Source organism: Amycolatopsis umgeniensis (assembly GCF_014205155.1).
Taxonomy (GTDB): domain Bacteria; phylum Actinomycetota; class Actinomycetes; order Mycobacteriales; family Pseudonocardiaceae; genus Amycolatopsis; species Amycolatopsis umgeniensis.
Genome location: NZ_JACHMX010000001.1, coordinates 3,031,494 through 3,145,513, shown reverse-complemented (window position 1 = coordinate 3,145,513; position 114,020 = coordinate 3,031,494). Strand labels below are relative to the sequence as shown.

103 protein-coding genes and 2 pseudogenes (2 of these 105 cut by a window edge) are annotated in these 114,020 nt (G+C 69.3%); 59 read left to right on the top strand and 46 right to left on the bottom strand.

The annotated features are described in order from the left end of the window. Nucleotides 1–103 carry the end of an isoprenyl transferase gene (locus HDA45_RS14335; RefSeq protein WP_184895487.1) on the top strand. Its footprint begins 674 nt before the window's first position, so 103 of the gene's 777 nt are visible here — the last part of the coding sequence; its start codon lies off the left edge, out of view; its stop codon occupies nucleotides 101–103. A 61-nt stretch (nucleotides 104–164) separates the two neighbouring features. On the opposite strand, the gene HDA45_RS14330 is transcribed toward HDA45_RS14335, so the two are convergent. After that, entirely contained in the window at nucleotides 165–413 is a 249-nt protein-coding gene (locus HDA45_RS14330) for a hypothetical protein (protein ID WP_184895485.1), read from the bottom strand. A 730-nt stretch (nucleotides 414–1,143) separates the two neighbouring features. On the opposite strand from HDA45_RS14330, the gene phoH2 reads away from it, so the two are divergent. Beyond that, nucleotides 1,144–2,430 (top strand): RNA 5'-3' helicase PhoH2, encoded by a 1,287-nt coding sequence (gene phoH2 / locus HDA45_RS14325; protein WP_343072294.1) that lies wholly within the window; start codon nucleotides 1,144–1,146, stop codon nucleotides 2,428–2,430. 28 nt (nucleotides 2,431–2,458) lie between these two features. Here the strand turns inward: phoH2 and HDA45_RS14320 are convergent, their stop codons facing one another. Continuing rightward, nucleotides 2,459–3,490 (bottom strand): glycosyltransferase family 2 protein, encoded by a 1,032-nt coding sequence (locus tag HDA45_RS14320; RefSeq protein WP_343072067.1) that lies wholly within the window; start codon nucleotides 3,488–3,490, stop codon nucleotides 2,459–2,461. Nucleotides 3,491–3,522: 32 nt separating this feature from the next. Next, nucleotides 3,523–4,962 carry a GMP reductase gene (gene guaB1 / locus HDA45_RS14315; protein WP_184895481.1) on the bottom strand — a complete coding sequence of 480 codons (1,440 nt, stop codon included), beginning with the start codon at nucleotides 4,960–4,962 and terminating at the stop codon, nucleotides 3,523–3,525. A gap of 35 nt (nucleotides 4,963–4,997) precedes the next feature. Here guaB1 and HDA45_RS14310 point away from each other — a divergent pair, with 35 nt between their 5' ends. After that, nucleotides 4,998–5,474: a DUF309 domain-containing protein gene (locus HDA45_RS14310; protein ID WP_184895479.1), complete on the top strand. Its 477-nt coding sequence runs from the start codon at nucleotides 4,998–5,000 to the stop codon at nucleotides 5,472–5,474. Here HDA45_RS14310 and HDA45_RS14305 read toward each other — a convergent pair. Further along, on the bottom strand, nucleotides 5,454–5,864 hold the full coding sequence (locus HDA45_RS14305) for a winged helix-turn-helix transcriptional regulator (protein WP_184895477.1): 411 nt from the start codon (nucleotides 5,862–5,864) through the stop codon (nucleotides 5,454–5,456). The genes HDA45_RS14310 and HDA45_RS14305 overlap by 21 nt on opposite strands. On the opposite strand from HDA45_RS14305, the gene HDA45_RS14300 reads away from it, so the two are divergent. Next, nucleotides 5,856–6,230, top strand: coding sequence for a YybH family protein (locus HDA45_RS14300; protein ID WP_184895475.1), 375 nt, complete (start codon nucleotides 5,856–5,858; stop codon nucleotides 6,228–6,230). The two genes, HDA45_RS14305 and HDA45_RS14300, sit on opposite strands and share 9 nt — an antisense overlap. A gap of 72 nt (nucleotides 6,231–6,302) precedes the next feature. After that, complete coding sequence (locus HDA45_RS14295; protein WP_184895474.1) at nucleotides 6,303–7,532, top strand: NADH:flavin oxidoreductase/NADH oxidase family protein; 1,230 nt, start codon at nucleotides 6,303–6,305, stop codon at nucleotides 7,530–7,532. On the opposite strand, the gene HDA45_RS14290 is transcribed toward HDA45_RS14295, so the two are convergent. From HDA45_RS14290 to HDA45_RS14275, 4 genes are all read right to left on the bottom strand, one after another. Further along, on the bottom strand, nucleotides 7,476–8,177 hold the full coding sequence (locus tag HDA45_RS14290; protein ID WP_184895472.1) for a Pr6Pr family membrane protein: 702 nt from the start codon (nucleotides 8,175–8,177) through the stop codon (nucleotides 7,476–7,478). The two genes, HDA45_RS14295 and HDA45_RS14290, sit on opposite strands and share 57 nt — an antisense overlap. A gap of 163 nt (nucleotides 8,178–8,340) precedes the next feature. After that, entirely contained in the window at nucleotides 8,341–9,852 is a 1,512-nt protein-coding gene (locus HDA45_RS14285; protein ID WP_184895470.1) for an ATP-dependent DNA ligase, read from the bottom strand. A gap of 46 nt (nucleotides 9,853–9,898) precedes the next feature. Then, a complete protein-coding gene (locus HDA45_RS14280; protein WP_184895468.1) occupies nucleotides 9,899–10,741 on the bottom strand; it encodes a helix-turn-helix transcriptional regulator in 843 nt (280 codons plus the stop codon). A gap of 447 nt (nucleotides 10,742–11,188) precedes the next feature. Then, on the bottom strand, nucleotides 11,189–11,932 hold the full coding sequence (locus HDA45_RS14275) for a hypothetical protein (RefSeq protein WP_184895466.1): 744 nt from the start codon (nucleotides 11,930–11,932) through the stop codon (nucleotides 11,189–11,191). 43 nt (nucleotides 11,933–11,975) lie between these two features. On the opposite strand from HDA45_RS14275, the pseudogene HDA45_RS14270 reads away from it, so the two are divergent. After that, nucleotides 11,976–12,872: pseudogene (locus HDA45_RS14270) on the top strand (DMT family transporter); the annotation flags it as partial. Here the strand turns inward: HDA45_RS14270 and HDA45_RS43230 are convergent. After that, on the bottom strand, nucleotides 12,870–13,325 hold the full coding sequence (locus HDA45_RS43230) for an SRPBCC family protein (RefSeq protein ID WP_378315834.1): 456 nt from the start codon (nucleotides 13,323–13,325) through the stop codon (nucleotides 12,870–12,872). The pseudogene HDA45_RS14270 and the gene HDA45_RS43230 overlap by 3 nt on opposite strands. Nucleotides 13,326–13,368: 43 nt before the next feature. On the opposite strand from HDA45_RS43230, the gene HDA45_RS14265 reads away from it, so the two are divergent. Beyond that, nucleotides 13,369–13,950 (top strand): TetR/AcrR family transcriptional regulator, encoded by a 582-nt coding sequence (locus tag HDA45_RS14265; RefSeq protein ID WP_184895464.1) that lies wholly within the window; start codon nucleotides 13,369–13,371, stop codon nucleotides 13,948–13,950. Here HDA45_RS14265 and HDA45_RS14260 read toward each other — a convergent pair. Then, the gene (locus HDA45_RS14260) at nucleotides 13,947–15,344 is read right to left on the bottom strand and encodes a class II fumarate hydratase (protein WP_184895462.1); all 1,398 of its coding nucleotides are present in this window, start codon (nucleotides 15,342–15,344) and stop codon (nucleotides 13,947–13,949) included. The two genes, HDA45_RS14265 and HDA45_RS14260, sit on opposite strands and share 4 nt — an antisense overlap. A 113-nt stretch (nucleotides 15,345–15,457) precedes the next feature. On the opposite strand from HDA45_RS14260, the gene HDA45_RS14255 reads away from it, so the two are divergent. Next, nucleotides 15,458–16,447 (top strand): NAD(P)/FAD-dependent oxidoreductase, encoded by a 990-nt coding sequence (locus tag HDA45_RS14255; protein WP_184895460.1) that lies wholly within the window; start codon nucleotides 15,458–15,460, stop codon nucleotides 16,445–16,447. A 3-nt stretch (nucleotides 16,448–16,450) separates the two neighbouring features. Here the strand turns inward: HDA45_RS14255 and HDA45_RS14250 are convergent, their stop codons facing one another. The 6 genes from HDA45_RS14250 to HDA45_RS14225 form a co-directional block, all read right to left on the bottom strand. After that, nucleotides 16,451–17,212, bottom strand: a complete 762-nt coding sequence (locus tag HDA45_RS14250) for a trypsin-like serine protease (RefSeq protein ID WP_184895458.1) — start codon at nucleotides 17,210–17,212, stop codon at nucleotides 16,451–16,453. A gap of 9 nt (nucleotides 17,213–17,221) precedes the next feature. Next, entirely contained in the window at nucleotides 17,222–18,292 is a 1,071-nt protein-coding gene (gene glpX / locus HDA45_RS14245) for a class II fructose-bisphosphatase (protein WP_174720460.1), read from the bottom strand. An 84-nt stretch (nucleotides 18,293–18,376) separates the two neighbouring features. After that, the gene (locus tag HDA45_RS14240) at nucleotides 18,377–18,610 is read right to left on the bottom strand and encodes an exodeoxyribonuclease VII small subunit (protein WP_184895456.1); all 234 of its coding nucleotides are present in this window, start codon (nucleotides 18,608–18,610) and stop codon (nucleotides 18,377–18,379) included. Then, entirely contained in the window at nucleotides 18,607–19,008 is a 402-nt protein-coding gene (locus tag HDA45_RS14235) for a hypothetical protein (RefSeq protein WP_184895454.1), read from the bottom strand. The genes HDA45_RS14240 and HDA45_RS14235 overlap by 4 nt, the downstream gene beginning before the upstream one ends. Continuing rightward, nucleotides 19,005–20,270 carry an exodeoxyribonuclease VII large subunit gene (xseA, locus tag HDA45_RS14230; protein WP_184895452.1) on the bottom strand — a complete coding sequence of 422 codons (1,266 nt, stop codon included), beginning with the start codon at nucleotides 20,268–20,270 and terminating at the stop codon, nucleotides 19,005–19,007. Before xseA ends, HDA45_RS14235 begins: the two co-directional genes overlap by 4 nt. After that, the gene (locus HDA45_RS14225) at nucleotides 20,267–20,929 is read right to left on the bottom strand and encodes a lipid droplet-associated protein (protein WP_184895450.1); all 663 of its coding nucleotides are present in this window, start codon (nucleotides 20,927–20,929) and stop codon (nucleotides 20,267–20,269) included. The genes xseA and HDA45_RS14225 overlap by 4 nt, the downstream gene beginning before the upstream one ends. 152 nt (nucleotides 20,930–21,081) lie before the next feature. On the opposite strand from HDA45_RS14225, the gene HDA45_RS14220 reads away from it, so the two are divergent. After that, nucleotides 21,082–22,095 carry a 4-hydroxy-3-methylbut-2-enyl diphosphate reductase gene (locus HDA45_RS14220; RefSeq protein WP_184895448.1) on the top strand — a complete coding sequence of 338 codons (1,014 nt, stop codon included), beginning with the start codon at nucleotides 21,082–21,084 and terminating at the stop codon, nucleotides 22,093–22,095. A gap of 102 nt (nucleotides 22,096–22,197) precedes the next feature. Here HDA45_RS14220 and HDA45_RS14215 read toward each other — a convergent pair whose 3' ends face one another. Further along, nucleotides 22,198–23,070 carry a DUF6542 domain-containing protein gene (locus HDA45_RS14215; RefSeq protein ID WP_184895446.1) on the bottom strand — a complete coding sequence of 291 codons (873 nt, stop codon included), beginning with the start codon at nucleotides 23,068–23,070 and terminating at the stop codon, nucleotides 22,198–22,200. Nucleotides 23,071–23,721: 651 nt separating this feature from the next. Further along, entirely contained in the window at nucleotides 23,722–24,636 is a 915-nt protein-coding gene (rmuC, locus tag HDA45_RS14210; RefSeq protein WP_184895444.1) for a DNA recombination protein RmuC, read from the bottom strand. 178 nt (nucleotides 24,637–24,814) lie between these two features. On the opposite strand from rmuC, the gene HDA45_RS14205 reads away from it, so the two are divergent. Together HDA45_RS14205 and HDA45_RS14200 are read left to right on the top strand one after the other, a co-directional pair. Further along, nucleotides 24,815–25,966 carry an exonuclease SbcCD subunit D C-terminal domain-containing protein gene (locus HDA45_RS14205; RefSeq protein WP_184895441.1) on the top strand — a complete coding sequence of 384 codons (1,152 nt, stop codon included), beginning with the start codon at nucleotides 24,815–24,817 and terminating at the stop codon, nucleotides 25,964–25,966. Beyond that, on the top strand, nucleotides 25,963–28,914 hold the full coding sequence (locus HDA45_RS14200) for an AAA family ATPase (RefSeq protein ID WP_184895439.1): 2,952 nt from the start codon (nucleotides 25,963–25,965) through the stop codon (nucleotides 28,912–28,914). Before HDA45_RS14205 ends, HDA45_RS14200 begins: the two co-directional genes overlap by 4 nt. A gap of 15 nt (nucleotides 28,915–28,929) precedes the next feature. Here HDA45_RS14200 and HDA45_RS14195 read toward each other — a convergent pair whose 3' ends face one another. Next, on the bottom strand, nucleotides 28,930–29,430 hold the full coding sequence (locus HDA45_RS14195) for a methylated-DNA--[protein]-cysteine S-methyltransferase (RefSeq protein WP_184895437.1): 501 nt from the start codon (nucleotides 29,428–29,430) through the stop codon (nucleotides 28,930–28,932). 11 nt (nucleotides 29,431–29,441) lie between these two features. Beyond that, nucleotides 29,442–30,893, bottom strand: coding sequence for a DNA-3-methyladenine glycosylase 2 family protein (locus HDA45_RS14190; RefSeq protein WP_184895435.1), 1,452 nt, complete (start codon nucleotides 30,891–30,893; stop codon nucleotides 29,442–29,444). Between the two features lie 105 nt (nucleotides 30,894–30,998). Here HDA45_RS14190 and ychF point away from each other — a divergent pair, with 105 nt between their 5' ends. Next, complete coding sequence (gene ychF, locus HDA45_RS14185) at nucleotides 30,999–32,081, top strand: redox-regulated ATPase YchF (RefSeq protein ID WP_184895433.1); 1,083 nt, start codon at nucleotides 30,999–31,001, stop codon at nucleotides 32,079–32,081. Between the two features lie 191 nt (nucleotides 32,082–32,272). On the opposite strand, the gene HDA45_RS14180 is transcribed toward ychF, so the two are convergent. After that, nucleotides 32,273–33,634: a M20/M25/M40 family metallo-hydrolase gene (locus HDA45_RS14180; RefSeq protein ID WP_184895431.1), complete on the bottom strand. Its 1,362-nt coding sequence runs from the start codon at nucleotides 33,632–33,634 to the stop codon at nucleotides 32,273–32,275. Between the two features lie 92 nt (nucleotides 33,635–33,726). Further along, on the bottom strand, nucleotides 33,727–34,101 hold the full coding sequence (locus HDA45_RS14175) for a hypothetical protein (RefSeq protein ID WP_184895429.1): 375 nt from the start codon (nucleotides 34,099–34,101) through the stop codon (nucleotides 33,727–33,729). Nucleotides 34,102–34,246: 145 nt separating this feature from the next. On the opposite strand from HDA45_RS14175, the gene HDA45_RS14170 reads away from it, so the two are divergent. Genes HDA45_RS14170 through HDA45_RS14155 form a run of 4 tightly spaced genes read left to right on the top strand, consistent with a single transcriptional unit; the run spans nucleotide 34,247 to nucleotide 35,915 of the window. Further along, nucleotides 34,247–34,948, top strand: a complete 702-nt coding sequence (locus HDA45_RS14170) for an FCD domain-containing protein (protein ID WP_184895427.1) — start codon at nucleotides 34,247–34,249, stop codon at nucleotides 34,946–34,948. A 30-nt stretch (nucleotides 34,949–34,978) separates the two neighbouring features. Continuing rightward, nucleotides 34,979–35,182, top strand: a complete 204-nt coding sequence (locus HDA45_RS14165; protein WP_184895425.1) for a CopG family transcriptional regulator — start codon at nucleotides 34,979–34,981, stop codon at nucleotides 35,180–35,182. Then, nucleotides 35,179–35,559, top strand: a complete 381-nt coding sequence (locus HDA45_RS14160) for a type II toxin-antitoxin system death-on-curing family toxin (RefSeq protein WP_184895423.1) — start codon at nucleotides 35,179–35,181, stop codon at nucleotides 35,557–35,559. Before HDA45_RS14165 ends, HDA45_RS14160 begins: the two co-directional genes overlap by 4 nt. A 17-nt stretch (nucleotides 35,560–35,576) precedes the next feature. Next, nucleotides 35,577–35,915, top strand: a complete 339-nt coding sequence (locus tag HDA45_RS14155; protein WP_184905636.1) for a winged helix-turn-helix transcriptional regulator — start codon at nucleotides 35,577–35,579, stop codon at nucleotides 35,913–35,915. A gap of 384 nt (nucleotides 35,916–36,299) precedes the next feature. Here the strand turns inward: HDA45_RS14155 and HDA45_RS14150 are convergent, their stop codons facing one another. Then, nucleotides 36,300–36,590, bottom strand: coding sequence for a 4a-hydroxytetrahydrobiopterin dehydratase (locus HDA45_RS14150; RefSeq protein ID WP_184895421.1), 291 nt, complete (start codon nucleotides 36,588–36,590; stop codon nucleotides 36,300–36,302). 76 nt (nucleotides 36,591–36,666) lie between these two features. Here HDA45_RS14150 and HDA45_RS14145 point away from each other — a divergent pair, with 76 nt between their 5' ends. The 4 genes from HDA45_RS14145 (at nucleotide 36,667) to HDA45_RS14130 (ending at nucleotide 41,599) form a co-directional block, all read left to right on the top strand. After that, nucleotides 36,667–37,716 carry a thiamine ABC transporter substrate-binding protein gene (locus tag HDA45_RS14145; RefSeq protein WP_184895419.1) on the top strand — a complete coding sequence of 350 codons (1,050 nt, stop codon included), beginning with the start codon at nucleotides 36,667–36,669 and terminating at the stop codon, nucleotides 37,714–37,716. 47 nt (nucleotides 37,717–37,763) lie between these two features. After that, nucleotides 37,764–39,341 (top strand): ABC transporter permease subunit, encoded by a 1,578-nt coding sequence (locus HDA45_RS14140; RefSeq protein ID WP_184905634.1) that lies wholly within the window; start codon nucleotides 37,764–37,766, stop codon nucleotides 39,339–39,341. After that, a complete protein-coding gene (locus HDA45_RS14135; RefSeq protein WP_184895417.1) occupies nucleotides 39,341–40,354 on the top strand; it encodes an ATP-binding cassette domain-containing protein in 1,014 nt (337 codons plus the stop codon). Before HDA45_RS14140 ends, HDA45_RS14135 begins: the two co-directional genes overlap by 1 nt. A gap of 150 nt (nucleotides 40,355–40,504) precedes the next feature. Beyond that, entirely contained in the window at nucleotides 40,505–41,599 is a 1,095-nt protein-coding gene (locus HDA45_RS14130) for a serine hydrolase domain-containing protein (RefSeq protein WP_184895416.1), read from the top strand. Between the two features lie 83 nt (nucleotides 41,600–41,682). Here HDA45_RS14130 and HDA45_RS14125 read toward each other — a convergent pair whose 3' ends face one another. The 3 genes from HDA45_RS14125 to HDA45_RS14115 are packed head-to-tail and all read right to left on the bottom strand — an operon-like array spanning nucleotide 41,683 to nucleotide 44,641. Beyond that, nucleotides 41,683–42,561, bottom strand: coding sequence for an ABC transporter permease subunit (locus HDA45_RS14125; RefSeq protein ID WP_184895414.1), 879 nt, complete (start codon nucleotides 42,559–42,561; stop codon nucleotides 41,683–41,685). Then, nucleotides 42,558–43,553 (bottom strand): ATP-binding cassette domain-containing protein, encoded by a 996-nt coding sequence (locus HDA45_RS14120; protein WP_184895411.1) that lies wholly within the window; start codon nucleotides 43,551–43,553, stop codon nucleotides 42,558–42,560. Before HDA45_RS14120 ends, HDA45_RS14125 begins: the two co-directional genes overlap by 4 nt. After that, a complete protein-coding gene (locus HDA45_RS14115) occupies nucleotides 43,550–44,641 on the bottom strand; it encodes a LolA family protein (protein WP_184895409.1) in 1,092 nt (363 codons plus the stop codon). The genes HDA45_RS14120 and HDA45_RS14115 overlap by 4 nt, the downstream gene beginning before the upstream one ends. Nucleotides 44,642–44,785: 144 nt before the next feature. Here HDA45_RS14115 and HDA45_RS14110 point away from each other — a divergent pair, with 144 nt between their 5' ends. The 3 genes from HDA45_RS14110 to HDA45_RS14100 are packed head-to-tail and all read left to right on the top strand — an operon-like array spanning nucleotide 44,786 to nucleotide 47,239. Continuing rightward, nucleotides 44,786–45,514 (top strand): response regulator transcription factor, encoded by a 729-nt coding sequence (locus HDA45_RS14110; protein WP_184895407.1) that lies wholly within the window; start codon nucleotides 44,786–44,788, stop codon nucleotides 45,512–45,514. Beyond that, nucleotides 45,511–46,839: an ATP-binding protein gene (locus tag HDA45_RS14105; RefSeq protein WP_184895405.1), complete on the top strand. Its 1,329-nt coding sequence runs from the start codon at nucleotides 45,511–45,513 to the stop codon at nucleotides 46,837–46,839. Before HDA45_RS14110 ends, HDA45_RS14105 begins: the two co-directional genes overlap by 4 nt. Nucleotides 46,840–46,849: 10 nt before the next feature. After that, nucleotides 46,850–47,239 carry an NUDIX domain-containing protein gene (locus tag HDA45_RS14100; protein ID WP_184895403.1) on the top strand — a complete coding sequence of 130 codons (390 nt, stop codon included), beginning with the start codon at nucleotides 46,850–46,852 and terminating at the stop codon, nucleotides 47,237–47,239. A 49-nt stretch (nucleotides 47,240–47,288) separates the two neighbouring features. Here the strand turns inward: HDA45_RS14100 and trpS are convergent, their stop codons facing one another. Further along, complete coding sequence (gene trpS / locus HDA45_RS14095; protein WP_184895401.1) at nucleotides 47,289–48,254, bottom strand: tryptophan--tRNA ligase; 966 nt, start codon at nucleotides 48,252–48,254, stop codon at nucleotides 47,289–47,291. 333 nt (nucleotides 48,255–48,587) lie between these two features. Between trpS and HDA45_RS14090 the strand changes: the two genes are divergently transcribed. After that, nucleotides 48,588–48,887 carry a YciI family protein gene (locus HDA45_RS14090; RefSeq protein WP_184895398.1) on the top strand — a complete coding sequence of 100 codons (300 nt, stop codon included), beginning with the start codon at nucleotides 48,588–48,590 and terminating at the stop codon, nucleotides 48,885–48,887. A 20-nt stretch (nucleotides 48,888–48,907) separates the two neighbouring features. Here the strand turns inward: HDA45_RS14090 and HDA45_RS14085 are convergent, their stop codons facing one another. Then, nucleotides 48,908–49,066 (bottom strand): hypothetical protein, encoded by a 159-nt coding sequence (locus HDA45_RS14085; RefSeq protein WP_007028942.1) that lies wholly within the window; start codon nucleotides 49,064–49,066, stop codon nucleotides 48,908–48,910. 209 nt (nucleotides 49,067–49,275) lie between these two features. Between HDA45_RS14085 and typA the strand changes: the two genes are divergently transcribed. Further along, nucleotides 49,276–51,198 (top strand): translational GTPase TypA, encoded by a 1,923-nt coding sequence (typA, locus tag HDA45_RS14080; protein ID WP_184895397.1) that lies wholly within the window; start codon nucleotides 49,276–49,278, stop codon nucleotides 51,196–51,198. 178 nt (nucleotides 51,199–51,376) lie between these two features. On the opposite strand, the gene HDA45_RS14075 is transcribed toward typA, so the two are convergent. Next, nucleotides 51,377–52,750, bottom strand: a complete 1,374-nt coding sequence (locus HDA45_RS14075; protein WP_343072066.1) for an MFS transporter — start codon at nucleotides 52,748–52,750, stop codon at nucleotides 51,377–51,379. 237 nt (nucleotides 52,751–52,987) lie between these two features. Here HDA45_RS14075 and HDA45_RS14070 point away from each other — a divergent pair, with 237 nt between their 5' ends. The 4 genes from HDA45_RS14070 to HDA45_RS14055 all read left to right on the top strand — a co-directional run bounded on the left by HDA45_RS14070 (nucleotide 52,988) and on the right by HDA45_RS14055 (nucleotide 58,904). Beyond that, nucleotides 52,988–54,697, top strand: a complete 1,710-nt coding sequence (locus HDA45_RS14070; RefSeq protein WP_184905630.1) for an ABC transporter substrate-binding protein — start codon at nucleotides 52,988–52,990, stop codon at nucleotides 54,695–54,697. Between the two features lie 287 nt (nucleotides 54,698–54,984). Further along, complete coding sequence (locus tag HDA45_RS14065; RefSeq protein ID WP_184895395.1) at nucleotides 54,985–56,790, top strand: ABC transporter family substrate-binding protein; 1,806 nt, start codon at nucleotides 54,985–54,987, stop codon at nucleotides 56,788–56,790. A gap of 181 nt (nucleotides 56,791–56,971) precedes the next feature. Next, entirely contained in the window at nucleotides 56,972–57,988 is a 1,017-nt protein-coding gene (locus HDA45_RS14060; protein ID WP_184905626.1) for an ABC transporter permease, read from the top strand. Between the two features lies 1 nt (nucleotide 57,989). Then, the gene (locus tag HDA45_RS14055; RefSeq protein ID WP_184905628.1) at nucleotides 57,990–58,904 is read left to right on the top strand and encodes an ABC transporter permease; all 915 of its coding nucleotides are present in this window, start codon (nucleotides 57,990–57,992) and stop codon (nucleotides 58,902–58,904) included. Between the two features lie 386 nt (nucleotides 58,905–59,290). On the opposite strand, the pseudogene HDA45_RS14050 reads toward HDA45_RS14055, so the two are convergent. Beyond that, a pseudogene (locus tag HDA45_RS14050) lies at nucleotides 59,291–61,074 on the bottom strand (ABC transporter ATP-binding protein). A gap of 158 nt (nucleotides 61,075–61,232) precedes the next feature. On the opposite strand from HDA45_RS14050, the gene mshB reads away from it, so the two are divergent. The 3 genes from mshB to HDA45_RS14035 are packed head-to-tail and all read left to right on the top strand — an operon-like array spanning nucleotide 61,233 to nucleotide 63,296. Then, on the top strand, nucleotides 61,233–62,075 hold the full coding sequence (gene mshB / locus HDA45_RS14045) for an N-acetyl-1-D-myo-inositol-2-amino-2-deoxy-alpha-D-glucopyranoside deacetylase (protein WP_343072065.1): 843 nt from the start codon (nucleotides 61,233–61,235) through the stop codon (nucleotides 62,073–62,075). Next, nucleotides 62,072–62,497, top strand: coding sequence for a hypothetical protein (locus HDA45_RS14040; RefSeq protein WP_184895392.1), 426 nt, complete (start codon nucleotides 62,072–62,074; stop codon nucleotides 62,495–62,497). The genes mshB and HDA45_RS14040 overlap by 4 nt, the downstream gene beginning before the upstream one ends. Further along, nucleotides 62,490–63,296 carry a hypothetical protein gene (locus tag HDA45_RS14035; RefSeq protein ID WP_184895390.1) on the top strand — a complete coding sequence of 269 codons (807 nt, stop codon included), beginning with the start codon at nucleotides 62,490–62,492 and terminating at the stop codon, nucleotides 63,294–63,296. The genes HDA45_RS14040 and HDA45_RS14035 overlap by 8 nt, the downstream gene beginning before the upstream one ends. Here HDA45_RS14035 and HDA45_RS14030 read toward each other — a convergent pair. Beyond that, on the bottom strand, nucleotides 63,280–64,041 hold the full coding sequence (locus HDA45_RS14030; protein WP_184905621.1) for a zinc metalloprotease: 762 nt from the start codon (nucleotides 64,039–64,041) through the stop codon (nucleotides 63,280–63,282). The genes HDA45_RS14035 and HDA45_RS14030 overlap by 17 nt on opposite strands. Nucleotides 64,042–64,212: 171 nt before the next feature. Here HDA45_RS14030 and HDA45_RS14025 point away from each other — a divergent pair, with 171 nt between their 5' ends. Together HDA45_RS14025 and HDA45_RS14020 are read left to right on the top strand one after the other, a co-directional pair. Then, on the top strand, nucleotides 64,213–64,596 hold the full coding sequence (locus tag HDA45_RS14025) for a WhiB family transcriptional regulator (protein WP_007028952.1): 384 nt from the start codon (nucleotides 64,213–64,215) through the stop codon (nucleotides 64,594–64,596). Nucleotides 64,597–64,744: 148 nt separating this feature from the next. Further along, on the top strand, nucleotides 64,745–68,029 hold the full coding sequence (locus tag HDA45_RS14020) for a glycosyltransferase family 2 protein (RefSeq protein ID WP_221471117.1): 3,285 nt from the start codon (nucleotides 64,745–64,747) through the stop codon (nucleotides 68,027–68,029). 398 nt (nucleotides 68,030–68,427) lie between these two features. Here HDA45_RS14020 and HDA45_RS14015 read toward each other — a convergent pair whose 3' ends face one another. Beyond that, nucleotides 68,428–68,859, bottom strand: a complete 432-nt coding sequence (locus tag HDA45_RS14015; protein ID WP_184905617.1) for a metallopeptidase family protein — start codon at nucleotides 68,857–68,859, stop codon at nucleotides 68,428–68,430. 116 nt (nucleotides 68,860–68,975) lie between these two features. Between HDA45_RS14015 and HDA45_RS14010 the strand changes: the two genes are divergently transcribed. The 6 genes from HDA45_RS14010 (at nucleotide 68,976) to HDA45_RS13985 (ending at nucleotide 74,363) form a co-directional block, all read left to right on the top strand. Beyond that, nucleotides 68,976–69,329 carry a DUF3499 domain-containing protein gene (locus tag HDA45_RS14010; protein WP_074038239.1) on the top strand — a complete coding sequence of 118 codons (354 nt, stop codon included), beginning with the start codon at nucleotides 68,976–68,978 and terminating at the stop codon, nucleotides 69,327–69,329. Between the two features lie 71 nt (nucleotides 69,330–69,400). After that, complete coding sequence (locus HDA45_RS14005) at nucleotides 69,401–70,756, top strand: phosphomannomutase/phosphoglucomutase (protein ID WP_184895388.1); 1,356 nt, start codon at nucleotides 69,401–69,403, stop codon at nucleotides 70,754–70,756. A 52-nt stretch (nucleotides 70,757–70,808) separates the two neighbouring features. Beyond that, nucleotides 70,809–71,030: a Trm112 family protein gene (locus HDA45_RS14000; protein ID WP_184895385.1), complete on the top strand. Its 222-nt coding sequence runs from the start codon at nucleotides 70,809–70,811 to the stop codon at nucleotides 71,028–71,030. After that, nucleotides 71,014–72,105: a hypothetical protein gene (locus tag HDA45_RS13995; RefSeq protein ID WP_184895383.1), complete on the top strand. Its 1,092-nt coding sequence runs from the start codon at nucleotides 71,014–71,016 to the stop codon at nucleotides 72,103–72,105. The genes HDA45_RS14000 and HDA45_RS13995 overlap by 17 nt, the downstream gene beginning before the upstream one ends. A 66-nt stretch (nucleotides 72,106–72,171) precedes the next feature. Then, nucleotides 72,172–73,395, top strand: a complete 1,224-nt coding sequence (gene manA, locus HDA45_RS13990) for a mannose-6-phosphate isomerase, class I (protein ID WP_184905615.1) — start codon at nucleotides 72,172–72,174, stop codon at nucleotides 73,393–73,395. Nucleotides 73,396–73,853: 458 nt separating this feature from the next. Next, on the top strand, nucleotides 73,854–74,363 hold the full coding sequence (locus HDA45_RS13985; RefSeq protein WP_184895381.1) for a hypothetical protein: 510 nt from the start codon (nucleotides 73,854–73,856) through the stop codon (nucleotides 74,361–74,363). 41 nt (nucleotides 74,364–74,404) lie between these two features. On the opposite strand, the gene HDA45_RS13980 is transcribed toward HDA45_RS13985, so the two are convergent. Beyond that, the gene (locus HDA45_RS13980; protein ID WP_184905613.1) at nucleotides 74,405–77,404 is read right to left on the bottom strand and encodes a BTAD domain-containing putative transcriptional regulator; all 3,000 of its coding nucleotides are present in this window, start codon (nucleotides 77,402–77,404) and stop codon (nucleotides 74,405–74,407) included. Nucleotides 77,405–77,559: 155 nt separating this feature from the next. Here HDA45_RS13980 and HDA45_RS13975 point away from each other — a divergent pair, with 155 nt between their 5' ends. From HDA45_RS13975 to HDA45_RS13965, 3 genes are all read left to right on the top strand, one after another. Further along, nucleotides 77,560–78,474: a cation diffusion facilitator family transporter gene (locus HDA45_RS13975; protein ID WP_184895380.1), complete on the top strand. Its 915-nt coding sequence runs from the start codon at nucleotides 77,560–77,562 to the stop codon at nucleotides 78,472–78,474. A 304-nt stretch (nucleotides 78,475–78,778) separates the two neighbouring features. Continuing rightward, nucleotides 78,779–80,299, top strand: coding sequence for an amino acid permease (locus HDA45_RS13970; protein ID WP_184895378.1), 1,521 nt, complete (start codon nucleotides 78,779–78,781; stop codon nucleotides 80,297–80,299). 223 nt (nucleotides 80,300–80,522) lie between these two features. Beyond that, nucleotides 80,523–81,221: an LPXTG cell wall anchor domain-containing protein gene (locus HDA45_RS13965; RefSeq protein WP_184895376.1), complete on the top strand. Its 699-nt coding sequence runs from the start codon at nucleotides 80,523–80,525 to the stop codon at nucleotides 81,219–81,221. A gap of 44 nt (nucleotides 81,222–81,265) precedes the next feature. On the opposite strand, the gene HDA45_RS13960 is transcribed toward HDA45_RS13965, so the two are convergent. Next, entirely contained in the window at nucleotides 81,266–83,560 is a 2,295-nt protein-coding gene (locus HDA45_RS13960) for a hypothetical protein (protein ID WP_221471114.1), read from the bottom strand. A gap of 92 nt (nucleotides 83,561–83,652) precedes the next feature. Here HDA45_RS13960 and ahcY point away from each other — a divergent pair, with 92 nt between their 5' ends. Beyond that, complete coding sequence (gene ahcY / locus HDA45_RS13955; RefSeq protein ID WP_184895374.1) at nucleotides 83,653–85,161, top strand: adenosylhomocysteinase; 1,509 nt, start codon at nucleotides 83,653–83,655, stop codon at nucleotides 85,159–85,161. A gap of 155 nt (nucleotides 85,162–85,316) precedes the next feature. Here ahcY and HDA45_RS13950 read toward each other — a convergent pair whose 3' ends face one another. Continuing rightward, on the bottom strand, nucleotides 85,317–86,312 hold the full coding sequence (locus HDA45_RS13950) for a hypothetical protein (protein WP_184895372.1): 996 nt from the start codon (nucleotides 86,310–86,312) through the stop codon (nucleotides 85,317–85,319). A 250-nt stretch (nucleotides 86,313–86,562) separates the two neighbouring features. On the opposite strand from HDA45_RS13950, the gene HDA45_RS13945 reads away from it, so the two are divergent. The 3 genes from HDA45_RS13945 to HDA45_RS13935 all read left to right on the top strand — a co-directional run bounded on the left by HDA45_RS13945 (nucleotide 86,563) and on the right by HDA45_RS13935 (nucleotide 88,617). Then, complete coding sequence (locus tag HDA45_RS13945; RefSeq protein WP_184905609.1) at nucleotides 86,563–87,132, top strand: papain-like cysteine protease family protein; 570 nt, start codon at nucleotides 86,563–86,565, stop codon at nucleotides 87,130–87,132. Then, complete coding sequence (locus HDA45_RS13940) at nucleotides 87,129–87,896, top strand: hypothetical protein (protein ID WP_184895370.1); 768 nt, start codon at nucleotides 87,129–87,131, stop codon at nucleotides 87,894–87,896. The genes HDA45_RS13945 and HDA45_RS13940 overlap by 4 nt, the downstream gene beginning before the upstream one ends. A gap of 85 nt (nucleotides 87,897–87,981) precedes the next feature. Beyond that, nucleotides 87,982–88,617, top strand: a complete 636-nt coding sequence (locus tag HDA45_RS13935; RefSeq protein WP_184905607.1) for a dTMP kinase — start codon at nucleotides 87,982–87,984, stop codon at nucleotides 88,615–88,617. 238 nt (nucleotides 88,618–88,855) lie between these two features. Here HDA45_RS13935 and HDA45_RS13930 read toward each other — a convergent pair whose 3' ends face one another. From HDA45_RS13930 to HDA45_RS13915, 4 genes are all read right to left on the bottom strand, one after another. Continuing rightward, nucleotides 88,856–89,968 carry an aromatic ring-hydroxylating oxygenase subunit alpha gene (locus HDA45_RS13930; RefSeq protein WP_184895368.1) on the bottom strand — a complete coding sequence of 371 codons (1,113 nt, stop codon included), beginning with the start codon at nucleotides 89,966–89,968 and terminating at the stop codon, nucleotides 88,856–88,858. Further along, nucleotides 89,965–91,110, bottom strand: a complete 1,146-nt coding sequence (gene solA, locus HDA45_RS13925) for an N-methyl-L-tryptophan oxidase (protein ID WP_184895365.1) — start codon at nucleotides 91,108–91,110, stop codon at nucleotides 89,965–89,967. The genes HDA45_RS13930 and solA overlap by 4 nt, the downstream gene beginning before the upstream one ends. Continuing rightward, nucleotides 91,107–93,533, bottom strand: coding sequence for a GcvT family protein (locus HDA45_RS13920; RefSeq protein ID WP_184895364.1), 2,427 nt, complete (start codon nucleotides 93,531–93,533; stop codon nucleotides 91,107–91,109). The genes solA and HDA45_RS13920 overlap by 4 nt, the downstream gene beginning before the upstream one ends. 170 nt (nucleotides 93,534–93,703) lie before the next feature. Beyond that, nucleotides 93,704–94,489: an IclR family transcriptional regulator gene (locus tag HDA45_RS13915; RefSeq protein WP_184895362.1), complete on the bottom strand. Its 786-nt coding sequence runs from the start codon at nucleotides 94,487–94,489 to the stop codon at nucleotides 93,704–93,706. A 153-nt stretch (nucleotides 94,490–94,642) separates the two neighbouring features. Between HDA45_RS13915 and HDA45_RS13910 the strand changes: the two genes are divergently transcribed. From HDA45_RS13910 to secA, 8 genes are all read left to right on the top strand, one after another. After that, entirely contained in the window at nucleotides 94,643–94,960 is a 318-nt protein-coding gene (locus HDA45_RS13910) for a bifunctional 3-phenylpropionate/cinnamic acid dioxygenase ferredoxin subunit (protein ID WP_184895359.1), read from the top strand. An 11-nt stretch (nucleotides 94,961–94,971) separates the two neighbouring features. After that, the gene (locus tag HDA45_RS13905; RefSeq protein ID WP_184905605.1) at nucleotides 94,972–96,108 is read left to right on the top strand and encodes an NAD(P)/FAD-dependent oxidoreductase; all 1,137 of its coding nucleotides are present in this window, start codon (nucleotides 94,972–94,974) and stop codon (nucleotides 96,106–96,108) included. A 111-nt stretch (nucleotides 96,109–96,219) separates the two neighbouring features. Then, nucleotides 96,220–96,897 carry an MtrAB system response regulator MtrA gene (mtrA, locus tag HDA45_RS13900; RefSeq protein WP_005150760.1) on the top strand — a complete coding sequence of 226 codons (678 nt, stop codon included), beginning with the start codon at nucleotides 96,220–96,222 and terminating at the stop codon, nucleotides 96,895–96,897. 43 nt (nucleotides 96,898–96,940) lie between these two features. Beyond that, nucleotides 96,941–98,623, top strand: a complete 1,683-nt coding sequence (mtrB, locus tag HDA45_RS13895; RefSeq protein ID WP_184905603.1) for an MtrAB system histidine kinase MtrB — start codon at nucleotides 96,941–96,943, stop codon at nucleotides 98,621–98,623. Continuing rightward, nucleotides 98,620–100,341 (top strand): LpqB family beta-propeller domain-containing protein, encoded by a 1,722-nt coding sequence (locus HDA45_RS13890; protein WP_184895357.1) that lies wholly within the window; start codon nucleotides 98,620–98,622, stop codon nucleotides 100,339–100,341. Before mtrB ends, HDA45_RS13890 begins: the two co-directional genes overlap by 4 nt. 564 nt (nucleotides 100,342–100,905) lie before the next feature. Next, nucleotides 100,906–101,544 (top strand): ComF family protein, encoded by a 639-nt coding sequence (locus HDA45_RS13885; protein ID WP_184895355.1) that lies wholly within the window; start codon nucleotides 100,906–100,908, stop codon nucleotides 101,542–101,544. 545 nt (nucleotides 101,545–102,089) lie between these two features. Next, complete coding sequence (gene hpf, locus HDA45_RS13880) at nucleotides 102,090–102,782, top strand: ribosome hibernation-promoting factor, HPF/YfiA family (protein WP_184895353.1); 693 nt, start codon at nucleotides 102,090–102,092, stop codon at nucleotides 102,780–102,782. A gap of 248 nt (nucleotides 102,783–103,030) precedes the next feature. Then, entirely contained in the window at nucleotides 103,031–105,862 is a 2,832-nt protein-coding gene (secA, locus tag HDA45_RS13875; protein WP_184895351.1) for a preprotein translocase subunit SecA, read from the top strand. A gap of 55 nt (nucleotides 105,863–105,917) precedes the next feature. On the opposite strand, the gene HDA45_RS13870 is transcribed toward secA, so the two are convergent. Then, nucleotides 105,918–106,427 carry an Rv3235 family protein gene (locus HDA45_RS13870; protein ID WP_184895345.1) on the bottom strand — a complete coding sequence of 170 codons (510 nt, stop codon included), beginning with the start codon at nucleotides 106,425–106,427 and terminating at the stop codon, nucleotides 105,918–105,920. 111 nt (nucleotides 106,428–106,538) lie between these two features. Between HDA45_RS13870 and HDA45_RS13865 the strand changes: the two genes are divergently transcribed. After that, complete coding sequence (locus HDA45_RS13865) at nucleotides 106,539–106,943, top strand: HAD-IA family hydrolase (protein ID WP_184895343.1); 405 nt, start codon at nucleotides 106,539–106,541, stop codon at nucleotides 106,941–106,943. Here the strand turns inward: HDA45_RS13865 and HDA45_RS13860 are convergent. Then, entirely contained in the window at nucleotides 106,918–107,697 is a 780-nt protein-coding gene (locus tag HDA45_RS13860; protein WP_184895341.1) for a TrmH family RNA methyltransferase, read from the bottom strand. The two genes, HDA45_RS13865 and HDA45_RS13860, sit on opposite strands and share 26 nt — an antisense overlap. A 34-nt stretch (nucleotides 107,698–107,731) precedes the next feature. Between HDA45_RS13860 and HDA45_RS13855 the strand changes: the two genes are divergently transcribed. Beyond that, entirely contained in the window at nucleotides 107,732–109,138 is a 1,407-nt protein-coding gene (locus tag HDA45_RS13855; RefSeq protein ID WP_184895339.1) for a WS/DGAT/MGAT family O-acyltransferase, read from the top strand. Then, a complete protein-coding gene (locus HDA45_RS13850) occupies nucleotides 109,135–109,626 on the top strand; it encodes a DUF6912 family protein (RefSeq protein ID WP_184895337.1) in 492 nt (163 codons plus the stop codon). Before HDA45_RS13855 ends, HDA45_RS13850 begins: the two co-directional genes overlap by 4 nt. A 516-nt stretch (nucleotides 109,627–110,142) precedes the next feature. Here the strand turns inward: HDA45_RS13850 and HDA45_RS13845 are convergent. From HDA45_RS13845 to HDA45_RS13830, 4 genes are all read right to left on the bottom strand, one after another. Continuing rightward, nucleotides 110,143–111,027, bottom strand: a complete 885-nt coding sequence (locus HDA45_RS13845; RefSeq protein WP_184895335.1) for an NAD-dependent epimerase/dehydratase family protein — start codon at nucleotides 111,025–111,027, stop codon at nucleotides 110,143–110,145. 64 nt (nucleotides 111,028–111,091) lie between these two features. Further along, entirely contained in the window at nucleotides 111,092–111,886 is a 795-nt protein-coding gene (locus tag HDA45_RS13840) for an SCO4651 family lipoprotein (protein ID WP_184895334.1), read from the bottom strand. A gap of 72 nt (nucleotides 111,887–111,958) precedes the next feature. Beyond that, nucleotides 111,959–112,639, bottom strand: coding sequence for a hypothetical protein (locus tag HDA45_RS13835; protein WP_184895332.1), 681 nt, complete (start codon nucleotides 112,637–112,639; stop codon nucleotides 111,959–111,961). A 92-nt stretch (nucleotides 112,640–112,731) separates the two neighbouring features. Continuing rightward, nucleotides 112,732–113,061 carry a hypothetical protein gene (locus HDA45_RS13830; RefSeq protein ID WP_184895330.1) on the bottom strand — a complete coding sequence of 110 codons (330 nt, stop codon included), beginning with the start codon at nucleotides 113,059–113,061 and terminating at the stop codon, nucleotides 112,732–112,734. Between the two features lie 28 nt (nucleotides 113,062–113,089). Here HDA45_RS13830 and HDA45_RS13825 point away from each other — a divergent pair, with 28 nt between their 5' ends. Beyond that, complete coding sequence (locus tag HDA45_RS13825) at nucleotides 113,090–113,782, top strand: hypothetical protein (RefSeq protein WP_184895328.1); 693 nt, start codon at nucleotides 113,090–113,092, stop codon at nucleotides 113,780–113,782. A 32-nt stretch (nucleotides 113,783–113,814) separates the two neighbouring features. Here HDA45_RS13825 and rsgA read toward each other — a convergent pair whose 3' ends face one another. Next, nucleotides 113,815–114,020, bottom strand: the final stretch of a protein-coding gene (rsgA, locus tag HDA45_RS13820) for a ribosome small subunit-dependent GTPase A (protein WP_184895326.1). The gene runs 805 nt beyond the window's last position; only the last 206 of its 1,011 coding nucleotides appear in the window; its start codon lies beyond the right edge, outside the window; its stop codon occupies nucleotides 113,815–113,817.

The window sequence follows — 114,020 nt, the reverse complement described above, 5'->3', positions numbered from 1 at the left end:
GGAATTCTGGTTCACCGAAGCGTATTGGCCCGCGTTCCGCCGGGTCGATTTTCTCCGCGCGATGCGCGATTACGCGTGGCGGCACCGGCGCTTCGGTTCCTGACCCCGCGCAAGACGAAGGCCCCGGAGTGCACTTCCGGGGCCTTCGATGTCCACACTGAAGATCAGTGGTGGTGGTGCTCCAGCGAGTGGAGGATCAGCGCCGGTGTGGTGGCGATGCCCGTGTAGGCACCGGCGACCAGCGAAGCGGCGCCATAGCCCAGTGCGCCACCGCCCTCGATGAACGTCGCGTACGCGTCGCCGAACGTCGGGTCCGGGGTGCCGGTGGTGTCACCGGTCGCGGCGAACGCGGTTCCGCCGACCATCATGATGCCCGCGGCGACGGCGGAAACGAAACCAGCCTTCTTCAGCACTTCGCACACTCCTTGGTAGAGAATATTCAGGGATCGGGGGCACCGAAATCCGGTGGGGGTGTCCCGCAGTGAGAAAATTACTCGCTATTCAGGACTTGTGACCGTCGCGTAAGCCCATTGTGTGAGCCGTAAAACGACCATTTCACTCGGTCCGGTCCTCTGTCTCGGTCACAAAATGCGCTCCGCTACGTGGCGTGGTAGAACCCCGAATCCCAATAGGTGAACGCCCTCTGTCGCGTTAATCCATCCGGGTCACATCGACGAGCGTCCCTGAATGGTGATCGTCACTACGCACGGTGATGGTGACCAGGCGTTGATGTCACGCGACCGACAGTGAGATGACGGTTTGGCGAATCACCGTGGTGGCTGCCTGCGCGATCGGCTCGACGCAGGTACCTTCCGAAAGTGAGGGTTCGCGTCCCATGCGGACTCTCACGGGAGGCCCTGGTCGTGGCGGTTGTCGACAGGGCGGCTCAGCCGCCCAGTGGATGCACGAGGGGGCCGGCACCCGGCCCTCGCGGCCGTGCCGACTGACGCGGAAAGCGTCAGAAGGAGCGGTTAGCCAGGGAGGTGCCCGGCCCAGCGAGTGCGGGCGTGGTGCCACGCCCACGAGGGAGATGCCGTCGTGACTGCGCAGCGTTCACCCCGCAAGGCCTCTGGCCGTTCTTCGACCGGTGCCTCTGGCCCGGAGAAAGCCTCGATCTCGCCCGAATCCCAGCGGGCCACTTACGTGCTCGACACGTCGGTCCTGCTCTCTGACCCCTGGTCGGTGACTCGTTTCGCCGAACACGCGGTCGTGCTCCCGCTGGTCGTCATCAGTGAACTGGAGGCGAAACGTCACCATCCCGAACTGGGGTGGTTCGCGCGCGAAGCGCTTCGCATGCTCGACGACCTGCGTCGTCAGCACGGCAGGCTCGACGCGCCGATCCCGATCGGTGAGCACGGCGGCACCTTGCAGGTGGAGTTGAACCACTCCGATCCCACGGTGCTCCCGGTCGGCTTCCGCACCGACTCCAACGACCACCGCATCCTCGCCTGTGCGCTCAATCTGGCGGCGGAACGCGCGTCGGTCACGCTGGTGACGAAGGACATCCCCCTGCGCGTCAAAGCGGGTGCCGTCGGTCTCGAGGCCGACGAATACCGCGCGCAGGAGGTGACGCCTTCGGGCTGGACGGGAATGGCGGATGTGGACGTCCCGCAGACCCTGGTCGACGCGCTGTTCAGCGGGCCTTCCGTGGATCCGGCGGAGTTCGGGATGCCCGAGGTCGGTGAACTGCCCTGTCACACTGGGCTGAGGCTGCTCGCGGGCAGTTCGAGCGCGCTGGGCCGGGTCACCGCCGACAAGCGGATCCGGCTCGTGCGGGGCGACAGGGAGGCGTTCGGGCTGCACGGCCGGTCGGCCGAGCAGCGGGTGGCGCTGGATCTCCTGCTGGACTCCGATGTCGGCATCGTCTCGCTGGGCGGGCGAGCCGGTACCGGCAAGTCCGCGCTCGCGCTCTGCGCGGGACTGGAATCGGTGATGGAACGCCGCCAGCACCGCAAGGTCGTGGTCTTCCGGCCGGTGTACGCGGTCGGCGGCCAGGAACTGGGCTACCTGCCCGGTTCCGAGAGCGAGAAGATGCAGCCGTGGGCGCAGGCGGTGTTCGACACCCTCGGCGGGCTGGTCAGCCAGGACGTCCTCGACGAGGTCTTCGACCGCGGCATGCTCGAGGTGCTCCCGCTGACCCATATCCGCGGCCGGTCGCTGCACGACACGTTCGTCATCGTCGACGAGGCGCAGTCTTTGGAGCGCAATGTGCTCCTGACGGTGCTTTCGCGGCTCGGCACGGCTTCGCGGGTCGTCCTCACGCATGACGTCGCGCAGCGCGACAACCTGCGGGTCGGGCGGCACGACGGCGTTTCGGCGGTGATCGAGAAGCTCAAGGGTCACCCGCTGTTCGCGCATGTCACGCTGACCCGTTCCGAGCGGTCGCCGATCGCGGCGCTGGTCACCGAGATGCTGGAGGACCACGGATAGCCGATCGGGGAGTCCTCTTGGGACAGTCCTAAGGGGACTCCCCGTGCTTCCTTCGCACCGCGGCGAAATCGGCGTCGTAGGTGGGACCGTGGGAAAGGCGGTCCGGCGCGGCCGTGGAGTAGAAACAGGAGATCGCCGGGACGACGAGCGGATCGCGATCGGCGGTGAGGCTCAGCAGGAGATCCCAGTCGTCCATTTCGACCAGTGACTCGTCGAAGCGGGCTTCCGCGAGGCCCGCGCGATGGGCGACCGCGCCCGTGTCGGCGAGGTTCTCCTCGAGCAGGGCTTCGCGGCTGTACGGCTTCAACAGCAGGCTCGGCAGCCCTTCGACGTCATCGATGACGTACCCGCCATACGCGGCGGTGATCTCGGGGTGCTCGCCGAACGCCCAGGCCAAGGCCTTGAGCCACAAGGGATGCATGGTGTTGTCGTCGTCGAGGTAGGCGATGACGTCACCGGTCGCTTCGGCGAGAGCGGCGTTGCGTGCGGCGCTGACCCTGTTGCGCACCACGCGGATCGTGCGGATACGCGGGTCTTCGAGCGCCGCGAGCACCTCGGGCGTGGCGTCGGAACTGGCGTCGTCGACGACGATCAGTTCCCAGTTCCCGTAACGCTGCGCCCGGACCGACGCGATCGCGCGGGGCAGCAGCGTGGCGCGGTCGTGCGTGGGCAGGACGACGGAGATCTTCGGCGTGGCAACGAGTTCCAGCGGTTCGAGCCACTGGGTGAAGGTCTGGACGGCGTGGGCCGCTTCGAGCCGCCGCGTCCGGAGATGGAGGCCGTCGAAGGCGGTGTCGTGGCTGCCGAGCCAGCCGTCGAGCGCGTCCTGCCGCGTGCCGAGGGCCTCCTGCTTCGCCTCGACGGTGGTGGCGCGCGCGTCACCGTCCCGCAACGCGCGATCGTGGTCTTCGAGCCAGGCGTTGTGGTGCTCCAGTACCGCGCGCAACCGCTCCAGTTCCGCGGCCTGGGCCGCGACCATGGAACGCAGTTCGGCGATTTCGTCGCTGTCTTCGTGGCGGCGGTCCACCGCCGCCGCCACGGTCCGTCTCAGGCGCTTCACCCGGTGCACCCTAGTGCTTTCGGGGTGGGAGATCACCAGCCCGCGGGCAGCGGACGTCCTTCCGCGAAGCCCGCGGCGGACTGGATGCCGAGCAGCGCGCGCTCGTGGAATTCCTCGAGCGTCCGCGCACCCGCGTACGTGCAGGCCGACCGCACACCGGAGCCGATGGAGTCGAGCAGGTCCTCGACGCCGGGGCGAGCCGGGTCCAGTGCCATCCGCGACGCCGAGATGCCCTCTTCGAACAGGCCCTTCTTGGCGCGTTCGAAGACGTTGTCCGTCCGCGTCCGGGCGCCGACGGCGCGTTTGGACGCCATGCCGAACGATTCCTTGTACGGCTTGCCCTGCTCGTCGTAGCGCAGGTCGCCGGGGGATTCGTGGGTACCGGCGAACCACGAGCCGACCATCGCGGCGGACGCGCCGGCGGCCAGTGCGAGCGCGACGTCGCGCGGATGCCGCACGCCGCCGTCCGCCCACACGTGTTTGCCCAGTTCGCGGGCCGCGGCCGCGCATTCGGCGACGGCGGAGAACTGCGGGCGGCCGACGCCGGTCATCATCCGCGTGGTGCACATGGCGCCGGGGCCGACACCGACCTTGACGACGTCCGCGCCCGCGTGGATCAGATCGCGCGTGCCCTCCGCGGTGACCACGTTCCCGGCGACCACCGGGACCTGGGGGTGCACCGACCGGACGGCCTTGAGCGCGGAGATCATCTTCTCCTGGTGCCCGTGCGCGGTGTCGACGACCAGCACGTCGACGCCCGCCGCGAGAACGGCCTCGGCCTTCGCCGCGACGTCGCCGTTCACGCCGACCGCGGCCGCGACGCGCAGGTTCCCCCCGCCGTCGACGGCCGGGGTGTAGATCTCCGCGCGCAGCGCCGCGGTCTCGGTCAGGACGCCGGCGAGCCTGCCGTTTTCGTCGATGCCGAGCGCGAGACCACCGCCGTGGGCGTGCAGGCGCTCGAACACCTCGCGCGGCGGGGTGTCCAAGGGGACGGTGACGAGCGCGGGCTCCGCGACGTCGGCGAGCCGCGCGAAGCGGTCGACACCCGCGCAGGCCGCTTCGCCGACGACGCCGACGGGTTTGCCGTCCTCGTCCACCACGACGACGGCACCGTGGGCGCGTTTGCCGACCAGGTTCAGGGCGTCGGCGACCGCGTCCCCGCCGGTCAGCACGAGCGGGGTGTCCCACACCGTGTGACGGCTCTTGACCCAGGTGACGATGTCGGCGACGGCGGCCACGTCGACATCCTGCGGCAGGACGACGAGCCCGCCGCGCCGGGCGACCGTCTCGGCCATCCGGCGGCCCGCGACGGCCGTCATGTTGGCCACCACGATCGGGATGGTCGCGCCGGTGCCGTCCACGGTGGACAGGTCGACGTCGAAGCGGGACTCCACGTCCGAACGGTTCGGCAAGAGGAACACGTCGTCGTAGGTCAGGTCGTGAGCGGGCCGATGCCCGTCGAGAAAGCGCACGAGTCCCCAGGATACCCGCGTGGGACAATGACGGCATGACCGACCGGGACCGTGACGAAGCCGGACGAGCCCGTAACGCGCGCCCTCGGGACGGTCTCGGGAGGCCGCTCCCGTACGGCGCGGACGGGGTCGAGCGGCAGCCAGAGGGCATCGAACGGGCTCCTGAGGACACCATCACCGAGGCCCAGCGCCTGCTCGACGCGGGCCGTCCGTTTCACGCTCACGAGGTGTTCGAGGACGCGTGGAAGGCCACTGACGGCGCCGAGCGCGAGCTTTGGCGCGGCCTCGCGCAGCTCGCCGTGGGCCTGACCCACGCGGCCAGGGGGAACGGGAACGGCGCGGCGTCGCTGCTGGAACGGGGTGCGGACAACATCGAGCCGTTCCGCGAGGCCCGGCCGCATGGGATCGACGTCCCCGGCCTGCAGACGTGGGCGCGGGCGATGGCCGAAGAGGTGAAGGTGCGGATCCGGGTCGAGCCGGTCCCGCCTCGGCTACTGGGCCAGGTCCTGTAGCGCCGAGCCGGAGCGGTACAGCTCGATCAGCAGCGGCCGCAGTGCCCGTCCCGCCGGGGTGAGCCGGTAGCTGGTCCGGCTCGGGAAGCCCGGCAGTTCTTCCCGGATGGCGAGGCGCCGCGAGGTCAGGTCGCCGAGGCGTTCTGTCAGCACCTTCGCGGACAGCTCGGGCAACGCGGCGCGAAGGTCGCTGAAGGACCGGGCGCCGCTCATCAGCTCCCGGAGGACCAACGTCGTCCAGCGACCCGAGATCGCGGCGAGCGCGACCTCGACGGGGCAGTCCGGCTCCGGTCGCCGGGTGCGGCCGCGGGCGTCGGGGACGAGCTCGCCGTCGAAGGTTTCCGTTTGGTGACCCGCTTCGCGGTCGGTTTCGCTGTCCGCATGACGCATTCCATCAGTGTGCCTTTGACGGCGGATCCCGCCGAGCACCCCTTTGTCTTCCAGGCCGCCTTCAACACCGGATCCGCCGAAATCCTCGACACGGTCTACGAACCGGACGCCGTGTTCGTCCGCCGGGACGGCGTGCAGGTGACCGGCGCGGGCCGCCGGGCCGCGAACGGCGGGATCCTCGCGCTCGGGCAGCCCATCACCGTGACGCCGCGCCAGGTGCGTGTGGCCGGTGACCTGGCTTTGTTGATCGTCGACTGGGTGATCGAGGGGCATCTCGCGGCGACGGCCACCGACGTCGCGCGACGTGGCCAAGACGGGCTCTGGCGTTACGTGATCGACAACCCCTTCGGTGTCGGCACACCTTGAGTACTCGACATACCGCGAGTATGTTACTTCGAGTAGGAATACTGCCCAGTAGGTAACGGTGGGAGAGACGCGATGAGCGAACCCCAGGAATTGCTGGCCGAACCGCTGAAACTGCGGTGCGGCGCGCTCCTGCCGAACCGGCTGGCCAAAGCCGCGTTGAGCGAGCAGCTCGGCGACCGCCGCAACCGGCCGACGGCGGAACTGGCCGAGTTGTACCGGACGTGGTCACGAGGCGGCGCCGGGACGCTGATCACCGGCAACGTCATGGTCGATCCGACCGCGCTCGGCGAACCGCGCAATGTCGCGGTGCCCCGGGAACCGGACGCGACCGAGTTCAAGCCGTGGGCGCGGTCGGCGGACGGGACCGAAACCCGGTTGTGGGTCCAGCTCAACCACCCCGGCCGCCAGAGCCCGCGTTTCCTGTCCCGTCAGCCGGTCGCGCCGTCCGCGGTGCCGTTCGGCGACCGCGGCATCCGCTCGGTGTTCGCGACGCCGAGGGCGCTCACCGGCGACGAGATCGAAGCGATCGTCGACCGGTTCGGCGTGGCCGCGCGCACGGTCGTCGACGCCGGATTCGCCGGTGTCCAGATCCACGGGGCGCACGGCTACCTCGTCTCGCAGTTCCTTTCGCCGCTGACCAACCAGCGCACCGGCGGCTGGGGTGGCGACGCGGTGCGACGGCGCCGCTTCCTGCTGGAAGTGGTCGCCCGGATCCGGGGCGAGGTCGGCGACGGCGTGCCGATCGCGGTCAAGCTCAACAGCGCGGACTTCCAGCGCGGCGGCTTCAGCGAGGAGGAATCGCTCGAAGTCGTCCGCGAGCTGGGCGAAGCGGGCATCGACCTGCTGGAGGTCTCCGGCGGCACCTACGAGAAGGCCGCCATGATGGGCTCCGGCAAGGCGAGCACCGCCAGCCGTGAGGCCTACTTCCTCGACTACGCCACGAAAGCGCGGCAGGTCACCGACGTCGCGCTGATGGTCACCGGTGGCTTCACCAGCCCGGCGGGGATGGCGGACGCGCTGCGTTCCGGCTCGCTGGACGTCATCGGCCTCGGCAGGCCGCTGGTGGTCGATCCGGCGCTGCCCGGCCGCCTGCTGGCAGGCGAGGACGTCCGCGCCGAGCGCAAGGCCCCGAAGACGGGCATCCGGCTGGCCGACAGCCTGCTCGAGATCCAATGGCACACCCAGCAGATGCACCGCGTCGCCGCCGGGAAACCGGTGGACCCGCGGCTCGGCGCGGTGCGGACGCTAGTACGTGCCGGCGTCGCGGATCCGCTCAACGCCTTCCGCCGGGTCCGGGGCTAGGTAGTCGTCGGTGTCATCGCGGCGGCTGAAGGTGCGGTCGAAGCCGACAGCGGCGGCCGCGAGGCCGGTGAACAGCACGCCGATGAGTACGCAGTTGAACGCGACCCCGCCGTAGCCGTTGATGCCCGGGTCGACGAACGGGTACGGGTAGAACCCGATGAACGCGCCGCGCACCAGCGTGACCGCGAGCCAGCCCAGCGGGTACAGCAGCGACCACGAAAGGACCCGCCACGACAACTGGCCGCGCGGCCCGAACAGCAGCCAGCCCGCGACGCACATCAGGGGTGACACCTTGTGCAGCATCGTGTCGGCGAACACGGCCCAGCCGTGCAGTTCGTAGAGGTCGGCGAGCGCGACCTGGAAGACGACGCCGGTCACGGTGATGCCGACGAGGCCGGTGAGCCGCAGCACGCCGAACAACGTCGACCGGCCCGCGACACCGAGTGCGAGCAGCAGGCCGCCGATGCCGACCAGGATGTTCGAGTCGATGGTGAAGAAGGCCAGCAGGTTGGCCACCCGCCCGGCCGGGGTCTGGAAGGTGCCGCCCTCGGTGCCCGCCGAGACCGGGATCTGGGCGGCGAGACCGGCGATCACCACCAGCGCTGTCGCGCCGAACCAGGCACGCGCGATCTTGGAAGCCTGCATCCGCCTACTTTATGGGTGACCGGCCCGCGACGTCCCGTCACCACCGGGCGGCGCCACTCGATCGGGGGCGGGCCGCCGCCGGCCATCCCGGTCACCGGCGCGTTCAGTCCTCTGGATGCGGTAGTTGCACGCGCAAGGACCGCATCCAGAGGACTAAACGCGGCTAAGGCTTGAGGAGGCCGCGCACGGTGTCGATGGTGTCGGCATCCGCGGCCTCCTTGTCCGGCCGGTACCGCACGACACGCGCGAAGCGCAGCGCCAGCCCGCCCGGATACCGCGTGCTCACCTGGGCGCCGTCGAGCTCGATCTCGACGACGAGCTCCGGCCGCACGTGCACCGCCCAATCCGTGCGGTGGGTCTCGATCTCCTGGAACGTCTTCGTCTGCCAGGCCAGCAGCTCGTCGGTCATCCCCTTGAACGTCTTGCCGACCATGATCGGCGGCCCGCCCTCGGGGTCTCGCGCGCCGAGATGCAGATTCGACAGCGAGCCGGTGCGCCTGCCGTGTCCCCATTCCGCGGCGAGGACGATCAGGTCGATCGTGTGCGCCGGTTTCACCTTGAGCCACGCGCGCCCGCGGCGGCCCGCCGCGTACGGCGACGCGAGGTCCTTGACCATCACGCCCTCATGCCCGGCGGCCATCGCCGCTTCCAGCACTCGCTCGGCCGAAGCGGGCGCGATCTCTCCCGGGATGACGTGCTCGCCCGCGACCTTGCGCAGGGCGGTGTTCCGTTCGGACAGTGGCGCGTCCAGCAGGTCGGCGCCGTCGAGGTGCAGGCAGTCGAAGAAGTACGGCCGCAGCAGCAACTCCTTGACCTGCTCGTCACGGGTGCTGCCGAACCGGCTCATCGTCTCCTGGAACGGCCTCGGCCTGCCGTCGTCGGTCAGCGCCAAGGTCTCGCCGTCGAGCACCACCGACGTGCAGAGCAGCGAGCGCACGAGATCCACCAGCTCGCCGACGCTGCCGGTGATCTCGCGCAGTGTCCGCGTGTAGACGTGGACCTCGTCGCCTTCGCGGTGGACCTGGATCCGCGCACCGTCCATCTTGTACTCGACCAGCGCCTCGGCGTGCTCGGTGACCGCCTCTTCCAGCGACTCCGCCGGGGACGCCAGCATCGGCCGGATCGGCCTGCCCAAGGCGAGTTTGAACTCGGCCAGCCGCTCCTTGCCGCCTGTCATCGCCGCCAGGCCCGTCACCGGCAGCTGCCCGGACAGCATGAACGCCCGCCGGACGTCCTCCGCCGGGATCTCGGACGCCGCCGCGATGGCGTCCACCATGATCCCTTCGAGGGCGCCCTGCCGCAGCTCGCCGGTGACCAGCCGGAACAGGAACTCCTGCTCGGCAGCGGTCATCCTGGTGAACAACGCCCGCAACGTCTCCGTGCGCAGCGTCACCGATCCCGATCCGGACGCCGCCCCGACCGTGCCCAGTGCCGTGTCGACCTCGGCCACGGTCAACGACGGATCGCCGGCCGGACCCGCTTTCAGCTCGGCCAGTGTCCGCCAGCCGGTGCCGATGCGGCCCTGCGTCGGCTGGCCGGTGAGGAACGCGACCACCGCCGGGAGCTCCAGCTCGCCGGCGGCGCGCAGCAGTGCGGCCAGGGTGGCGATCTTCGCCTTCCTGGACCTCGTGGCGGCCAGTTCGGCCGACGCGGTCACCACCGCGGTGAACAACATGGGTCCATCATGACCCCGCGCACCGACAGTTTCGCGTCGAGCGGGTTCAGGCGTGGGCGGGATCCGCGATCCAGCTGGCGAGCAGGGCGAGCGCCCGCTCGCTGGTCGAGCCGGGCTCGGCGGTGTAGATCACCAGGGCCTGATCCGGATCGTCGGGCAGCCGCAGCGTCTCGTAGCGCAGCCGGAGTTCCCCCACGACCGGGTTGATCATCACCTTCCACGAGTGCGCCTTCTCGCGCACGGTGTGCTTCGCCCACAGCTTCCGGAACTCCTCGCTGCCGAGCGAGAGCTCGCCGACCAGCTGCGCGAGGTACGGGTCGTCCGGGTACTTCCCGCTCTCGGCCCGCAGGTTCGCCACGACCTCTTTCGCGACGGTTTCCCACTCCGGGTGCATCTCGCGGGCGTGCTCGTCGAGGAAGAACATCTTCGGGATGTTGCGTTCGCCGGGCGGGCAAGCGGCGAAGTCGAAGGACAGCGCGGCCCCGAGCGAATTCCAGGCCAGCACGTCGAGGTAGCGGCCGAAGACGAACGCCGGCGACTGGATCGCGTTCAGCATCACCTGCAGTTCCGGCCGGATCCGCTGCGCGCGCGGCCGTGCGACGCGTTTGCGTTTCGGGGCGGCGAGATTGCGCAGGTAGGTCTCCTCGTCGCGGTGCAACCGCAGCGCGCGGCTCAGCGAATCGAGGACGGAATCGGACACGTTGCGTGCCCGGCCCTGCTCCAGCCGGGTGTAATAGTCGACACTGATCCCGGCCAGCTGCGCCAGCTCCTCGCGCCGCAGCCCGGCGACCCGCCGCTGGTTGAAGCCCGTCGGCAGGCCGAGGTCGGCCGGGTCCAGCGCGGCCCTGCGTGCCTTGAGGAAGTCGCCCAGTTCGGCCGTCTCGGTCATGTCGACGAGTATCCCGGATCCGGCGGGGTGGGTGCCTGGTCCTGACAGACCCAGGCTGAGCCGGCTGTCAGAGCCGAAGCATCTACGGGGTTCTGGCTGCTGTTGTTCGTGGGTGCGGGTCCGTGAAGGACTCCTTGCCTACCCTGAAGGTAGTGAAGGGGGCCTTCACGGACTTGCGGATCGCCACGTCCGCCTCACGCGCACCAGCAGTCACAGCGGCTCAGCCGAGGGAACTCGACCTTCGCACCTTCCCAAGTACATGAAGGCCCCCTTCACGGCGCTAGACGCAATGAAGGGGTCCTTCATGTACCGCAAGCGGGGCAAGGAACCGGGACCGAGGCCACTTCAGTTGATCAAGGCACGCCGGTCACTGCCTTCGACCACTCCGGCACCCGGCACGAGCTCCGCACGTACCACAAAACGAGCCCGGCGCCGTTGCCCTGCCCCTCACTGGGGCTCATGAGGAACCATCAGGTCGTCGCAGGATCTCTCGTCGGGCAGGAGTGGGCGGAACACCACGAGCCAGGTGGTCTCCGCCGTCCTCCACCGCGTCGCGGGAGTGGCGGACCTGGCCAACTCCTCGGCCTGGCGCACGGATTCGCCCTCCAGAACGACACAAAGCCCACCGTCGACATGCGGAGTGCGGTCGAAGGACGCGAAGGGCCATGGGCGTGCTTCCGAGTTCGGCCGGGTGCTCGAAGCCCAGCCGACGGCGGCCATCCGTGTCGGCCGGTAGGGCGTCGGCACGGATTCGGCTTTCTTCGCCACCTCGGCCAGGTCTTCCTGGAAGTCGTCGAGCTCGCCGGACGGGTTCTCGGCGCGGACCTGGCGCCGCTTGCCTTCCTTGTCGTACAACGTGAAGACGAGTAGATAGCCGTCGAGCACGTTGCTGTTGGGGAGGAACGCGTCGCGGTCGAGATCGGCGCTGTGCGCCGCGCTGTAGACCTCCTCCACGGCTCGAGAGTCCAGTCGCTTCTCGCTGACAGTCTGGAGCGATCCCACGGTTTCGCCGGGGACGAGCAGCCGCCCGCCGCCGTAGAGGCTGAATTCGGGGACAAGGGCCGGTTTCGGACTCGGCATGCCGACGTAGGTCTTCGCCCGCAACAGCACCGTTTCCGGGCTCGACGGCGGTGGAGTCGCCGTCGAGCAGGCGGACACCAGCAGCAGTACGGAAACGATCCCTCGTCGCATACCGGAGAGACGGAGAAGGCCCTCTTTCCGGTTGCGTCGACTTATGGCCCTGTCGATCACTCATGATCTGGCTCTGTCTCTCGGACCAATTCGCCGACATCGTGGAGCCATGGACAGCGAACGAAGAAGTGTGACGATCGGCGTACTGGGGGTGCTGATCGTCGGCGCGTCCGTGCCGGTGACGGGAATGCTCGACGGTTACCCGGTGATCACCGGACAGGCGCTGCGGTACGCGCTGGCGGGGGTGCTCCTGCTGGCGTGGGCGCGGTTGCGCGGACGGCCCTTGCCGCGGCCCGGCCCGCGTGATCTGCCGTCGCTGATCGCCCTCGCGGCGACCGGGATGATCGGGTTCCAGGCGTGCCTGCTGTTCGCGCAGCGGTACGCCGAACCCGGTCTGGTCGCCGCGTTCCTCGGTGGCACGCCGCTCGTACTCGCGCTCGTCGGCCCACTGGCGAAAGGCAAGCGCCCATCGTGGGCGCCGGTGACGGGGGCGGTGCTCGCCGGACTCGGGATCGCCGTGCTGTCCGGCGGCGGGGCCGCGCGCTGGCAGGGGCTGGTGCTCGCGGCGCTGGCGATGATCTGCGAAGCGCTGTTCACCCTGCTCGCCGTCGGTGTGCTCGAGAGGCTCGGGCCCTTGGCGACAGCGACCTGGAGTTGTTGCGCCGCGGGCATCGGCGGCGCGGTCGTCGGCACGATCGCCGACCCGTCCGGCGCCTGGGCGTGGCCGGACGGGCGTGAACTGATCGCGCTCGGCTATCTGACGGTCGTCGTCACGGCGATCGCGTTTCTTCTCTGGTACTCGGCGGTTTCGGTGCTGGGCGCGGACAGGGCCGGGGTGCTCGTGGGGCTGATGCCGGTCTCCGGGCTCGGCGTCTCGCTCCTGCTGGGAATGCAGGATTTCCGCCTCTCCCAGGTGATCGGGATCGCGTTGGTGTCTTCAGGCGTCGTGATCGGCTTGCGCCGCCGCGAGTTCGGCGAGCCTGGCGCACTTGAGGCCGAAGTGTTTCACGACGTCGCCGCCGATGACCGCGACCATGACCGCGCGCATCGGTCCGGTGAGCGTGATCTCCTGGACGAACTCCGTCCCGCCGTCGACCGCGGTCACGGTCAGCGCGAGATCCATGGCACCGAAGGGAATCGGCTGGCGGATGGCGATCTCGCGGTCTTGGACCAGGGAAGTGATCGTGAACGGCTCGGCGACCCGTGAGTGCACGCGGCCGCGGAATCCGTTCGGTACGAGGAAACCGGTCGTCCCCACCGCCGCGGGGCCGTGCGGTTCGGCGCCGGTGAGGTCGGGATCCCAGTCGGGCCATCGGGTGAAGTCGGCCAGGAACGGCCAGATCGCGGACGGCGGGCACGGGAGGATCTCGCGGGACGTTCTGGTCCAGGTCATACCCGGACGATATACGGAACTGTCAGTCTCGTAAACTGGGTGCATGGTGAGAGGCAGGCCGAGGGAAGAGGGAATCGACGACGCTGTCCGCGTCGCCGTGCGGGCGCTGCTGACCGAAACCGGGTACCAGCGCTGCACGATCGACGCGGTCGCGGCGCGGGCGGGGGTCGGGAAGGCCGCGGTGTACCGGCGGTGGCGGTCGAAGGCGGAACTCGTGTTCGCCGCGGTGATCCATCCCGTCGAGCTCGAACCGCCGGAGGACACCGGCTCGCTGCTGGGTGACGTGGCTGCGGTCCTCACGGTGATCGAGTCCTCTTTGGACGGTGTGGAACTGCGGCAGGCGCTGCCGTCGCTGCTCGCCGACGTCCGGGCGGATCCGGCGCTGGAAGCGCGGTTCGGCGAGGTGTTCCTCGGGCGCGAACGCGGATATCTGGTCTTGATGCTGGAAAGGGCCGTCGCGAGAGGGGAACTCTCGCGACGGCCCGATCCGGCTCTCGTGCACGCGATCCTGCTCGGGCCGGTGCTGACGTGGCTGCACCTGTTCACCGAGACACCGCCTTCGGGCGGGCTGGCGGCTTCGCTCGCCTCGCCGCTGCACGCGGCCGTGGCCGCTCTCGGCGCTTAGCGGCCGCCGCGCGCCATGCGGAGCACGTCGAGGGCTTCGTCCAGCTGTGCTTCGGTGAGCTTGCCGTTCGCGACGTGACCGCGTTCGATCACGACCTCGCGGATCGTCTTCAGCTCCTTGAGCGCCAGTTTCGCGATCGCGGCGGCCTCTTCGTAGCCGATGTATTTGTTCAGCGGCGTCACGATCGACGGCGAACCCTCGGCGTACTCGCGTGCGCGGTCGGCGTTCACCGTCACGCCCGCGAACACCTTGTCCGCCAGCAGTCGCGAGACCGCCGCGAGCAGCCGCGCCGATTCGAGCACGTTGCGTGCGATCACCGGCAGGTTCACGTTGAGCTGGAAGTTGCCCGCCGCGCCCGCGAAGGCGACCGCCGCGTCGTTCCCGATCACCTGCGCGACCACCTGCAGCGTCGCCTCCGGGATCACCGGGTTCACCTTGCCCGGCATGATCGACGAACCCGGCTGCAGATCCGGCAGCGCGAGTTCGGCGAGCCCGGTGCGCGGGCCGGAACCCAGCCACCGCAGGTCGTTCGCGATCTTGTTCAGCGACACCGCGACCGTGCGCAGATGTCCGGATGTCTCGACGACGCTGTCCTGCGTCGCCTGCGCCTCGAAGTGGTCACGCGCCTCGGTCAGCGGAAGGCCGGTCACCGAAGCGAGTTCCTGCGAAACGGCCGAGCCGAAGCCCTCGGGCGCGTTCAGCCCGGATCCGACCGCGGTACCGCCGATCGGCAGTTCACCGAGTCGCGGCAGGCCCGATTTCAACCGTTCGACACCGAAGCGGACCTGTGACGCCCACGCGCCCGCCTCCTGGCCGAAGGTGATCGGGACGGCGTCCATCAGATGCGTGCGGCCGGACTTCACGATGTCCGTCCATTCGGCCGCGCGCGTCTCGATCGCGGCCGCCAGGTACTCCAGCGCCGGGACCACGTCGGAGAGGACGGCCTCGGTCGCGGCGACGTGGATCGTCGTCGGGAAGGTGTCGTTCGAAGACTGCGAAGCGTTGACGTGGTCGTTCGGGTGGACGTCGCGGCCCAGCGCCCTCGACGCGAGCGTCGCGATCACCTCGTTGGCGTTCATGTTCGACGAGGTCCCGGAGCCGGTCTGGAATACGTCGATCGGGAAGTGCGCGTCGTGCTCGCCTTCGGCGACCTCGTCGGCGGCCTTCGCGATGGCCTCGGCGACGTCGGCGTCCAGCACGCCGAGCCGCGCGTTGACCCGCGCCGCGGCGGCCTTCAGCAGGCCGAGCGCGCGGATCTGGGCGCGTTCCAGGCCCCGGCCGGAGATCGGGAAGTTCTCGACGGCGCGCTGCGTCTGCGCGCGGTAGAGGGCGTCGACGGGGACGCGCACCTCACCCATGGTGTCGTGTTCGATCCGGTATTCCTGTTCAGCCATGCCTCAAGTTTCGCGCAGTGGCTCCTGGCGCGCTCCGTGTCTTTCGGCACGCGAGGGCTAGGATCGAGTGTGTTCTCGATCACGCCGCCCACCACCGGCCGGGAGAGTGCCGAATGAGCGAGTCCGCTGGGGAAACGTCGTACGACCTCGTCATCATCGGGGCCGGTCCGACGGGTCTGTTCGCCGCCTACTACGCGGGATTCCGCGGCCTTTCGATGGCCGTCGTGGATTCACTGCCGGAGGCGGGTGGACAGGTCACCGCGATGTACCCCGAAAAGATGATCTACGACGTCGGCGGATTCGCCGAGGTCCGTGGCCGCGATCTGGTGCAGGGCCTGCTCGATCAGGCGGCGCCGTGGAAGCCCGTCTATCTGCTCGGGCGCAAGGCGGAGAAACTCGAAAGTGTCGAGGGCGGCATCACCATCACGCTCGACGGCGGACAGGTCCTGCGTGCCGGGGCGGTGCTGATCACCGCCGGGATCGGCGAATTCACCCCGCGTCCGCTGCCCGCCGGTGACGGCTGGCTCGGCCGCGGCATGGTCCATTTCGTGCCGGCCCTGCAAGCGCACGCGGGCCAGCACGTGGTCGTCGTCGGCGGCGGGGACTCGGCGTTCGACTGGGTGCTCGCCCTGCATCCGGTCGCCGCGAGCGTCACCCTCGTGCACCGCCGCGCGCGGTTCCGCGCGGCCGAATCCATCGTCCGGCAGGCGCGCGAACTCGGCGTGCGGATCGTCACCGACGCCGAGGTCACCCGGTTCCTCGACCGCGACGGCGCGCTGGCCGAGGTCGAGATCCAGGTCAAGGGCGCCGAACCCGAGGTGCTGCCCGCCGACGCGGTGGTCGCCGCGCTCGGCTTCACCGCCGACCTCGGGCCGATCGAAAGCTGGGGACTGCGGATCGACCACCGCGCGATCGCCGTCGACTCGACCATGGCGACGGCGCGGGAGCGGGTCTACGCGGCGGGCGACGTCTCGGCGTATCCGGGGAAGGTGAAGCTGATCGCGACCGGATTCGGGGAGGCGGCGACGGCGGTCAACAACATCGCGGTGGCCTTGAACCCGGAAGCGCATCTGTTCCCCGGGCACTCGAGCAACGCGGAGTAGACGTCAGGTGGTGGTGGTCTTCTCCGCGATCCATTGCGCGTAGGCCACCACCGAAGTCGCGATCGACGGCGAAGTCGCGCACACCGGGTCGGCGTTGCCCGGGCGGCTGATCGTGCCCAGCAGCACCCATTTCCCGTCGACCTTGGCGACTTCGGGCCCCCCGGAATCGCCGTAGCACGAACCCGACTTCCCGTCGGGGTTGTCGGTGCACAATTCGACGGCGCCGTTGAACTTCGCGGTGCAGCGCACGCCTTCGACGATCTTCGTGTCGAGTTGCTGCAGCTTCGCCGTGCCCTTGTCGCAGCCCGAAGTCGGGCACGTCTGGCCCCAGCCGAGCAGTCGCGTCGGCGTCCCCGGTGCCACGACGGCACCGAGCGGGACGGGCGCCGTCTTCACCGGAGCGGCCAGCCGGACGAGGGCGAGATCGCCGCCCGCGTGCTCGGGCGCGGGGTTGTAAGACGGGTTCACGACGATCTCGGCGGGCTTCGCGATCTCGCCGCCTTGCGTGTTGTCGTTGCTGCCGACCCGCACGCTCAGATTCGCCGGGTTCTTGCCCTCGACACAGTGCCCGGCCGTCACCAGCCAGTCCGCCATGATCAGCGCGCCGGCGCAGAAAGCCTTGCCGGAGGCCGAATGCAGGGAAGCGATGAACGGATACGGCTCGTCGGCCTCTCTGCCGCCGACGAGGTCGCCCGCGCCCGTGGCCTGCCCGACCGGCGTGAGGACCATCGCCGCGAGCAGGACCACGAGCACGCGCTTGAGCACGGATTCTCCTTAGGGGAGCGGGGGAACGACGTCGTCTTCCAGTGAATCGTCGAGGTGCCCGTCGAAGTTGACGGACGAATACGAGCGGAGCTTGGTCAGCCGGTGGTAGCCGTCGATCATCCGGACCGTGCCGGACTTCGAACGCATCACGATCGACTGGGTGGTCGCGCCGCCCGCGCGGTAGTGGACGCCGCGCAGCAGGTCGCCGTCGGTGACGCCGGTGGCGCAGAAGAACACGTTGTCGCCGCGGACGAGATCGTCGTTGCCGAGCACGCGGTCGAGGTCGTGGCCCGCGGCCAGCGCCTTCTCGCGCTCCGCGTCGTCCTTCGGCCACAGACGGCCTTGGAGTTCGCCGCCGAGGCACTTCATCGCGCAGGCCGCGATGATGCCTTCGGGGGTGCCGCCGATGCCGAGCAGCATGTCGACACCGGTGCTCGGCCGGGCCGCGGCTATCGCGCCCGCGACGTCGCCGTCGGAGATGAACCTGATCCGGGCGCCCGCCTCGCGGACCTCCTTGATCAGCTGCTCGTGACGCGGCCTGTCGAGGATGCACACGGTGACGTCGGAAACGCTGGAGTTCTTGGCCTTCGCGACCCGGCGGATGTTCTCCGCGACCGGGGCGGCGAGGTCGACCTTGCCCGCGGCGTCCGGTCCGACGGCGAGCTTCTCCATGTAGAAGACCGCGGACGGGTCGAACATCGCGCCGCGTTCGGCGACCGCGAGCACGGCCAGCGCGTTCGGCATGCCCTTGGCCATCAGGGTCGTCCCGTCGACCGGGTCGACCGCGACGTCGCAGTCCGGCCCGTCGCCGTTACCTACCTCTTCCCCGTTGAACAGCATCGGGGCTTCGTCCTTCTCGCCCTCGCCGATGACGACGACACCGCGCATCGACACCGTCGAGACCAGCTGGCGCATCGCGTCCACGGCGGCGCCGTCGCCGCCGATCTTGTCCCCGCGCCCCACCCAGCGGCCCGCGGCCATCGCGGCGGCTTCGGTCACGCGGACCAGTTCCATCGCGAGGTTGCGATCGGGCGCTTCACGGCGTCGGGAAGAGCTGGCGGACGAGGTGGGGGTGGGCATGAGGCCTCCCGGGTCAGGAACTCGGCGGGGTCTCAGTCTCTCAGATACCCACGGTGGTTCGGTGGCTCAAGAGCATGGTGAACGTCACTGACCGTTGCCAGGCTCGTCCTCGACCGACGACAACGCGGCCTCGATCCGCTCGCGCGCGCCTTCGAGATGGTGCTCGCAGACCTTCGCCAGCTGCTCGCCCTTCTCCCACAGGGCGAGCGACTGTTCCAGGGACAGTCCGCCCGCCTCGAGCTCGCGGACGACCTCGACCAGCCTGTCGCGGGCCTGCTCGTAGCCGAGTTCGGCGGTCTCGCCACCGGGTTTGCTCACGCTGTGCTTCCTTCTACCGGACGTCGGTGCTTGCCGATACCCGCGCACACTACCGCGCCGGCCATGGCGTTGTCGTAACCCACGAAGGCGAGAGCGAACTCCTGGCCGTCACCCTCCGCGATCGCCGCGACGAGGTTCTCCTGCGCCCTGGCCACCCGTTGGCGGTGCACGGAACCGTCGGCGAACCACCATCGGGTGCCGACGTGCTCGGCGGTGGCCTCCGACAGCTTGCGCAGCTGGGCGTCGAGGCCGTGTTTGGTCGAAAACTCACACCCCGCCAGCAGGACCGTCCAGCATTCCGCGGCGGCGCGGTCGGTCAAGAGCGCGTTGTGGAGCACTCCCGGCGCGTCCGCGCGTTGGGCGGCGTCGACGGTCAAAGGCAGGAAACTCGCCGTCAATTCGCCTCCTCCGGTTCGCCCGTGACGACGGCGCCGAGCGCGCCGTCGACCACGCGGACGCGCAGTTTCGCGCCGTCCACGACCTCGGAGACGGACCGGAGTACCTGGAGGTTGCCTTCGGCGTCGGTGTACTGCACCACCGCGTAGCCGCGTTCGAGGGTCGCCGCCGGGCCGAGCGCGGTCAGCCGCGCCCGGGCGCTGGCGATCTCCGCCTGGTCCTTGGCGAGCAGGGTGAGCATCGCGCGGCGCCCGCGTTCGCGGTGGATCTCGACGTCGTCGGAGCGCCGCTGGACCGGGCCCAGCGGATCGGCGAGCACCGGACGGCTGCGCATCTGGGTCAGCAGCCTGACCTGCGTGTCCACCCAGCCGTGCAGGGCGCGGCGGCCGCGGTCGCGCATCTGGCGGACGCGCTGGGTCTCCTCGCGCACGTCGGGCACGATCCGCTTGCTGGCGTCTGTCGGCGTCGAACAGCGAAGGTCGGCGACGTGGTCGAGCAGCGGGGTGTCGGGCTCGTGCCCGATGGCGCTGACCACCGGGGTGCCCGCCGCGGACACCGCGCGGCACAGCGCCTCGTCGGAGAACGGCAGCAGATCTTCGACACTGCCGCCGCCGCGTGCGATCACGATGACGTCGACGTCCGGATCACGGTCCAGTTTGGACAGTGCCTGGAGGATCTGCGGGACGGCCAGCGATCCCTGCACGGCGGTGTTGATCACCTTGAACGCGACATGCGGCCAGCGGGCCTGCGCGTTCACCAGCACGTCGCGTTCGGCGGCGGACGCGCGACCGGTGATCAGCCCGATTCCCTTGGGCAGGAACGGGATCTTGCGTTTGCGCTCGGGCGCGAACAGGCCCTCGGCGGCCAGCAGCCGTCGCAGCCGCTCGATCCGCGCGAGGAGTTCGCCGATGCCGACCGCGCGGATTTCGTTGGCGCGCAGGCTCAACGAGCCGCGGTTCATGAAGAACGTCGGCTTCGCGTGGACCACGACGCTCGCGCCCTCGCGCAGCGGCGGTTCGATCGTGCGCAGCAGGCCCATCGGGCAGGTCACCGACATCGACACGTCCGCGGACGGGTCTCGCAGCGTCAGGAACGCGGTGTTGGTGCCGGGCCGGGCCGAGATCTGCGTGACCTGACCCTCCACCCAGACCGCGCCGAGCCGGTTGATCCACTCGCCGACCTTGCGGGCGACCGTGCGGACCGGCCACGGGTTCTCGGCGGAAGTGGACGGACCCGCCGCGGCTGAGGTGGGCTCGGCGCTCACTGGCCTTCCGCGCTGTCGCCGTCGCTCTCGGCCTTCTTCACGTTGCCGATGCGACGCGCGAGCATGCCGACGAACGACGCCCTGTCGGCGTTCGCCCGTTCGTAGGTCAGCAGTTCTTCCAGCTGCGTGAGGTCGAACCGGCGCAGACGGGCACGTAACTGCGGCAGGGTGAGGGTGTCGTAGTCCTCGAGCCCCGCGGGACCGGCAGTCACGGGCGCGCTCGCGCTGTCGAACTCGCCGTCGGCGTGGTCCTCGGCGAGCGCGCGCTCCTCCTCGGCCCACGGGTCTTCGGTGAGCGCTTCGAGGTCGTGAAGACGACCATTCGTCTCGGCGCGCGGTTCGGGGACCTCGGCGTCCTCGTGCAGCGGGATCACGCACGAGTCGCGTTCGTAACGGCGTTCGCCGAGGTCCGGCGGGAGATCTTCGTCGAAGGTGGCCCAGCTCGGGGCGTCCTCGACCGGACGGAGACCCGACAGCGCGTCGTCGCCCTTGATCGCCAGCTCGGTGACGTGCTGCTGGACGCGCATGGAGAACTGGAGGACCTGGCTGACCACTGTGACGGGGAGCCCGGTGAGCTGCTTGGGAAGTTCGCGAACCCGCTCGGCGGTGGTGACGGCGAGGCCCGCGGCGACCCGGAGGGGGAGCGGGAGAGGCTTCATACGTCTAGCCTGCCGTATCTGGTCCATCCTGCCCAACCGAACGGGTGGGTCGGCTCACAGGACGTGACTCCACGCACATACTTTAGAGGGGTTCCCTGGTCACCTGAACGTGAGTGCGAGGAGCCCCCGGGGTAGCCCGTACCCTGGGGGTCATGAGTTCTGCGAGTCCCGGAATCACGCCCGCCGGCAGTCCGACGATCACCGAGTCCGGTGTGCCGGCAGGTGGCAAACGTGTCCTGCTCGCCAAGCCTCGTGGTTACTGCGCGGGTGTCGACCGCGCGGTCATCGCCGTCGAAAAGGCACTCGAGCTCTACGGTGCGCCGGTGTACGTGCGTAAGGAGATCGTGCACAACCGGCATGTCGTGGAGACCCTGCGCGATCGCGGGGTGATCTTCGTCGACGAGACCTCCGAGGTGCCGGAAGGCGAATTGGTGGTGTTCTCCGCGCACGGCGTCTCGCCCGCGGTGCACGCCGAGGCGGCCGAGCGCAATCTGCGGACCATCGACGCGACCTGCCCTCTCGTGACGAAGGTGCACAAAGAGGTCAACCGGTTCGCGAAGGACGACTACGACATCCTGCTGATCGGCCACGAAGGCCATGAAGAGGTCGAAGGCACGGCCGGCGAAGCTCCCGACAAGGTGCAGCTCGTCGACACCGCCGAAGACGTCGACAAGGTCGAGATCCGCGACCCCTCGAAGGTCATCTGGCTCTCACAGACCACCCTTTCGGTGGACGAGACCATGGAGCGCGTCGACCAGCTGCGGGACAAGTTCCCCGGCTTGGCCGACCCGCCCAGCGACGACATCTGTTACGCCACCACCAACCGTCAGGTCGCGGTCAAGGCCATGGCCGCCGAATGCGATCTGGTGCTGGTGGTCGGCTCCACGAACTCGTCCAACTCGAAGCGCCTCGTCGAGGTCGCGCTGAAGGCCGGGGCGCGCGCGTCGCACCTGGTCGACTTCGCGCACGAAGTCGACGAAGCGTGGCTCGAAGGCGTTGAGACCGTCGGTGTCACCAGCGGCGCTTCGGTGCCGGAGGTGCTGGTCATGGACCTGCTGGCGTGGCTGGCCGAGCGCGGCTGGGGCGACGTCGACGAGGTCACCACGGCGAACGAGAAGATCGCTTTCGCGCTGCCGCACGAGCTGAAGAAGGTCGGCAGGGCCTGACGCTTCCGATACGAAAAGGGCCGCCCGAGGAGTTCCTCGGGCGGCCCTTTTTGCGATCAAGCCGCTGGTCAGAGGCTCAGGCGAGAGCAAAGGTCCCTTGCTTCAGCGCTCGTCGTCCCAAGGGCGGCGGCGTGGCGGCTGACCGCCTCGGCGAGGGTCGTCCGCACGCGGCGGACGGCGGCGCGGGGCGCCGGGGGCGCTTTCGCCACGAGGGTCGCGACGGCGAGGCTCGCCGCCGTCTTCCGGCGGACGCGGACGCCGGGGCTGACGTCCCGGAGGCGGTGGCTTGCGGGCGCCGGGCTCGGCGTCGCGGCGAGGACGGCGCTCGTCGTCGACCGGACGGCGGCGCGGCGGCGCGTCGTCCCGGGGCGCGCCCCGGCGTGACGGCGGGGGCGGCGTCTGCCCGGTCCGCGAAGCCGGACGGCGGCCTGCGGCCGCGGCAGCGGGCTTGACCGGGGGTTTCGCGTCTTCGCGACGTTCCGGCTTGGCGTTCCCCTTCAGCTTCACCGGGGCGTCGGGATCGCGTTCGCGGTAGATCCGGAAGAAGCCGATCGCCAGGGTGACACCGGTGGTGATGGCCATCGTCGGGAACCCGTTGATCAGCGGCGTGCCGATGTCGAAGGCTCTCTCGAGCAGGTCGGAGCCCTTGCTGTTGTCCGACGTCAGGAGGATGACCCCCGGGACGGTCACCGCGAGGACCAGGGGCGGCTGCACCATCGGGCCGAACAGCCCTCTTCGCTGGACGGCCACCACGGCGACCACCGCGCCGAGCGCGTAGCAGACCTTGAACAGCAGGCCCAGATCCTTCTGGATCATCACGTCGATGAAGGCGCCAAGGATGGCGAGCCCGAAGCCCACCAGGACGGCGGCCCACCAGGGCAGCCCGCGCCTGGCGCCGACGAGCGGACGCTCGTCCCAGGCTACGGGAACGTCGTCGGCATCAGGATCGCTCTGGCGATCGCGAATCGCGGTCACAGGCCCCACCGTATATCCAAGCTGCGGACATACCGCCAACAGGCGGTATGTCGATCGCCTGGTAGTGGTCATCTCGGACCACCCGGACGGATTGCCCGGATGCTTTCCAGAGGTACTACGCGTGGGAGCGCGACAAGGTTGTCATGGCGGCCGAAACGGAGCCTCCGCTTCCGGAAACCGCAGGTGGGAAAGGCCCTCGTGAGTGGCGAAGATGGTGGTTCGGACCCGTGTTCACCTAGCTACGCCTGGTTTGCGTGAGGGCGGCGGTTGTGCGGTTGTCGATGAAGGATTCGGGACACTGAACGTCCCAATTCCTTCATCGTCGCGAGGGCGCTCCGGTCTTCGACCTTGATCATCGGAGGGGTGGGGGTACTCACCGTCCCCCGACCCTCTGCTGATCAAGCTCATGCCGGTCACGATGTCCGGAGTGGCGGAGATGGTGGTTTGGACCCGTGTTCACCTAGCTACGCCTGGTTTGCGTGAGGCGGCGGTCGTCGGGGTTGTCGATGAAGGATTCGGGACACTGAACGTCCCGATTCCTTCGTCGTCGCCAGCTCATGCCGGTCACGATCTCCGGCCGACGACCGAGCGTGGAGGATCTGGGACGTTGAACGTCCCGAATCCTCCACCGTCGAGCGGGCGACAGCTCGCTCAGTTCGCCGGGAGCTCGTCCGCCTTCCGGATCGAGGGCACCGGCGCCGGGCTGCCCGACGCGTCCGTCAGCGGGGAGACCGTGCTCCGGAAGCTTTCGAGTGCCTCCAGTTCGCGGCGCCGGGCCGAGATGAAGCGCTGGAGGTGGGTGCTCGACAGGTTCAGCGCGTCGACGGCGTTGCCCGCGGCCCGGTGCGCGGCCGCGGCTCCCGCCCGGACCTGCTCGACGTCCTCGACCAGCGCCCGTTCGGTCGCGGCGAACAGCGCGGCGGACGCGAGTACGGCGAACCCCGTCGGCCCGCAGAGGAAGACGCGCCTGTCCAGCATCCAGCGCAGCAGTTCCGGATCGGTGTCCAGCGCGGCCACCACGGCCGCGTCGGAGGGGACGAACATGATCGTCCCGTAGATCGCGTCGGCCCAGCGCTGGTAGCCCTTGCCCGCCAGCTCGGCCGCCCGCGACCGGAGCTGCCGGACGTGGACGCGCAACGCGTCGAGCCGTTCTTCGGGGTCGTTGGTCTCGACGGCCTCCGCCCAGCACGCCATGCTCGCCTTCGCGTCGACAGGCACCGTCCGCCCGCCGCCGACCCGCAGCACCATGTCCGGTTTCGCCGCTCCGCCGCCCGCGAGGTCGGTTTGCAGCGTGAAGTGCAGCTCCTCGCGGAGCCCGAGCGCGCGTGCTGTCTCCAGGAGGACCTTTTCGCCCAGCTCGCCGCGGCCGCTGATCGAGGCGAAAGCGACCTCGTACCGGCGCAACGCGAGCTGCTGCTGATCCGCCTTCGAACGTTCGGCGGCGACCAGTTTCGCCGCGGCGTCCGCCCGCCGCATGCCGTCGTTGTACAGCCGCCACAGCAGTGCGACGGCGACGAGCAGCAGGAGCGCGAGCACGACGGCCGCGGTGGTGATCACCGTCGCCACCGGTACCTCCCTTCCGGATCCGAGTCCGGGACATCATGGCGGAACCCACCGACAAAAACCGGAGCACGTGGTCGCGCTCCGTATCTGACCTGGGCCGTCCCCGGCGTGTCGGAAAGCGCGGTGCCGCCAAGGGCGCGCCTCCCCTCTTCGGCCGGTGCGCGGCCCTACCTTGGGCTGCGTGAAGCTCCTGCACACGTCCGACTGGCACATCGGCCGCACGTTCCACGGCGCCGATCTGCTCGCCGAGCAGGAAGCCGTGCTCGGTCATCTCGCCGACCTCGTGCTCGCCGAGTCGGTCGACGTCGTCCTCGTTTCCGGGGACATCTACGACCGCGCGGTGCCTTCGGCGGAGGCCGTTCGCGTCGCCACGACCGCGCTCGGCAGGCTCCGTCAGGCCGGGGCGCAGCTGGTGATGACGCCGGGCAACCACGATTCCGCGCCGCGGCTGGGCGCGTTCGCCGACTTCGCCGCGGCGGGCGGGCTGCACCTGCGCGCCACGATCGACGGTCTCGCCGAGCCGGTGCTGCTGCCCGACGCGCACGGCGAGGTCGCCCTCTACGGCATCCCGTACCTCGAACCGGAGCCCGCGCGCCACGCCCTCGGCGTCCCCGAGGCCCGCGGCCACACCGGCGTCCTCACCGAGGCGATGCGGCGGATCCGCGCCGATCTCGCCGCGCGGCCGTCCGGAACGCGCTCGGTGGTGCTCGCGCACGCCTTCGTCACCGGTGGCGAGCCGACCGAATCCGAGCGGACCATCGCGGTCGGCGGCGTCGAGCAGGTGCCGGGTTCGGTGTTCGACGGAGTCGACTACGTCGCACTCGGGCATCTGCACGGCCCGCAGACCCTCGCCGAGCACCTGCGCTATTCGGGCAGCCCGCTGGCGTATTCGTTTTCCGAGACGCGGCAACGGAAATCCGTCTGGCTGGTGGAGCTCGACGCGGAAGGGCTCGCCGAAGTCCGGCGCCACGAACTGCCGGTTCCGCGGCATCTCGCGATGCTCCGCGGCGAACTGGCGGATCTCCTGTCGGATCCGGAACACGACGGCCTCACCGAACATTTCCTTTCCTTCACGGTCACCGACAGGGTCCGGCCGATCGACGCCATGCGGAAACTGCGTGAGCGCTTCCCGCACGCCGTGCACATGGACTGGCAGCCGGAAGGCGGCCACGACGGAGCCGCGCTGAAGTACGCCGAAGCCGTCCGAGGGCGATCCGACGTCGAGATCACGCGCAGTTTCCTCGAGGACTGCCGCGGATCCGAGCCGTCGGAGAGCGAGGAGCGCCTGGTGCTGGCGGCGCTGGGCGCGGCGGGCAGGGAGCGCGAAGTATGAGGTTGCACCGGTTGGAGGTCGCCGCTTTCGGTCCGTACGCGGGCCGCGAGGTGGTGGACTTCGACGTGCTCGGCGCCGACGGGTTGTTCCTGCTGCACGGCGACACCGGCGCGGGGAAGACGACCTTGCTCGACGCCATCGCGTTCGCGCTGTTCGGCACCGTCCCCGGGGCTCGCGGCGAGGTGAAGCGGCTGCGCTGCGATCTGGCCGAGCCGGACCAGGTCACCGAGGTCGTCCTCGAGCTGACAGTGCAGGGCCAGCGGATGCGGATCGCGCGCAATCCCGAGTACCAGCGGCCCAAGCGCCGGGGCGAAGGAATGACCCTCCAGCAGGCCAAGGCGGTGCTGAGCTGGGTCGGCACGGTGCCGGCCGGGCACGTGGCCGAAGGCATCACGCGGATCGACGAGGTCGCGCGCACGGTCGAGCGGCTCATCGGCATGACGCACGAGCAGTTCTTCCAGGTGGTCTTGCTGCCTCAGGGTGAGTTCGCGCGGTTCCTGCGCGCGAACACGGCCGAGCGCGAGGAGTTGCTGGAGCGGCTGTTCGGCACGGAGCGGTTCTCCGACGTCGAGAACTGGTTCGCGAATCTGCGCGCCGAGCGCGGCCGCGAATTGCAGGCGCGGCAGCAGTCGCTGCGGGAGTGGGTCGCGCGGTTCGCGCAGGTCGCCCAGCAGGAAGCGCCCGAAGAGGGGCAGGTCGAGTGGGTCGACGCGGTACTCGCGGAGTCCGCCGAACGTGCCGCCCAGGCACGGGAACGGGACACGAAGGCGCGCGCGGCGGCCCAGAAGGCCGAGGCCGTCTGGCAGGAGAACCGGTCCACCGCCGAGCGGATCCGCCGCGTGCGCACCGCGTACACGCGCCTTTCGGCGATCGCCGAGCAGGCGGATCAGCGCGCGGAGTGGGCGGAAGAGGTCGAGGCCGCTCATCGTGCGGCGGGCGTCGCCGCGGAAGCGGATCTGCTCGAACGCCGCTCGAGCCAGCTCGCCGACGCGGAGGCCGCGGAGGAGCTCCGGGCCCAGGAAGTGCCGGACGCCGCGGACAAGTCCGCGGCCGAACTCCGCGCCCGCGCCGGCGGGCTGCGCGAGGAGGCGGGCGCGCTGGCCGAACTCGTGGCGGAAGGCGAGCAGCAGCAACGGGATCTGGTCCGTCGCGATCAGCTGAGCGCCACCGCGAAGGAGGCGGAAAAGCAGGCCGAGGAGTTCGCCGCCGAACTCGAATCCGCGCCGGAGAAGATCGCCGCGGTGCGCGCCGAGGCGCTGGCGGCCGCCGAAGCCGAAGCGAAGCTCGACGGTGCCCGCACCCGCTTCGAAGAGTTGACAGCGCTGGTCCGGGACGCCGACGAGGTACCTCGTGCGGAGCAGGCGGTCGAGCAGGCGCGCGGGCTGGTCCGCGACGCCGTCGACGTCCATCAGCAGGCGCGGCAGCATCGCCTGGACCTGCGGGAACGCCGCCTCGACGGAATGGCGGCCGAACTCGCCGCCGGTCTGGCCGCGGGCGAGGACTGCCCGGTCTGCGGGGCGACCGAGCATCCGGCACCCGCCACGCACACCGGCGGCCTCGTCGATCCCGAGGACGAACGTCGCGCCGAGGTCGCGGAGCAGCAGGCCGACAAGCGGCGCGAGGAGGCGAAAGCCACGCTGCTCGAAGCCGAAGGACGGCTGAAGGCGCTGGTCGAGCGGTTGCGCGAGCGCACCGCGGAGGCGCTGCGGGGCGAACTCGCCGAGGCGCGGGAGCTGGGCGCGTCGCTGTCGGAATCGGCTCGTCGCAAGCCCGCGCTGGAGAAGCGGCTCCTCGAACTCGAACGGAACACCGAGCAGCTGACCGAACGCCGTCGAGTGACCGGAGAGCGGGCGGCCGAGGCCGGGACCGAGGTCCGAAGCCTCACGGAACGGCTGGCCGAACGGGAACGACGGCTGGAAAGCGCGCGCGGCGAGTTCGACGACGTCGCCGCCCGGCGGCGGCATCTGCTCGGTTTCGCGACCCGTCTCGACGCGCTCGCCGAAGCGCGGCTCGGCGTCGCGGGTGCCCGTGAGCGTCGCGACGAGCAAGCGAAACTGGTCAAAGAAGCGTTGCGGGCCAAGGGTTTCGCGGATCTCGACGAGATGCGGGCCGCGTCGCGGCCGGACGAGCAGATCACGAAACTGGAGAACAGCCTCGCCGACGCGAAGGTGATGGAGGAGTCCGAGCGGCGCGCGCTGGCCGAGCCGGAACTCTTCGGTATCGCGCCGGACGACGAGATCGACGTCGTGGCCTCGGAGGAAGCGGCGCGGGAAACCCGGGCCGAAGCCGAACAGGCCTTCGCGGCGCTGGGGACGGCCACGACCCGGCACACGGACCTGACCGGACTGGCCGAGCGGATGACGTCCCTGATGGCGGATCTGGCCCCGGTCGAGGAGCAGTACCTCGAACTGAAGGCGCTCGCCGAGGTGGTCAACGGGCGAGGGCAGAACGCGCGGAAGATGTCGCTTCGCTCGTACGTCCTCGCCGCGAGGCTGGAAGAGGTCGCGGTCGCGGCGACCGCCCGCCTGCGGACGATGAGCCAGGGCCGCTACTCCTTCGTGCACTCTGACGCGGCCGGGGCCCGTGGCACGCGCGGCGGACTCGGCCTCGATGTGCTCGACGACTACTCCGGCACCGTCCGGCCCGCGAAGACGCTCTCCGGCGGCGAGTCCTTCCTCGCGTCGCTCTCACTGGCACTGGGTCTCGCCGACGTCGTCGCCGCCGAAACCGGCGGCGCGCTGCTGGACACGCTGTTCATCGACGAGGGCTTCGGCACTCTGGACGCCGAGACGCTCGACATCGTCATGAACATCCTCGACGAGCTTCGCGCCGGTGGCCGGGTGGTCGGGCTGGTGTCGCATGTGGAGGAACTGCGGCAGCGCATCCCGACCAGGCTGCGGATCCGAAAGGCACGTACGGGCTCTTCGGTGGAGATCCACGCAGCCTGACCCGGCCAGGGAGCGTCAGGCGGCCTCGTGGGTCAGCAGCCACTGCTTCGCCGGAACACCCCAACGGAAGTTCCCCACCGCGCCGCCGGTCCGCACCACGCGATGGCACGGCACGAACAAGGCCGCCGCGTTCTTCGCGCACGCGGACGCGGCCGCCCGCACCGCCGACGGATTCCCCGCCAGCGCCGCGTACTCCGCGTAGCTCACCGGCTCGCCCGCGGGCACCTTCCGCAGCATTTCCCAAGCGTGTTCCCGGAAAGCGCCGGACCGCTGCCGCACCTCGATATCGGCGACAGCGTCGAGGTCGCCACCGTGGTAGCGGCGGATCGCGGTGCTCACCGGCCCCAGGTCCCGCCGCTGCTTGACCTCGCCGGGGGCCAGTGACGGCGAGATCAGCGGCGTCAGGTCGCCGACGTCGCCGGTCCAACCCGAGGCCAGCACGGCCCCGTCACCCGCCACCACGGCGGTGAACGGCCCGATCTTCGTGTCCATTGTGGACCAATACGCGATGCTCATCGTTCTCCCTTTCAAGCGCGCCACAGGTACATGCCGGCGTACGAGGACCAGGGCTGCCAGGCCCGCCCGCGTTCGGCCAGCGTCGTTTCGTCGTCGGCGATCCCCAGCACGGCCGCTCCCCGGCGCAGCGCCGGATCACCGGTCAGCAGGACGTCCGGCGCGCCCAGCACGCGCATCAGGACGTAATCGGCGATCCGGGTGGTGATCCCGGGGAGTGCCAGCAGTTCCGCCCGCAACTCTTCGGGATCGCGGCCGACGTGGACCGAGACGCCGTCCGCCAGCGCGGCGGCCACGGCGGCGATCCGCTCCGGACCGTGTTCGGCGACCCGGGCCGCCGTCGGGAACACCGTGGTCACCCCTTCCAGTGACTCGTCGCAGCTGGGCACGCGCTCGCCGAGGGCGTCGGCGAGCGACGCCGTCTCAGCGGGGGACAGCAGCGCGCGCAGCACGAGCTCGTCCCCGTCGACAGCGCCGGGCACCCGGATACCGGGGATCGCCTCGACCAGCGGCGCGAGCGCCGGGTCCGCCCCCAGCACCCGCGTGACCGCTTCGGGGTCCGCGTCGAGATCGAGCAGCCGCCGCACCCTGGCCACCGCGCTGCTCAGGTCGCGCAGATCGGTGAGCCGCAGGTCGGCGCGGACGTGGTCGTCCTTCGTCGTCAACCGCACCACGCCGGCGCCGTGCGCGAGCCGCAGCGTGCGGGCGTAAGCGGTCACGCCGGAATCGTCGCGCGTCACATGTTCCACACCGGGGACGGCCCTGTCGGCCAGGAAGTTCAGCACCCCGTCCGCGTCGAACGGTTTGCGGAACGGCAGTCGCAGGCTCAGCCGGGTCCCGGTCGGTGTCTCTTCGGACTTGCGACGCCCGCGACGCAGGCTCGCCGCGCGAAGCTGCGAAGGCGTTGTCGCGAACACCTCGCGGATCGTCTCGTTGAACTGGCGGACGCTGGAGAAGCCCGCCGCGAACGCGACGTCGGTCAGCGGCAGGCCGGACATCTCGATCAGCAGCCGCGCCGAATGCGCGCGGTGCGCCCTGGCCAGCGCCAGCGGTCCGGCGCCGAGTTCCGCGGTGAGGACGCGCCCGAGCTGGCGTTCGGAATAGCCGAGCCGCCGCGCGAGCCCCGGGACGCCGTCGCGTTCGACGGTCCCGTCCGAGATGAGCCGCATCGCCCGCGCGGCCAGGTCGGCCCGGATGTCCCAGTCGGGTGAGCCGGGGACGGCGTCGGGAAGGCAGCGGCGGCAGGCGCGGAAGCCGTTGGACTGCGCCGCGGCCGACGTCGGGTAGAAGCGGACGTTCTGCTGCTTCGGCGTCGACGCGGGGCAGGACGGGCGGCAGTAGATCCCGGTGGTGGCCACGGCCATGATGAACTGGCCGTCGAACCGGGAGTCACGGGCGGCGACGGCGCGGTAACACCGTTCGGTGTCGCGCCACACGGCCCGTTCGGCCAAGGTCTGCTCGGTCATGACATCGATCGTGCCACCAGGTCGGGGGCGCGGCTGGCGGAAATCCGACACCGCGATCAAGGCCTCGGCGGATGGGGCGGCGGGCGGCACGTAGACTTCTGGCCCGTGAGTCTCACCCTCGGCATCGTCGGCCTGCCCAACGTCGGCAAGTCCACCCTGTTCAACGCGCTGACCCGCAACGACGTGCTCGCCGCGAACTACCCGTTCGCGACGATCGAGCCCAACGTCGGCGTCGTCCCGCTGCCGGACCCGCGGCTGGACGAACTCGCCAAGGTGTTCGGCTCCGAGCGGACGGTGCCCGCCGTCGTGTCCTTTGTGGACATCGCGGGCATCGTGAAGGGCGCCTCCGAGGGCGCCGGTCTCGGCAACAAGTTCCTCGCGAACATCCGTGAGGCGAACGCGATCTGCCAGGTCGTCCGTGTCTTCGACGATCCGGACGTGATCCACGTCGACGACCGGATCGACCCGGCGAGCGACATCGAGACGATCAACACCGAGCTGATCCTCGCCGACCTGCAGACGCTCGACAAGGCGCTGCACCGGCTCGAGAAGGAGGCGCGGACCAAGAAGGAAGCCAAGCCCGCCCTCGACAACGCGCTCAAGGCCAAGGAGATCCTCGACTCGGGCCGGACCCTGTTCCAGGCGCAGAAAGAGGTCGACTTCGAGGTGCTGCGTGAGCTGAGCCTGCTCACCACGAAGCCGTTCCTCTACGTCTTCAACGCCGACGAAGGCATCCTCACCGACGAGTCCCGTCGCGAAGAGCTGGCCAAGATGGTCGCCCCCGCGGACGCGGTGTTCCTCGACGCGAAGGTCGAATTCGAGCTGCTGGAGCTGGACGACGAGGACTCCGTGCGCGAGCTTCTGGAGTCCGTCGGCCAGCACGAGCCCGGCCTGTACTCGCTCGCCCGCGCCGGTTTCCACACCCTCGGCCTGCAGACCTACCTGACCGCCGGCCCCAAGGAATCCCGCGCCTGGACGATCCCGCAGGGCGCGACGGCCCCGCAGGCCGCAGGCGTGATCCACACCGACTTCGAGCGCGGTTTCATCAAGGCCGAGGTCGTCTCGTACGACGATCTGATCGAGAACGGTTCGATGGCCTCCGCCCGGTCCGCCGGCAAGGTGCGGATGGAAGGCAAGGACTACGTCATGTCGGACGGCGACGTGGTGGAGTTCCGCTTCAACGTCTGACATCGCTCCGGGTGATCACGGTTGGAGCGGACCCGTATTTACTTACCTGCGCCTGAGCTGCCGAGGGCGGTGGTCGTCGGTGAAGGATTTGGGACACTCAACGTCCCAAATCCTTCACCGTCACGAGGGCGCAGGTGCCCCTAAACACTGGACGGTTAGAACCGTCCTCACCACTCACGAGCGCGACAAAGCTACTTCCGCAGCAGGCTGTACGCCGCCGAACCGATCAGCTCCAGCGAAACCTGAAGCCGCTCAAGGGAAACGTTGTCCTTGATGGTGTCTTCCGGCGTGTGGTAGGTCGGTTCCAGCAGCGCCGGGCCGCTCTCGCCGCGCCAGCTGAAGTTGCCCGACGCGATGCCGCGTTCGAAGAACGGCACGTGGTCGCTCGAACCGCGAGCGACCGGGCCCTTGACCCGCGGGTCGTAGCCGAGGCGCTTGGCCGCGGCGTTGACGGCCGCGGTCGTGGCGTTGTCGGCGCCGTCGACCGAAAGCAGCCAGTAGGTGATCGCCGGGTCCCAGCTGGTGGCGACCATGTCGTTCTGGAAGCAGCCCGCGATTCGCTTCGCCTCCGGGTCGGACAGGTTCGAGACGTAGTGCCGCGAGCCGATCAGCCCGTACTCCTCCGAGCCCCACAGCGCGAACCGGAGCGTCTTGTTCGTCGGCAGGTATCGCAGGACGCGCGCCAGCTCCAGGCACAGCACGGTGCCGCTGCCGTCGTCGTTCGCGCCGGGCGAGCCGGGGACGCTGTCGTAGTGCGCGGTCACCATGACCACGCCGTTGTCCTTGCCGGGGAAAGTGGCGGGCCGTTCGGCGATGACGTTGTACGACGTCAGGTTCTTGTGGTGGGTGGCCGTCGCCTTCACCTTGACCGAGCCCTTGGCGAGCCGCTCGCGCAGCCGCTCCACCTGCACCTGCGCCAGGCCGAGCACCGGGACGGTGACCGGGGTGGGCAGCGTCGGGGAGAAGGCGGACAGTTTGCGCGCCGGGTCGGCGCCGATCCGGCCGATCAGCACGGCGACCGCTCCGCGCTGCGCGGCCGTCAGGTACGCGTCGGCCTTGGTGGTCACGGCCGCGATCAGCACGATCTTGCCGGTCAGGTCATCCGGAAGGGTGGTCCCGTCACCGGCGTCGACGACGACCGCCTCGCGTGTGACGTCCTGCGCGCCCTGCGGCGACGAGCCGGTCTGCCAGCTGTCGCGTCCGACCGACAGGCCGCCCAGGAACTTGTCGGCGATCGGGAACGGCTGCAGCGTGACCTGGTAACGCAGGTCGCGCAGCACCTTCGCGATGTAGTCCTTGGCGCGCAGTTCGCCTTCGGTCCCGGCGATCCGGGGGCCGATCTTGTCGCTGAGCACCCGCAGATGCTCCAGTGCCCGCCGCGACCGGACCCGCGCGATCACGGGGTAGTCACCGAAGTCCAGCGACGGCGGGAACTGCGCGCCCGGACGCTGCTGCGTGGCCGCGGCGGCGGTGCCGGGGTTCAACCCGATCGTCGCCGCGCCCGCCAGTGCCACCGCGCCCGCGAGCACCTCACGCCTGCGCAGACCTGCCATGGAACACCCCTCACTTCTCGAAGAACCTTCGTTCGAGTAGCTAAGAGACGCACGGCTCGGAGAGCAACCTCCGATCGTCCCCTTTTTCCGGTTCAGCTCACGGTCATCCGGCGGAACGCCTGGGACACGGCGACACCGCCGGAAGCGATGGCCCCGATCAGCCCGCCGATCAGCAGCACGGTGCCGGTGAACGGGCCGAAATCGCCCACGTCGGCGAGTCGTCCCCAGAACGAACCTTCGAGCAGGGCGCCGACCAGGATGAACAGCGGCGCGGCGACGCCGAGGAAGAGGATCCAGCGGAAGCGGGCCGCCAGCGTCAGCACGAGGATCCCGGTCACGCCGAGGATGAACGGCCCGGGCGGGATGTCCGGGAATCCGGGGACGCCCGAGACGATCTGGATGATCAGGCCGGCGACGCCGACGAAGAGGAAGAAGGCGTTGGCGACGGCGGCGGTGGAGCGGTTCATGGCGGATCTCCTCACGAGGTCGAATGACCATTGAAGAGTCCCGCTCACGGCCGCGAAGGGCGTCGGCCCGGAAGCGGCAATCCGGCCTACGCGGACCTGCGTAGCGCGACGGTAGATGTCAGACATTCGCTGCTAGGGTCGGCTGGTGAACGATCTTCGTGCCCCGCGCCGCGTCGCGAGTCTCTCGGCGCAACTGGTGGACACCCTCCGCGAGCAGATCGCGTCCGGTGTCTGGCCGGTGGGGACGAGGATCCCGCCCGAACACGATCTGGTCGAGCAACTCGGTGTCGGGCGAACGACGGTGCGCGAAGCACTGGGAGCGCTGGTGCACCTGGGCTTGCTGGAGGCCCGCAAGGGCGACGGGACGTATGTCCGGGCGTCGAGCGAGATGCATTCCGTGCTGATGAGGCGTGCCGGCGCGTCGAGTTCGAGCGACGTGCTGGAGCTGCGCACGGTGCTCGAGGAGTACGCCTCGGGTCTGGCCGCGTCGCGAAGGACCGAGGGCGACCTGAGCAGGCTTCGGCGCCTCCTCGCCGAGGCGGAGGCGATCGCGGATTCAGGCGAGACGGCCGCCGCCGCCGCCGAGGCCGACACCCGTTTCCATCAGGCTGTGGTGAGTGCCGGTGGGAACGCCCTGCTCGCCGAGGTCTACGACGTCCTCGGCGACGCGGTCACCGAGCAGATCGGGGGCACGCCCTGGACTGATGAGACGGCCGCGGAGCACACCGTTCTGCATCGGCGTCTCGTCGAGGCGATCGCCGACAGGGACGAGGTCGGTGCCCGGCACTGCGCCACCGAGATCGTGAAGCTCACCGGGCTCGAAGGGGATCGCCGAGGAAGCCGGTAGGTCTGATACCAGAGTGGTAGCATGGTCCTCATGGCGATGACCTTGAGGTTGAACGACGAGCAGGAGCGCGCTCTTGCCCTGCTCGCGGAGACCGACGGTGTGAGCAAGCACGAGGCCACCGTTCGCGCCATCACCGAGGCCGCCGGGCGCCGCGTCCGTGACGACAGGGTCCGCGCGCTGTCCAAGGACGGCCGGGAGCGCTACGCCGCTCTGCTCGACCGTCTCGCTCAGTGATCGAGTATCTCACCGTCGAAGACCTCTTGGCGCTCGCGGAAGACCTCGGCGTGCCCAAGGTCCGCGACCTCGGCCTGCTCGACTCCGCGGCGCATCGTCCGCAGGTTTCGTTGATGGGCCAGGACGCGTATCCGACGCTGCACGAGAAGGCCGCGGTGCTGCTGGAGTCCGTCGTGCGCAACCACTCGCTCGTCGACGGGAACAAACGCCTCGCCTGGATGTCGACGTTCGTCTTCTACGGGCTCAATGGTCACGACCTCGACGCGCCGGAAGACGACGCGTACGACCTGGTGATCGCGATGTCCACCGGCGCGCGCACCTACTCGGACGCGGCGGTCGAACTGGCCGCGTGGGCGAGGGTAACTTCGGACGGGTGAAGCCGTTGAGCCCCGACATGTTCGCGCCCGAGTGCCCGTCGAATCTGACGCCGTTCCGGATCGGCGACAAATGGGCGGGCCTGGTCGTGCTGTGCCTGGAAGAGGGGCCTCGCCGGTTCACCGAGCTGAGGGTGCCGCTGAGGGGCGTCACGTCGAAGGTCCTCACGGAGACCCTCAGGGCCCTGGAGCGCGACGGCATGATCACACGGACGGCGTACGACGAGACGCCGCCGCGAGTGGAGTACGAACTCACTCCACTCGGCCGGACGTTGTTCGAGCCGATGGAGGCGTGCCGCGAGTGGGCGGCGAAGCACCTTCCGGAGCTTGTCGCCGCCCGCGAGGCCTACCCGGCCTAGGCGCCTAGCCGATGAGGCCGAGCACGACGATCGTCAGCAGCGTGATGGCGGTGGCGAACACGGTCACCCAGGCTCGCTGGGCGGCGGTGATGGAGGCGTTGTTCACGGCGGTTCCCCGGGGGAGAGAAGCGACAGGTCCGCCGGGAACAGCGCGTTGATCAGGGTTCGCGTTACCTTCCACGCGCCAGTGTGGCGAAGATCACTGATCGTGCTGGTGATGCCTGTCGCGCGCCGTGTACCAGAGCACTCCGGCAGCGGCCGCCACCATCGCGCCGAATGCGGAGAACCCCACCACGATCGCCTGTGTCATCACTCGTCCTTTTCTCGTCGGTCGTACTGGGTAGACGCCCGAGAAGCGGAGTCGTGGCGCGGTCGTCGCGGACGTCACACCTTGTCGAGTACCCCATCGATCTGCGAAGCAAGCGCGAAGTCCTTCTCCGTCAGCCCTCCGGCGGAGTGCGTGCTGAGCCGGAACGTCACCGTCCGCCAGCGGATGTCGATGTCGGGATGGTGGTCGGCCGCCTCCGCCAGCTCGGCCACCTTGTCCACCGCCTCGATGGCTTTCGGGAAGCTCGGCAGCTTCGCCGTCCGCTCGATCGTGATGCCTTCGCGGGTCCAGCCGGAGAGCTTCGTCACGGCCGCGTCCGCCTGCTCGTCGTTCAAGATTTCCGCCATGACTCCATGGTGGTACGTCGTCGGCTACGCTGCACGTTTGCCACGGGTCCCCCTTGAAAACAAAGCAGGAGGCTAGATGAAACGCGCCCTCCGCACGCTGGTTGCGGCAGGCACGGTGGCCGCCCTCGCGGGCTGCTCGCTCTCCGGGACCACGGGGAACGACCCGCAGGCGCCGGCGACGGTCACGCTCGTGACGCACGATTCGTGGCTCGCGCCGCAGGAGGTCCTCGACGCGTTCGAGCGGCAGTCCGGGATCAAGATCTCCGTGCTCAAGCAGGGTGACGCGGGCGCGCTCACCAACAAGCTGGTGCTGACCAAGGCGAATCCGATCGGCGACGTCGCGTACGGCATCGACTCGACGTTCGCCTCCCGCGCGCTCACCGAGGGCGTTTTCGAGCAGTACACGAGCCCGGAAGCCGATCGCGGCCCGCAGCGCTACTCCGTCGACCCCGAGCACCGCCTTTCCGCGGTGGACCTCGGCGACGTCTGCGTGAACGTCGACAGCCGGTACTTCGCGGACAAGGGGATCCCGGAGCCGAAGTCGTTCGCGGATCTGGCCGACGCCAAGTACAAGGACCTGATGGTCGCCGAGAGCCCCGCGACGTCGTCGCCGGGGCTGGCGTTCCTGCTCGGCACCGTCGCCCAGTTCGGCGAGCAGGGCTGGCAGGCGTACTGGACGCAGCTGAAGGCCAACGGCCTCAAGACGGTCAGCGGCTGGGAAGAGGCCTACACCAAGGAGTTCTCCGGTTCCTCGGGCAAGGGCCCGCGGCCGATCGTGGTCTCCTACGCCTCCTCGCCCGCGGCCGAACTCGGCGACGACGGCAAGCCGCGTACGAAGGCGCTGCTGGACACCTGCTACCGCCAGGTCGAGTACGCGGGTGTGCTGACAGGCGGCAAGCAGGTCGAGAAGGCCCGCAAGGTCGTGGACTTCCTGCTGTCGCAGCAGTTCCAGGTGACCGTGGCGAGCAACATGTACGTGTACCCGGCTCGCCAGGGCGTCGAGCTCCCGCAGGGCTGGGCGCAGGCCGCGCCGCTGCCGCAGCAGCCGAAGACGCTCGAACCGGCCAAGATCCAGGCCGGGCGTGAGCAGTGGATCGCCCAGTGGCGCACGCTACTCGAAGGCTGAGCGCGCCCAAGCTGAATTCTCGAGGGACCGGGCTGGCCGCACTCGCCGTGCTGCCGCTCGGTTTCCTCGTGGTGTTCTTCGCCTGGCCGGTCGCGGCGATCATCGGCAGGGGTTTCGGCTCCGGCGGGGTCGGCACGGCCATCGGCGACCCGCTGACCTGGAAACTCGCGGGATTCACCGTCGCCAGCGCGGGGGTTTCGACGATCGTCGCGGTGCTCGCGGGCCTGCCGGTGGCGTTCCTGCTCGCGCGGGTGCGGCTGCCGGGGGTCTCGCTGGTCCGGACGCTCGTGCTGGTGCCGTTCGTACTGCCGACCGTCGTGGTCGGCCTGGCGTTCCGCGCGCTCTGGCCCGACGGCGGACTGCTGCCGTTGGTGCTGGCCAACGCCTTCTTCAACGTCGCCGTCGTCGCGCGCACGGTTTCCGGGCTGTGGAGCCATCTCGACCCGCGCACGGTGGACGCGGCCCGGGCACTCGGCGCGTCGCCGTGGCGTGCCTTCCGCTCGGTGACGTTGCCCGCGCTCGCGCCCGCCATCGCCTCCTCGGCCGCGGTGGTGTTCCTGTTCTGTGCCACCAGCTTCGGTGTCGTGCTCATCCTCGGCGGGTCGAAGTTCCGGACGCTGGAGACCGAGATCTACCTGCGCACGGTCGACCTGCTCGACCTCTCCGGCGCGGCCGCGTTGTCGCTGGTGCAGTTCGCCGCCGTCATCGCCGCGCTGGTGGTGGGCGCGCTGGCGAGACGGCGCCGGGAGAACGCCGTCCGGCTGCGTTCGCGGAGCGAGACCGCCCGGCGGCCCAGGGGTGGCGAATGGTGGGCCGTCTTCGCCGGTCTCGCGGTGATCGCGCTCCTGATGACGCCGATCGTGGCACTGCTCCTCGAGTCCGTGTCCACTTCGGACGGTTGGAGCTTCGCCGGGTACGAGGCGCTCGCCGGGCGGGGATCCCGTGGCGCGCTGCAGGTTTCGGGCTGGGACGCGGCGTCGATGTCGCTGCGGACGGCGTTCGACGCCACCATGCTCGCGATGATCGTCGGGGTGCTGGCCTCGGTCGTGCTGGTGGCGTTGCGCCGCACGCCGGGCGGGCTGGCGCGGGGTCTGGGCGAGACGATGGACGCGGCGCTGATGCTGCCGCTGGGCGTTTCCGCGGTGACCGTCGGTTTCGGTTACCTCGTCACGCTCGACGCGCTGCCGGGTGACCTGCGGACGTCGCCGCTGCTGGTCCCGCTCGCACAGGCACTGGTGATCATCCCGTTGATCGTGCGGATGGTGCTGCCGGTGCTGCGGTCGGTCGACGTCCGGCTCCGCCAGGCCGCCTCGACGCTCGGCGCGAGCCCCGGCCGGGTGTGGCGGGAGATCGATCTCCCCCTGACGGCGCGTTCGCTGGTCGCGGCCGCCGGATTCGGTTACGTGGTCGCGCTCGGCGAGTTCGGCGCGACGAGCTTCCTGGCCAGGCCGGACGCGCCGACGCTGCCCGTCGCCGTCGCGACACTGATCTCGCGGCCGGGGGAGCTGAACAACCAGATGGCCTACGCGGCCTGCGCGCTGCTCATGATCGTGACCGTGGTGGCGGTGGTGCTGATCGACCGGTTCGGCGCGGTCCGCGGGCAGAATTCGGTAGGGGAGTTCTAGTGTCGCTGTCGGTACGGGATTTGACCGTCCACTATGGATCTTTCGCCGCGGTGAAGGAGGCCGGGCTGGACATCGCCGACGGCGAGGTGCTGGCGCTGCTCGGCCCGTCCGGTTCGGGGAAGTCGACGCTGCTGCGGGCGATCACCGGGCTGGAGCCGCTGACGTCGGGCACCGTGCGCTGGGACGGCGAGGACCTCTCCGGCGTCCCCGTGCACCGGCGGGGGTTCGGGCTGGTGTTCCAGGACGGGCAACTGTTCCCGCACAAGGACGTCGCCTCGAACATCGCTTTCGGCCTGCGGATGCACGACGTCCCGCGTGCCGAGCACGCGGAGCGGGTCCGCGCGCTGCTGGACCTGGTCGGGCTCACCGGTTACGAGCGGCGGCGGGTCACCGAACTGTCCGGCGGGCAGGCGCAGCGGGTCGCGCTGGCCCGCGCGCTGGCGCCCGAACCGCGGTTGCTGCTGCTGGACGAACCACTGTCCGGTTTGGACGCCGGACTGCGGGAGCAGCTGGCGATCGATCTCGCGGCGCTCCTGCGGCGCAGCAAGATCACCGCGCTGCTGGTCACGCACGACCAGGAAGAGGCGTTCACGCTCGCCGATCGCGTCGCCGTCCTCGACGACGGCGAGATCCGGCAGGAAGGCGCGGTGCGCCGCGTCTGGCGTCAGCCGGTGGACGAGGGGGTGGCTCGGTTCCTCGGCGTGACCACGTTCGTCGACGGCGAGGCGGCCGGCGGGGTGGTGCGGACGCCGTTCGGCGAGGTCGCCCTGCCCGACGTCGGGGACGGCGCGGTGCGGCTGGGACTGCGGCCGCACGGTCTGCGGGTCTCCCCGGAAGGTGTCGAGGGCGAGGTCACCGCGGTGGTGCACCGGCGGGAACACGTCCGGCTCGTCGTCACCGTCGGCGATCTGTCCACTGTGGACGCGGTCGCGCCGGTGACCGCCGATCTGCGTCCCGGCGACACCGTGCGGCTGGCTCTGGACCCGGACGGCGTCGCCCAACTGCGCGTTTAGTCCTCTGAATGCGGTACTTGCACACGCAACTACCGCATTCAGAGGACTGAACGCAGGGCGGGAACCCGCCGGAACCCTGTGGTTTTCCGCAGGTTGGTCGGCCTGGCAACCTCAGGGGCAGCCGGGCTCGCCGGCCATACCGTCGTCGCCATGTTCCTGAAGACGATCTTGTCCGTCATCCTCGCCGTCAGCCCGGTCGCCGCACCGGCCACGCCGGACATCCCGGCCGCCGAACTGCACGACAGGCTGGCCGCCCTCGCCGCCGACCGGGCCATCACCGCCGGGCTGATCCACGTCCGGAACGGCTCCCGCCAGTGGTCGGACGCGGTGGGCGTGCGCGACCTGGCATCCGGGACGCCTGCCGCCGCCGACGGTCATTTCCGGATCGGCAGTATCACCAAGACCTTCGCGGCCACGGTCCTCCTGCAGTTGACCGACGAGGGACGGCTGACACTCGACGATCCAGTCGAGCGTCACCTGCCGGGTGTCGTGCCCGATGGCGGCCGCATCACCGTCCGGCACGTCCTGCAGCACACCAGCGGCCTGCACGACTACATGAGCGAACCGGGCTACTCGACCAATCGCTGGCGAGGTGATGCCCGCTTCGACGACTACACGCCTTCACAGCTGCTGAAGGTGGCGTTCGCGAAAGGCCCCGACTTCGAGAACCCCGGCGAGTCCTGGCACTACTCGAACACCAACTACATCGTGGCCGGCCTGCTGGTCGAGAAGCTGACCGGGCGTCCGTACGGAAAGGAGGTGGAGCGCCGGATCCTGCGTCCGCTCGACCTCACGCACACCAGCGTGCCGGGGCACCGGCCCTCCCTGCCCACACCGCACGCCCGCGGCTACGAACCGCTGCCCGCGATCGTGGACGCCACCGACATGGATCCGTCGCTGGACTGGGCGGCCGGTGAGATGGTCTCCACCACGCGTGACCTGACCACGTTCGTCACCGCTCTGCTCAAGGGCAGGCTGACGAGCCAGGCGAGCCTCACGGAAATGCGGCGGATGCGGGAAGCGGTCCCGCTGTTCCGCTACGGCCTGGGACTGCAGGAGTTCGCGATCCCCTGCGCTGACGGCCCGAAGCCGGTCTGGGGACACACGGGACAGTTGATCGGCTACATCACCGTCGCCTTCACCGACGGGAAGGGCAAGGCGCTGACCCTGTCCCTCAACCCGTACGAGCAAGACCCGCCTACCGAAGCAGTGGTCTCCATGGCGACGGCGGTCTTCTGTCGCTGAAGGGCCCCTTCCCCTCATCTCACACGACGAAAGGGCCCTTCACCACATCGCATGCGGTGAAGGGCCCCTTCAGCCCCCTGCGGTCAGCCGTCCCGGGTGGTGAGGCGCGAGTAGGCGATCGAGAGCCCGATGACGATGTAGCAAGCGGCGCGCAGCGCGCCCTCGCCGAGCAGCGTCGTGTCCAGCGGATCCATCAGCACCGAGGCCGGCGCCATCGACCAGTCCTTGTTGAGCAGGAACGGATGCAGCCACGAGACCGCGTCCAGGAAGCCGAGGATGGTGAACACGATCGTCCCGGCCAGCACCGAGGCGACCACCAGCATCGGATGCTCCGTGAACGACGAGATCGCGAGCGCGACCGCGCCGACCGCCCACAGCTGCAGCGTGATCCACAGTGCCACGATCAGGAGCCTGCCCAGCGCGTCCCACACGCTCAGCGTCGAGCCGGTGAGGGTGAACATCGAGTCGGTGCCGCTGATGATCAGTCCGGTGACGAAACCGGTGAACGTCATGGCCAGCACCGCGAGCACCGAAACCGTCGCGACGCCGAACGCCTTGATCGCGAGCAGCCTGCCCCGGCCGACCGGGGCGACCAGCCAGCCCCGCAAGGTGCCGTGCGCCGCCTCGCCTGCGATCGCGTCCGCGCCGGCCATCGCCGAAGCGAGCGGAAGGAGTAGCGCCAGCGTCATGGTCAGCGCCGCGACAGGCAGGATGAACCCGTTGTTCATCGCGGAGGCGAGCAGCGCGCCGTCCCCTCCGCCGCCACCGCCGTTCGCCTCCGCCGGGTCGACCAGCGTCAGCGCGACGCCGATCACGATCGGGATCAGCGCGAGCAGCCCCAGCACGGCCAGCGTGCGGGGTCGCCGGAAGATCCAGCGCAGTTCGGCGCGGTACAGCCGGAGCAGGCCGACGCTGTCCTGGCCCGTTCGTGCCGCGGGTGCCGCGGCCAGAGCGTGGGTCACGACTCCCCCTCACCGTCTACAGTGGACTCCGGCTGGGTCAGCCGGGCGAACAGGTCTTCCAGTCCGGTCCGCGCCCGCGCCGCCTCGTGCACGGCCACCCCGGCCGTCACCAGGTGACGCAGCACGTCGGGAGCTTCGGCGGCGGTGAGGTCCACGCGGACGCCGTCCGGCGTGAGCCTGCTGCCGATCCTGTTCTCCCGCAACGTTTCCACCGCGAGCTCGGCGTCCGGTGTCCGCACGAGCAGCGCCGCGTTCCCCGACTCCAGCAGTTCCGTGAGCTCGCCCTGGGCGATCACGTTCCCCGACTGGAGTACCGCGACGTGGGTGCAGGTCGCTTCGACCTCGGCCAGCAGATGCGACGACACCAGCACGGTGACGCCGTCGGCGTGCAGTTCCTCGATGATCCGGCGGATCTCCCTGGTACCAGCCGGGTCGAGGCCGTTGGTCGGCTCGTCGAGCACGACCATGCGCCGGGGCACGAGCAGCGCGCTCGCCAGCCCCATGCGCTGCTTCATCCCCAGCGAGTACCCCTTGTAGCGCCGATTCGAGGCGTCTGTCAGCCCGACGCGCTCGAGCGCCGCGTCGACCGCGCCGGGAATCCCGGCCGAGGCCAGCCTCGGTTCGGCCGCGGCGACGCGCAGCAGGTTCTCCCGCCCGGAGAGAAAAGGGTGGAAGCCCGGTCCTTCGACCAGCGCGCCGACGTCGGGCAGCGCGTGCGCCGCCTCGTCGGGCATCTTCTTGCCGAAGAGTTCGACCTCGCCCTCGGTGGGACGCACGAGTCCGAGCAGCATCCGGATGGTCGTGGTCTTGCCCGATCCGTTGGGGCCGAGCATCCCCAGCACGGCGCCTTCGGGAACGTCGAGATCGACGTGGTCCACGGCCACCGTGCGGCCGTAGACCTTGCGCAGGCCCCTGGTGCGGGCCGCCAGGGGTACCGCCGGAGCGGACGCCTCCTGGGAGGCGTCCGTCCCGGCTTCGAACGTGGTGGTCACTTCGCGGCCAATGCCTCGAAGAGGACCTGCTCCGGCACCGCGCCGATGGCGTAGCGGCCATCGTCGGTCAGCACGCCGCTGCCGACCTTGGTGGTCACCAGCCAGCCGCTGCCCCAAGCGCCGCTGACCGGCTTGGCGAACCGCGAAAGCAGCGCCTTCGGGTCGACCTGACGGCCTTCCTCGTCCTTGGCGTCGCCGGCCTTGGCCAGCGCGTCGGCCGGGATCTTGCCGGTGATCGCGGTGTCCCAACCGTCGCCGACGATCTTGAGGTCGGATTTCGCCTGGTCGGCGAGTTCACGGCTCTTCGGGTCGACCTCAGCGGTCTTCTCGGTCACCTTCGCGCCCTTCGGCGGGGTGAACTCGAAGTTCGACGCGGGCTGGTCCGCGAAGTTGATCTCGCTGAACGAAACCTCGAGCGCCGGGGAGGCGGTGCCGTTGGCCAGCACCGTCAGCCGCAGCGGCATCCGGGTCTTCTCGTCGATCGCGACGCGGATCTCGCGCAGCAGCGTCCGCTCGGTCGGCTTCGGGGTCAGCACCAGTTCGTACGCCGAACGGTTCGCCACCGAAGACGTCCCGTCGACGGCGATCGTGCTGCTCTCGCGCACCTTGCCGAGCAGTTCCGACGCCACCGTCGCCGGGTCGACGGCCTGGCCCTCGACCTTGCCCTTGTGCTCCTTGGCGAGTTCGTCTGGGACGGTGACCTTGGTCGCGGAGTTGTCCTTGGAGCTGTACTCCCAGACGGTCTGGCCGTTCTGGACGATGGTCTGCTGGCTGGAGCCCTCGGTGAGCGACACCTTGCTCTTGCCCGCGCCGTCGGTCGAGATCTGCGCGGAGTCGATGCTCAGCGCCGACGCCCCCGGCAGCGTGCTGCCGATCTGCGGCAGGCCGAGGTCGTTGTCGACCTTGACCTTCCCGTCGAACGCGGCCGGCTTCGCGTTGAGCGTGGACTGCACCAGTTCCTCGGCACTGATCTGCGGCAGCACCGGGGCGTCGCCCGCGGTGGCCGGCATCGCGACGACGGCGAGCCCGCCGACGCCCAGTGCCGTCCCCACCACCGCCGCGGTGATGGCCTTCCTCTTCGGATCCATGCTGTCTCTCCCTGTTTCCCCGAGCCCCAGTGTGCTCGGGTCTTGGCGACAACGCTTCCCCGGAAACGCTGAGATACCACTCAGACTCCGCCGTCGGAGCTGAGATGGCGCTGAGAGCTCGCGCGTGAGCTGGTGAAAGCGTGAATGATGAAGGACGTGAAACCTCGAGTACTGGTGGTCGACGACGAGCCCGGCGTGCGCAAAGCGCTGCTGCGCGGGCTGCGCGCCGAGGACATGGACGTGGTCACGGCGGCCGACGGGCCCAGCGGCCTGCGGCTCGCGCAGACGGGCTCCTTCGACGTCGTCCTGCTCGACATCATGCTTCCCGGTCTTTCCGGATATCGCGTGCTCGAGCGGCTGCGGGCGCTCGGCGTCACCACGCCGGTCCTGATGATCTCCGCGAAGGACGGCGAGGTCGACCAGGCGGACGGCCTCGACCTCGGCGCCGACGGCTACCTCGTGAAGCCGTTCTCGTTCGTGGTGCTGGTCGCGCAGGTGCGCGCGGTGCTGCGGCGGGCCTCGCCGGACGCGATCCGCGGACCGCTGCGGATCGGCGCGCTCGAAGTCGACCGCGGCCTGCGGCAGGTCCGCTACGACGGTGTCGAGGTGGCGTTCAGCCCGCGCGAGTTCGCGCTGCTGGAGGTGCTGGCCGGCCGGGCGGGGACGGTGGTCACCAAGGACGAGCTGCTGCGTGCCGTCTGGGGTGACGAGCAGGCCGCGACCCGCAACGTCGTCGAGGTCTACGTCGGGTACGTGCGCCGCAAACTCGACGCTGTCGGCGCGGGTGCCCTGGTCCGGACCGTGCGCGGGCACGGGTACCTGGCTTCGGACGCGCAGCTCGACGAAGTGATCGCCCCGGCGGGACAGGGGTGATCGGCTCGCCGTCTTGGTGGCGCCGCCGTTCGCTCCAGGTCCGGATCACCCTCCTCGCGGCCGCGGTCACCCTCGGTTTCCTGCTCGGGCTTGCGGCGCTCGCCGGTGACAATCTCCGGCCGCTGCTCATCGGCTCCGTCGACGAGGAACTGAGCGCCCAGCTGGAGACGGCGAAGGCCGACGTCTCGGCCGGACGGACGACGTCGGGCTCGGCGGTCACCGTCCGTGTCCTCGACACCGGCGGCGGCCCGGTGGACGGCCTGCCGCCCGCGAACCTCGGCTTCACGGACGTCCGGGCGCTGAAGGCGGGGGAATCGGTCACGACCGGCGGTGAGCACAGCTGGCGCTGGGTGGGCACCGTGGTCACCGCTCCCGACGGGCAGCAACGGCTCGTCGTCGTGGGCGCGGGCCTGGTCGGCTTCGCGACGGCCGTGCATTCCGGAGGGCTGTGGCTGTTCGTGGTCGCGTCCGTCGGCGCGGTGGGCGCCGGGATCGCGACGTGGCTGCTGGTGCGGTTCGCGTTGCGGCCGGTGGCCCGGATGCGCGGATCGGTCCGGGCGCTCCCACCCGGCGCGCGGTTGCCGCTGCCCGACTCGCACGACGAACTCCGCGCGCTGGCCGAGGAGTTCAACGCCCTGCTGGCGCGGCAGGAGGAAGGTGCCGACAGGCTGAGGCGGTTCACCGGCGACGCCGCGCACGAGCTCCGATCGCCGGTCGCGTCTATCCGCGTGCAGGCCGAGGTCGCCGTCACCAATCCCGACCCCGACCTCGCCCAGGAGACGCTCTCCGATGTCCTCGAGGAGGCGGAACGGCTTTCCGCGCTGCTCGACGGCCTGCTGGCGCTGGCGAGGTCGGACGCGGGGGAGGTGCCGCCCGCGGAACCGGTCGAGCTGGTGAGCGAGGTGCGGGCGGCGGTCGCGCGGATGCCCGCCGACGCGCCGGAGATCCGCGTGAGCGGCACGGTCGGGTCGGCGTGGGCGCTGGCCACGCACGCCGAGGTCGAACTGGTGCTGAGCAATCTGCTGCGCAACGCCTGCCGGTACGCGCGCGGTCAGATCGTCGTTTCGGTGCTCGCGGCGCGGTCCACCGTGCGGGTGGTGGTGGACGACGACGGGCCGGGTATCGAGCCGGAACACCGGGATCGGGTCTTCGACCGGTTCTACCGCGTCTCCGATTCGCGGGCGCGGTCGTCCGGCGGCACGGGGCTGGGACTGGCGATGGTCGCGGAGGCCGTCCGGCGGCGCGGGGGACGGGTGCGTGTCGGCGAATCACCCGATGGCGGGGCGCGCTTCCTGATCGTCTGGCAGGCGGCGCGGCCTCAGTAGGGTGTGGCGCGTGGTGATCGTGGGAGCCGCCATCGTGCGGAACGGACGGCTGCTGGCGCAGCAGCGGGCTTGGCCCGCCGACCACGCCGGGCAGTGGGAGCTGCCGGGCGGGCGGGTCGAGGACGGCGAAAGCGACGAGGCCGCGCTGGCGCGGGAATGCCTGGAGGAGCTGGACGTCGCCGTGACGGTCGGGAGCCGGGTCGGCGAAGACGTGCCGCTGCCGAACGGGAAGGTGCTGCGGATCTACGCCGCGTCGCTGGTCTCGGCGGGGGCTGAGCCTCGGGCGGTGGAGCACAAGGACGTCCGGTGGATCACCGCGCGCGAACTCGACGACCTCGACTGGCTGCCCGCGGACCGCGTCCTCCTCCCGGCCCTGCACACCCTGCTCGCAAGTCCGTGAAGGACTCCTTCCCTACCCTCAAAGTAGGGAAGGAGTCCTTCACGGAACTTCAACCAGCACCGATGAGCCGCAGCGCGGACTGGAGCCGGTGCTCGCCCCGCTCCGCCGCCCGGACGGCACCCGCCTTGCGCACCCGCTCCAGCTCACCGGGGTCGGCCAGCAACGCCAGCGCACCCTCCCGGACCGGCCGCAGCTCCTCGATGAGCGCCTCGGCGACGGCCTCTTTCACCTGGCCGTAGGAGTCGTACCGCTCTGCCAGCGCCGCGGGCTCCTCCTTGACGCAGGCCGCGAGGATGTCGAGCAGGTTCGCCATCCCCGGCCGGGTCTCCGGCGCGTAGACCGGCTTAGACCCGCCGTCGGTCTTCGCGCGTCTCACCTTCCGCCGGACGTGGTCGGCCTCGTCGAGGACGAAGACGACACCGGCCTCCTCCTTCGTCGACTTCGACATCTTCCGCGTCGGTTCGGCGAGGTCCATGACCCGCGCCCCGGCGGGCGGCAGCACCGCCTTCGGCATGGTGAACACGTCGCCGTAGGTGGAGTTGAACCGCTTCGCCAGCGTTCTCGCCAGTTCGACGTGCTGCCGCTGGTCTTCGCCGACCGGGACCTCGTCCGCGCCCTGCAACAGGATGTCCGCCGCCATCAGCACCGGATAGGTCAGCAGGGACAGCCGGACACCCGCCCGCCCCTTCGACTTCTCCTTGAACTGGATCATCCTGGCGGCTTCGCCGTAGTTGCAGGTGCACTCGAGGACCCAGTTGAGGGCGCCCAGTTCGCGGGCTATGTCGGATTGCACGAACACGCGATCCGGCTCGATCCCGGCCGCGATCAGCACGGCCAGCTGTTCGGAAGCCATCGAGCGCAGCTTCGCCGGATTGTGCGAGTTCGTCATCGCGTGCAGGTCGGAGACGAAGTACAGGTCGTCCGGCCCGCCCTCGTCGGCCCAGCGCCGAATGGCCCCCAGGTGGTTCCCGACGTGGACGTGGCCGGACGGGGTGATCCCGGACAACCTGATCATCTGCCCTCTTCCTTTCGGATTCGGGCCGCCCCGGCGTCCGGGCACGAAAAAGGCCGCCCGGTGGGGCGGCCTGGTGGTGCGCCGGTGTCGTTCAGCGCAGGACTGCGGGGCCGCCGGAGGGCGGCCACCACGAGACGTTCTGCGCGCGCATGCCGTCATCCTACCCAGGCCCCGCAAGCAGTCCTCCGGAAGCGGTGGTTCGGCGTCGAACTTTCGCATCCAGAGGACGAAATGCGGGGTTATTTCACTCATTCCGGGCACGGAGCGTCAACACTTCATATCGGCCGGGGCAGTACACCCGTCATATTGGAGATCCGGGTCTACCTTCATCTCATGTATGTCGTCCTGCTGACCTACACCGCACCCATCGAAGAAATCGACTACGTGCTCCCGGATCACGCCGATTGGCTGACCAAGCAGTACGAGCACGGCAATTTCCTCGCCTCCGGCAGGCGGAACCCCCGCATCGGCGGCGTCATCATCACCAGGCCCATGGCCAGGGGAAAGCTGGACGCGATCCTCGCGACGGACCCCTTCTCGATCAAGCACATGGCCGCCTACGAAGTGATCGAGTTCTCGCCGACCCGCACCGCGCCGGAACTGCGGTTGATCAACGAGGCGGTGGTGCGCTGACGATCTTCACGGGGACGCGTTCAGGCCGCTTTCGCGATCTTCGTCTTCGCCTTTTTCAGGGCGAGAACGGGGCATTTTCCGCACCGTGACTTCGACCTGCAGCATTTCTTCTTGACCTTGCCGGACTTCATCCATTTGCGCACGAGCTTGTGCGGGTCGTCGGGTAGTTTCTTGCCCACTCGAGCTCCTCGTCGGACTGCGTCGGCGACGCCTTCACGTTAGGTGAGGCTAACCGATCTTGGGGCGTGGGGGTGCTCACAGTTCGGCTACAGGTACCCTGGTGTGGTCCGCGTATGGCCAAAGTCGGCCGACGTTACTCGATCGCGTGAGTGAGCGCTCGGGGCGGCGCGGGCACCACACCCGAACTTGAAACCTTTGGAGCCTTCGCGTGCCCGCAGCCAGCGCCACCGCAGTCGATGCCGGCCGCCAGTCCGGTAAGACCCGGCCCGACCTGCGCAACGTCGCCATCGTCGCCCACGTCGACCACGGCAAGACGACCCTCGTCGACGCGATGCTCCGGCAGTCCGGCGCGTTCGAGGAGCGCGCCGAACTCGTCGACCGCGTGATGGACTCCGGAGAGCTCGAGCGGGAAAAGGGCATCACCATTCTCGCGAAGAACACCTCCATCCACCGCGAGACCGAGAACGGCCCGGTGACCATCAACGTCATCGACACCCCCGGCCACGCCGACTTCGGTGGCGAGGTCGAGCGCGGACTGGCCATGGTCGACGGTGTCGTCCTGCTGGTCGACGCCAGTGAGGGTCCGCTCCCGCAGACCCGGTTCGTCCTGCGCAAGACCCTCGAGGCCGGTCTGCCGGTGATCCTCGTGGTCAACAAGACCGACCGCCCCGACGCCCGGATCTCCGAGGTCGTCGAGGAGACCCACGACCTGCTCCTCGACCTGGCGGGCGACATCGAGGACGCCGACCTCGACGCGATCCTCGACCTGCCGGTCGTGTTCGCTTCCGCGCGAGCGGGCAAGGCGAGCCTCGAGCAGCCCGGCGACGGCGCGGTGCCCGAGAGCGAGAACCTCGACCCGCTGTTCGACACCCTGCTGCGTCACGTGCCCCCGCCCTTCGCGGACCGGGAAGGCCCGCTGCGCGCGCTGGTCACCAACCTCGACGCCTCGAACTTCCTCGGCCGGATCGCGCTGATCCGCATCCACTCCGGCAACCTGCGCAAGGGTCAGACCGTGGCCTGGATGCGCGAGGACGGCACCATCCAGAACGTCCGGATCTCCGAACTGCTCGTCACCGAGGCGCTCACCCGCGTCCCGGCGACCGAGGCCAGCGCGGGCGAACTGGTCGCCATCGCCGGCATCCCCGAGATCACCATCGGCGACACGCTCGCCGACGTCGAGAACCCCGAGGCGCTGCCCCGGATCGCCGTCGACGAGCCCGCCATCTCGATGACCATCGGTGTCAACACCTCGCCGCTGGCCGGCCGCAGCGGCGGCGACAAGGTCACCGCGCGGCTGGTCAAGGCCCGCCTCGACCAGGAGCTGATCGGTAACGTCAGCATCAAGGTGCTGCCGACCGAGCGCCCCGACACCTGGGAGGTCCAGGGCCGTGGTGAGCTGGCGCTGGCGATCCTCGTCGAGCAGATGCGCCGCGAGGGCTTCGAGCTGACCGTCGGCAAGCCGCAGGTGGTCACCCGGATGATCGACGGCAAGCTGCACGAGCCGTTCGAGCGGCTGTCGATCGACTCCCCGGAGGAGCACCTCGGCGGCATCACGCAGCTGCTGGCCGCTCGCAAGGGCCGCATGGAGCACATGGGCGGGCACGGCTCGGGCCGGATCAAGCTCGACTACGTCCTCCCGGCGCGCGGCCTGATCGGCTTCCGCACCGACTTCCTCACCGAGACCCGCGGCACCGGTATCGCGAACCACGTGTTCGAGGGCTACTTCCCGTGGGCGGGCGAGATCCGCACCCGTCACTCGGGTTCCTTGGTCGCCGACCGCTCGGGCCCCATCACCGCGTACGCGATGATCCAGCTGGCCGACCGCGGCACCTTCTTCGTCGAGCCGGGCGCCGAGGTGTACGAGGGCATGGTCGTCGGCGAGAACCCGCGCGCCGAGGACCTCGACATCAACATCACCAAGGAGAAGAAGCTGACCAACATGCGTCAGTCCTCCGCCGACGTGATGGAGACGCTGGCCCGCCCGCGCAAGATGGGCCTGGAAGAGGCGCTGGAGTTCTGCTCCGTCGACGAGTGCGTCGAGGTCGCCCCCGAGGTCGTCCGGATCCGCAAGGTCACGCTGGACGTCAACCAGCGCGCCAAGGAGCGGAACAAGATGAAGAACCGCGGCTAGTCCCCGCGCGCTGACGTAACCACGCCGAAGGGCGCTTGCTCACTCAACGTGAGCAAGCGCCCTTCGGCGTTCCGGCGTTCCACTGGTCACTCTCCGTATTTGATCGGGCGTTCATGGTGAGAACGAGTCCTTTGCGGACAATTTCGCGGGGAAAGTCGTTCTCCTTTTTGGACGGTGTTCACAACGCCGGAACGGCTTCCCGCCGCGGCGAGAGGACGGCCACGCACACCGTCCCGAGAACGCCGACACAACCCAGCGCGAAAGAAACGATCCTAAATGCGTCCGTATAGGACTCGCCGGAGAGCTTCCCTCCGGTAATCGACGCGAGAACGGCACCGGCGACCGCGATAGCGATCGTTTCCGTCGCCAATCGTGCGGTGGTGAACATTCCGGCCGCCGTTCCGGAATGTTCCGGGGCCACGGAACCTATTGCCAAACCGTCCAGCAAACCCATCGTCAATCCCGTGCCCGCCCCGACCAGAACGAGCGGGGCGAGCAACGAGAACACCCCGGACGACGCGTTCATGGTCATCAGCAGAAAGGCGCCCGCCCCGCTGACGGCGACAGCTCCCGCGACGAACCACGAAGACGGCAGCCGCCGCGCCAGCGCGGCGCCCACGCTCGGGAGCAGGACGGTCGGCGCGGTGAGCATCAGCAGCCACAGCCCGGCTTCCCCGGCGCCGAGGCCGACGACCTCGATCAGATACGAGGGCAGGTAGACCAGCAGCGGCACCAGGATGGTCACCAGCGCCCCCGCCGCGACCGCGAGCGAGGTGAAACCGCGGTTGGCGAGCAGGGCGAGGTCGAACAGCGGATCCGCGCGCCGTCGTTCCACCATCGGGAAGATCGCGGCGAGGACGACGGCGAGTGCCAAGGCGCCCACGACGAGCGGATGGCCGAAGCCGAGCTCGCCCGCTTCGACGAGCCCGAAGATCAGCAGCCCGATCGCGCCCGTGAAGAGCGCGGCACCCGCCCAGTCGATCCGGCGCCCGGCGGTACCGCGAACGTCCGGCAGAAGCGGCGTCAGGGCCAGGACGACCACGGCCACGGCGGCCGGGGCGCCGAAGACGGCCCGCCAGCCCAGCAGATCGACGAGCAGGCCGCCGATCGAGGGCCCGAACGCGAGCCCGACGCCGAGCACCGTGCCGACCAGACCGAACGCCCGCGTCCTCGCCGCGCCCTGGAAGGTTTCGGTGAGGATCGCGAGCCCGCCGGTCACCGCCGCGGCGGCCCCGGTCCCGGCGATCAGGCGGACGACGTCGAGGACGACGATGTTCCCGGCGGCCGTGCACGCGATCCCGCCGGCGGCGAACAACGCCAGCCCGGCCACGTAGATCCGGCGTCTGCCCAGCACGTCGGCCAGAGAGCCCGCGAAGACCAGGAAGCTCGCGAAGCAGGCGTTGTAGCCGTTGACGACCCACTGGGTGGCCGCGAGCCCCGCGTCGAGGTCGTTCGCGATGTCGGTCAACGCGACCGACGCTCCCGTGATGGTCAGCGGGAAGGTGAACGTGGACATGAGCACGACCACGAGGACGAGCGCGCGTTTGGTCACCCCGGCAAGCTAGCGGTGGATACTTCGCGGTGCTAAGGGTTTTTCCCTTGCCGCGGAAGGAACCTCCCGGGCCTCCCGGACGTCCACCGGGGAGGGGCGGCATCCGGTCGGGCGACGGCCGGGCCGATATGGGAATCTCGCTGTCGAGGCCGTCCCGGGCGTGGTAGCTCTATGACGGTGGGGCGAGGGACAAATCAGGAGGAATCAGGCGTGCGGTCAGTGAACACAGCGGCGCCCATACTGGCGTGCGCGGCCGTGCTCCTCGCTGCCTGCAGCAACACCCCGCCCCCACCCGTGGTCAGCTCCTCCGCCTCGCCGGTGAGCACCTCGACCACAAAGACACCTTCGCAGGTCGTCGTGGGTGTCGACGACGTCCTCGGCGGCTACAACCCGCACAACCTCGCCGACGCCTCCCAGGTGACGTCGGCGCTCTCGCAGCTGCTGCTCCCGTCGGTGTTCCGCCCGAAGGACGACGGCAGCTTCGAGCTGGACAAGAACCTGATGAAGTCCGCCGAGGTCGTCTCGCAGCAGCCGTTCACGGTCGCGTACACGATCCGCCCGGACGCCTCCTGGTCCGACAGCGCGCCGATCGCCGCCGAGGACTTCGCGTACCTCCGCGAGGCGATGCGCGACCAGCCCGGCGTCATCGGCGCCGCGGGCTACCGGCTGATCTCCGACATCCAGTCGCGTGAAGGCGGCAAGCGGGTCGAGGTCACCTTCGCCAAGCCGTACCCCGGCTGGCAGACGCTCTTCAACGACCTCCTGCCCGCCCACCTGCTCAAGGACGCCCCGAACGGCTGGCGGGGCGCCCTGGCGACGACGTTCCCGGCCGTCGCCGGGCCGTACTCGATCAAGGGCCTCGACACCGCGCGCGGAGAGGTCGTCCTGGAGCGCAACGAGCGCTATTGGGAGAAACCCTCCGCGCTGGACCGGATCGTGCTGCGTGCGGCCGATCAGGACGGCACACTGGCCGCCCTGCGCAGCGGCAACGACCAGTTCGTGATGACCAAGACCGACGGCACCGGCCTCAAACGGCTCGGCGAACTCGGCTCCGCCGTCCAGCTGCACACGGTCGCCCGTCCCACGGTCGCGCAGATCCTCCTGCGGCCGGTGAGTCCGACGCTGTCGGATCCCAAGGTGCGCGAAGGCGTCACCGCGCTGATCGACCGCGGCAAGCTGATCACCGAGACGGCGAAGGGCGGCCCGTCGGACAAGCTCCGCGCCGACGCCCAGGTCCGGGTCCCGTCGGCGACCGGCTTCCAGCCGACGATCCCGGCCCCGGGCCCGCCGTCGGCGGCCGATCCGGCCAGGGGCGAGGAGCTGCTCAAATCCGCCGGGTACACCAAGGAAGCCGGGACCTGGCGCAAGAACGGGAAGAACCTTTCGCTGGTCGTCGCCTCGCCCGCCAAGCAGGAGCCGTACGCGACGATCGCCAAGGAGCTGACGGCGCAACTGGTGGCCGCGGGCATCGAGGTCAACGCGATCGCGCCGCAGCCGAGGGAGCTGTTCTCGACGCTGCTGGCCATGCCGGTGCTCAACGGGATCCAGCAGACGACGCCGGAGGGTGCGGGCAACGTCGGCATCGACATCGCCGTGATCGGCCAGGTCACCGGTGGTGCGGACGTAGCGTCGGCGCTGGCGTCCACGTTCGGCTGCCGTCCCGATCAGCTCACCGACAAGACCAAGGCCGTCGTCCCGGCGAACCCGCTGGGCTTCTGCGACCCGGCCCTGCAGCCGTCGATCGACGCCGCGCTGACCGGCACCACGCCGGTCGCCGACACGCTTTCGACCCTCGAACCGGAATTGTGGCGTCGGAATGTTGCCATTCCGTTGTTCCAGCTGGCCGATACCCTCGCCATCGGCTCTGGTATTTCCGGAGTAACCGCTGGTCCTCCTATGGTGGGCCCTTTCGGGTCGGCGGTGAACTGGACGCGCGGTCCGAAGTAGTCGATTCGAGTCGAAGTTCGCCCCTGGAGGGTGACCTTTCTCGGCACGTTCGAGTGGCCGACTGATTCCTCCTGGTAACCGCTGTATTTCTTGATGTCAGCCGCAAGTTACCCTTTGGTCACGATCCCTCCGTAACTGGTGACTGTTCGTGCATTTCCTTTCTAGCGTGCACCCGCAGTGCGCCAAATGAGTGTTGCTTGGCGTGTCATAGGCTCCGGGCCATCTCACCGGAGCGGTGTGGGGTCCTGTTCCGATCTCAGGAGCCCAGTGCTAGGAGGGCACACTTCATGAGGAAGTCCAAGGCAGTCTCCGCCTGGTCGCTCGTCGCGGCCTCCGCGCTTGTGCTGAGCGCATGCAGCGGTGGCGACAGCGGCAGTACCGACCAGAACGGGTCGTCGACCGACATCAAGAGCATGGCGGTCGGCAAGGCGCAGAACGGCGAAAACTTCAAGCTCGCGGACACCCCGGGGTACGAAGGCACCGTCACGGTGGGCATCGACGACGGGTACTCGGGCTACAACAACGACACGCCTGACACCAACTCGTCGTACAACACCTACATCTTGACTGCCGTGCTCGCCGGTGCCGACGTGCTCGACGGCAACAACAAGGTGCTGCTGAACAACGACGTGTTCGACTCCTGGGAAGTCACCTCCAAGGAGCCGCAGACCGTCGTTTACAAGATCAAGCCGAACGTCAAGTGGTCCGACGACGCGGCGTTCGACTGTGACGACATGTACCTGTCGTGGCTGGCGCACAGCGGCAAGGCGAAGACCGCGGACGGCAAGCAGGCCTTCCTCGCCGCTTCGACCACCGGTTACTCGCTGATCAACGAGGCGACCTGCAAGGACGACCTCACCTTCGAGACCAAGTACACCGAGCCGTACCTGGACTACAAGGGTCTGTTCAACTCGACCGCGATCATGCCCGCGCACATCATCGAGAAGAACACGAACATCCCCGACATCACCAAGCTGTCGCCGACCGGTGACGCCGCGCAGCTGACCGCCGCCGGCAAGTTCTGGACGAACGACTTCAAGGGCTTCAAGGCCGAGAACATGCCGGCGTCCGGCCCGTACAAGATCACCGCGTTCGACGCCAACCAGAAGGCCGTCACGCTCGAGAAGAACCCGAAGTGGATCGGTGGCAAGGGTGGCCCCTCCAAGATCGTCGTGAGGGCGATGGAGGACACCAAGGCCATGGCGACCGCGCTGCAGAACGGTGAGATCGACGTCGCGGCGTCGACCCAGCCGGACGCGACCGCGGCGAACACCCTCAAGAGCCTTTCGGCTCAGGGCGTGACCTACGGTTCGGGCTCGCAGCTGACCTTCGAGCACTTCGACCTGAACTACAAGCGCATGTTCAAGGACAAGGCGCTGCGCAAGGCGTTCTTCGAGGTCGTCAACCGCCAGGAGATCACCGACAAGCTGCTCAAGGAAGTCCAGGCCGACGCGACCCCGCTGAACAGCATCGTGTTCATGCCGGGCGAGCAGGGCTTCAAGGACCTGTACGGCAGCAAGGCCGGTCTCGGCGCCGAGGCCGCCGCCAAGACGCTGACCGACGCCGGCTGGGCCAAGGGCGCTGACGGCATCTTCGCCAAGGACGGGCAGCGCGCTTCGTTCAAGATCTCGCACAACCAGAACGCCCGCCGTACGCAGACCGTCGAGATCGTCATCTCGCAGGCCAAGGCCGCCGGTATCGAGATCACCGACGAAACGGACGCCAACTTCCTGAAGGGTGGCCGTCTCGCGGCCGGCGACTACGACGTCGCGCTCTTCGGCTGGTCGGCCGCTCCGTTCAAGGCCGAGCAGAAGTCGATCTACATCACCCGGGTTGACGACAGCAGCCAGAACTACCAGGGCCTGTCCAACCCGACGATCGACTCGGCGTTCGAGGCGGCCGTGAAGGCCACCGATGAGGCCGTCCAGCTGGAGAACTACCAGAAGGCCGACCAGGCGATCGCGGACGAGTACGCGACGCTGCCGCTGTTCCAGACCCCGTCCATGTGGGCGTTCAAGGGCATCGACCGCACTTACATGCAGTCGTACAACGGTGTCCTGTGGAACGTCGGTGAGTGGGAGCAGAAGAAGTAGGGTCTAGGCCCGCTTTTTCTCACCATTCGCCTACGCGATCCTGGTGGTACGGGGCCCGGCCACAAGCCGGGCCCCGTACCCGCCGGAAGTAGCTGTTGACCGTAGGGTTACCGCCACTACGGTGGACAACCGGGCAGCGGTCCAGTACTTCGGCGGCCAGGCCCGGATGAGGAGCAGTTCGTTGAACCTGGTGATCTACATCCTTCGCCGTCTGGCGATCTCGATCCCCGTCCTGCTGGTCGGGACTTTTCTGTGTTTCATCATGGTCGCCGGCACCGGCGACCCGCTGGGCGAGCTGAGAAGCAACCCCGCCATCAGTCAGGAGACCCTGAACCAGGTCGCCAGCGACCTCGGTCTGGACAAGAACCTCGTCCTCCGGTACTTCGACTGGCTCGGCAGCTTCGTGACCGGCGATTGGGGCATTTCGATCGCCCAGGGCAACGCGCTGGCCCCGGTGTTCCCGAAGGTCATGGCCGCGTTCGAGGTCACCGCCAAGCTCGTCGTCGGCGCGGAACTCCTCGCGCTGGTGCTCGGCGTCCTCGTCGGTGTCGTCGCCGCGGTCAAGCAGTACTCGATCATCGACTACATCGCCACGACGCTGGCGTTCCTGCTGTTCTCGATGCCGATCTTCTGTGTCGCGATCGTGCTGAAGGGCTACGCGATCCAGTTCAACGGCTGGGTCCGGGACCTGGGACTGTCCGATGTGCTCGGTAATCCCTGGATTCGCACCACGAGTCCGGAATCGTTGAATTTCGATGGTCCAGGCGGTTTCCTCGCCAGCTACGTGGGCGCCTACCTGTTGCCGACGCTGTCCATCATGGCGATCAGCTTCGCCGCGTACAGCCGGTTCCAGCGGGCCTCGATGCTGGATACGCTGAACGCCGACTACGTCCGGACCGCGCGGGCCAAGGGCCTCGCCAACGGGCGGGTCATCTTCCGCCACGCGTTCCGGAACGCCCTGATCCCGGTGACCACGTTGTTCTCCGTCAACTTCGGTGCCGTGCTTTCGGGCGCGATCATCACCGAGTCGGTGTTCAACTGGAACGGCATGGGTAAGTTGCTCGTAGAAGCCGTGACCAAGAGCGATCCCCAGGTGATGATGGGCTGGCTGGTGGTCATCGCCACGAGCATCATCATCGCCAACCTGATCGCCGACCTGATGTACGGCATCCTGGACCCGAGGATTCGCGTTGGCTGACTTGAATTCCCTAATCACGGCGGACACCGCCGACGGCAAGCTCGCCCCGGAAGCGCTGCCCGAGCCCCGGAGCCAGGGCAAGCTGGTCCTGCGCAAGTTCCTGCGGCACAAGCTGGCGATGGTCTGCACGGCGATCCTGCTGCTCCTCGTGCTGACCGTGATCATCATGCCGATCTTCTGGCCGTACAACTACGAGGACAGCTCGTTCCCGTCCTTCGCGAAGCCCAGCGGGGACTACCCGCTCGGGACGACGCAGGTCGGCAAGGAGATGGTGTCGCAGATCCTGCGCGGCACCCAGTACTCGCTCCTGATCGCGCTCATCGTGTCGATCGTCGCCACCACCATCGGCACCGTTTTCGGGGCCATGGCGGGATATCTGCGAGGGTTCACCGATTCGGCGATCTCGCGCGTGACGGACCTGTTCCTGATCGTGCCGCAGATCGCCGCGGCGGCGATCCTGGCGAAGGTGTTCGGCGGTGGTGCGTGGTACATCGTCGCGATGGTGCTGGCGGCCTTCGGCTGGATGTCGATCGCCCGTATCGCCAGGGCCGAGTCGATGTCGCTGTCCCAGCGCGAGTTCGTGGACGCCGCTCGCGCGTCCGGTGCCGGGACGCTGCACATCGTGTTCAAGCACCTGGTGCCGAACATGGTCGGTCTCATCACGGTCAACGCGACCCTCGCGGTCGCGCAGGCCGTGCTGATCGAGGCGGCGCTGTCCTTCATCGGACTGGGGGTGCAGCTGCCGGACACCTCGCTCGGCCGCGTCATCCTCGAGAACTACTCGCAGCTGCAGAACCGGCCGGCGCTGTTCTTCGGCCCGTTCATCGTGCTGGTGCTGATCTCGCTGACGATCAACTTCATCGGTGACGGTCTGCGGGACGCTTTCGACCCGCGGCAGCGCCGGATGAAGGCGTAACACCGCTTTTAACGCGTGAAGGCCCCCTTCCCTCGGCTCAGCCGAGGGAAGGGGGCCTTCACGCGTTTGGTGGGGGTGCGGTCTGACGCTCGGGTCTCGCGGTCCCCGCCGGCGTTCATGCGTGATCAGGCGGCGAACTCACGTGATCAGAGACGGATCTCGCGTGATCAGGCGCCGCATACCGAGATCGCCTTCCGATCACGTGAGTTCGCCGTTCAATCACGGGAGATCCGTCTTCAATCACGCGAGTTCGCCGTCTGATCACGCGAGTCACGCCTTCGGCCAGGCGACGCGAGACCGGCCGAACGCCCGCCCCGAGTACGTGAAGGCCCCCTTCACCGCGTCTAGCGCAATGAAGGGGGCCTTCACGTACTTCCGGAAGTGCGTCAGTCCGCGACGGGGGCGAGCTTGCCCGCTTCCCAGGCGGCACGCCGCTCGGCCTGCAGCACCGGGTCCGCCACCGGGGCGGCCGACAGCAGACGGCGGGTGTAGTCCTCGCGCGGCGAGTGGAGCACCTGGTCACGCGTGCCGACCTCGACGAGCTTGCCGCGTGCTGCATCACCGCGACGCGGTCGGCCAGCAGGTCGACGACGGCGAGGTCGTGGCTGATGAACAGGCACGCGAACTGCAGCGAGCGCTGCAGGTCGAGGAACAGGTCCAGCACCCGGGCCTGCACCGACACGTCCAGCGCCGAAGTCGGCTCGTCCGCGATCAGCAGCGCCGGGTCGAGCGAGAGCGCCCGCGCGATGGCGACGCGCTGGCGCTGGCCACCGGACAGCTCGTGCGGGTACCGGTTGCGGTAGTGGCCGCCGAGCTCGACCTTGTCCAAAAGGGACGCCACGCGCTCGTTCAGCGCCTTGCCCGACAGGAACTTGTGCAGCACCATCGGCTCGGCGATCGACTCGCCGATGGTCATCTTCGGGTCCAGTGTGGACGCCGGGTCCTGGAACACGATCGAGAAGTAGCGGCGCAGCGGGCGCAGCTCCTTGTTGGACATGCCCGTGATGTCCTTGCCCGCGATCGACACGGTGCCCTGGGTCGGCGTCAGCAGGCGGATCGCGCAGCGGCCGACGGTCGACTTGCCGGAACCGGATTCGCCGACCAGGCCCACGATCTCGCCCTTGGCGATGCTCAGCGAGACGTCGTCCACCGCGCGGTTCTTCGCCTGGCCGCGACGGCCGGGGTACTCCAGCACGAGGTTCTTGATCTCGAGCGCGGGCGCGTCCGCCTCGATCACGGCCTCCAGCTCGGCGTCGGCGAGGCGGATCTCCTCGGCGATCTTCGTGGCCTCGTCGCTGTCGGCGGAGATGCCCTCGTCGTCGAGCAGGCGACGGCCCTCAGGACGCTGGCCGAGCACGGGCACGGCGGCGAGCAGCTTGCGGGTGTAGTCCACCTGCGGCGACGCGAACAGGTCGCGCACCGGCGCCTCTTCGACGATGTTGCCCTGGTACATCACGACCACGCGGTCGGCGAGGTCGGCGACGACGCCCATGTCGTGCGTGATCAGCACGATGGCGGTGTTGAGGGTGTCGCGCAGTTTGCGCAGCAGGCCGAGGATCTCCGCCTGCACGGTGACGTCGAGCGCCGTGGTCGGCTCGTCGGCGATGATCACCTTCGGGTCGCACGAGATCGCCATCGCGATGACGACGCGCTGGCGCAGACCGCCCGAGAGCTGGTGCGGGTACTGCTTGAACCGCAGCGGCGGGTTCGGGATGCCGACCATCTCCAGCAGCTCGATGGCGCGCTTGTCGGCGGCTTCCTTCGAGATGTCCTGGTGGGAGCGGAGTGCCTCGCGCAGCTGCCAGCCGACGGTGTAGACCGGGTTCAGCGCGGTCATCGGCTCCTGGAAGATCATCGCGACCTGGTTGCCGCGGATCTTCTGGAGGTCCTTCTCCTTGAGGTCGGCGAGGTTGCGGTCGCCAAGGCGGAGCTCGCCCGCGATCCGGCTCGTCTTCGGGAGCAGCCCGAGCACCGACATCGAGGTCACCGACTTGCCGGAACCGGACTCGCCGACCACCGCGACGATCTCACCAGGCTTGACGTCGAATCCGATGCCCTTGACCGCGTCGACCACGCCGTCGTCGGTCGGGAACGAAACGCTCAGGTCGGAGATGGACAGAACCGAACCCGACACGCCGCCGAGGTCCGACGATGCTGCTTCAGTGCTCACCAAGATGCCCTTCGTGGGGGTACATATGGTCACGGCGCACAGGCCATGACTCGCGCGAGGATAACCGAGAGTGGCCCGACTAAGGTCGGTGCTCTCCGGCTTCCGTTCCCGACACCCTATAAAGGAAAGCGCGCCGTGTTCGAATTAGTCTTCAAGCCGTGATCTCCGATAGGCCCAAATTGCTCCTGGTGCACGCCCATCCGGACGACGAAAGCATCACCACCGGCGGCACCATCGCGCGTTACGCGGCCGAAGGCGCCGAAGTGACCGTCGTCACGTGCACTCTCGGTGAGGAAGGCGAGATCATCCCACCCTCCCTCGACGGGCTCGGTTCGTGGGCCTCCGATCAGCTCGGCGGCTACCGCGCGGGCGAGCTGGCGTCGGCGTGCGCCGCGCTGGGCGTCACGCGGCACCGGTATCTCGGCGGCATCGGCCGCTGGCGTGACTCGGGGATGGCCGGGACACCGTCCGCGGCGCATCCGCGCGCGTTCTCCGGCGGAGACCTCGACGAGCAGGCGGCTCAGCTCGCGAAGATCCTCGACGAGGTGCGGCCCCAGGTCGTCGTCACGTATGACGCTTTCGGGGGTTATGGGCATCCCGACCACATCCGCGCGCACGAGATCACGATGGCCGCGGCGCCGAAGGCGGCGTCGGTCGAACGGGTCTTCCACACTGTTTCTTCTCGTGACGCAGTCTCCGCCGGTCTCGCCGCGCTGCGCGGGCGCTCGACGTTCCGTGTCCCCGAAGACGGCGAACTCCCGGTGACGCCGGACGAGACGATCACGACCGTCCTCGACGTCGGCGCGCACAACCCCGCGAAGGCCGCCGCGCTGCGGGCGCACGAGACCCAGGTCAGCGTGCCGGCCCCGCCGCATCTCGCGGACCACTTCGCGCTGAGCAACGACGTCGCGCAGCCGATCACCCCGTACGAGTACTTCGTGCTCGTCCACGGACAGGCCCAGGGCGCCGCGGCCGACCTGTTCGGGGGACTCGCGAAGTGACCACGCCGTCACAGCCGCTCACGCCGCGGCAGCGCTGGTTGCTGGTCTTGCTGTCCTTCGACGCGTTCCTGCTCGGGCTGCTCGAACTGTTCTTCCTGCCGCTCCGGCTCGACGGCGTCGTGCTGCCGGAGCTCGGGGACTTCCCGTTCCCGGTGACCGTGGTGCTCGCGGTGATCACCACACCACTGCTGGTGAGGACGACCGCGAAAGTGGTCCGGCCCTCCTTTTCGGTGATTCCGCTGCTCGTCTGGGTACTAGTCGTACTCGGGATGGGCGTGACCGGGCCCGGTGGTGATCTGGTGCTGATTCAGGACTGGCGGGCGCTGCTGCTGATCGGCGGCGGTGCTCTGCCGGGAGCGCTGGCGCTGGGCGGCGGTCTTGGCACGGCGGCGAAGGCCGCCAAGGGAGGCGACGATGGGTGAAGCGATTTCGGATCGCCAGGTCGTGGCGGTACTGCGGCCGTTCGTGCGCGCCTGCGGTCCGATGGTCGACGCGCTGCGCGACGCGGATCCGTTCGGTCTGCAGGCCCGAGGGCGTCGAGAGGACGCGCTGGAAGGCGTCGAGCCCAAACTGAAGGACAAGCTGCTCGACGGGATCACCTCGGTCAAGGTGCCCGGGACCGCGGCCTGGGCGGAGATGTCGAACCTCCAGCGCACCGACTGGTGGGTCAACCGGGTCGGCCGGTTCACCGCGTTGATCACCGCGATCCCCGGCCTCGGCGGCGCACTCGCCGACAGGCTGCCCGTGCAGGACGCGCTCGGCTCGGCGTCGCAAGGGGTGTTGCTGTGCGCGATCGCGGGGGAGTACGGCGTGACCGACGTCGGCGCCCGGGTCCGGCTGATCGCGTGGGTGCTCTTCGAGCGTGACATCGATCCGGTGATCGCCGCGGGCAAGCACGCCGGACACGACAAGGCCGCCGAGGACGACGAAGCGGCGAAGCTCACCGAAGAACTCGACGAAGCGAAGAAGAAGCACGGCAAGATCACCCTGAAGGCGGCCGCGGGCACGTTGTGGCGGCTCGGTCGCGGGCTGCTGGGCATCGTCGAGGAACTGGAGAAGCGGCCTCGTGGCCGTCTTTTGCACCGTGCACTCGGGAAGTTGCCCGTGGTCGGTATGGCGGGCGACTACCTCGGCGAGCGCTCCGGTCTCAAACGCGTCTGGAAACGGGCGCACGAGTGGTTCACCGAGCACCCCGACAGCGAGGTCACTTCCAGAACATGAACGCGTCCTGTCCGTACATGGCGGCGAGCTTGAACCCGCCCACGGAGTCGAAGATCGCGTAAGACACCTGCCACAGCATCGAGCTGGCTCCCGGCACGAGGAACAGCACGGCGAACAGCGCGATCGGGGCCCACGGCCGGACCTTCGCGCCGAGTTCGCGCGCTCCGGGCGAAAGGTACGGCTCGATCGCACCCCAGCCGTCGAGGCCGGGGATCGGCAGGATGTTCAGGATGAACGTGACGATCTGAAGCAGCGCCAGGAACGAGAGCCCGATCACGAGCCCGTTGGCCATCGGCACCAGTGCGACGAGAAGGGTCAGCGCGACGCCGACGGCGAGGTTGCTCAGTGGCCCGGCGAGCGACACCCATGACTGGACACCGCGTGACCGCAGCCGCCCGTGTTCGATCCACACCGCACCGCCCGGCAGCGGGATGCCGCCGATGATGAGGAATACCAACGGCAGGATGATGGACAGTGCCGGATCCGTGTATTTCCGGACGTCCATGGACAGGTAACCCTTGTGGGCGACGCTGTGGTCACCGCCGCGGAACGCCACGACGGCGTGGCCGAACTCGTGCAGCGTCAGTGACGCGACCCAGCCGCCCGCGACGAGCAGGACGACGCCGGTGATGATCAGCGGGTCGTACTTCTGGCTGGAAATCGTGGTCGCATCACCGAAAGCCGCCAGTACACCGCCCAGGACGGTGACCGCGAGGATGCCGAGGAAGATCGGGCTTGGCCGCACTGCTGATCTCTGCACTCCACCAGTCTTCCGTATGCCCGATGTGAAGTTCTCGGCGTGTCCCCTTGCGCGCAAGCGCGCGGGTATCCCCCGAACTCGCTACTCCGCTTGACCTGACCGCACTACACGGGTGTAATCACAGTGATGTCATTCGTCGCTGGAAGGGGGCGGCGGATGGTGTTTCAACACCGCCAGCCTGGGGAGTGCGTGGACAGCGAGGAGGCGGACGTGCGGTTGGAAGCAGATGGAAGGGAATGGGGGCAAGTCGTGGGTTGGGGTGAGGTCCCGGAGCAGCAACTGGGCGATCTCACCGAGCTTTTCGACGATGCCTCCGCGGAAGAGCAGGACTGGCAGGAACGGGCCCTCTGCGCGCAGACGGACCCGGAGGCGTTCTTCCCCGAGAAGGGCGGCTCCACCCGCGAAGCCAAGCGGATCTGCCTCGGTTGCGAGGTCAAGGACGAGTGCCTCGAGTACGCCCTCGCGCATGACGAGCGGTTCGGTATTTGGGGCGGGCTCTCCGAACGTGAGCGTAGGAAACTGAAAAAGCGAGCTGTGTGACGGCGATCTCCGGCACCCCCAGTGCGCCGGAGATCGCTTCCTGCCCGCGTTCCACGGTCTTGGTTCCATACAGTGGGGCCACCAACGGGTGACAGGGTCGCGTCGTAGGGTGGCGGCACTCGACTCGCCGCCACATCTGGAGCGCCCGTTGTCTCGCACTGCCGCGTCACCTGTGCTGCGCACGGTCCCCGTACTGGCCATTGTGGTCTGTCACAACGGCGAGAACTGGTTGCCACTGGCGCTTTCCGCGCTCCGGCGCAGCGGGGTCCGGCCGCGGCACGTGCTGGCGGTCGACACCGGGTCCACCGACAGGACGGCGAAAATCCTCGCCGACGCGGCCGCGCCCGAAGGCGTCGCCGGCGACGCTCCGGTCCTTGATGGAATTCTCACGCTTTCGAGTGACGTCGGCTTCGGTGCCGCTGTCGGCGAGGCCGTCGAGCACGCCGTCGAACGCTGGGGTGATCCCGGTGGCTGGCTCTGGCTGCTCCACGACGACTGCGCGCCGGAACCGGACTGTCTCGAAAATCTGTTGGCAGCGGCCGAAAACGAGCCCGAGGCGGCGGTACTCGGTCCGCTCGCGGTGGACTGGAGCGACCCGCGGCTGATCGTCGAAGCCGGGTTGTCGACGGACGCCATCGGCCATCGGCAGCAGATCTCACCCGAAGAGACCGACACCGCGGTGCTCGCCGTGCCGAGCGCGGGATCGCTGGTGCGGCGGGAAGTCTGGCACGACCTCGGCGGCTACGACCCCGGATTTCCCTTGCTGCGCGAGGATCTCGACTTCGGCTGGCGCGCCAACGCCGCGGGCGGACGCGTGCTCTCGGTGACGGCCGCCCGGCTCCGGCACGCCCGCGCGCTCAGTACCGGACAGCGGGAACCGGACGTTCTCGGCCTTTCCCTCGCGACGGCGAACCGCGCGCACGGGCTCCGGGTGTTCCTCGTCAATTGCTCCCCGCTGTCGTTTTGGTTCGGCTTGATTCGAATCCCGTTGTTCGCGCTGTTCCGCGCGCTCGCGTTCCTGCTGCTGCGCCGTACCGGCGAGGCGGGCGCGGAACTCGCGGCGACCTGGTACCTGCTGCGCGGCCGAGGCGGGCTGCGCGCGGCCCGCGCCGAACGCGGGAAGACCGACCGGCCCGGCGATGTCCGCGGCCTGTTCACCGGACGGATGACGCGGGTGCGCAACGCCGTCCGCGCCGGTGTCGTGGGCCTCGTCCGGCGAGGCGTCGAGCGGGACTTCGCCCTCGGGACCGTGCCGGAGAGCGCGGATCAGGAAGGCGCGTGGATCCCGCCGGAGGCGTTGGAGGCCGGGCAAGATCGCCCGGTCGGCCCCGGCGCGCTGCCCGCCGGGGCGATGCGCGGGGTCGGCTCGCGGGGGACGGGTCTGCGGCGGCCGAGTGCGATCGTCGCGGTCGCCGTCCCCGAACCGGTCACGGAGAAACCCGCCGCGGGCAGGCCGAAACCGTCGCCGGTGCCGCGTGACGGCGGGCGGCGGCCGGAGCCGGAACTCGTCTTCGTCGAGGTCGACCGGAAGCGGGTGCTCGGCGCGACCGTGTTCGCCCCGCCGGTGATCCTGCTGGTCGTGCTGACGGCGCTCGCCTTCGCGGTCAACGGTTCCCGGCTCGGGCTGGACCTGTTCGGCGGGAAGCTGCTGCCCGTCGGCGGACTCGGCGAAATCTGGTCTTCGTACCTGGCGCCGTGGCACGCGATCGCGGGCGGGACGGCGAGTCCCGCGCCCGCGACGCTGCCCGTGCTCGGCACCCTCGGAGCGATTTTCGCGCCGATCGGCGGGCCCGCGGCACTGGTCGCGATCCTGCTGATCGGGGACATCCCGCTCGCTTTCCTGAGCGCGTACGCGGCCACTCGGCGCCTTCGCGTGCGTCGCTGGGTGCGTGCCGTCGCCGCGGCGGCGTACGGCGTGCTTCCCGCCGCCACGGCCTCGGTCGCGCAGGGGCGGCTCGACGTCGTCGTCGTGCACCTGCTGCTGCCGCCGGTGATCGCGGGCATCGTGGGGCTGCTGGTCCGCGCGGACTCGCGATGGCTGCACGTTTCCGCGCTGAGCGCGATCGGGCTGGCGCTGATCGGCGCGTTCTCGCCGCTCGCGCACGCGCTGGCGTTGGTCGGGCTGGTGATCGGGTTCGTGGTGCTGCCGTCGCCGACCGGGCTCGCGCGGCGGATCGCGTCGGTCGGCATCGTGGTCTTCCTGCCGCTGGCGCTGCTGCTGCCGTGGCCGAGTGTGCTGCTGAAGCATCCGGAACTGTTGCTGCACGGGCTCGGCGGCGGTGCCACGGCCGCGTCCGGCGCCGATCTCGCCGGACTGGACCCGGGCGGCCCCGGTGCTTGGCCGATCGGGGTGGCGCTGGTCGCGGCCGCGATCGTCGCGCTGGTGGTCCGGCCGTCGAAGGGCGCGGGTGGCGGTGTCGCGGTCGTCGTGCTGGGTGCGCTCGGGCTCGTGGCGGTGCGGTTCGTGGCGGTGACGCCGATGTCGGGCGGCGCGCACGCGACCGGATACGCCGGGGTGCCGCTGCTGGTGATCGGCGCGGGGTTGCTGTGGACGGTGCTGGCGACCTGGCAGCGCGGCGGGGCGAGTGTCGAGCCCGCGCCGTGGCTGGCGAAGGTCACCGCCGTGGCCGGGGTGCTCGTGCTGCTGGCTTTGGCGACCGGCGCGGTGGTCGCGGGACGGGAAGGCCCGCTGCGGTCGGGTGAGCGTCCGTCGCTCGTCGCCGACGACCTGGCTTCCAGCGGACGCTCGGTGCTGGTCGTGGGTGAGCCCGTCCGGCAGACCGGGGGACGGTTGCCGCTCTACGGCGACGACGAACTCGCCCCGACGCCCGGCAGCGCCGATCGGCTGGCCTCGTGGCGCCGCGACCTGCTGCAGGGCTCGCCGGACGCGGTCAAACAGGCCTTCGCGGCCGCCGCTGCTTCGGGGGTGCTGTACGTCGTGCTGCCGGCCGGTGCGGACGGTTCGGCTTTCGTCGAACTCGCGCGGGATCTGGTGGTTTCGGCGGCGCCGACCTCGGACGGGCGTCCGGTGCTTCGCCTGCTGCCCGCCGGTGGTCAGGTGGCGCTCATCTCACCGGAACTGGCGCAGGCGGCCGTGACCGGCAAGGGCGCGCCGGGGGCGTCGCCAGGGGTTGCGCCGGTGCAGGCCGGGCTGCCGGACGTGCGGGTGCGCGTCTCGGAGGGCCCGACCGGGCGGCTGCTCGTGCTGGCCGCGGAGTTCGAGGCGGGCTGGCACGCGACCGTGGACGGCAAGGCCGTGCCGATCGTGCGGGCGTGGGGCCATCAGGTGGCTGTCTCGGTGCCGCCCACGCCTTCGGAGGTGGTGGTGGAGCACCAGGGCACCACGCGGAACCTGTTGCTGCTGGCGCAGATCGCCGCGGTGCTGTTCACGCTGCTGACGGCTGTGCCCACGCGGCGGCGGGACTCCCTGTAGCTCTAGCCCGGTGTCTTGAAGGGCCCCTTTGAGACGTTGAACGTCTCAAAGGTGGCCTTCAAGACACCGCTTCGCGGCTCTCGCGGCTTCGCGGCTCTCGGGGGTCCGTGAAGGCCTCCTTCCCTACCCTGAGGGTAGGGAAGGGCCCCTTCGCTACTTTCGTGACCAAGGTGGACTTGCGCTCCAGACGCCCAGCGCCCCCAATGCGGCATTGGGGTCACTCAACGTCCCCAATGCCACATTGGGCGCGCTCAGTCCTTCAGTACGGAGTTGTCCACAGGGCAGTCCCTTGTGGACAACTCGGGGCTCCAAAGCCGTTTCCGCAGGTCCCGTCGGTCCCTCGCGATACGCTGGGCTGGGGACGCCCCCCGGGGAAGGGCGGGGGCTGGGGTGGGGGGTCAGTCGCCTTCGATGACGTCGGGTTCGACGCCCAGGTAGACCGCCACCTGTTCCACGAGGACGTCGTGGACGAGTTCGGCGAGTTCGCCCGGGTCCTTCGCGCGTGCCTCGAGGGGGCGGCGGTAGAGGACGATGCGGGCGCGCGTCGGCAGGCCGGCGCGGTCCACGCCGGCGGGCACGAGTCGCGAGAGCGGGACGGCGCCGTCGTGCAGTACGCCGTCCACTCCGGCCGGTGCGCCATCCGAGCGAACTTCGGGAACGTCGTCGACGGCGACGTCGAGCTTCGTCAGCTCGTGCCGCCACCGCGCTTCGATCGGTTCGAGCGCGTCCAAAACCAGCGCGTCGAACCTTTCTGCCCTGCTAGCGGCGGCGGGAAGGGTCGACGGATACAGCGCTCCGCGCAGGCCCCGGCCGTGCCGGTCCCGGCGCATCCGCCGTCGCTGTCGGGAATCACGAGCCGTCGCCACGATCCGAAGGGTACGCGCTCGGCGAGTCGAAGCGCGTGTCGCCGGTACACCTGGCCGGGGACGCGCTATCGTTCTCGATCGTGCGGAGCGTACGAAAGTGTTCGCGAACGGGTTGTCTCGAACCCGCTGTCGCCACGCTCACGTATGCCTACAGCGATTCGACAGCCGTGGTGGGCCCACTGGCCACCGCGAGCGAGCCGCACTCCTATGACCTCTGCGAGGCCCACGCCCTCCGGCTCACCGTGCCCAAGGGCTGGGAAGTCGTCCGGCACGAGGGGGCCTTCGCGGCCCCCGATCCCTCCGCCGACGAGCTGACCGCGCTGGCCGAGGCCGTGCGCGAAGCGGGCCGTTCGGACAAGCCCGCGCCCGACCCCGAACCCGAGGGTCCCTCCGGCAGGCGCGGCCACCTGCGCGTCCTGCCCGGCCGAGCCTGACGCGAAGGCCCGCCGGTAGGCTTTCGAGGCGCCAGAGGGCGTTGTAACGAGACTATTGGCGGGGAGCAGGCGTGCCAGACCTTTCGGGCATCGTGAAGGCCTACGACATTCGCGGCGTGGTCGGTGAACAGCTGAACGCGGCGCTCGTCCGTGACCTCGGCTCGGCGTTCGCCCTGTTGATCAAACCCGAGTCGGACGCGATCGTCATCGGCCACGACATGCGCGACTCCTCGCCCGAGCTGTCCGCCGCGTTCGCCGACGGCGTGACCTCGCAGGGCCTCGACGTCGTGACGATCGGCCTCGCCAGCACCGACCAGCTGTACTTCGCGTCCGGGTCGCTGAACCTGCCGGGCGCCATGTTCACCGCCAGCCACAACCCGGCGCAGTACAACGGCATCAAGCTGTGCCGCTCGGGTGCCGCGCCGGTCGGCCAGGACTCCGGTCTCGCGGAGATCCGCGACACCGTCGAGCAGGGCGTCCCCGCCTTCGCCGGCCAGCGCGGTTCAGTGACCGAGAAGGACGTCCTCGCGGACTACGCGGCGTACCTGCGCAAGCTCGTCGACCTGTCCGGCAGCCGCCCGCTGAAGGTCGTGGTCGACGCCGGCAACGGCATGGGCGGCCACACCGTCCCGACGGTCTTCGCCGGCCTGCCCCTCGACGTCGTGCCGATGTACTTCGAACTCGACGGCAACTTCCCCAACCACGAGGCCAACCCGCTCGACCCGAAGAACATCGTCGACCTCCAGGCGAAGGTGCGCGAAGAAGGCGCCGACGCGGGTCTCGCGTTCGACGGCGACGCGGACCGCTGCTTCGTCGTCGACGAGCGCGGCGAGCCGGTTTCGCCGAGCGCCATCACCGCGCTGGTCGCGATCCGCGAGCTGGAGAAGGAGCCGGGCGGCACCATCATCCACAACCTGATCACGTCGAAGGGTGTCCCCGAGATCGTCGCCGAGCACGGCGGCAAGCCGGTGCGCACCCGGGTCGGGCACTCGTTCATCAAGGCCGAGATGGCCAAGACCGGCGCGATCTTCGGCGGCGAGCACTCCGCGCACTACTACTTCCGCGACTTCTGGCGTGCCGACACCGGCATGCTGGCCGCGCTGCACGTCCTCGCCGCCCTCGGCGAGCAGACGGGCCCGCTGTCCGAGCTGACGGCGGAGTACTCGCGCTACGCGGCCTCAGGCGAGATCAACTCGACCGTCGATGACCAGGTCGCGCGCATGATGGCCGTCAAGGACACCTACTCCGCGCGCGACGGCGTCGAGATCGACGAGCTGGACGGGCTCACCGTGCAGCTTCCCGGCGGCGGCTGGTTCAACCTGCGCCCGTCCAACACCGAACCGCTGCTCCGCCTGAACGTCGAGGCCGCCGACGCGGAGGCCGTCCGGGCACTGACCGAAGACGTATTGGCGATCGTCCGTGGGTAACGAATGTGTCGTGAAAACGCACATAGAGATGTCCCACAGGTAGGGAGTAACCATGGCCGTCACGCTTGACGCACAGTTGCTGGAGATCCTGGCCTGCCCGTCCCCCGATCACGCGCCGCTGCGCCCGGGGACGGCGGCCGACCCGGAGGCGGACGCACTGACCTGTACGGAATGCGGTCGCGTGTATCCGGTCCGTGATGGAATCCCGGTACTGTTGCTGGACGAAGCCACCGAGCCGACGACCCCGGATGGCGCCCATGCCGACGGTCCCTGACGATTCCCTGCTCGACGATCCCGCGCGGTTGGCCGAGGCCGACACCGCGGGGCTGCTCCGTGCCGCCGCGATGGCGGGCGCCCAGGTCCGGGCGACCGTCGAAGCCGCGGCCGAACTCGAGCTGAGCGATCGCCTGGACGTCGGGCGCCCGCGCTCGCTCGTGCTGATCGACAGGCCCGGCGTCAGCCGGACACTGACCCGGCTGGTCGCCGCGTTGCTGACACCGTCGTGCCCGGTGCCGGTGGTCGTCGCCGAAGTCGTGCCCAGCTGGATCGGCGCGCTCGACGTCGTCTTCGCGCACACCGACGACGCGGGTGATCGCGAGCTGGCCGCCTCCTTGGAGCGCGCCGCCCGGTTCGGGGCGACCGTCGTGCTGTCCGCGCCCGCCGAAGGCCCGGTCGCGGCCAGCGTCGCGGGCAAGGGACTGCTGCTCGCGCCGAGGCTCCCGGTCCCGCCCGAAATGGCCTTCCCTCGCGGGCTCGCCGCGGCCCTGCTGACGGCGAACGCGCTCGGCCTGCTGGTGGCCGATCTGGAAAAGCTCGCCGACCACCTCGACGCGGAAGCCGAGAAGGACTACCTGGCGAGGGACTCGTTCGCGAACCCGGCCAAGGCGATGGCGCTGAAGCTCGCCGACCGTCAGCCGCTCCTGTGGGGGCTGGACCCGGTCGCGGTCGCCGTCGGCGAGCACGCGGCCCACGCGTTCGCCGCCCACGCGGCCCTCGTCTGTGACGTGGAGGACTATCGCCAGGCACTGGCTAGGCCCGCTTTGCGGCGTGCGGCATTGTCCGGGGGCGTGGAGCGCGATATCTTCGCGGACCCGGAGGAGGGGGTCGGCTTCGTGCCGAGGGTGTTGCTCCTCTCGGTTCGGACGGGGCCGGCCACGGAGGCGGCCCGCTACCAGGCGGAAGACCTGCTGCCCGGCGCGGACGTGATCGCCCCGGCCGAAGAGATCGAAACGGACGAGATCGTGCGTGCGGCCGTTCTCGCGCTGCGTTTCGAGCTGGCCGCGGTCTATCTGGGGCTGGCCGTCGGCAGCATCGGCGGCGCCGGGAGGTACACGCCTGCAACGGCGTGAGCCCCACGAGCGACGTAGGAAATGAGGGCCGGCACCACCCGTGCCCGGCGAGGAGTTGAGGTGACAGTGGAGCTGCTGCGCAATGCCGTGCGGCCCTACGCGTGGGGATCGAGAACGACGATTCCCGAGCTGCTGGGACGTCCGGTGCCGGCGCCGCATCCGGAGGCGGAACTGTGGATGGGCGCCCACCCCGGTGACCCGTCCCACGTCATCGGCCCGGACGGCACCGAGCGAAGCCTGCTGGAGCTCGTCGAAGCCGATCCGGTCGGTCAGCTCGGGAAGAGCTGCGCCGGCCGCTGGGGCGGCAGGCTGCCGTTCCTGCTGAAGATCCTCGCCGCCGAAGAGCCGCTTTCGATGCAGGCGCACCCGTCGGCCGCGCAAGCCGCCGAGGGGTACGCCCGCGAGGAGTCTTCGGGGATCCCGCGCGACGCCTCGAACCGCAACTACCCGGATCCGACGGCGAAACCGGAACTCGTCTGCGCGCTGACGGAGTTCCACGCGCTGGCGGGCTTCCGCGACCCGGAACGCACGATCGCGTTGCTGAAGGCGATCGAGACGCCCGGGCTGGCGAAGTACGCGGTGCTGTTGGAAGCCCAGCCGGATCCCGCCGGGCTGCGCGCGCTGTTCACCACCTGGATCACCCTGCCGCAGGCCGCACTCGACGAACTGCTGCCCGAGGTCCTCGATTCGTGCGTCAAACACGTGCGGGAACGCGGCGAGTTCGGCGTCGAATGCCGGACCATCCTCGAGCTCGGCGAGTCGCATCCGCGCGACGCCGGTGTGCTCGCGGCGCTCCTGCTCAACCGGCTCACCCTCAGCGCGGGCGAGGCGATCTACCTGCCCGCCGGGAACCTGCACCTGTACCTGCACGGAACCGCCGTCGAGATCCTGGCGAACTCGGACAACATCCTGCGCTGCGGGCTGACCCCCAAGCACGTCGACGTGCCGGAGCTGCTGCGCGTCGTCGACTTCGCGTGTGGCGAGATGCCGGTCCAGAGCGGCGAGCGTGAGGAGCGCATGTCGGTGTACCGCACCGACGCGCCCGAGTTCGAGCTGTCGCGGATCGAGTGGGCGGCCGGGGACGACGGTGAGATCGCCGTCCACGACGTCGGCCCGCAGATCCTGCTGTGCACCGCGGGCAGCCTGCTGGTGTCCGCCGACGACGGCGAGCAGGTCGAGCTCCGCCGAGGCCAGTCGGTGTGGCTCCCGGCCGCGGACCCCGCCGTCCGCGTGCGCCCGCTTTCCGGTGAGCGCACCCAGGTCTTCCGCGCCACCGCCGGAAGCTGCTGACTCCACGCGTTTAGTCCTCTGGATGCGGTACTTGCACACGCAAGGACCGCATCCGGAGTCCTGTGGCCCTGCTTGCTTGACGGGTGGTGCTCCCTCGCCGATGGCGGTTTCGCGTGATTGGGTGGCGAACACCCGTGATTGGGTGGCGAACACGCGTGATTGGGCGGCGAACACGGCGGCGAATCCGGCCACGGGCGTGATCTCCGCCCAATCACACGAGATCGCCTTCTGATCACGCGAGATCGCCGCGCAATCACGGGTGATGTCCATCGAGTCACGCGAAGTCTGGATCGGATGACCTGAGGCAAAGCAGGATCACAGGACACTGGGGGACTGAACGCGTCCTTGGCCGAACTGTGTGCGTTCCGTGTGGCGGGTTCCGCAACTATCACCCGAAGGGGTGACCCGGCGCTTGTCGTCGGCTCATCCCGGATGTCGATAGCCAAGGAGCGACTGCAGTGACTTCCCATCCCGACGCGGCGAGCGGACGCACTTACCGGGTGCCGGTTCCCGTGCGCCCCACCGCTTTGCTCGCCGCGCTCGGATTCGCCGTCGTGACCGCGCTCGTCCCGGTCGTCGATCTGGTGCTTCCGCTTCCGGACGGTCAAGACCTGGTCGTCTCGGCGCAGGCGCTGGCGGGATTCGCCGGTGACGCGATCGAGTCCGTCAAAGCCGCGGGTTCCGGCCTGCACGGTCTCGCCGCCGGCGCGGAGAGCAGGCTGAACCTCCCGCTGGTCGTCCTGGTCACGCTCGGCGCGCAGGTGCTGCTCACCGCCGCGCTGGTGGTCACGGGCGCGCAGCCGACCCGTGTGATGCTGACCGTCGCCGGCCTCATCAACGTGTTCGCGGTCTCGCGTCTCGAGCCCGCCTCGCCGCCGGTGTGGGACGCCGCCGCCAACGGGGTACTGGTGATCGCGCTGGCCTGGTTCTCCTCCCACCGGCGTGAACCGATGCCCGGAGCCCAGTGATTTCCGGGTGGTGCTCGTCTGAGGGGTCGGGCACCACCCGGTCAGGCCGAGGCGGGTTCGGTGAGCGACAACAGCAACCGGACAAGGGTCGAAGCGTTGGCGTCGTGGGGGACTTCCAATCGTTTCGCCTCTTCACCCGCCGCCTCGGCCGCCTTCGTTTCCCCGACGGCCTCGTACGCCCTGCGCAGGACGTGCAGGGTGAGGCCCGTCGCGGGTTTCCCGCCCATGGCGCGGAATTCGTCGAGACATCGGCGCAGCACGGGGATCGCGCGGTCGGCCCGGCCGTCGCCGATCCAGCTCGCCGCGATCGCGCGAGTGCAGGAAAGCTCCCTCGGCCGTTCTTCGAGCGCGCCGGCCAGCCGCCGCGCGTTCTCGTAGGCCTTCACCGCGCCGACGCGGCGACCGGCACCCGCGAGGATCGCGCCTTGCGTGCGCAACGACTTCGCCAGCGCAGACTTCGCCGTCGTGCGGCGCAGCACCCGGACCGATTCCTCGATCGTCTCCAGCGCTTCTTCCGGACGGCCGTCGAGCATCAGCGACCACGAAAGTCCTTGCAGGGCAATGCCGAGCTGGCGATCGTCGGCCGATTCCCGCGCCTCGGCGAGGATCCGGCGATCGATCTCCAGCGCTTCGGAGATCTTGCCCAGCCGGTGCAGAGCGGCGGATTCCGCCCGTCTCGCATGGGTCCCCGAATCCTCCACAGTGGACAGTTCACGGGCCTGCGTCGCGGCGTGCAGCGATTCCCCGGCCCGGCCGAGCCCGACGAGGCAATGCGCCAGATTGGTCTCCACCCACGCCCGCGTGGCCAGATCGCCCAGTACCGCCAGTTCCTTCGAGCATTCGCGGTAACCCTCGACGGCGCGTTCGTACTCACCGCTCGCGTGCAGCAACACCGCCAAATTCGCCTCGGCGATGACCACGATGTGCCCTTCACCCGCCTCGCGGGCGGCGTCACGCAACGTCTCGTACGCCGTCCGCATGTCGGTGTAATGGCTGTGGAGGTACAGGTACGCGCTCAGTCTTTCCAGTATCCGCAACGCTTTCCGAAGCCAGCCGACGGCGCACAGCGACGAGACAGCGGTGACCAGGTTCGCCCGCTCCACGGAGAACCACGCCCCGGGGTCGCGCAGCAGCCGCTCGACCAGTTCGGCGGGCAACGGCTGCGCGGGCACGTCCTGATCCGACAACGGCATCGGCACCGTTCTCGGCAGGCGGCGGGCCGCGGTGTCGGCGAGGCACAACGCCGCGTCCGACACCTTCGCGACACTGGCCACCCGCTCCGCGTGGGTCTCCAGCTCCCGGCCGAGCTCCGTGGCGAACACACGGACGAGGTCGTGCACGCGGAACCGTTGCTCACCGGTCGGATCGACGCCGGTGGCCTCGAGCAGGCTGGCTTCGACGAGCTCGTCGATGGCCTCGTCCGCGTCCTCGTCGTCGATCAAAGTCGACACCGCCCACGCGGGCAGGTCGAGGGTGCGGCAGCGGCCGATCAACCGGAACGCGCGCCGCGCCGGCGGGCTCAACGCCTGATAGCTCAACGCGATGCTGCCGCGCACCTGGAGATCGCTGACCTGGAGCTCGTCGAGACGCGAGACCTCGTCCTCCAGCTTCCCGGCGAGTTTCCCGAGCGGCAAGCCCGGCCGCATGGCGAGCCTGCTGCCGGCGATCCGCAGCGCCAGCGGGAGATTGCCGCAGGCTTTGGCGATCCGCTCCGCGGCCGCGCGTTCCGCGCCCACCCGATCCGGCCCGGCCAGCCGCGCCAGCAGGCTCATCGCCTCCGCGCCGGACAGCGGCGCGAGGGGGAGGCGATCCGCCCCGGCGAGCCCGGAAAGCCGCTGCCTGCTGGTGATCAGGACGGCGCTGCCCGGCGTTCCCGGCAGCAGCGCACGGATCTGATCGGGACCCGCGGCGTCGTCGAGCACCACGAGGACCCGCCGATCGGCGAGGCGGCCGCGATAGACCGCCGCCCTGGCCTCGACGTCGTCCGGGATGGCGGGGCCGGTGACACCCAGCGCGCGCAACAGGTCGCCGAGGACGTCGGCGAGGTCGCGCGGGCTGGAGGCGCCCGCCAGCGGGACGAACAGCTGTCCGTCCGGAAAGGACCGGCGGAGCCGGTGCGCGGTGCTGACCGCGAGGGTGGACTTGCCCGCGCCGGGTTCGCCGGTGATCACCGCGACCGGCACCCGCGTGCTTTCGCCGAGCAGCCCGGAGAGCTTCGCGATCTCGCCTTCGCGGCCGGCGAAATCCGCGATGTCCGGGGGAAGCTGGCAGATCGGGAAGACCTGCGCCGTCTTGGCCGTCGGCACCGGATCCTCGCCGCGCAGGACGGCGGCGTGCACGCGACGGACCTCGGCGCCGGGCTCCACGCCGAGCTCCTCGACGAGGGTGGTGCGCAGTTCGCGGTGGACGGCCAGTGAATCGGCCTGCCGCCCGGCGCGGTGCAGCGCGGTCATCAGCTGCGCGGCCAGCCGCTCACGCAGGGGGTGTTCGGTGATCATCGCCTGGAGCTCGCCGGTGAGTTCGCCGTGCCTGCCGTCGGACAGTTCGGCGTCGACACAGTCCTCGAAGGCGGCGAGGCGTTCCGATTCGAGCCGGGCGACGTCGGCGTCGAGCCGGGGGACGTGCAGTCCGGACAGGACCGGTCCGCGCCATTCCGCCAGCGCCCGGCGATAGTGCCCGGCGGCCGCCGCCGGATCGCCCGCCCGCGCGGCCGCCTTCCCCGCCGCGGCGGCTTCGCGGAAGGACAGCAGGTCGAGGTCGCCGGGTTCGACGGCCAGCCGGTAGCCGTGCGGATCCCGCTCGATCTCCAGCCCCTCGAACCGCGCCCGCAGGCGGGAGACGTACGTGTGCAGATTGGAGGAGTACGACTTCGGCGGTGTCTCCGGCCAGAGGGTCTCGACCAGGGCGCCGACGGGGACGGACGAGTTCGCGTTCAGCAGCAGGACGGCCAGCAGGGCGCGCTGGTGATCGCCGCGCGGCGTGGTGCGCCGCCCGGGTGGGCTCTCGATCGTCAACGGTCCGAGCACGCCGAATCGCGGCACGGGCACCTCCCAGGTCATGAGAGGGGCGACACTAGCGAGGGGTGCCGACAATTCTGTGACCTGTCCCGCCCGGCGCCACGGGCCTCATCTGCACTGCTAGCCTTCGAACCCGGCATATCGGGACACCATTTTTCGGGACACCAGGGGAGTCGCACGTGTCTGCAGGTGGCGGAACCAAGGCGATCATCGCCGCGCTCGTGGCGAACGCCGGAATCGCGGCCGCCAAATTCACCGGCTTCCTCATCACGGGGTCGTCTTCGATGCTCGCCGAGTCCGTGCACTCGCTGGCGGACACCTCGAACCAGGGGCTACTGCTGCTGGGCCAGAAGACCTCGCAGCGAGCGGCGACCCGCACGCATCCGTTCGGCTTCGGGCGGGACCGGTACTTCTACTCGTTCATCGTCGCGCTGATGCTCTTCAGCCTCGGCTCGGTGTTCGCGCTGTACGAGGGCATCCACAAGATCAGCGAGCCGGAGGCGCTGACCTCGCCGTGGGTGGCCGTCGGCATCCTCGTGGTCGCGATCGGCCTGGAGTCGTACTCCTTCTACACCGCGATCCAGGAGTCGAAGAAGATCAAGGGCGACGCGGGCTGGTGGGCGTTCATCCGCCAGGCCAAGACCCCCGAGTTGCCGGTGGTCCTGCTGGAGGACGCGGGCGCGCTGCTCGGCCTGGTGTTCGCGCTCGCGGGCGTCGGGCTCTCGGTCGTCACCGGCGACCCGGTGTGGGACGGCATCGGCACCGTCACGATCGGCCTGCTGCTCGGCGTCATCGCGATCATCCTGATCATCGAGATGAAGAGCCTGCTGATCGGCGAGGGCGCCTCCGAACCCGATCTCGACACGATCGTCGACGAACTCGCCGCGGGCAAGGTCGAGCGGGTCATCCACATCCGGACGCTGTACATCGGCCCGGACGAGATGCTGGTGGCCGCGAAGCTCGCGCTGGTGCCCGGCCTGGAGACCGCGGACATCGCGCAGGCCATCGACGACGCCGAAGCGCGCGTGCGGGCGAAGGTGCCGACGGCGAAGCTGATCTACCTCGAGCCGGACCTGGACCGCTCGCTGGCGTAAGTCCGGCTGGATCGTGAGTGGCAAGTGGGTTGTGCGCTCATCCTTGCCTTCACGCGCGGCCGCTGTGACTGGTGCTTCTGCGGCCACCGGGTGTCCGTGAAGGCCTCCTTCACTACCTTGAGCGTAGGGAAGGGGTCCTTCATGTACTTGGGGTGGCCAAGCCGCGACCGCCATCCGGCGCAACTGTCCGTACTCCGCCGATTACCGTCCCGACCTCCGGGTACTTCGTTGCTCTCCCACCGCGCTGCCGTCACGACCGGGCGATAGGGTCCGTTGAACCGCAGTCAGGTGTAGGAGGTCAAGGGTGCCCGGAAACGGTCTGTGGCGTACGAAATCCATTGAGCAGTCCATCGCGGACACCGACGAACCGGGGACCAAGCTCAGGCGGAACCTGAGCGCGTGGGACCTGACCGTCTTCGGTGTCGCCGTCGTCATCGGCGCCGGGATCTTCACGCTCACCGCGCGCACGGCCGGCGACTACGCGGGGCCTTCGGTCTCGCTCTCGTTCGTCTTCGCGGCCGTCGCCTGCGCGCTGGCGGCGCTCTGTTACGCGGAATTCGCGTCCACCGTCCCGGTGGCCGGGAGCGCGTACACGTTCTCCTACGCCACGTTCGGCGAGTTCATGGCGTGGATCATCGGCTGGGACCTGATCCTGGAGCTGGCGGTCGGCGCGGCCGCGGTGTCGAAGGGCTGGTCGGCCTACCTCGAGACCGTGCTCTCCTACATCTTCGGCAAGGGCACCAAGACGACGTTCGAGATCGGCGGCGTCCCCGTCGACTGGGGCGCCCTGATCGTGGTGGTGGTGCTGGCGACGCTGCTCGCTGTCGGCACGAAGCTGTCCTCGCGGTTCTCGATGGTGATCACCGGGATCAAGGTCGCGGTGGTGCTGTTCGTGATCGTGCTCGGCATCTTCTACATCAAGGCCGCGAACTACAGCCCCTTCATCCCGGAGGCCCAGACCGGCGCCGAGTCGTCGGCCACCGGGGTCGACCAGTCGCTCTTCTCGGTGATCGCGGGCAGCAGCAGTAGCTCGTTCGGCGTCTTCGGCCTGCTGGCCGCGGCGTCGCTGGTGTTCTTCGCGTTCATCGGCTTCGACATCGTCGCGACCACCGCGGAAGAGACCCGCAACCCGCAGAAGGCCGTGCCCCGCGGCATCTTCGGCTCGCTCGCCATCGTCACGGTGCTGTACGTCGCCGTGTCGCTCGTGGTCGTCGGCATGGTGAACTACAAGGACCTCGCCACCTCGGCGGGTGACGGTGGCAAGAAGACGCTCGCTTCCGCTTTCGCGGTCAACGGCGTCGACTGGGCGGCCAACATCATCTCCGTCGGTGCCCTCGCCGGTCTGACGACCGTCGTCATGGTGCTGATGCTCGGCCAGATCCGGATCATCTTCGCGATGTCGCGCGACGGCCTCATGCCGCGCGGCCTGGCGAAGACCGGTGCGAACGGGACGCCGAAGCGGGCGACCATCGTCGTCGGCGCGCTGGTCGCCGTCGCCGCGACGTTCTTCCCTGCGGACAAGCTCGAGGAAATGGTCAACGTCGGCACGCTGTTCGCCTTCATCCTCGTTTCCGCGGGCGTGATGGTGCTGCGCAAGACGCGACCGGATCTCCCGCGCGCCTTCCGCGTGCCCTGGGTGCCGGTGATCCCGATCCTGGCGATCCTCGCCTGCCTTTGGCTGATGCTGAACCTGACCGTTTTGACCTGGTTGCGGTTCATCGCGTGGATGGTGCTGGGCGTCGTCGTCTACTTCGTCTACAGCCGGCGGCATTCACTGCTCGGCAAGCAGAACAAGGGCGAGAAGACGGAGTCCGTATCGGACTGATCATTCTCGTTTCGGCGGCCCACCATTCCTCTGTGGATGGTGGGCCGCTTTGTCGGGGGCCCCGGTTTCGGTGTGAAATCGGTGTGCGATAGCGTCCGGTCTCTCGCCTCACCCTGTCGGGTGAACGGAACTCGTGTAGAAGCACCGCGAGTTGACCTTCATCCCTCGAACGAGGCACCGCGCTTTGCTCGTTTGTCCCCCGATCGGTACAGGAGAGCTCTGAATGCAGATCATGTCCGGACGGCGTGTCCGTTCCGCCGTCACCGTCGTCGCACTGGCGACGGCCGCCCTTCTCGGTACCGCCGGCTCGGCGCTGGCCTGTCACTCCGATGACGACCGCGCCAAGCCGATCCCCGGCAACATCAGCAAGTGCGAGCAGGTCAAGGCCGGCGGCAAGGCCCTGTCCGACGCGGACTTCAAGTTCACCGGTGGCGCCGGTGAGAAGCGGCTCAACATCACCGGCCTCGGCGAGGGCGTCAAGGTGACCGCGATCGTCGTCCTCGGTGGCGACGACGGCTACAACGTCTACGAGCCGGGCAAGCGCAAGCTCTCCGACACCCCGCCGTGGACCGAGCTGCGCGCGCCGTTCAACCGCGACGGCAGCAAGGCGAACATCGACAAGTGGTTCGCGTGCGGCGAGAAGACCAAGCCGACCGAGCAGCCGAAGCCGTCGGAACCGACGAAGACCTCGACGGTCAAGCCGCCGACGACCGCTCCGACCTCGACGACGGAGAAGCCGTCCGACACCCCGACCAGCACCTCCGCTCCGGCCCCGAACGTGGGCGGTAACGGTGGCAACGGCGGCGGTCTCGCGGACACCGGCTTCGACAACGCCTGGCTGCTGTGGGCCGGTGGCCTGCTGGTCCTGGCCGGTGCCGGTGTCCTGGTCCTGCTGCGCGTGCGCCGCGGCAAGACCGACTGAAACTAGTCAGTGACTGAAGGCCCTCTTCCTCGTGAAGGGGGCCTTCAGCGCATTTGGGGGAAGTCCCCGAACAGCGATCCTTGCTCGCCCCAAGGGTTCGACGGGCGCGGACGGCCGAGCCCGGCGGCCATCGCGACGGCGTTGTCCCATTCGGCGTCGACGACGTAGTCCGTGTGTTTGAGGACGCCGGGCGACCAGCGGTGCCGTCCGGTCGGGCCGCGCATCGGATCGGGCAGCCAATGATCGCCGCCGAGCACCAGGACGCCCTGGTCGTCGGCCTCGGCGGCCAGCGGCCCCGTGCCGCCGGTGGTCAGGTAGCCGTCGCCCAGCAGTTTCCCGGACACCACGCGATGCCGCCACGTCGTGACGCCGCCGCCGAAGATGTCCGTGCCGCGGCACAGCGACCGCCAGCGGCCGCCGAGATCCTCGTACAGCCCGGCCAGTTGCGCCTGCGGCAGCATCGCGGGGAAGGCGCGCTGGTAACCCCATTGCAGTGGTGAGCCCGCGGTCAGCAAGCCGACGCGGTCGCGATCCTCCGGTGGGAGATCGGCGATCACGCGGGCCGCGGCGAGCACGGTCAGCAGGCTGCCGAGGTTGTAGCCGGACAGCACGACTCGCGTGCCCGGATCGGCCAGATGTTCCTTGACCCGGTCCGCGAGTTCCGGGACGACCTTGAGCGCGTAGCTCGGCGGAACGGTCGGATGGGCGGCGCGCGGCCAGAAGCACACGAGGTCCGCCAGCGCGCCGAGGTGACGGCTGCGCTTGGGCGTCGTCGCGGCGGCGAACACGACGCGCAGCAATCCCGCGGCCAGCGCGCCCAGCGCGAACACGCCGATCCCCGAAATCGGTTTGGACCAGTCGCCCAGTGGGCCGAAACCGAAGCGCAGCACCAGGAGCGCGCCGCCGCCCGCCGCCATCGCCAGCGCGACCGCGAGGGCGAGATGGTGCAGATGCTTGCGTTCCCACGACGCGCGCGCCCACACCCGGGCAGCCTCTTCTTCCTGCGCCTTGCCGATCTCCATCAGCCCGACGATCTTCGGGATGCCGCGGCGCAGCCGCCGCAGCGGGACGGCCACCGCGAAGCCCAGCACACCGAGCACGACCGCGAGTGCGAGCCCGGCGCCCCACAACACGGTCACCAGGACGTAGGTATCGGGGAGCCGGAGGTCGCTCGCGCCGACCAGTTGCCGCAACGCGACCGCGAGTCCCGCGCCGAAGCCGCCGCCGAGCAGGCCCGCCAGCGCGAGGACCGGGGCCGCGGCCCAGCCACCGAGCCAGGGGCGCAACCGCTGTGGCAGATGCTTCCAGGTCGAGCGGCCGAGCAGAGCGGCCGGGACGAGCATCAGCGCGAACAGCACCGTCACCGCGACCATCGCCGCGCCCAGCGCTTCGACGGTCCCGTCCGCTCCGCCGAGTCCACCACCCGGCAGCCCGGCCGGAAGCGGGGTCCGGCGGACGACGGCGATCCCGACCAGCGCGACGGCGAACGCGATCAGCCCGCCGCGGACCACCGGCCCGGCGGAGAAGCCGACTGTCGAGGCCACCAGCGCGGCGAGGACGAGCGCCAGCGCGCAGATCCACACGACGAGGTCGAACGTCGCCGTCGGCAGCCGGAACGGCCCGCCGAGCAACGGAAGCGCGACACAGGTCAGCGCGGCGACCGTGTGCAGCGTGCGCAGCCCCGGCGTCCGCGGCATGTCCTGCGGCTGCAACGGGCTCGAGCTGTGCGCGCGGTGCAGCCGGTTCCGAGACCGCCAGTCCGACGACGGGATCCGGTCGAGCACGAAGATCAGCGCCAGCAGCGGCACCACCCCGATCGCCGTCCGCAGTGGTGCGAAGTCCCGCAGGAACGACGGCGCGCCCGCCAGGCACGTCGAGCCGGGGGCGAGGCATTGCGCGGCGAACAGATCGAGCGAGACCACCGCGAGCTGGCTGATCAACAGCATCGTCAGCAGCAGCGAGGCCACCCGCAGCACCGCCCGGCACGCCGTGCCGAGTTTGGCCGCGAACTTCTTGCCTTCCGGGACCGGCGGCAGCATCCAGTGCGCGACATTCGCCAGCGAGAACGGGAACAGCAGCGCCCAAGTCGCCTTCGCCGCGCCCCCCGAGGTCATCCCGCTCCAGAGGTAGCCTTCGAGGATGCGCGGGATCGAACGGCCGAGCGCGGGCAGCACCGGACCGGGAGCGGGTCGGCGCAGCCGGTCCGACGGCCGGATCAGCCTGCCGATCCCGTCGCCGGCGACGTCGACCACCGACGTCGAATCCAGCAGACTTTCACCGCTCGTGCCCACTAACCCGGGTACGCGTATTTCGACGACGCGGGTGTCGGGACCCGGCATGACCACGGTGAAGGCCTCCAAACCGTTTCGGTGGGCATTGAGCCGACAACGGTACTGTTCCGATGTCATCCAACCTTGGAGGAAGCGCGCATATGACCCCCGAAAGCGTTGCCAAGCGGCACGACACCCGCAACGGCATCGAATTCGCCGTCGCCGATCTCGAGGCCGCCGAGTTCGGCCGCAAGGAAATCCGCCTCGCCGAGCACGAGATGCCGGGCCTGATGGCGCTGCGCCGCGAGTACGCCGAGGTGTATCCCCTGCGGGGAGCCCGGGTTTCGGGCTCGCTGCACATGACGGTACAGACCGCGGTGCTGATCGAAACCCTCGTCGCGCTGGGTGCCGAGGTGCGCTGGGCCTCTTGCAACATCTTCTCCACGCAGGATCACGCCGCCGCGGCGATCGTCGTCGGCCCGCACGGCACCACCGAGGAGCCCAAGGGCGTGCCGGTGTTCGCCTGGAAGGGCGAGTCGCTGGAGGAATATTGGTGGTGCACCGAAAGGATGCTGACGTGGGACGGCGAAGGTCCCACAGTGTCTGATGATGGGACCCTGCAAGCAGGTCCCAACATGATCCTCGACGACGGCGGCGACGCCACCATGCTGGTGCACAAGGGAACCGAGTTCGAGAAGGCGGGCGTCGTCCCGTCGCCGGACGAGAACACTTCGGACGAGTTCCGCGTGTTCCTCCAGCTGCTGAGCGCCTCCGTCGCGGCCGACACCGGCAAATGGACCAAGATCGGCGAAGGCGTCCGCGGTGTCACCGAGGAGACCACGACCGGCGTGCTGCGGCTCTACCAGCTCGCCGCCGCCGGTGAGCTGCTGTTCCCGGCGATCAACGTGAACGACGCCGTCACCAAGTCGAAGTTCGACAACCGCTACGGCATCCGGCATTCGCTGATCGACGGCATCAACCGCGGCACCGACGTCCTCATCGGCGGCAAGGTCGCGGTCGTCTGCGGCTACGGCGACGTCGGCAAGGGCGCCGCGGAATCGCTGCGCGGCCAGGGCGCGCGGGTGATCGTCACCGAGATCGACCCGATCTGCGCGCTGCAGGCGGCGATGGACGGCTACCAGGTCAAGAAGCTGGAGAACGTCCTCGGCGAGGCCGACATCATCATCACGACCACCGGCAACAAGGACGTCGTGCTCGTCGAGCACATGGCGCGCATGAAGCACCAGGCGATCCTCGGCAACATCGGCCACTTCGACAACGAGCTCGACATGGCCGGTCTCCAGCGCTACCCGGGCATCCGGCGCATCAACATCAAGCCGCAGGTCGACGAGTGGGTGTTCCCGGACGGCAAGAGCATCATCGTGCTGTCCGAGGGCCGTCTGCTGAACCTGGGCAACGCGACCGGGCACCCGTCGTTCGTGATGTCGAACAGCTTCTCCAACCAGGTGATCGCGCAGATCGAGCTGTTCACCAAGCACGAGGAGTACGACAAGGAGGTCTTCCGCCTCCCGAAGAAGCTCGACGAGAAGGTCGCGAAGATCCACCTCGACGCGCTCGGCGGCGAGCTCACGAAGCTGACCAAGGACCAGGCCGAGTACATCGACGTGGACGTCGAAGGTCCCTTCAAGACGGACCACTACCGGTACTGAGTGCCGAACCGCTTTGGGTGAGCGGGGTGTCATGACCGGCTGAGGCTGAAGCGGCCTCGCGACGGTGAAGGATTTGGGACTTTCAACGTCCCAAATCCTTCACCGTCGATTCCGGGTTTCTTGCCCCCGCTTGAGGTCCGTGAAGGCCGCGAGCCTTACCGCCACTCGACTTCGATACCCGCCAGCCCCGGCCCGGCGTCGCTGAAGAAACCGCTGGTCACCCCGCCCATGTCGAGCGGCAGCTCTTCCGACTCGACGGGGACGGCGTCGTCGCGCGTCCGGAACTGCCGGGTGCAGCGGGCGGGCAGCGCGCCAAGCGCGAACTTCAGCTGCACGAGGTAGCTCGCGCACTGATCCCGCAGCATCCGGAAGTACCCGGGCGACGCGGTGCCGGAGTCGTCGCGGACCTCGAAGCAGAACACGTGGATCTCGCCCTCGGCGAGCTTCCGGTCGAAGAGCAGTTCGGTGGCCATCGTCTCGGCCTCGGCGTTGCGCCGGATCCGGCCGACGCGGCAGCCTTCGGCGGTGATCAGGTCGACGTCGCCGATATGGCAGCCGGGGTCGCCGTTGTAGACCGTGACGTACCGGTCCGGGCCGTGGCGCCGCGCGCGGCACACCAGCCGGGTGTGCAGGGCGACCTGCCGGTGCGCGGAGTCGAAGGTGATCGTGTCGTGCACCGAGAGCATCTCGAGGTCGGCGTTGTAGCGATTGGACGTCGGGTACGCGCCCAGTTCGGCCAGCAGCTGGTCGACGATCGAGCCCATGTCGCCGGATCGGATGTCGTGGAAGGACGCGGCCATCTGATGTCCGCGCGCCCGCGCCGTCCGCGGGCCGATCAGCACGACGAGCGCGTCGGCGGGCAGTTGCAGCACCGATTCCAGCGCGCGGACCGCCGGGAGCGCCTTGGGTACCTCCGGCTGGCGCAATCCGCGCTGCCAGTAGCTCAGGGTCGACTGTCCGATTTGGACGCCGCGCAGCCCGAGGTGGGCGCGGAGCCGGGCGAGCGAGAGGCCGCGATAGGCGATCGCCTGCCGTAGCGCGTGGTGGAATTCGCCGCTGCGCAAAGCCTCGACGAGCTCCTTGGGCAGGGTTTCGAGCGGTTGACGACGTGTGCCGTCGATGATCGTCGGGGTGTCCCCGTCTCGTGTCACCGCTCGTCCCTTCACCAGACCAGTGTGTGCGCTGAGCGTGAACACCGCGGAACGTTCACGTTAGCAGCGCACTGTGAACACTACGTCCCCCGTTCGGGGTGGTTGACCCCGGAAGAGTGACCGTTCCGGGGTGTGGAAACGCCCCGGAACGGTCCGTTCCGCCGAGTGCCCATCTTGCTCTGTGTGAGCCTGCTGTTCACCGTTGTGACCACATTGGTTCGCCATGGTGACCAGGAGGCCCGTTGTGCCTGTGTTCTCGAGGAGGGTTTGCGCCGCGGGCGCCGCGAGTCTCGTGGCGTGGCTGGCGGTACAGACCCCGGCGAGCGCGCTGCCCCAGCAGCCTGCCCACCGGCACCCCATCGCCATGCAGGTGCAGGAGAAGTCCCAGTGGTGCTGGGTGGCTTCCGGCAACACCATCGCGGCACACCTCGGTGTGAACCTCGCCCAGAACGAATTCTGCCGGATCGCTCACGACGAGCGTCGCCCGGAGTGCGCGGATCGCCCCGGAACGCTGGGCGACGTCCGGCGCGCCTTCGGCAAACTGGGCTTCACCGCCCCGGGCGACTACCTCAAGAGGCGTATCTCCTACGCCGACGTCCAGGCGCAGACCGGTGCGAGCCGACCGGTGCAGACCAGGGTCGGCTGGGCGGCGGGCGGCGGCCACATGCACGTGCTCTACGGCACGGACGCCGGCCGGAAGTGGGTCTCGTGGGGGGACCCACTGCCCACCGGCAACCGCTACAACTGGTCGACCTACGACTTCTACGCCGGCAACAAGTCCTTCACCTGGACGCACACCCTCACCGGGATCCGGCGATGAGCGCGCGGCGGTATCTCGGGCTCGCCGGGCTGGTCGCGGTCGCGCTGCTGATCTCGGCGCCCGGAGCGCGCGCGGACCAGCTGTCGGGTGAAGATCTCGCGGCCGCCAAGGCGGCTGCCGACGACCCCACTCTGCGTGCCGAGATCGGCCGCTTCTTCACACAGACGGGTGGTTCTGGCCGCGCACCGTCGGTCAGCGTCGTCGACAAGACTTTCCCCGTTTACGAGCTTTCGAGGGACTTCGTTGCCGGCGATGGCGCGGTCGCCGGGCAACTCGCCTACGTCGCCGTCCCGGTGACGGCGTCCGACGGGCAGACCGCGACGGTCTGGTCGGTCCGCGGCGACGACGGCGCCTGGCGCGTCGGCAACATAGCGGCGGGCGACCGGGAGAGCGAACTGGCCCGGCGGTTGCCCGCCGGTGCGACGCTGCTCCACGAGCCCCAGGTCGACGCCTGGTACGCGCTGCGCGACGGCAGGGTGACGCTGCTCGACTCGGGCGCCAGCGGTTTCGCGGCCGGTGCGTCGGCCTCCCTCGCGGAGTATCAGAAGACGGTCTCCGGCCGGTACGGCGCGATGCTCGTGAACTCGCCGTACGCCCAAGAAGGCAAGGCCGGCGGCTACAACGCTCAAGTGATGCCTCGCGGCGACGGCGGCCCCGCGCCCGACGCGCAGGACACCGGCTTCGTCCCGCTGCTGATCTTCGGCGGCCTGCTCCTCATCGGTGTCGCCGGCTTCTTCCTGCACTCGAAGAGGCGCATCCCCTAGCGGACCGGTGGGCCGGACGTGAGCTGACCCCGTCTGGCCCGCCGGTCGACCACGGCGCCCTAAGGTGGTTCCCGTGGGACGACTCGTGGTGATCGAAGGTCTGGACGGCGCGGGCAAGCGCACGCTCGCCGACGCGCTGACCGGTGCGCTGAACGCGGCCGGTGCGAGCGTCACGTCCATCGCGTTTCCGCGTTACGGCGAAAGCGTGCACGCCGACCTCGTGAAGGAAGCGCTGCACCGCGGCCACGGCGACCTCGCCGATTCCGTGTACGGGATGGCGATGCTCTACGCGCTCGACCGGCGGGGCGCGGGCGACGAGATCCGGGACCGTCTCGGCGATCACGACGTCGTGCTGCTCGACAGGTACGTCGCCTCCAACGCGGCGTACGGTGCCGCCCGGCTCCATCAGGGCGCGGACGGCGAGTTCGTGCGCTGGCTCCGGGAGCTGGAGATCGACCGCTTCGGCCTGCCGGTGCCCGCCGCGCATCTGCTGCTGCGGGTCACCGCCGACGTCGCCGCCGAGCGCGCCCAGCGCCGCGCGGAGAGCGACGCCGACCGCGCACGGGATTCCTTCGAGACCGACGACGCGCTCCAGAAGCGGTGCTCGGTGGTCTATGACGAGCTCGCCGCGACGGGCTGGCTCGCGCCTTGGCACGTCCTCGACGGTGTCGCCGGTGTGGACGCCGCCGCGCTCGCCACCGCCCTCCTGCGCACTTCTTGAGAATTAAGGCAAAGGCGCCGGGTGCTCGCTCGCGTGCCCGCGTTGGGTGTCGCGAAAGCCACTTTCGGGACACCAGATGTCCCGAAAGTGGCTTTCGCGACACCAGGGTGGCGGCGAGGTGCGGGCCGGGGTGGTCCGGCGTGCGCAACGCACCCGCAGCCTGCCCGGGACCGAGACACCTTGCCCGACCCCTCAACAAGTCCTCTGGATGCGGTACTTGCGCGTGCAACTACCGCATTCAGTCCTCTAGATGCTTGAGAAGCCAGTCGTGGAACTCGCCGATGTGGTGCTCGGACGGCATCAGCACCCCGCCGTCGCGGTAGGCGCGGGACGCCATCGCGGGCTGACAGCGTTCGCACGCGTCGAAGTCCTGCTCGTTGACGCGGTGGAAAAGTTCCACAGACCGTGACACGTCCCGGTCTGACGCCACGACGTCGGCCGAATAGAGCCAATCGCATTCGACGACCGTCCGATCCGGCGCGAGCGGGTACATCCGGTGGAAGATCACGTGGTCCGGCACCAGGTTCACGAACACCTGCGGCCGGATGGTGATCGCGTAGTACCGCCTGTCCTGTTCGTGCGCGACACCGTCGAGCCGCTCGAAGCCCGAACCGCCGTCGATGGTGAACCCGTCGACGTCCTCGCCGAACTCGGCGCCGTGCCCGACGTAGTACTGCGCCGCGTACCCGTCGGCGAACTCCGGCAGCACCTCGGTCAGTTCGGGATGGATCGTCGCGCAGTGATAGCACTCCATGAAGTTCTCGACGATCAGCTTCCAGTTCGCCTTGACGTCGTAGGTGATCCGGCGCCCGACCGAGAGCCCGTCGAGGCCGTACCGGTCGATCGCTTCGAGATCGCCGAGCCGTTCCCGCACCGCGCCCTCGACGCCGTCCTCGAACGACGGCGGTTCCGCCGCGAGGCAGACCCACGCGTAGCCCAGCCATTCCCGCAGGTGCACGGTGTGCAGCCCGTACCCGGTGCGGGAGATGTCCGGGAAGCTCGCCAGGTTCGGCGCCGCGATCAGCTTTCCGTCGAGTCCGTAGGTCCAGGCGTGGTACGGGCACTGGAACGAGCGTTTCACCGTGCCCCGTTCCTCGGTGCACAGCCGGGCGCCCCGGTGACGGCAGACGTTGAGGAACGCCCGCAGCCCGCCGTCCCGCGCCCGGTTGACGAGCACGCTCTCCCGTCCGATCCGGACGGTCCGGAAATCCCCGGGAGACGGCAGGTCCGCCGCCCGCACGGCACAGAACCACCCGCGCTCGAAGATCTTCTCCTGCTCCGCCTCGAAAATCGCGGGATCGGTGTAGTACCGGCCGCCCAGGGTCGGGATCAGCGTTCCGGGCCGCGTCATCTCGCCACCCCGGTCAGGCGGGCGGGGTCGAACAGGGCGATCGGATGGTCCGTGGTGCCGTCCACCACCAGATCGGCGAGCACCTCACCGACCACCGGGACGAATTTGAAGCCGTGCCCGGAGAATCCGCAGGCGACCACCACGCGATCGTGGGTGGGATGGCGGGAGATGACGAAATGCTCGTCGGGGGTGTTCGTGTACATACAGGTCGCGGCGCGCAGGAACCCGCCGGGCAGCGACGGCATCTTCCGGCCGACGAACTCCGAGATCCCGCCGATCTCCTCGGCGTGCACCGTCCGGTCGATGGTCTCCGGTGTGCAGGTTTCGCCGCCGCGGAAGAAAGCGACCTTCACGCTTCCGGCGTCGTCATGCGAGGGGAAGCCGTAGAACTGGCGGCCGTGCTCGCCTTCCCAGACGTAGATCGGATGCCGTTCGGCGCGGAACGGCCCCGCCCCGCCCGACGGCGCGAACCAGTACTGGATCTGGCGTTCGACGGTGAACTCGATCCCGAGTTCGGTGAGCAGCCGCGGCGCCCAGGCACCGGGGCAGATCACCAGTTGCTCCGCGGTGTAGAAGTTCTGCGCCGTCCCGACCCGGACCCCGGTGGAGGTCTGTTGCCACGAAAGGACTTTCTCCTCGTAGTGAAGATCCGCCCCGGCGCGCGCGGCGAGCTGGAGATGCGCCGCCACACTGCCTTCCGGCACCACGAAACCGGCGTTCTCCTCGTACAGCGCGATCTCGTGGTCTTCCGGGCGCATCGTCGGGAACCGGCGACGGACTTCGGAAGCGTCCAGGATCTCGTGCGGCAGATCCCATTCGCGGGCGCTCGCCAGGCTGCCCGACACCGTCCGCGAATCGGGACCGCCGAGCATGATCCCGCCGCAGCGGGTGAAGATCTTCCGGCCGGAATCACGTTCGATCCCGGCCCACAGTTCGTGCGCCCGCAGCAGAAGTGGGACGTACGCGGGATCCTCGAAGTACGCCTGCCGCGTGACCCGCGAGCCGCCGTGGCTGGACCCGAGGTTGTGCACCGGCGCGAACTGGTCGAGGCCCAGCACGCGCTGCCCTCGTTGAGCCAGTCGATACGCGGCCGCGCTGCCCATCCCGCCGAGACCGATGACGATGACGTCGTAGTGACTCATGCGGCGCTCCTGATCCGGGTCATCCCCGCGTCGAACAGCGGTTCACGCGCCACGACGGCGGGGATCCGCTCGCCGAAGTACTCGATCTCGAGCGGCCTGCCCGGTACGGACAGTTCGGCGGGAAGCCAGGCGTACGCGATGTTCTTGCCGACGGTGTAGCCGTACGCGGCGCTGGTGACGTAGCCGGCCGGACGGCCGTCGGAGTACACCGGCTCCTTGCCGAGGACCACGGAATACGGATCGTCGACGGTGAGACAGGTCAGCTTCCTGGTGACCGTCTCCTCCGAGCGGCCGCCCAGTGCGTCCCGTCCGATGAAGTAGCCCTTGTCCATCCGCACGGCGAACCCGAGCCCGGCCTCGTACGGGTCGTGTTCGGCGGTGACGTCCGTGCCCCACAGGCGATACCCCTTTTCCAGCCGCATGCTGGAGAAGGCGTCACGTCCGGCGGCGATGATCCCGTGCCGCTGCCCGGCCTCCCAGAGCGTGTCCCACAGTTCGCGGCCGAGGTCGGCGCTCGTGTACAGCTCCCAGCCGAGTTCGCCCACATAGGACAGTCGCATCGCCGTCACCGGCACCAGGCCGACGTACGCCTGTTTCGTCTTGAAATAGCCCATCGCCTCATGGGAGAAGTCCGTTGTGGACAGTGGTTGCAAGACCGCCCTGGCGAGCGGCCCCCACAGCCCGATACAACAGGTCCCCGGTGTGGTCTCGTGGATCTGAGCGGCGCCGTCGCCGGGCAGATGCCGCCGCAGCCAGTCGATGTCGATGTTGCCGTTGACACCCACCTGGAACCGCTCGGCGCCGAGTCTCGCCACCGTCAGATCGCTGCGCACGCCGCCGTCCTCGCCGAGCAGCAACGTGTAGGTGACCGAGCCGGGCTTCTTGTCGAGCTGGTTCGTGGTCATCGTCTGCAGGAACGGCAACGCGCCCGGGCCGGTGACCTCGACGCGTTTCAGCGACGTCATGTCGAACATCGCGACCCGTTGCCGCGCGACCAGTGCCTCGGCGCCACCGATCGGGGACCAGTATCGCGCGGCCCAGTCGTTGCGCTCCGGGACGAGGCCGACTTCCGGGAGGTTCGCGTTCGCCTCGTACCAGTGCGGTCGTTCCCAGCCGCCCGCTTCGAGGAAGTACGCGCCGAGCTCCGTCTGCCGCCGGTAGAACGGGCTCGTCCGTAGCGGCCGCGGTTCTTCCATGGGCTGCAAGGGATGGACGACGTCGTAGACCTCGGCGAAGCTCTGGCAGCTGCGTGCCATGACGTAGTCCGGAGCCAGTTGGACCGGCTCGAACCGGGCCAGGTCGCAACCGTGCAGATCCGCTTCCGGCTGCCCGTCGACCAGCCATTGTGCCACCGCCCGCGCGACACCGGCCGAATGCGTGATCCAGACGGCTTCGGCCACCCAGAACCCGTCGAGCTCCGGGTGCTCGCCCAGCAACGGCATCCCGTCCGGGGTGAAGGAGAACAGGCCGTTGACGCCCTCTTCGACCTTGGCCTCGCCCAGCGACGGCAGCAGGCCGACGGCCGCGGCCCAGGATTCCTCGAAGTCCGCGGGCGTGAACGCCAGTTCGGAGGGCATACCCTCGCCCGCGCCGATCTCGTGCGGAGGCAACGGCATCGGCCGGTGCCCGTACGCGCCGATGCCGATCCGGTCGCCGTGTTCGCGGAAGTAGAGGTCGGCGTCCTGATGCCGCAGGATCGGCCGGGTTCCCTCGGCGAGGCCGGGCAGGGGACTGGTGCGGGCGTACTGATGCGCCATCGGGACCAGCGGGATCGTGAGGTCCACCAGCGCGCCGAGCAGCGGCCCCCACATCCCGGCGCACGAGAGCACGATGTCCGCGCGGAAGCTCCCGGTCTCGGTGGTGACGCCGGTGACCCGGCCGCCCGCGCTTTCGACGCCGACGACCTTCTGACGCGCGAGGAACTTCGCGCCGCGCCCGATCGCGCGGCGGGCCTGCGCCTCGGCCGCCGGCACGGGTGCGGCCAGCCCGTCGGAGGGGATGTGGAATCCGCCGAGCACCTTGGCCGGATCGAGCAGCGGATGCAGCGCGACGCATTCGGCCGGGTCGACCAGCCTGCTCTCGACGCCCGACGCGGTCGCCCAGCCGTGCCGCCGCTCGAGATCGGCGAGCCGTTCCGGCGTGGTGGCCACCTCCAGCCCGCCGACCGGCCGGAAACACGGCTGCCCGTCGAGGTCGAGCGCGCCGTACTTGGCGACGGTGTACTCGGCGAATCCGGTCATCGTGCGGCAGCCGGTGGTCTGGAAGACCAGTCCGGGCGCGTGTGAACTGGAGCCGCCGGTGGTGAACAGGTCGCCCTGGTCCAGCACGGTGAGGTCGGTCCAGCCGCGTTCGGTGAGTTCGTCGGCGATCGCGCAGCCGACGATGCCGGCGCCGATCACGACCACGCGGGGTCTGAGGGCCATGGTGAGGGGAACCTCCTGCCTGCCCGTATCGTCCACAATGGACAAACGGGCATCGGGGTGACAGGCGCTGTTGCGGATGAGGCACGTTGTTCCGTCTTCAGCAACAAAGTGCGGCACATGCGGGCGCGCTGTCAAGAGCCCGAAAAGGTCGCCTGCTTCAGGGGGTGGGGCTATTCCGCGAAATACCCCAGCTGCGCCGAAAGATCCGCGGACGCCTCGGCCAGCGGCCGCACGATCTGCCGCACCCGCTGTTTCGAGAGCCGGTACGACGGACCGGAAGCGCTCATCGCCGCGACGACGTCGCCGCCGGGGCCGAGCACGGGCACCGCGACGGCGTGCATTCCCAGCTCCAGCTCCTCGAAGCAGGCCGCGTACCCGTCGTCGGCGACGCGTTCCAGCTCCGCGGTCAGTTCGTCGGGATCGACCGTGGTCCGTGGGGTGAACCGTTCGAGTTTCCGCCGGAGCAAGCGTTTGCGCTCGACGTCACCCATGAACGCGAGCAGGACCTTGCCGCTGGACGTCGCGTGCAGGGGGGTGCGCTGGCCGGTCCAGTTCTGCGTGGTGATCGCGGCCGAGCCGCGGGCCTGGCTGACGTTGATCGCGACCCCGTCGTCGGCGATCGCGATGTTGACCGTCTCGCCGAGTGTCTCCGCCAGGCCCTGGCAGGTCTGCCTGCCCAGTTTCGCCAGGTCCATCCGGCCGGTGGCCGCACCCGCCAACCGGACGATGCCGAAGCCGATCGCGTATTTGCCGCGCTCGCCGAGTTGCTCGACGAGACCCCGGTTTTCCAGGACGCTCAGCAGGCGGGAGGCCGTCGACTTGTGCACGCCGAGTTCGCCCGCGATCTCGGTGATCCCGGTTTCCCCGTTGCGCGCCAGCAGTTCCAGCACGCTGATCGCGCGGTCGACGGACTGCACCTGACTGGGTGTTGCGTTCCCCGCGTCCTGGTTCCGCATGACGCAACAGTAGCCGTTTCGCCCGGATCCGTTCGGCTGAGTGGGCGAATCCCTTGACGCACCGGCTCCTCGAGGGTGATTGTTGCGCAGAGCACGTCCCGTCTCGTAATACGCAACATCAACAAACCGTCGGTCCTTTCCCCGGAGGCCCCGATGATCCGTGCCTGCTCCGTTTCCGAACTGCCCGAGGGCGAGGCTCTCCGCCTGGACGGCCCCGTTCCCGTCTCGGTCTTCCACGCCGAGGGCGGCTTTTACGCCCTGGACGACACCTGCAGCCACCAGGACGCGTCGCTCGCCGACGGCTGGATCGAGGACTGCTACGTCGAATGCCCGCTGCACGCCGCGCGGTTCGACCTGCGGACCGGCGTCCCGAACTGCCTGCCGGCCAAGAACGCCGTGCGGACGTATCCGGTGGTGGTCGCCGACGGGGTGATCTACGTGGACACCGAGGCTCGCCGGGACGTCGCTTGAGAACCACCGGCTTGAGAACCGTCGCCGTCGTCGGGACGTCGCTGGCCGGACTGCGCGCCGCGCAGGAGTTGCGGGGGCGGGGTTTCGACGGACGGCTGGTGATGATCGGCGCGGAACCGCCGTACGACCGGCCGCCGCTGTCGAAGGATTTCTTGCTGGGCAAGGTTTCCGCTGAAGACCTCGCGCTCGCCGGACAAGACGATCTCGCCGCGCTGGACGCCGAATGGCACCTCGGCGTCCGTGCCGAAAGGCTCGGCGCCGCCGGCGTGACGCTCGAAGACGGCACCACGATTGCCGCGGACGGTTACGTCGTCGCGACCGGCGCGGCGGCCAGAACCCTCGACGCGGCAAGGAAACTGAACGGCGTTCACACCTTGCGGACACTCGACGACGCCGTCTCGCTGAAGCAGGGACTCGCCGCGGGGCCCGGCTCGGTGGTCGTCATCGGCGCGGGCTTCATCGGCGCCGAGGTCGCGTCCGCGTGCCGCCTGCTCGGCCACGACGTCACCGTGATCGAGGCGATGCCCGTCCCACTCGCCCCGGTCATCGGTCCGGAAATGGGCACGGTGTGCGCCGGATTGCACGCGGAAGGCGACGTCCGCCTGATCGCCGGTGTTCCCGTCGCCGGGTTCGCCGGAGCCGATCGCGTCACCGGCGTGCGGCTCGCCGACGGTCGGGAGATCCCCGCGGATCTCGTCGTCGCCGGAGTGGGTGCGCGCCCGGCCACCGAATGGCTCACCGGCTCCGGACTCGCCGTCGACGACGGGGTGCTGGTCGATTCCGGCTGTGTCACAGCGAATCCCCGAGTGATCGCGGTGGGTGACGTCGCGCGATACCGCTGCCGTCTGCGCGGCAGGCGGGTCCGCGCCGAACACTGGACGGCGGCGAACGAGCAGGCGGGCGTCGCGGTCGCGAACCTGCTCGCCGGCGAGACCGTCACGCATTTCGCACGACACGGTTACTTTTGGTCCGATCAGTACGGACGGCGGCTCCAATTCGCCGGAGTGGCCACGGAAGACGTGCGGATCGTCGAAGGCGACGTCGCTTCGAAGCGTTTCGTCGCGACCTATCACCGAGGCGAGAGCCTCGCCGGTGTCTTCGCGATCGACTCCCCGCGGCCGTTCACGAGGCTCCGACGTGCCCTCTAGAGCACGAAGACCCTACTCGGATGGAGCAATTTGCCCGATTCGATGATCTTTCTGGTGGTCACATCGCCGGGTCGCGCGCCCGCGTCGGGAAACTAGTGCGAACATAGGTTTATGAAGGCACGTGTTCTGGTCGTCGACGACGACCCTGCTCTCGCGGAGATGCTCACCATCGTGCTGCGTGGGGAGGGGTTCGACACAGCCGTCGTAGCCGACGGCTCACGAGCGCTGCCCGCGCTTCGTGAGCTGAAACCGGATCTGGTCCTCCTCGACCTCATGCTGCCCGGGATGAACGGCATCGACGTCTGCAAGGCCATCCGGGCCGAGTCCGGCGTGCCGATCGTCATGCTCACCGCCAAGAGCGACACCGTGGACATAGTCCTCGGGCTCGAGTCGGGTGCCGACGACTACGTGGTCAAGCCCTTCAAGCCGAAGGAGCTCGTGGCCCGCGTCCGCGCCCGGATGCGCCGCACCGAGGCCGAGCCCGCCGAGTCGCTGACGATCGGCGACCTCGCGATCGACGTCCCCGGCCACGAGGTGACGCGGGAGGGCAAGGCGATCCCGCTGACCCCGCTCGAGTTCGACCTCCTGGTCGCGCTCGCCCGCAAGCCGCGTCAGGTGTTCACCCGCGAGGTGCTCCTCGAGCAGGTGTGGGGTTACCGCCACGCCGCCGACACCCGTCTGGTGAACGTGCACGTCCAGCGTCTGCGCTCGAAGGTCGAGAAGGACCCGGAACACCCCGAGGTGGTGTTGACCGTTCGTGGCGTCGGGTACAAGGCCGGCCCGCCGTGATCACCCCATGAGCGGACGCTTGCCCAAGCTTGCCCAGACCACGATGCGCCACCTCCGGCGCATCGTGGTTTTCGTGCGCCGCAAGGTCGTCCTGTTCAACGACCTGTGGCGGCATTCGCTGCAGTTCCGGGTCACGGTGTCCACGCTGGCGCTGTCGTCGGCCGTGGTGTTCGTCCTGGGCATGGTGCTGCAGAACCAGATCACCGAGAGGCTGCTCGAGACCAAGCAGACAGCGGCGATCGCGCAGACCAGGGCGGTCGTCGAGACCGCGGCCAGCGAACTGGTCGGCGTCGGCACCGAGTTGCCCGACGCGATGACGGCGCGTCTGAAGAACGCGCTGAAGAAGATCTCCAGCACGACGACGTCGCAGGACGGCGCCGGATCGGCCGCGGGCACCTTCGAACCGGTGCTGGCCGCGGGCGGCCGCGACCAGTCGAGCAGGCCGGCGGCCGCCGGACCCTACGACAAGGTGCCCGTCCGGCTGCGCCAGTTCGTGGAGACCGAGCAGGTCAGCTACCTGATGCACACGGTCACCGAACAGGACGGCGGCAAGACGACGTATCTGATCGTCGGCGCCCCGGTGACCACGACGATCACCCCGCTCCAGCTCTACCTGCTGTACCCGCTCACCAGCGAGCAGAACACCGTCTCGACCGTGCAGAACACGCTGCTCGTGGGCGGCCTCGTCCTGCTGCTCCTGCTGGCCGGGATCACGAACCTGGTCACCAGGCAGGTGGTCCGGCCGGTCCGGCAGGCCGCCGCGGCGGCCGAAGGGTTCGCGGGCGGCGATCTCGACCAGCGGCTCGCCGTCCTCGGTGAGGACGATCTGGCCAAACTCGCCGTGTCCTACAACGAGATGGCCGCGAGCATCCAGCGGCAGATCCGCCAGCTGGAGGATTTCGGCGGGTTGCAGCGCCGGTTCACCTCCGACGTCTCGCACGAACTGCGCACCCCGCTGACCACCGTCCGGATGGCCGCGGACGTGCTGCACGCGTCGCGCGAGCAGTTCCCGGCCGGGCTCGCCCGCTCCACCGAACTGCTGGTCGACGAACTCGACCGGTTCGAGGCCCTGCTCGGCGACCTGCTGGAGATCAGCAGGCTCGACGCGGGTGTCGAGGAGCTCTCGGCCGAGCTGATCGACGTCCGGCCGATCGCGACCAGGGCCGTCGAACAGGTCAGGGTGATCGCGGGCAACGCGGGCAGTTCGGTCGAACTGGTCCTGCCGGACGAGGAAGCGCCCGCCGAGGTCGACGCGCGCCGCGTCGAACGGATCCTGCGCAACCTGCTGGCCAACGCGGTCGACCACAGCGAAGGGAACCCGGTGGTGCTGACACTGGCGGTCAACGAGACCGCGGTCGCCATCACCGTGCGCGACCGAGGCGTCGGGCTCCGGCCCGGCGAGGCGGAACTGGTGTTCAACCGGTTCTGGCGCGCCGACCCGTCCCGCAACCGCCGGACCGGCGGCACCGGGCTCGGCCTCGCGATCAGCCAGGAGGACGCGCGGCTGCACGGCGGCGTGCTCGACGCTTGGGGCGAGACCGGCCACGGCGCCTGTTTCCGGCTCGTCCTGCCGAGGCAGCAGGACATCCCGATGGGGGAGAGCCCGCTGGTCCTGCCACCGCCCGATCACAAGCCGACCGACTCGCACGGTTCGTCGTCCGGACTGCTCGAAGTCCGCCCGGCGCCCGACGCGATCCTCGCCGAACCCGAGGAGGTCGGCCGATGAAGCGGCTGCTGACCCTGCTCGCGGTGTTCCTGCTGGTCGCGGGCTGCGCGAACATCCCGCTCGAATCCCAGCCCGTCGCCATCCCCGGGGACAAGCCCGGCCAGGCGCCGGTGGACGTCCCCGAGCCCGCGGCCGGGATCGACTCGCTGACCGTCATCCGGCAGTTCATCCGCAACTCCGCGACGCCGGGCACGGCGAACGCCGACGCGCGGGTGTACCTGGACGACGAGGCCCGGCGCAACTGGAAGCCGTCGCCGGGGCTGACGATCATCGACGACACCTTCGGCACCGTCTACGACACTTCGTCGTCATCGGGGAACCCGGACGAGCAGGTGGTGAACGTCCGCGGGTTCAAACTCGGCAACCTGAGCCCCGACAGCGCGTTCATCCCGCTGAAGACCGAGTACTCGCAGCAGTTCAAGCTGCGGAAACAGCCGAACGGCCAATGGCGGATCGTGGACCCGCCGCAGGAACTCGCCGTCACCGACAAGGACTTCACGACCAACTACTTCCGGGTGCCGATCAGCTTCTACTCGTCCGATTCCGGCGCCTTCGTCCCCGACCTCCGGTACGTCGCGGCGAAACCGCAGGCCGGGTTGCCGGGCCGGGTGATGGACCTGGTGCTGCAGGGGCCGTCGGAAGGGCTGAAGGGCGCCGTCCAGGACCTGCTCGGTGATCAGGTCTCCACCGACACCAACGTGCGCAGCACGGACGACGGGACACTGGACATCAACCTGACCGGGATCGGCGGGGCCAGCCTCGCGGACCGGAACCTGATCGCCGCGCAGATCGTCCTCTCGCTGCAGACGGTGACACTGAGCCGGATCCGGCTGCTCGCCGACGGTGCCGCGCTGGTGCCGAACCACGAGTACTGGCGCGAACTGCCCAACTACAACGTGGACATCTCGCCCAGCTCGGAGCTGAAGGGGCTGATGACCGTGAACGGGCGGGTCCGGTCGCTCGGCGACGGGGCACCGGTCGGCGGGCCGGCGGGCAACGGCGGGTACAAGGTCGTCAGCGCCGCGCAATCCGTCGACGGCAAACGGCTCGCGGTGGTCGAAGAACGCGACGGCAGGCAGTGGCTCCGCGTCGGCGACCTGGACCGGGATCTGGGCTCGGTGGATCTGTTCGGCGGCAGCCTGAGCCGTCCGACCTGGCGGCCGGTCGCCCGCGGCGGCGGGATTTCCGGCGAGGTCTGGACGGTCGTCGACCACAACACCGTCGCCAGGGTCACCCTGGCCCCGGACGGCCGCTGGGTGAAGGCCGGCGTCGACGCGACCCAGCTCACCGGCCTCGGCCAGATCACCGAACTCCGCCTCTCACGCGACGGCTCACGGCTCGCCGCCGTCGTCAACGGGCAACTGGTGGTCGCCTCGATCGTGCGGACGGCGGACTCGGTGGCGCTGCGCTCGCCGCGGAAGCTGCAGGAACGCGACCTCAAGGACGTCGTCGACGTCGACTGGGCGACCCAGGACCACCTGATCGCCGCGACGTCGTCGAGCACGCTGCCGGTGGTCAAGGTGCCGCTGGACGGGCAGCGCATGGACGCCTTCAACAGCTCGAACCTGACCCCGCCGGTGCACGGCGTCACCGCGGCCCCGAGCAGGCAGAACCTGGTCGCGGACGCGGGCGGGCTGTGGGTCGCTTCCGAACTGGGCGAGGTCTGGCGGCCGCAGGCGCACACGGTGACCGACGCGGACCCGTTCTACCCGGGCTGAGCGCCGGGTGTGAGGCATCGGCAGGCTAGCGGACCTACCTTCTCGGTACGCCTGCGGAGCTCGTGCTGGATGCTGGCTTGGGCGAGCGGGGAGGATTTGGGACGTTGAACGTCCGCAATCCTCCACCGTCGCCCCAGTGCAGGTCACGCGTGGTAGATCCGCTCCAGCCGAATGGCCACTCACCACGGTTCCTGAAGTACGTGAAGGCCCCCTTCCTTGCGCTAGGCGCAAGGAAGGGGGCCTTCACGCGCCATCGCCGGGACCGGTGGTGTCGCTGGGGCTGGAGGTGCTGGGTCCGGACACCATGGCTCCCTCCCGGAGGGAGCAAGGGACCTTTAGTATCGCTAGCTTTCCTAGCGTCGCTAACCCGCAAACCCCGGCCCAGAGGTCCGTGAAGGCCTCCTTCCCTACCTTGAGCGTAGGGAAGGAGGCCTTCACGGACCTCCCGACCTTCTCCTCGACTGCTGTCATGACAGGTCCCCTTAGGACGGAAAGTGTCCAAAGGGGACCTCTCACGGCACGGCGGCGCCCAAAACCGTCGGACCTCCCGAAGACACTCCCGGCATGACCAAACTCCTGGATCTCCTCATCCCCGCCCGCTGCGCGTCCTGCGGAGCGCCCGGCGCCCCCTGTTGCGCGACCTGTCAGACCGCTTGGGGTTCGCTCAGCGAGACCACCCGCGCCCCGACAGCCGGTCTCGTACCCGTCTACGCCTTGGCCGCGTACGCCGACGAGGCCCGCCGCCTGATCCTCGCCTACAAGGAACGGGGCCGCCGCGACCTCGCCCCGTTCTTGGGGCGGGCCCTCGCCGAAGCCCTGGCCCACCTGCCCGAGCCGGGACCGGAAAGATGCCTCGTCCCGGTCCCGTCGAGACGCCACGCCTCGCGTGTCCGAGGCGGTCCGCACGTCCGGCGCCTGGCCGAAGAATGCGTGAAAGTGCTGTTGAGCAAAGGGAATCCGGCGAGGGTGGCGCCGCTCCTCGAACTCCGGTCCGGGGTCCGCGACGCCGCGGGGCTCACCCGCGCCGAGCGGGCCGTGAACCTCGACGGCCGCGTCCGTCTCGTCCCAGGAGATCACCCGTCGAGGGTCATTCTTCTTGACGACGTGATCACAACCGGAGCGACGGCCGCCGCTTGTACGCGCCTATTGGACATAAGCGGAATTCACGTTCACGCCGTGGTCGCACTGGCCGCCGCCGGGTGATCAAGGGGTCACCTACAAGAGTGATGAATGATCGGGAACGGGAATGGGTACAAGGTCGTTGACGGGATATGAGGCAGCTTCCGGGGAACACTCCAACGGCTCGCCACTCCACCGGGGTGGCGGCGGATTCCCTTGGTGGCGTCACCCTCGGCTTTTTCCTGTCCGCAGGCTTGCGCCGTCCGCGTGAAAACAAATCACGGGGACGACGCCCGACAGGCCGGATTGTCCCGCTGGCCACACTGCCGTCGTCGCGTGCGGTGACGAGGTCTCACGTCCTGATATCCCCCGGCTCGGGGGCTGTTGCTCGCGGCGTGATGCAGCTAACGTGCAGCGCTATCAGCAATCCCGGCAGGCAGGGAGGTGACCAGCCCATGTCCCTGGCGCCGGAGCCGCGCTGAGTCCGCGCTCGACCATCCGACACGAGACGTCGTGGCCGCATGCCGAGTTCCCTCATCGCCCGCGATCCGGGCTTCGTCCCCGCTTTACCGGCGCCCTAGTGAGAACACATCTACAGCTCGCAGTCATTTCAGCGAGGGAGGTCGTGTATGGACATCGTCGTTAAGGGCCGCAACGTGGAGGTGCCCGACCACTATCGGGCACTCGTCAGCGAAAAGCTGGCCCGGCTAGAGCGCTACGACAAGAAGGTCATCCGTTACGACGTGGAGCTCTTCCATGAGCCCAATCGCCGGCAGTCGAAGAACTGCCAGCGCGTCGAAATCACCGGGAAGGGCAGGGGCCCCGCCGTACGCGCCGAAGCGTGTGCAGGCGACTTCTACGCAGCGCTGGATTCCGCACTGAACAAGCTCGAGAACAGGTTGCGGAAGACACACGACCGCCGGCGCGTGCACTACGGCCGCAGCCGCCCGGAATCCGTCGCCGAGGCGACTTCGACGGCGGCCGCCGGTGGCATGACCACCGACACCCGACATCTGGCGGGTACCGCTGTACTCGAGGCGCCCGAGGCCGAACCCATGGCCAACGGTTTCGCCGTCGAGAGCGGTGACGACTTCGAGATGCCCCAGCAGCAGCGCTGGGATGACGGGGTGACCGAACACCAGCCCGGTCGCGTCGTCCGCGAGAAGAAGCACGACGCGGATCCCATGACGGTCGACCAGGCTCTCTACGAGATGGAACTGGTCGGTCACGACTTCTACCTGTTCAACGACTCCGACGCCGGATGCCCGAGCGTCGTCTACCGGAGGCGAGGCTTCGACTACGGCGTCATCCGGCTGAGTTAGCCGGCCCTCCGACACCCACAACGTCCACGAAGGCGGCCCGCACGTGTTCGCGTGCGGGCCGCTTTCCTGTCCGGATCAGGCGGGATACGTCCCCGCCCGGCCAAGTACCGACAGACGGTGCGTGCGCGGACACCGAGGTGTTCCCTACGATGGGGGTCGGACGGCGGTGCGAAACCCGGCGCCGCCGCATACGAGACTGCCCGGGATCGGCTCGGGTGCGATCACAATCAGCTAGTGAGGTCGACCGGATGGTGCTGAACCGCCTGCTCCGCGCGGGCGAGGGCAAGATGGTGAAGCGGCTGCGCAACATCGCCGATCACATCAACACCCTCGAAGACGACGTCAAGGAACTTTCGGACACCGCTCTGCGGGCCAAGACCGACGAGTTCCGTAAGCGGAACGCGGACGGCGAGTCACTCGACGACCTCCTGCCGGAGGCGTTCGCGGTGGCGAGGGAGGCGGCCTGGCGTGTGCTCGGCCAGCGGCCCTACGACGTCCAGGTGATGGGCGGCGCCGCGCTGCACCTCGGCCAGGTCTCCGAAATGAAGACCGGTGAGGGCAAGACCCTGACCCAGGTGCTCCCCGCCTATCTGAACGCGCTGTCCGGCAAGGGCGTGCACGTCATCACGGTGAACGACTACCTCGCCAAACGTGACGCCGAGTGGATGGGCCGTATCCACCGCTTCCTCGGCCTCGAGGTCGGCATCATCCTGGCCGATCAGACGCCCGAGGTCCGCCGCAAGCAGTACGCGGCCGACATCACGCACGGTACGAACAACGAGTTCGGCTTCGACTACCTCCGCGACAACATGGCGTGGAGCCTCGAAGACTGCGTGCAGCGCGGCCACAACTTCGCGGTCGTCGACGAGGTCGACTCCATCCTCATCGACGAGGCCCGGACGCCGCTGATCATCTCCGGCCCGGCCGACCAGTCCTCACGCTGGTACGTCGAGTTCGCGCGGATGACCCCGCTGATGAAGGCGGACATCCACTACGAGGTGGACATCCGCAAGCGCACCGTCGGTGTCACCGAGAAGGGTGTCGCTTTCGTCGAGGACCAGCTCGGCATCGACAATCTCTATGAGGCCGCGAACACGCCGCTGGTCGGGTACCTGAACAACGCGCTGAAGGTCAAGGAGCTCTACAAGCGCGACAAGGACTACATCGTCCGTGACGGCGAAGTCCTCATCGTCGACGAGTTCACCGGCCGCATCCTGCACGGCCGCCGCTACAACGAGGGCATGCACCAGGCGATCGAGGCCAAGGAAGGCGTCGAGATCAAGGCCGAGAACCAGACGCTCGCCACGATCACGCTGCAGAACTACTTCCGGCTCTACGACAAGCTGGCCGGTATGACCGGTACCGCCGAGACCGAGGCGGCCGAGTTCCACCAGACCTACAAGCTGGGTGTGGTGCCGATCCCGACCAACAAGCCGATGGTCCGCGCCGACCAGGCCGACCTGATCTACAAGACCGAGCAGTCGAAGTTCGAGGCCGTCGCCGAGGACATCGCCGAGCGGCACGAGAAGGGCCAGCCGGTGCTGGTCGGCACCACGAGTGTCGAGAAGTCCGAGCACCTGTCGAAGCTGCTGCTCAAACTGGGTGTCCCGCACGAGGTCCTCAACGCCAAGCACCACGACCGGGAGGCGCTGATCGTCGCCCGCGCGGGGCGCAAGGGCGCGGTCACGGTCGCCACCAACATGGCGGGCCGCGGTACCGACATTGTGCTCGGCGGCAACCCGGACCTCATCGCCGACGAGGTGCTGCGCGAGCGCGGCCTCGACCCGGTGGAGCACTCCGAGGAGTACGAGGCCGCGTGGCCGAAGGTGCTCGAAGAGATCCAGGCGGAGACCAAGGCCGAGGCCGACGAGGTCCGCGAGGCCGGCGGGCTGTACGTGCTCGGCACCGAGCGCCACGAGTCGCGCCGGATCGACAACCAGCTCCGCGGTCGTTCCGGCCGTCAGGGCGACCCGGGCGAGTCCCGGTTCTACCTGTCGCTCGGTGACGAGCTCATGCGCCGCTTCAACGCGACGATGGTCGAGCGGGTCATGACCACCATGCGGCTGCCGGACGACGTGCCGATCGAGCACAAGATGGTCTCCAAGGCGATCAAGAGCGCGCAGACGCAGGTCGAGCAGCAGAACATGGAGATCCGCAAGAACGTCCTCAAGTACGACGAGGTGATGAACGAGCAGCGCAAGGTGATCTACGCCGAGCGCCTGCGCGTCCTCGAGGGCGAGGATCTTCGCGAGCAGATCGAGCACATGCTGGTCGACGTCATCAACGCGTACGTCACCGAGGAGACCTCCTCGGGCTACGCCGAGGACTGGGACCACGAGAAGCTGTGGACCGCGCTCAAGACGCTGTACCCGGTCAAGGTCACCTGGGACGACCTCACCGCGGACGACGACCTCGACGCCGAAGGGCTGCGCGAGTCGCTGCTCGAAGACGCCCACCGCGCGTACGACGAGCGCGAGGTCGAGATCGACGGCAAGGTCGGCGAAGGCGCGATGCGCAGCCTGGAGCGTCAGGTCATGCTCACCGTGCTCGACCGCAAATGGCGTGAGCACCTCTACGAGATGGACTATCTCAAGGAGGGCATCGGCATGCGGGCGCTGGCCCAGCGCGACCCGGTCATCGAGTACCAGCGCGAGGGCTACGACATGTTCCGCGCGATGCTGGAATCGTTGAAGGAGGAGGCCGTCGGCTTCCTGTTCAACCTCCAGGTCGAGCAGGCCGAGCCCGCCGCCCCGTCGCCGGAGTCCGCGTCCGCGCTGCCCGCCGGTGTCGGATCCGGGAACGGCCAGGCCGCCAACGGCGACGGACGGCACGCCCGCCCGACGCCTCCGCAGGGTCCGGCGACCGACACCGAATCCGTGCCGTCCGCCTTGCGGGGCAAGGGGCTCGGCGGCGGTTCGCAGTCCGGGTTGACCCTGTCGGGACCGTCCGAGGACGGCGGCGTCGAGTCGCATTCGGACAGTGCCGGCAGCGACGGCGGTGACCAGAGCGGAACCCGCCGGGAGCGTCGTGCCGCGCAGCGCGCCTCCCAGAAGAAGGGCAAGAAGGGCCCGCGCCGCTAAGACAGCTGAAGGGGGCCTTCGCCGCGTGAGTCAGACGCGGCGAAGGCCCCCTTCGTCATGCGGCGAGCCGGAGCGCGGAAACGCGTCGCGGCGGCTTCAACAGGTGGAAGCGGGTGCACACCCAGCCCGCCCGCGTCCGCTCGAAGCGCGCGGCCAGGGCGAGGCAACGCTCGTTCTGTTCGACGGTCGCGCAGGCCTCGATGACGCCGTCCGCCGGATGGCACAGGTGGATCGACTTCGGCCGGTAGCCGCCCGGCGGACGGCGACGGCCGCGGTCGAGCAGCGCGCTGTGGAGCGCCGGGTCGAGGATCGGTCGCACCTGGACCGCCGGACGGCGCCCGTCGCAGGCTTCGAGGATGGTGGTCAGGAGCCTGCCCACCTGCCGCCCGTCCAGCGTGTCGGGGCTCGGCTCGGGCTCCTCCGTGAACCGTTCGCCCGCCAGCGGCAGGTCCAGGACGAGCTGGTTGTCCGGCGGCGGTACCCGGTGCATCAGCCTGCCCGGACGGCTCTCGGGCCGGCAGGGCGGTTCATACGGTTTCAGCCGTCTCAGTACGTACGAGGTCATCGGATCGTCCCCCTCCGCGGCCCCACGGCCGCGCCCAGCAACTAAGGGACCGGAGGTGGGCGGAAGCGCGACACGAACCGCCCGAGAGGATGAACCGGGCGGTGATCGCTTGTGTACGGTGGGCCGGTGCTGAAAGGGCTGGTCATCGACTACGTCGGAGTGCTCACGGACGCCGGCGCGGACGAGCTGTACGCCTTCCTGCGGGCCGCGAGGGAACGCGGCATCAAAACGGCCTTGCTCTCGAACGCCCCCGGCGCGTCGGACGAGGCCAAACGGACGCTGGACCCCTTCTTCGACGCGCTCGTCTTCTCCGGCGAGGTCGGCGTGGCCAAACCCGAGCGCGAGGTCTACCTGCTCACCGCGGGCCTGCTCGACCTGCCCGCGGACAGGTGCGTGTTCGTCGACGACGCCGCCCACAACGTCCGCGCCGCGGTGGCCGCCGGGATGGCAGGTGTGCACCACACCTCGGTCGAGGAGACGTTGACCGAGCTCAGCGCGCTGTTCCCGACGTCTTAGCGCGGCGCACCAGCTCGAACGAGAGCACGGCGGCGGCCGCGGAGACGTTGAGCGATTCGACCTCGCCCGGCATCGGGATCGACACCCACTCCGTCACCAGCTCGCCGACCTCGGCGCCGACGCCGTTCGTCTCCCCGCCCAGCACGAACGCCGCGCGCTGCGGCAGCTCGACGTCGAAAACGGAGGAGCGGGCCGAAGCGCCCAGTGCGTAGATGCCGTACCCGGCCTCGGTGAGCATCTCGGCCGCCTCGCGCGCGCTGCCGCACCGCAGCACCGGCGCGCGGAACGCGACCCCCGCCGAAGCCTTGACCACCATCGGGTCGAGGGCGGCGACCCCGCGCCGCGGGACCACGACACCCTCCAGCCCGGCGGCGGTCGCCGTGCGCAGGATCATCCCGACGTTCGCAGGGGTGGTGATCCCGTCGAGCAGCAGCACCCGCGACGGCGGCCTGCCGTCGGACAGCGCCGCGTGCAGTGACCGCATACGCGGCGCGACGACGTCGGCGAGGACGCCCTGGTCCTGCTTGCCGTTGCCGGCCAGCACCTTGACGCGGTGCGCGCTCGCCCGCTGCACCGGCACCCCGGCGGCCTTGGCGGCGCGTTCGATCTCGGCGGCGTTCTGTCCCCGCACGGTGTCGGCGAGAATCACCTTGTCCACCTCGAGCGCCGCGTCGTCCAATGCTTCGAGCACCGGTTTCCGGCCGTACACCGTCAGGAACCGGTCCTTCGGCGAGATCGCCGCCTCATCACCCACACCGGCGAGTGTCCCACTATGTAAGGATCGGCCCATGCCCGACCGCCTCTCCGCGCTGGACGCCTCGTTCCTGTACGTGGAAGACCATTCGACCCCGATGCACGTCGGTGGCGTGGCGATCTTCGAACGACCGCGCGACGGCTTCACCTACGAGCGGCTGCTGGACCTGATCGGGCAGCGCCTGGCGTTCCTGCCGCGCTACCGGCAGCGCGTGCTGGAGGTGCCGGGGCATCTCGCCCGGCCGGTGTGGGTCGACGACGTCGACTTCGACCTCAACTACCACGTCCGCCGGTCCGCGCTGCCGCAGCCGGGCTCCGACGGCCAGCTGTTCGATCTCGTGGCGCGGCTGATGTCGAGGCGGCTCGATCCGGGCAGGCCGCTGTGGGAGGCGTACTTCGTCGAGGGGCTCGCGGGGGATCGCGTCGCGCTGGTGACCAAGACGCATCAGTCCGTTGTGGACGGTATCGGCACGATCGAACTCGGGCAGCTGATCCTCGACGCCGCCCCGCAGGAGCCGGAGCCCTTCGAAGACAACTGGCATCCGCGCCGGGAACCGAGCCGCACCCAGCTGATCCTCGACGCGATCGCCGAGACGGTGCAACGGCCGACGGAACTGGTGGAGAACGTGCGCTCCATCGCCCACGACGCCACCGCGATGGCGGGCAAGGTCACCGAAACGGTCGGTGACGTCGCGTCGGCGCTGAAGACCATGGTGAGTCCGGCGCCGTCCGGGCCGCTCAACGTCCGTACCTCCGGCGGCCGCATGTTCGCGGTGGTCCGCACGCGGCTGGAGGATTTCCGCAAGGTCCGCGCCGCGCACGGCGGCACGGTGAACGACGTCGTGCTGGCGGCGATCTCCGGCGCGCTGCGGGAGTGGCTGCTCTCCCGCGGCTCGAACCTGACCGCGACGACCACCGTGCGCGCGCTGGTGCCGATGGCCGTCCGCGACGCCGAGACGGCCGAGTTTTCGACGCCCGCGCTGGTCGGGAACCAGGTCGACGCCTATCTGGTCGATCTCCCGGTCGGTGAGCCGAACGCGGTCCTGCGGCTGCAGCACATCGGCCACGCGATGGCGGATCACCTCGATTCGGGCCGCTCGGTCGCCGCGCGAGGGCTGCTGACGGTCGGCGGTTTCGCGCCGGCGACCCTGCATTCGCTGGGCGCGCGGGCGGCCGGATCGATGTCGGGGCGCATCTTCAACGTGCTGATCACGAATTCGCCGGGCCCGCAGGTGCCGCTCTACGCGGGACAGGCGAAGATGGTGGAGATGTTCCCGGTCATGCCGCTGGTGCGCAATCAGGCGCTGGCGATCGGGGTCACCTCGTATCACGGGGGTGTCTACTTCGGACTGAACGGCGACCGCAAGGCCGTGTCCGATGTGGACCTGCTCGCCGGGATGATCGAGGAATCGTTGGAAGAACTGAAGGGTGCGCACTGGTGAGGGTCTATCTACCCGGGACGATCGCGATGCTGCGCGACCTCGAAACCGCCGGTGAGTTCCGGGCGCGGAGCGGCACGGGATTCGCGCTGACCCCGGCGTTGCGGGAGTCCTACGCCAGCGGATCCGACGAAGAACTCGAGTACGCCGCGCTGCTCGACGCCGCCAGGGCGTCGCTCCGGCTGATCGCGGCCGAGGAGAAGGCCGAGCCGCGGCGGGTGGTGATCTCGGCCGACCTCGACGAGGTCACCCTGCGCCCGGATCTCGACGCCGCCGTCGTCCGGCTCGCCGGTCCGGTGAAGATCGCCGACGTCGCCGCGATCCACGTCGACGCGGCCGAGGCCGCCGAGTCCGTGCAGGCCGCCGCCGCGGTGATCGACCAGGCCGACCTCGGAGATCCGGACGCGGAGTTCACCCTCGGCGACGCCGAAGACCACGAACTCGCCTGGTACGCGCCCCAAGAGCTCCCGTTCCTGCTCGAACTCCTGTAGCCCCCCGGGTGTTTAGTCCTCTGGTTGCGGTTCTTGCGTGTGCAACTACCGCATTCAGAGGACTAAACGCGGAGGGGGCAGGACCCGGACGGTTTCGGCCCTGCCAGCGTGGCTCCGTCGGGACCACGGGTTGCGAAAGCCACGTTCGCAACGTTGAAGGTTGCGAACGTGGCTTTCGCAACACCTGCCACTGAGACCGACACCGAGGGGCGGCACGAGCACGCGCGTTTGCGTTACCCGCGTTTAGTCCTCTGGATGTGGTCCTTGCGTGCGCAACTACCGCCTTCAGAGGACTAAACGCGGGAGGGGGTCAGGACGAGGACGGTTTCGGCCCGGTCGCGTGGTGTTTTCGCTGTCCTGAAGGCCGCTTTGGAGACGTTGATCGTCTCAAGGGTGGCCTTCAGGGCGTATCGGGCTGTCGGAGTGTCGCCAGGACCGTGCCCCCGGCGTTTAGTCCTCTGGTTGCGGTTCTTGCGTGTGCAACTACCGCATCCAGAGGACTAAACGCGGGAGGGGTCAGAACCAGGAAGGGCCCGGGACCGGGCGTTCGGGGCGCCACCCGGTCGCTTCGGTGAGCCGCGTCGAGACGGCACGCTGCGAACGTGCCAGCACCGACATCGGCCCCACCCGGTTCGCCAGCCACTTCGGCAGCGCGCGCGGACGCCGGACACCGGCCGCGGCGGCCATCGCCTCGCCGAGTTCCCGCTTCCGCACCGGATCCGCGGCCAGGTTGTAGACGCCGCTCGGTGCCCGCAGCGCCGCGATCGCGCCCGCCGCCGCGTCGTCCGGGTGGATCGCCGCGGTCCAGTCGGTCCGGCGGCCGATGATCAGCGGCGAACCGCGCCGCGCGGCCGTCAGCATCATCGTGGTCATCGGGTCGTCGGAGACCAGCAGCCCGATCCGCAGCCGGATCGCGGCGCGTCCCTCGTCCGCCAGTTCCGCGACGTTCGCGTGCGCCACCATCGAAGACGCGATGTGACCGGTGGGTGCGAGAGGCGCGTCCTCGTCCAGTTCGCCGTCGCCGCCGTCGGCGTAGACGAACGAGATCCCTTCCTGCACCACGATTCCCAGCTCGGCGACCTGGCGCACGGCGGCCGCGAGCGTCCGGCTGCCGTCGGTCCGCAGCCGGTTGTTCTCCGCCCAGCCCGCCGCCGTCATCGCGCTACGCCCGCCCGGGATCCGGGTCGCGACGTTCACCACCGCCTCGTGTCCGCGCAGCGCCCCGGCCAGGGAATCGACGTCGAACAGCGAACCCGTCACCGGATTGGCGCCGGTCGCGCGCACGGCCGCGACGCGGTCTTCGCCCCGGGCCAGCCCGCTCACCTCGTGGCCTTCGGCCAGCAGACGCCGCACCAGCGGCCGCCCCAGAACCCCGGTCGCCCCGATCACCATCACGCGCATGTTCGTCCTCCTGTTCGCCTTCTCCCTCTGGACGGGACGGGCGCGGTGAACGTGACAGGGCCTCTCAGCCCGCCGGGATCTCGCCGATCTCCTCCGGCGGCGGTGCCTGGATGTCCGCCTGCGTGCCCCACTCGCTGTAGAGCGTGACGATCTTGGCCATCGCGCTGTCCGGGACACCCGAAGCGGCGAGGACGGGGGCGAGGTCGAGCACGATCCGCACCGGTTGACGCGCGTCGTCGAGCCAGACCTCCATGGGGATCTTCCCGAGCTTGCCGTTCAGTTCCCCGACGGCCTCCGCCGACAACCCGGCGGGCAGATCGCCGCCGAGCGCGGCCATGTCGATGTCCAGCCGGTAGTGCTCGGTGGACACGCCGTCGAGTTCGGCGTGCCCGGATTCGGTGAGTGTGCCCGCCCGCCGGACCTGGTCGAGCGCGCGGCCGGGGTCGTTCTGCTTCGCCAGCTGGTCGATACTGCCGCCCGCGACCTGCGAGAACGGATCAGCGCCGTCGGGGGAGACCTTGACCCAGGGTTTCCCGCCGGGGACGTCCTCGCGGGCGCTCTCGGGGACCTTGGCGAAGACGATCTTGTCGACCAGCCGGAGTTCGAGCGGCTCGCCGAGGAAGTCCGTGGTCATGGCCAGCGCGGTCCCCGTCCGCGCGACCCGGGCCTGCCCCTGGCTCTTCGAGCGCATCGTGCCCGCGGTGACGTCGGTGGCGAACTTCGCGGCCTTGCCGTCGACAGCGGACGTGACACCGTCGGCGAGCGCGCGGGCGTCGGCGAACGACACGGTTTCGCTGTCACACGCGCCGAGCGTCGCGCCGAGTACGAGCACGACGGCGGACAGGGCCGTTCTCCGCATGAGGGCCTGCTTTCGAGGTCGGGCACTCAAGCGAAACACAACCGGGGACCTCGCCCCGATCGGGGGAACGGCTCAGCGGCTGTCGCCGATCGCCTCGGGCGGCGGCGCGATGATCACCACGTCGGACGCCCAGCTGTCGTATTTGACCGTGGCCTTGCCGAGCGTGACCTGCACCGGGCGCTGCTCGGCGTCCAGCCACACTTCGGCGGGGGCACCGCCGAGGTCGAGGACGTAACGCGTGGCGGCCGTGCCGTTGACGTCGGCCTGCTCGGTTTTGGTGACCTTGCCGGATTTCGAGATCCGGTCGAGCGTGCGCGTGGGGTCCATCGTCTCGACGACGTTCGTCATCAGCGCGCCGTTGGCCGCGGAGAGCGCGTCCTTGCCGCCGGCGGTGATCTTGACCCATTCCTTGTCGGTCTTGAGCTCTCGCACCTGCGCGTCGGACAGGTGGTAGAAGAGCGCGCCGTCGGCGAAGATCAGGTCCCGTTTCTCACCCGCGACCTCGGCGACCATGGAGAACTTGCTGTTCGCGCCTTCGTAGAGCCCGGAGCTGGTCACCACGACCTTGCGGCCGTCGTCGGCGGTGGTCTCCAGCGCGATCTTCGACGAGCGGGCCTTCTGCGTGCTCGCGGCCGCGACCGAGGCCAGCTGCGCGGCGTCCTTGACCGGTGGTGCCGCCGGTTTCTCTTCTCCGGAACAGCCGCCCAACAGCAGGAGAGCGGTACAGACGGCGGCGAATCCGGTGGCACGCATAGGACTCCCTCGGGTGAATGGTCTGTACCACTACCGTAGCGCCTATCGCGTGAATTTCCACCGTCGGTTTGTCTGGGAGCGCGTGAACCGGTCTAGCCGCCCATCAGTTCGATGTAGTCGGCGACTTCGCCGTCGGGCGGCGGGGAGACGTCCACGGCCTTTCCCCAGTCGCTGTAGGTGCAGGTCGACTTGGCCTCGCCTTGCTTGGCCGGCCCCAGCCCGTTCATGACCGAGGTCATGTCCATGATCATCTTCAGCGGAAGCTGCTCGGCGTTGACCCACAGCTCGGCCGGAACCCGCAGGTCCTTGCCTTCGAACCGCTTCTCGATCTCCGCCCGCCGGTCCGCGGGCAGGTCGTCGCCGAAGAACAGGTCGAGCTGCTTCCGAAGGTCGAATTCCACGAAGTAGTGGTTCGTCGGCACGCCGTTCAGCTGGGTCTGTTCCGACCTGATGAGGCGGCCGGTTTTCTCGACCAGCCTTCACGAACGCGGTCTGGTCCGAGACGACCTGCACCGGCAGCTGGTCGGCGTTGAGCCACAGCTCGGTGGGGATGGTGACGTTCTTGCCCTTGAGCTTCTCGTCGAGCTTCTTCAGAGCTTCGGCGGGCAGGGGGATGCCGATGTCGCCCATGATGAGGGCGATGGCCTTCTCGGCCTCGATCTCGACGACGTAGTGGTTGGTCTTCTCGCCATTCAGCTCGACCTGGTCCGACTTCGTGATCTTGCCGGCCTTCGAGATCTGCTCGATGGTCCGCGACGGGTCGCTTTCCTTGATGGCCTTCGACATCATCGTGCCGAGCAGCTGCGAGATCGGGTCCTGGCCGTCGGCCGAGATCTTCACGTACGACTTGTCGATCTGCTTGCCGTCGCTGTCCATGATCATCGAGAACTTGCTGTTCTCGCCGTCGTACAGGCCCTGGCCGGTCGCCGTGTTCTTCTTGGTGCTCTCGCGGGTCAGCGCCGCGAGCTGGATCGGGTCGCCGAGCGGGGACGAAAGCGAGCTCTTCGCTTCGGAAGGAGCGGGAGCAGCCGCGCCGGACTGCTTGTCGCCACCGCAGGCGGTCAGCGCCAGAACGGCGGCCGTGGTGACGGCGGTGAGCGTGATTACGCACTTCAAGAGGACCGCTCAGAAAAGTTGATCTAATCTGAACGGGTTATCGCGCGCGGCGAAATTAGTTACCGATCGTCCTCATGTCCAGCTCGTGAGCCCAAAAGGCGGCGCAAAGACTCCAAACGGTCCACGCTTGCGTGACCGTCCGTGACCACGTCGTCGAGCGCGCAGTCCGGATCCGAGGGCGGTCCGAGGTGGCCGCAGCCGGAGGGGCACTCCTCCGCCGCCGCGGCGAATTCCTCGAACGCGAGCACGATGTCGTCGGCGGTCA

Bases quoted from the DNA above. Each gene is read 5' to 3' on its own strand.
- hpf (WP_184895353.1), top strand. From the start codon at position 102,090: ATGGACATCGTCGTTAAGGGCCGCAACGTGGAGGTGCCCGACCACTAT.
- HDA45_RS14265 (WP_184895464.1), top strand. From the start codon at position 13,369: ATGGTGAGAGGCAGGCCGAGGGAAGAGGGAATCGACGACGCTGTCCGC.
- mtrA (WP_005150760.1), top strand. From the start codon at position 96,220: ATGAAGGCACGTGTTCTGGTCGTCGACGACGACCCTGCTCTCGCGGAG.
- HDA45_RS14035 (WP_184895390.1), top strand. From the start codon at position 62,490: ATGGGTGAAGCGATTTCGGATCGCCAGGTCGTGGCGGTACTGCGGCCG.
- HDA45_RS14155 (WP_184905636.1), top strand. From the start codon at position 35,577: ATGTTCGCGCCCGAGTGCCCGTCGAATCTGACGCCGTTCCGGATCGGC.
- HDA45_RS13840 (WP_184895334.1), bottom strand. From the start codon at position 111,886: ATGCGGAGAACGGCCCTGTCCGCCGTCGTGCTCGTACTCGGCGCGACG.
- HDA45_RS13835 (WP_184895332.1), bottom strand. From the start codon at position 112,639: ATGCGTGCCACCGGATTCGCCGCCGTCTGTACCGCTCTCCTGCTGTTG.
- HDA45_RS14150 (WP_184895421.1), bottom strand. From the start codon at position 36,590: ATGGCGGAAATCTTGAACGACGAGCAGGCGGACGCGGCCGTGACGAAG.
- HDA45_RS14290 (WP_184895472.1), bottom strand. From the start codon at position 8,177: ATGCAGGCTTCCAAGATCGCGCGTGCCTGGTTCGGCGCGACAGCGCTG.
- solA (WP_184895365.1), bottom strand. From the start codon at position 91,110: ATGAGTCACTACGACGTCATCGTCATCGGTCTCGGCGGGATGGGCAGC.
- HDA45_RS14280 (WP_184895468.1), bottom strand. From the start codon at position 10,741: ATGACCGAGACGGCCGAACTGGGCGACTTCCTCAAGGCACGCAGGGCC.
- HDA45_RS14305 (WP_184895477.1), bottom strand. From the start codon at position 5,864: ATGCGTCATGCGGACAGCGAAACCGACCGCGAAGCGGGTCACCAAACG.
- HDA45_RS14225 (WP_184895450.1), bottom strand. From the start codon at position 20,929: ATGAAGCCTCTCCCGCTCCCCCTCCGGGTCGCCGCGGGCCTCGCCGTC.
- HDA45_RS14310 (WP_184895479.1), top strand. From the start codon at position 4,998: ATGACCGACCGGGACCGTGACGAAGCCGGACGAGCCCGTAACGCGCGC.
- HDA45_RS13910 (WP_184895359.1), top strand. From the start codon at position 94,643: ATGATCCGTGCCTGCTCCGTTTCCGAACTGCCCGAGGGCGAGGCTCTC.
- HDA45_RS14165 (WP_184895425.1), top strand. From the start codon at position 34,979: ATGGCGATGACCTTGAGGTTGAACGACGAGCAGGAGCGCGCTCTTGCC.
- HDA45_RS13825 (WP_184895328.1), top strand. From the start codon at position 113,090: ATGAGGCGGCCGGTTTTCTCGACCAGCCTTCACGAACGCGGTCTGGTC.
- HDA45_RS14015 (WP_184905617.1), bottom strand. From the start codon at position 68,859: ATGCGCCGGGACCGGCACGGCCGGGGCCTGCGCGGAGCGCTGTATCCG.
- HDA45_RS14175 (WP_184895429.1), bottom strand. From the start codon at position 34,101: ATGAACCGCTCCACCGCCGCCGTCGCCAACGCCTTCTTCCTCTTCGTC.
- HDA45_RS14195 (WP_184895437.1), bottom strand. From the start codon at position 29,430: ATGAGCATCGCGTATTGGTCCACAATGGACACGAAGATCGGGCCGTTC.
- HDA45_RS14065 (WP_184895395.1), top strand. From the start codon at position 54,985: ATGAGGAAGTCCAAGGCAGTCTCCGCCTGGTCGCTCGTCGCGGCCTCC.
- ahcY (WP_184895374.1), top strand. From the start codon at position 83,653: ATGACCCCCGAAAGCGTTGCCAAGCGGCACGACACCCGCAACGGCATC.
- HDA45_RS14180 (WP_184895431.1), bottom strand. From the start codon at position 33,634: ATGGCAGGTCTGCGCAGGCGTGAGGTGCTCGCGGGCGCGGTGGCACTG.
- HDA45_RS13915 (WP_184895362.1), bottom strand. From the start codon at position 94,489: ATGCGGAACCAGGACGCGGGGAACGCAACACCCAGTCAGGTGCAGTCC.
- HDA45_RS14025 (WP_007028952.1), top strand. From the start codon at position 64,213: ATGGTGTTTCAACACCGCCAGCCTGGGGAGTGCGTGGACAGCGAGGAG.
- HDA45_RS14090 (WP_184895398.1), top strand. From the start codon at position 48,588: ATGTATGTCGTCCTGCTGACCTACACCGCACCCATCGAAGAAATCGAC.
- HDA45_RS14000 (WP_184895385.1), top strand. From the start codon at position 70,809: ATGGCCGTCACGCTTGACGCACAGTTGCTGGAGATCCTGGCCTGCCCG.
- trpS (WP_184895401.1), bottom strand. From the start codon at position 48,254: ATGATCAGGTTGTCCGGGATCACCCCGTCCGGCCACGTCCACGTCGGG.
- glpX (WP_174720460.1), bottom strand. From the start codon at position 18,292: ATGCCCACCCCCACCTCGTCCGCCAGCTCTTCCCGACGCCGTGAAGCG.
- HDA45_RS14220 (WP_184895448.1), top strand. From the start codon at position 21,082: ATGAGTTCTGCGAGTCCCGGAATCACGCCCGCCGGCAGTCCGACGATC.
- HDA45_RS13930 (WP_184895368.1), bottom strand. From the start codon at position 89,968: ATGACGCGGCCCGGAACGCTGATCCCGACCCTGGGCGGCCGGTACTAC.
- HDA45_RS14130 (WP_184895416.1), top strand. From the start codon at position 40,505: ATGTTCCTGAAGACGATCTTGTCCGTCATCCTCGCCGTCAGCCCGGTC.
- HDA45_RS43230 (WP_378315834.1), bottom strand. From the start codon at position 13,325: ATGACCTGGACCAGAACGTCCCGCGAGATCCTCCCGTGCCCGCCGTCC.
- HDA45_RS14255 (WP_184895460.1), top strand. From the start codon at position 15,458: ATGAGCGAGTCCGCTGGGGAAACGTCGTACGACCTCGTCATCATCGGG.
- HDA45_RS14300 (WP_184895475.1), top strand. From the start codon at position 5,856: ATGACGCATTCCATCAGTGTGCCTTTGACGGCGGATCCCGCCGAGCAC.
- HDA45_RS13890 (WP_184895357.1), top strand. From the start codon at position 98,620: ATGAAGCGGCTGCTGACCCTGCTCGCGGTGTTCCTGCTGGTCGCGGGC.
- HDA45_RS14110 (WP_184895407.1), top strand. From the start codon at position 44,786: ATGATGAAGGACGTGAAACCTCGAGTACTGGTGGTCGACGACGAGCCC.
- HDA45_RS14295 (WP_184895474.1), top strand. From the start codon at position 6,303: ATGAGCGAACCCCAGGAATTGCTGGCCGAACCGCTGAAACTGCGGTGC.
- HDA45_RS13940 (WP_184895370.1), top strand. From the start codon at position 87,129: ATGAGCGCGCGGCGGTATCTCGGGCTCGCCGGGCTGGTCGCGGTCGCG.
- HDA45_RS13855 (WP_184895339.1), top strand. From the start codon at position 107,732: ATGCCCGACCGCCTCTCCGCGCTGGACGCCTCGTTCCTGTACGTGGAA.
- HDA45_RS13870 (WP_184895345.1), bottom strand. From the start codon at position 106,427: ATGACCTCGTACGTACTGAGACGGCTGAAACCGTATGAACCGCCCTGC.
- HDA45_RS13960 (WP_221471114.1), bottom strand. From the start codon at position 83,560: ATGCCGGGTCCCGACACCCGCGTCGTCGAAATACGCGTACCCGGGTTA.
- mtrB (WP_184905603.1), top strand. From the start codon at position 96,941: ATGCGCCACCTCCGGCGCATCGTGGTTTTCGTGCGCCGCAAGGTCGTC.
- HDA45_RS14145 (WP_184895419.1), top strand. From the start codon at position 36,667: ATGAAACGCGCCCTCCGCACGCTGGTTGCGGCAGGCACGGTGGCCGCC.
- HDA45_RS13920 (WP_184895364.1), bottom strand. From the start codon at position 93,533: ATGGCCCTCAGACCCCGCGTGGTCGTGATCGGCGCCGGCATCGTCGGC.
- HDA45_RS14260 (WP_184895462.1), bottom strand. From the start codon at position 15,344: ATGGCTGAACAGGAATACCGGATCGAACACGACACCATGGGTGAGGTG.
- HDA45_RS13845 (WP_184895335.1), bottom strand. From the start codon at position 111,027: ATGCGCGTGATGGTGATCGGGGCGACCGGGGTTCTGGGGCGGCCGCTG.
- HDA45_RS14200 (WP_184895439.1), top strand. From the start codon at position 25,963: ATGAGGTTGCACCGGTTGGAGGTCGCCGCTTTCGGTCCGTACGCGGGC.
- HDA45_RS13965 (WP_184895376.1), top strand. From the start codon at position 80,523: ATGCAGATCATGTCCGGACGGCGTGTCCGTTCCGCCGTCACCGTCGTC.
- HDA45_RS14115 (WP_184895409.1), bottom strand. From the start codon at position 44,641: ATGGATCCGAAGAGGAAGGCCATCACCGCGGCGGTGGTGGGGACGGCA.
- HDA45_RS14285 (WP_184895470.1), bottom strand. From the start codon at position 9,852: ATGTTGTTCACCGCGGTGGTGACCGCGTCGGCCGAACTGGCCGCCACG.
- HDA45_RS14275 (WP_184895466.1), bottom strand. From the start codon at position 11,932: ATGCGACGAGGGATCGTTTCCGTACTGCTGCTGGTGTCCGCCTGCTCG.
- HDA45_RS14190 (WP_184895435.1), bottom strand. From the start codon at position 30,893: ATGACCGAGCAGACCTTGGCCGAACGGGCCGTGTGGCGCGACACCGAA.
- secA (WP_184895351.1), top strand. From the start codon at position 103,031: ATGGTGCTGAACCGCCTGCTCCGCGCGGGCGAGGGCAAGATGGTGAAG.
- HDA45_RS13995 (WP_184895383.1), top strand. From the start codon at position 71,014: ATGCCGACGGTCCCTGACGATTCCCTGCTCGACGATCCCGCGCGGTTG.
- HDA45_RS13885 (WP_184895355.1), top strand. From the start codon at position 100,906: ATGACCAAACTCCTGGATCTCCTCATCCCCGCCCGCTGCGCGTCCTGC.